We start from the raw sequence: 115,343 nt of genomic DNA, 5'->3' as shown, positions 1-115,343 counted from the left end.
GATAACCCCACATCATTTACTGCTAAATCGTAACGATATGCTGGTGGGGGGAATTCGGCCTCATCATTTCTGCCTGCCAGTGCTGAAACGTAATACCCATCAGAAAGCGCTTATTGCCGCTGCAACCAGCAGTAATCCGAAATTCTTTTTGGGAACCGACAGTGCACCACATACTCGATACAGTAAAGAAAATGCTTGTGGTTGCGCGGGCATCTACAGCGCCCATGCGGCAATAGAGCTGTATGCCGAAGTGTTCGACAGCTATGAATGTCTGGATAAACTCGAAGGGTTTGCCAGCTTTTACGGTGCGGATTTTTATGGCCTGCCGAGAAACGAACAGAAAATCACCTTGCAAAAAACGGACTGGCAGGTTCCCGACACGCTGGAGTTCGCAGATGAAATACTGGTGCCTATGCGTGCCGGTGAGACCATCCACTGGAAACTTGTATAAAAAATCCCGGCTCAATTAATCGAGCCGGGATCTTCCAGTCAAACTGCTGAAAAGGCCTGTTCCAGATCATCAATAATGTCACTGATATGCTCAATGCCAATACATAAGCGAAGCATTTCCGGTGTGACCCCCGCGGCTTTAAGTTCGGCTTCTTCCAGCTGACGATGAGTGGTCGAAGCGGGATGACAGGCCAGTGACTTGGTATCACCGATATTCACCAGTCGTTTGACCAGCTTCAGTGCATCATAGAATTTCACGCCATTATCAAAGCCACCTTTAATACCGAATGTGAGAATTGATGAAGGTTTACCATTGAAATATTTCTGTGCCAGATCGAAATATCTATCTCCTTGCAGTCCGGCATAGTTCACCCACTCTACTTTAGGATGCTGTTGCAGATATTTAGCGACTGCAATGGCATTGTCACAGTGTCGTTCCATACGTAATGGTAACGTTTCAATACCTTGTAATAATAGAAACGCATTCATTGGTGACAATGCCGAACCGGTATTCCGTAAAGGTACGGTCCGCGCTCTGGCAATAAAAGCTGCTTCAGCAAATTGCTCGGTGTATACCACCCCATGATAGGCCGGTTCTGGTTGATTCAATACCGGAAATCTTTCTTTGTGTTTAGCCCAGGGAAACTTGCCAGAATCTACAATAATACCGCCTAAGGTTGTGCCATGACCGCCCATGTATTTGGTCAGGGAATGCACCACAATATCAGCACCATATTCAATTGGATTAAGTAACGCCGGTGTTGCCACAGTGTTATCAACAATCACTGGAACACCATGTTTATGTGCCATTGTTGCAATGGGTTCAATATCCACAATATTACCGGCCGGATTACCGATTGATTCACAGAAAACCGCTTTGGTTTTGCCATCAATCAGTTTTTCCAAATCAGCGGCCTGATCGCTTGAGGCAAAGCGTACCTCAATCCCCATTTTAGGAAGCATATGGGCGAATAAGGTATAGGTTCCACCATAAAGCTGCGGTGTTGTCACAATATTATCGCCGGCCTCAGCAATAGTAATAATGGCATAATGAATCGCAGCACTACCGGCTGACGTGGCCAAAGCAGCAATGCCACCCTCCAGAGCAGCTACCCGCTTTTCCAACACATCCCAGGTGGGATTCATAATGCGGCTGTAGATATTGCCTGGCACATCCAGATTGAATAAATCGGCTCCATGCTGGGCATTATCAAATTCATAAGCGACTGTTTGATAAATCGGCACCGCACAGGATTTTGTAACGGGATCAGTTTCATAACCTTCATGCAGACAAATCGTTTCTTTTTTCATAGTTTTCTCTCGCTGTTATTATTTTAGGGTTTGCTGATCTTTCAGAGCATTATGCGAGTTTACGACGATAAGAATGAAATGCAATATTGCTTGAATTTTATCGCCGTAACCCCATATCAGGTAGGCAACATTGAATAATTCCTCAAAACCACAGATTTCAGGAGACATAACCATGAAAATATTAGTGGTACTAACTTCGCACGATAAGCTTGGCAATACCGGTGAAAAAACCGGTTTTTGGTTAGAAGAACTTGCAGCACCGTATTACGCAATGAAAGATGCTGGGGTAGAAATAACTCTGGCCTCACCCAAAGGTGGGCAACCACCTCTTGACCCAAAAAGCAATCAGCCTGACTTTCAAACGGATGCTACCCGACGTTTTGAAAATGATGCTGAAGCTAAAAACCGATTAGCAAACACAGTTAAATTAGCCGACGTACACGCCGCTGATTATGATGCAGTGTTTTACCCAGGCGGACATGGTCCGTTATGGGATTTAGCCGAAGATAAAAAATCAATTGCACTGATTGAAAGTTTCGTGCTCGCCAATAAACCAGTAGCTGCAGTTTGTCATGCACCTGCTGTTTTGTTACATGTCAAAACCATTGGCGATGAGCCCTGGATTAAAGGTAAACAGCTCACTGCATTTTCAAATAGTGAAGAAGATGCGGTAGGCTTATCTGATGTTGTACCATTTTTACTTGAAGATGCCCTGAAACAACGTGGCGCAAATTTCGAGAAAGGTGACGACTGGAGTTCATTCGTGATTACGGATGGCATACTGATTACAGGACAAAACCCGGCTTCTTCAGAAGCCACGGCCAAGGCCCTGTTAAAACAGCTGGCATAAGTCAGCAATTTACAAATCAATTACGGAACTATTATGGCTAGAGCAACCGCACGACACATCCTGGTGGACAGTGAAGAAATCTGTCTGGAATTGAAACGCGAAATCGAAGAAGGCGCAGACTTTGCTGCCGTCGCCAAAGAAAATTCTTCCTGCCCATCCAGCCGCCAAGGCGGTGATCTGGGTGAATTTGGCCCAGGCATGATGGTGCCGGAATTCGATAAAGTTGTTTTTTCCGCCCCGGTTAACACCGTTCAGGGTCCGGTTAAAACACAATTTGGCTATCATTTGCTGGAAGTTACCAGCCGTACTGAATAAGTTTGTTGATAAACCCTGAAAGCCCGGTCTCGCCGGGCTTTTTTTTATTCGGTTATTACCTGGTAATCCGGTAAATGAGACAGTAATTGTTTGCCATAATTTTTGGTTAACAACCGACGATCCAGGATGGTTATTTGGCCGGAATCAGTTTCTTTTCGTAACAGACGACCGCAGGCCTGAATCAACTTCACGCTGACCGCCGGTAATGACAAACTGATAAATGGCTGACCGCCGCGTTTTATGATCCACTCCTGACGTGCCTGTTCAATCGGGCGGGTAAATACTGGAAATGGCAGTTTGGTAATGATTACATGGGTACATAAATTGCCGGGTAAATCGACGCCTTCGGCAAACCGATCCATCCCAAAAATAATACTGCCCCGCCCCGCTTCAATCCGCTGAATATGTTTGACGATCATATTTTTGGGCGACAGCTGATCACCTTGTAAAAGAATCAAATTTTTCAATGACAATGGCAATTGCTTATATACCTGCAACATCACCTGGCGTGAGGTAAATAGCACCAGTGTCGCCGCTTGAATATCAATAATTGATTTGAGTTGGCTGACCACTTCCTGCTGCCATTGCGGCAGATTTTCATTGGGTAAATACTGCATCATCGGCAGTTTTAGCACAGCCTGCTGCTGATATCGAAACGGTGAAGGCAGCGCCAGAAAGTGTTTTTCATCGTAACGCTGTAAGCCACAATCCGCCCGGAAACGCTGGAATAATCCCATGCCTCGTAACGTGGCTGATGTCATTACCACCCCATAAGCCCGCTGCCATAAACTGCGATCCAGAAAACCTGCCGCTGTCATCGGCCCGGCATGAATCACCAGCGTATGCTGTTTGGCAAACTGTTCCTGTGCCAGCCAGCGCACATTAGGTGGGCGCTCGGCTTTATCCTCATCGAGAAACAGCGCCATAAAATCAATCAGATAACCAAAAATATTCTGTACCGTTCCCACTTGCGGTAATAATGCTTCACCAACCTTATTACTTAATTGGGTTTTCTCCAGCCCTTCTTTAATCCATTTGCCAATCAGCGAGAAATGCTTATAGATGGAATTAGCTCGTTGTAACAGGTTCTGGCAGGGAATAAACAAGGCATTAAGTAACGGACTGCCCCAGAAAATCCGTGGCTCACTGATACGGCCTTCCAGCATTTCATTTACTGTGGCATCACTGCCCAGAATATCCAGCAATTGCTGCAACAGATTGATGATGGCTGGTAAATCCTGACGAATTTCCTTAAACATATAACCAAAGTCATGCTGCCGGAAAGCCAAAGCAGTGGGCAGCTTTTTCATCAGACTGTCAGCGGTTTCAACCGTTTGATAAAGCTGGGCAAAGTTCAATGCTTTGGCGGCATGTCCCAGCGCTTTTTGTGGCAGATTATGTGCTTCATCAAACACCAGAATCAGCTCTTCAGGATTGGGCAATACCAGCCCACCGCCCAAGTCAGCATCACTGAGTAATAAATCGTGATTCACCACCACCACCTGTGCCAGCTGCATTTCCTTACGTAGCAAGTAATAGGGGCAGCTCAAAAAATACCTACAGCTTTTACCGGCACAGCCTTCTGAATCAGTAGATACTTCATGCCAAAGCGCCGGATCAATGGCATCAGTACGACTATCCCGATCACCATCCCAGCGATGTTCATCCCAATCCTGGAACAGATTCTTTGCTTGAGTCTGTCTTAATACTTGCTGATATTTCTGATCCACATCCAGCGTCAAATCCTGCTGTTCGGGAGTGGTTGCCAGTTGTGCCAGTTTGCTGGGACAGACATAGCGGCGACGACCTTTGATTTGCATAAACCGTATCGGTTGTGGCAAAGCCGCTGAAAACTGTGGCAGATCTTTCTGAATTAATTGCTGTTGCAGATTGACTGTTGCAGTGCTGATCACCAGCAATTTTTTACTGTTCAAAGCTGTTTCAATTGCACCGCTGAGATATGCCAGCGTTTTCCCCACGCCGGTTGGAGCTTCCACTACCGCCATTCTATTTTGCGACTGTTGTAGCCGTTGATGAATAAATCGACTCATTTCAACTTGTTGCGGTCTGGCTTTAAAATCCGGCATCAACTTATTGATACAGATAAATATTTCATCAAACACTTAACGTATTTCCACGCGGTTTTTCAGTGCCTTACCAGCCATAAAATCATCAATATTCTGCAACGTTGTCTGAGCGATATGCTGTAATGCCTCCCGGGTGAAATAGGCCTGGTGCCCGGTAACCAGCACATTTGGAAAGGTCAATAAACGCTGGAATATATCGTCCTGAATAATATCGGTGGAATGATCTTCAAAAAACAGACTGCCTTCCTGTTCATACACATCTATTCCCAAATAGCCAATATGCAGCGCTTTCAGGGCATCCAATACAGCCACTGTATCCAATAAGGCTCCGCGACTGGTATTTATCAGCATCACGCCGGGTTTGGTCAGCCCGAGACTGGCCGCATTGATAATATGATGTGTTTCATCATTTAATGGACAATGCAGACTGATAATATCGCTTTGACCGAGCAAGCTGTCGAGTGTCACCACTTCAAAGCCTGATTGTTTGGCTGGTATAGCGTTATGCGGTTCATAAATCAAAACCTGGCAACCAAATGCCCGCAATCGCTCAGCGACTAACAAACCTATTTTACCGCCCCCAATAATGCCCGCGGTTTTACCAAAGAAATCAAAACCCAGCAAACCATCCAAAGAAAAATTACCATCGCGAACTCGATTATAGGCCCGCGGTATCTTCCGACTTAATGCCAACATCAGTGCAATGGTATGTTCAGCGACCGCATAAGGTGAATAGGCTGGGACATTGACGACAGTTATACCAAGCTTGTTAGCCGCCGTTAAATCCACCTGATTAACCCCGGCACAGCGTAACGCAATTAAACGAATGCCGTTTTCTGCCAAAATGCTAAGCGTTTCAGCCGAAATATCGTCATTCACAAACGCACTGACCACTTCAGCATCTTTGGCCAAAGCTGCTGTCATTGGATTTAACGCCATTTCATAAAAACATAATGATACTTGCTCATCGGCCATTTTCGTGAGATAGGCCTGATCATAAGGTTTTGCGCTGAATACCGCGACATGAGTTGGTTTCATTTGGAGCCTTTATCAGAAATGCAGTTTACTATTGGTCTGCTGAGCATCATTTTATCGAACAAATCTTATTAATGGAGACAGTAATGACGTCGTCATCGGGAAACATTCATGTTTTATGTTTAAACCCCGCTTTGGATGTGACTTACCATGTCAAAAAGTTAATCCCCGACCAAAAATCACGTTCCGATGCTGCCCGTCATGATCCAGGGGGTAATGGTATCAATATTGGCCGGGCTTTGTTTCGTATGCAGGTAGAGGCAACAACTTATTGTGTCATTGCCGGTTCCATTGGTGAGATTCTGCAAGACATGCTTGATGAACAACTACCCAATGTTCTGTTCCATCATGTCTCAGGACAGACGCGTATTAACAGCACGATTATTGAGCTTGATACACAATCTCAATTTCAAATCACTGATGCTGGCACACCTGTCCCGGCAGCCCAGTTAACTCAACTGGTGGAAAATTTTGCCAATTCTGTAGGGAATGGTTATGGCATTCTTACCGGATCCTGCCAGCCCACTGTACCAACCTCTCTGTATGCTGATTTGGTGCATAAAATCCAGCAACATGGTGGACGAACTGTCGTCGATAGTCATGGTGACATATTGCGTTTGGCAATTGAGGCGAAACCATTTTTAATTAAACCTAATTTGTATGAACTGGAAACCCTGCTACAAATAAAACTCGACACTATCGAATCAATTGCTGAATGCGCCAGAAAACTGCAGTTGTCCGGTGTTAAACATGTCTGTGTTTCTTTAGGTGATCAAGGAGCTCTATTAGTCAGTCCGAGCAACAGTTTTTATGCGAAAGCGTTATCAGTACCAGTGAATACTACTGTGGGTGCAGGTGATTCAATGGTCGCGGGGCTGGTGGCCGGTTTCTGCCTTGATGATCAGCCCGAAACAGCACTGCGTTATGGTATTGCCTGTGGAGCCGGTACCGTCATGCACGCCGGAACAGAATTATTTCACGGTGATGAACTGGCCGATTTTCGACAGCAGGTAACTATTCAAACACTGGATATTTAACTCGGCAACAGGTTATCAACCAGCAACTGTAGTGATTTGCTTTGTCGAAACTCATTTACATCCAGACGGTAGTGCAAGACAACCTTCTGTCCAATCTGGAGCCATACTGGAGCTGTTTGACGAAACGCCATTGCCGTGATTTCACGCCCATCATCCAGTTTTACGGTTAAACGCAAATGGTCTGATTGCTGACCGACATGACGATAATTCTGTAACACAAACTGTCCATGAAACTGTGGTTCCGGAAAAGCCTGACCCCATGGCGCCAGAACCGGTAATTGCTCGGCCAGCTGGAGGTTCAGTTCCTGCGCCGATAATTCACCGTCAGAATACAAAGCGCGTTCAAATACACTGGGATCGGCTGAAAGCTGAACAGCTTCCCTGAATGCCTGCTCAAACAATGAAAAGTCGTTCTGCTTTAATGTTAACCCTGCTGCCATCGCATGTCCGCCAAAGCGTAAAATTAAATCAGGATATTTAGCAGCGACATTAACCAGGACATCACGAATATGAACGCCCGTTATAGAGCGCGCTGAACCTTTGATTTCACCAGGTTCGCCCGGTGCAAACACGATGACTGGCCGATGCAGTTTTTCTTTAATTCGAGAGGCGAGTAATCCGATTACCCCTTGATGCCAGCTTTCGTCATATAAACAATAAGCAGCTGCCTGAGTGGTTTCATTCAGCTGCAGTTTTTCCAGCATCGCCAGAGCTTCCAGCTGCATGCCTTGTTCAACCGAGCGACGCTCAATATTAATCTGATCCAGCAACTGAGCAGCTTGCTGAGCCATAGCAAAGTTATCCGTCAGTAAGGTATCAATGCCCAACCCCATATCATCCATACGGCCCGCTGCATTTAACCTCGGCGCAATGGCAAAGCCCAAATCCTGTGCAGATAATCGATTGATGTCCTTACCGGCAATTTGTAATAAAGCGCTGATACCTGCACAGGCGCGTCCCTGCCGCATACGTTTCAGTCCAAGATCCACCAGTGTGCGATTGAGCCTATCCAAAGGCACGACATCGGCGACGGTGCCCAATGCGACCAAATCCAGCAATTCCACCAGACGAGGTTCTGTCAGTTGCTGTAATTCAAACCAGTTAATATCACGTAATCCCTGCCGCAGACCGACCAGCACATAAAATGCCACCCCAACCCCTGCCAGCATTTTGCTGGGAAAGTTATCTCCGGGTTGATTAGGATTAACGATAGCGTCGGCTTGTGGCAATTGTTCTGCGGCAAGATGATGATCAGTGATCAACACTTGCATACCACGTTGTTTGGCCAGAGCAACCCCATCCAGACTGGCAATCCCGTTATCCACGGTAATCAATAAATCCGGCTGGGTTTCACTATCAATTTCGTTAAGTAATTCTGTGGTTAAGCCATAACCATGCACGAATCGATTTGGAACGATAAAATCAATATGTTGCAGCCCCATCATGCGCAAACCACGCATCATTACTGCACAGCTGGTAGCGCCATCGCTATCAAAATCCGCCACAATCATTACTCGCCATTGCTGCTGTAATGCCTTGATCAATAATGTTACGGCTGCTTCCATCCCCAGCATTTCCGAGGGTTTTGGCAATCCAGCTAAATCAAAGGTTAATTCATCTGCTTTAACAATACCCCTCGCCGCCATGATTCTTCGAATACATGCTGGCCATTCCTCAGGTAATTCACTGATATCACCTATATTACGCTGTTGAATATTCATAATGGCCAAGGCTTCCATACATCCCAGCAGCGCCACTGATATTGGCCATGTTCAGGAATGATTAAACGTAACTGTTGAATTTGATAACGGCGTAATTTTTGTTTTAAAGGCAAAATTTGTTGTGCCGTCACAAGCTGCAAGCGTTGCTGCCAATCATTCTGCAAATCCAGTTCCGGTAACAGCAGTAATTGATTTCCACCTCCCAACTGCTCAGGTTTCCACTCAGAAAAAGAGTTAAAGCTGACAGAACACGCAGAGGACAGTAACTTTAATAAAGTCGAATCGCCATAGACCTTATCCCATCCATTGGTAGACGGTTGCCAGTCTCCCTTGCCCCAAAACCAGAGACTATTCACTGGCAATTTGCCAGCTGACTGTCTTTGTTGATTAACCGGATGTTCAAATAAAGCCATTTGAATTTCATTATTCAAACGTAACCAGGCATTTTGTTCCTGTCCGGTCGGTAACGCTGAGACTACCGACTTACCAATCAGTGATGGCATTGCCGTTAGGGAAATATCGGGCATATTTTCCAACCAAACTGACCAATGGTTTAAATCATTAGGCACCAGTTGAGCATCAAAATCATTCAATAAAGGTTGAATGCATTCTCTAAGCTGGGTGCCCTCTTCCATTGTTAAATCATTAATTGAAAACAATAAAAGATGATCTCGATCAGCATGCAGATAACACGGATCAGCGCAAAGACTTAGTTGACCTGGATTTCGTAATGCCGAAGCGGGCAAATCAGCACCTGTGAGGAGCCTGGAACTAAAAAGCTGAATTAATGCTTTTTCAAACGTATGGTTGTTAGCAGTGAAATGTGCTTTTTTTAATAATTTTTTCAGTTCTTCGGGTAATAAAGACTGATTAATTTCCTGCATCGCAGTGGCTAAACCAGGCCAGATAATTGTCACTGATGGCTTTTCAGCCACGTTGTATAACTTCCCGGACAAATGGAATGGTTAATCGACGCTGTGCCTGTAAAGACGCTTTATCGAGACGTTGCAATACTAACATCAATGACGGCATATCCCGGCTGTAATGGCGTAATAGATATTGGGCTACTTCTTCAGGCAAAATCAATCCTCTACTCTGTGCATGACTGATCAACGCCTGTTGTTTCAATGCATCAGTCATTGAAGGCAATTGATAAATTAATCCCGTTGCCAGTCTGGATCGAAGATCAGGCAATTCAATGGCTAATTGTGCCGGGTTCTGATCAGCGCAAATCAGTAATTTATGCTCTTTCTCACGTAAACGGTTAAAGCAGTGAAATAACGCCTCTTCCCATGCAGCATCGCCACAGATTGCCTGCAGATCATCCAAACAGACAACATGGCTCTGTACTAAGGAAGCTAATACCTCAGCATCTGCTGTATCGCGAAGTTCCTGTAGATTAATATAACTCACCGGATACCCCTGATTTTGCAGGCGTTCGGCAATTGCCAGATTCAAATGGGTTTTACCAACCCCGGACTCTCCCCAAAGATAGAGAAAATCAGGTTTTTTTTCCAGGCAGAACGCATCCACAACAGAGGCTAACTCATCGCTTTCAAAGATAAAGTTATCTATCGTGAAGATTTCATGCGGTGTTAACCGCAGCGTCAGCTGTATTTCCTGCTTATTCATCACCTGCTGCTCAGGAATACAGATGACTGTTCAGGTAGCGGTGATGAGCATGCCGTAACAAAACCATCACTACAGCGGCCACTGGCAGTGCTAACAATACACCGACAAACCCGAATAATGTGCCACCAGCCATCACTGCGAAAATAACTGCCACGGGGTGCAGACCAATCCGTTCGCCCACAAATCGAGGTGTCAGAAACATTCCTTCAACCATCTGTGCAAAACCGAATGTCAGAACGACCCACAGGATGGGTAACCATTCCTGAAACTGTAAATAGGCTGCAAGACCGGCGAGCAGAATACCAATAAATAAACCAAGATATGGTACAAAACTCACAATACCGGCTATCACTCCAATTAGTAAAGCCAGGTCGAGTCCAATCAATGTCAGACCGATACAATACATGATTGATAAGGCCAGCATTACCATCAACTGCCCGCGTAAAAAGCCTGCCAGCATATCGTCACATTCACCGCTAATCTTAATGATTTTGTCTGCATGTTTACGCGGCAATAATTCGCGAAACCTGGCCACCAGATCGTCCCAGTCTCTCAACAGATAAAACGTCAGTACCGGGATAAGGATCAGATTGGTTAACCATTGCAATATCACAAGGCCTGAACGGGTCATATATCCAAAGACATCACCCGCCATTTTTCCCGCTTCCGACCAGTAATCCTGCAAAGCGGTTTTAACGGTATTAAGGTCGATCATATCTGTTGATAAACCGACTCTTTGCAACACATGCTCCAGCGAGTTTTGCAGTTGATCCAGATAAGCTGGCAGTTTTTCAAATAAAGATGCCAGTTGAGCACTAAGCATGGGAATAAAAATAAGTAATAAAATCATTCCCGTCAGCACAAATATAGCGAAAACAACACATACCGCTAAAGTGCGGGATAAACGATAGTTTTCCAATCTGTCGGCCAGTGGGTCTCCCAGATAAGCCAATAATGCCGCAATAAAAAATGGTGTTAAAACAGAAGATAACTCCATCATTAGCCAGCCAGATAAAATCAATAGCCCTAGCAACAGGAATTTATTGGTATCACTCATGAGCTTTTTTTCATCTGACGCCACGCGTTTGTCCCCCATACCACAATGTATTCACTACCACTAATGATGACACTTGCCACCACCAACCAGATTAAGGTTGTACTCCATGTCGCTACTTGCGGAAGCCATTCTTGCTGCAAAATAACAAGCAACACTAAAGCAATCTGAAAAACTGTATTGATTTTACTGCTCCAGAGCGGAGACAGTTCATATTCACCGAATTTGAAATGATAAATCAAAGCACCACAAACAATCAGTAAATCTCGACCAAACACCAGCAATAATAGCCACAAGGGTAATAGTTGCATATAGGTTAATGTGGTAAATGTTGCGACCAGCAGAAATTTATCTGCTAGTGGATCAAGAATAGAGCCCAGACGACTTTGCCAGTGAAAATGACGAGCCAGAAAACCATCCACACCATCAGAAATACCAGCGATGGCCACCAGAATCAATGCAGTGGAAAACTTTTCTTCAATCATCAGCCAGACAATAGGGCCAACTAATAAAATTCGAAATACACAAATGAGGTTGGGAATATCCCGTGGACTCAAGGTAATAACCTGTATTGAGAGCCGCTATCATCAGTGGTATCGGGCTCAATTACCCGTCCCATCGCTAGTAATTGTCTGAATTTTTCCGGCTCAGCCTGAATAAGTAAAACCAAATCGAGCTTCTCACTGCCCAAGCTACCGACTTTAATATCCGAAACGACCTGTAAGCTTCCCAGATAATCCATTAGTCGACTGTAGCCATCGTAGTCTTCAATACCAGAAACATGAATTTCCATTTCGGTATTATCTGATTCACTGAATGAGATATTCAGCCGTCTACCCAGCCGATCAGCAAACTCATCCACCCCGTTTTGAATCGCTGTTTTAACATCACCCTGACTTGACCAGCGCTCAACCTCTTCACCAAGCAATGCCTGCCAACTTATTTCGACAGATTCCTCATTACCCCGTAAACGAGCTGACACAATGACAGAAGAACCATATCGCTCGGAGGCCTGTTTTACAGCAGTATTATTACCCGTGGCAACATCGTTAAAAGTCAGCTGAGTCTGATCCTCAAGATCCATCAATGGCAACAATAACGGAATACCGCGTTTTTTTGCTGCCTGTTCGATATGAAAAAGTAATGAATCTTCATCACCTTCCCCAATCAATTGTTGTTTCCCTGCGTACTCAATAGCCACCCAGAACAGTGTCTCAGGTCGGATTTTGTCCCATACTGGCAACCCGATTCGTTGTAAGGCGTTATTGATGCCTTCAGCATTAAATTCGAGCGTTAAAGCTAATTGTTGTTCCGCAACATCGCTGTCAGGATTTGGAATTTGCTGATAATAATATTGATCGACATACCGGTCTGCATCGGTTACCAGAGCAGAAATATCTGCCTGCTCCACCGCGCGACGGTCACCAACGACTTTTACTACCACCTGTTTGAGCAATTCCGGCGCGAGTCGCTGACGATCTTCTTCACTCTGCGAAGCAACAGGTGCTTGAGCTTGATATAAATCAGTAACTTCCGCGGCGGAGACAATCGACGCAGCGAAAACGAAAATCAGTGAGAAAAATAATCTAGGCATTGTGGTATTCTAACACGCTGTTTTTTGTGTGTGATGTCCAAATAATCAGGAAGCCAGCATGACCGATCCAGTCGTTCCACCTACCCAATCAAACCAAGCTCTCAGTTACCGCGATGCCGGTGTTGATATTGAAGCCGGAAATGCGCTTGTCGAGCGTATCAAACCCTTAGCAGCCAAAACCCGTCGTCCTGGTGTCATGGCTGGACTGGGTGGTTTTGGCAGCCTGTTTGAACTACCGCTCGATAAATATAAACAACCGGTTTTGGTCTCAGGAACAGATGGTGTTGGCACCAAATTAAGACTGGCAATCGAGGCTGGAATACATGACACCATTGGTATTGATTTAGTTGCCATGTGCGTCAACGATATCGCGGTTCTTGGCGCGGAACCGTTATTCTTCCTTGATTATTATGCCACCGGAAAACTGAATATTGATGTAGCAACGGATGTTGTCAGCGGTATTGCTGAAGGCTGTCTTCAATCAGGGGCTGCATTGGTAGGCGGCGAAACAGCTGAAATGCCAAGCATGTATCAGGAAGGTGATTTTGATTTAGCAGGTTTTTGTGTCGGCATTGTAGAAAAAGACAACATTATTGATGGATCTCAGGTAAAAGCTGGTGATGCCATTATCGGGATCGCGTCTTCCGGACCACACTCAAATGGCTATTCATTGATTCGCAAGATTATTGAAGTCAGCAAAGCTGATCTGAATATGTCATTTGATGGTGCAACATTAGGTGAAAAACTGTTGGCACCGACCAGAATCTACGTTAAGTCATTACTACAACTACATGAAAAAATTAATATTCACGCATTGTCTCATATTACCGGTGGTGGTTTATTGGAAAACATTCCCCGCGTATTACCAGAAAATGTAACGGCAATTATTGATAGTAAAAGCTGGCAAAGACCGGCCGTTTTCGACTGGCTGCAACAGCAGGGAAATGTGGTCGATCGTGAGATGTATCGCACTTTTAATAATGGTATTGGCATGGTGGTTTGTGTAGCTGAGCAGGATGCCGATGCAACCGTACAGATTCTGACTGCACTGGGTGAGACGGCTATGCGTATTGGCCATATTGAAAATAGTGACACCGAAGAACAAGTCATTATTAAATGACTACTGCCTTGAAACCCAAGTTGGTCATCCTGATTTCAGGACGTGGCAGCAACATGCAATCAATTGTTAAAGCGATTCAGGTAAATGAGTTGGATGCGGAGGTTGCTGCCGTAATCAGTAATTGTCCCAATGCAGCTGGATTGGAATTTGCTCAGCAATCTGACATTGCCACCCGAATACTGGATCACAAGGCTTTTACAAGTCGTGAAGCGTTTGATGAACAGCTGATGAAGCTGATTGATTCTTTTGTTCCGGATTATGTTGTATTAGCTGGCTTTATGCGGATTTTGAGCGCAGGATTTGTTAAGCACTATGCGAATAAATTAATCAATATTCATCCATCGCTGTTACCTAAATTCAAAGGTATGCATACGCACAAACGAGCCATCGAAGCCGGTGAAAAAGAACATGGTGCGACGGTACACTTTGTTACCGAGGAACTGGATGCCGGACCGATAATATTACAGGCTAAAGTACCTATTCTGGAAAATGATACTGAAGACACTCTGGCAGCCAGAGTGTTGATTGAGGAACATAAGCTTTATCCTGATGCCTTAAGGTTGCTGATTCAACAACAGAACTGATTATTCATGCGCTATTTTTCCTACCTGGTGTTGCTGTTTATGTCTGCTACGGTTTGTGCTCAAGACCTAGCTGATTATTCTGCACAATATGAAATCAATATGAATGGTTTGCAGGCTGGCGAGCTGAACCAGCAGCTGGAAACCTTAACAGATGGTTTGCATCGCTTTCGTTCAGCGACTAAGGCCAAAGGTGTAGTTGCTTTATTCAAACGCGATACGGTCAAGGAAACCAGCTTATGGACCCTCTCCCAACAGCAGATTAAGCCCCGTCAATATCTTTATCAACGCAATGGTGGCAAAAAAGATAAATATTTACGCATGGACTTTGATTGGCGTAATCGCTCCGTACATATAGATGACAGGGTTCATCCATGGGATCTTGAAATTGAAGATAGTACATTGGAAAAACATGTTTATCAGGTACAACTGAGATTGGATTTGCTGCAGAATCCCAAACAGAAAACCTTTAATTATTTAATTGCAGATGGCGGCCGTCTAAAACATTATCAGATCAAAAGACTTGAGCAGGAAACGATAACTACACCACTTGGCAGCATAAACACTGTTAAATTCAAAAGACAACGTGATAGAGACAGCGACAAGGATCGGGAAACCACTTTGTGGTGTGCACCGGAATTGAATTATTTGCCGGTCAAACTGGAGCACATTGAAAAAGATGGCACCAAATTTACTGCGGTATTGCGTCGTGTAGAGGGTATATCAAAATCAGCATTTACCCCTGTCGAATAACATCCCTGAAATGTAAGGAAAACTGATGAGCAAAAAACAGTTTGAAATCATTGAAGAAACAACCGCTTATAGCGGTTTTTTTAGTTTAAAAGTTGTCTCTTTAAAACATACATTATACAAAGGTGGCTGGAGTGCACCGCTAACCCGAGAAGTCTTTCATCGTGGAAGCTGTGTTGCGGTATTACTTTATGATCCACAAAAAGATGCGTTGGTTATTATCGAACAATTTCGTCCCGGCGCCATACAACTAAATGATGAGCGTGCGTGGCTTCTTGAGATTGTGGCTGGGGCAATTGAACCTGGCGAAACACCAGAATCCGTGGCCTATCGCGAGGCCGTTGAGGAATCAGGATGTGAAATACTGGAAATGATCAAGATAAGTGAGTTTTTCACCTCTCCGGGCGGTACATCCGAGCTATTACACCTGTTTTGTGGACGCATAGATAGCACCCATATTGGTGGATTACATGGCCTGGATGAGGAAGATGAAGATATCTCAGTCAGTGTATTATCATTCGATGAAGTCTATGCCTTGCTGGAAACAGGTAAAATTATCTCGGCGATTCCGATTATTGCTATCCAATGGCTGGCTTTACATCGTGAAGAATTACGTCAACGCTGGACTTAAGCACACTCTATATCGTTGTTGAACAGCTGAGATTGAAATGTCACTTTCTAACCCAATGGCATGATTCTGTAACCAGCTGAAATCGTATGCGATTCACCCGGTGCCAAACTGATACTGTTATTGGCGGCATTGGCCGTTTCAACACAGACAAAGTACTGATACGAGTCATCAGTCATATCTTTTAATGTTGCCACCCTATCCCAAGGATTCCATACTATTGTGGTATTTGAACCTGAACTTTCTACCACAATGCGGCGTGCCCAGTCAGAATCCTCAATAAATAGCTTGTCAGGACTGTTCAAATACACTCTGTCTGTTTCGCCGTTAAAAACGATCTCACCAGCCTGAAGTTTCTCACGAAAATTTTCTACCTTGTCGAGATAATGATGATTGCTCAACCCCCTCACCTGAGTTTTTTCGATATTTCCCACTGCAAAATAAGTATGCAATGCCTGTGAGATAACAAAACTTTCTTGATCAAGGTTTTCAGTAGTTAAGGATAATGTTAACTGTTCATTGATCTCAATCACCATTTTCAAACTATAAGCACAATGCCAAAGCGGTTCGTCCTTAGGATCCGGTGATAATGACAGAGTCAATTTAATGCCATCATTTTCAGTCTGTTGCACATCAATCAAATCCCAAACACGGTTACGTGCAAAACCATGAGCAGGACGGCCTTTACCACTGGGATCAACACCAAACCATGGCCAACAGACCGGGACACCTCCTCGAATTGCCCGCCGATCACCATAACGGCTCATTCGACTCAAAAACAATAGATCATGTAATGCATGTGCAGAGCGGTAAGATAATACCTGCGCACCCTGAGTTGTTATACGTGCCTTGGCATGAGGCGTATTGATATTTATCATTACACATTCTGACGGCCCCATTGAAAAATCCAGGCGATCAGCAATAGCAAATTGTTGTTTTAGTTGTTCTATAGTTTGCATTAAATTCTACGTCTGAAACAAAAAGACGGGCACAATGCCCGTCTTTGAGACTAAATCTAAGTTTTAGTTTTTAGTGCTGGTGACCGCCTTCACCATGAACATGTCCATGTTCAAGCTCTTCTGCACTTGGTTCACGAACTTCACGGATTTCAACGTCAAAGTTCAAATGTACGCCAGCCAGAGGATGATTTCCATCGACGGTAACAGTTTCATCATTGATTGCTACTACAGTGACCAAAACCGGGCCTTGCTCGGTTTCGGACTGAAATTGCATACCCACTTCAACTTTTTCTACACCACTGAATAATTCAGCAGGTACATCCTGTTTTAGCGCATCATGGCGTTCGCCATAAGCATTTGCTGGTTCGATACTGGCCTGGACTTTATCGCCAGTTTCTTTGCCCGCCAGGGCATCTTCCAAACCAGGGATAATATTGCCAGCGCCATGCAGATACGCCAGCGGGCCGGCACCTTCACTGCTATCAATGACTGTGCCGCTGTTGTCGGTGAGCGTGTAGTCGATCACGACTACTTTGTTGTCTGCAACTTTCATGGAAACTCCTTACATGTTTTGAATAACAGCTGCAGCATAATCACTACAACTCAACGCATCGACGCCAATAGCCTGAGCTAAATCACCGGTGACACGCGCATTAGAAATGGCGCCTGAGACGCCGGAAACGACCAGATCTGCCGCTTCGCCCCAACCTAAATGTCTTAAAAGCATTTCGGCCGATAGGATTAATGATGACGGATTCGCATTATTTTTTCCAGCCAAAGCCGGTGCTGTGCCATGTGTTGCTTCAAACATCGCAACGGCATCCGCTAAATTTGCACCCGGTGAGATGCCAATTCCCCCAACCTGTGCAGCAAGGGCATCAGAAATGTAATCACCATTCAGATTCAATGTGGCAACCACATCATAATCTTTAGGGTGCAATAAAATTTCCTGTAAAAATGCATCGGCTATCGAGTCTTTGATAACGATTTTTTTACCGGTATTTGGATTATTAAAGGTTTTCCAGGGCCCACCATCCAGCGGCGTAGCACCAAACTCTTTTTCAACAAGGTCATAGCCCCATTGTTTGAAAGCCCCTTCGGTGAACTTCATGATGTTACCCTTATGTACCAGGGTCAATGAATCACGGTCATTGTCGATAACATATTGAATGGCTTTACGTACCAGTCGCTCTGTTCCCTCTTTGGAAACCGGCTTGATGCCTATCCCCGAGGTTTCAGGAAAACGGATTTTGCTGACACCCATGTCTTTTTGCAGAAAGTCGATGACCTTCTGAACTTCAGGTGTACCGGCAGCCCATTCAATACCGGCATAAATATCTTCTGAGTTTTCGCGGAAGATAACCATATCGATATTTTCGGGTGCTTTAACCGGGCTTGGCGTACCAGGGTAATAACGTACCGGGCGCTGACAGACATATAAATCAAGCGTCTGACGTAATGCCACATTCAAAGAGCGAATCCCGCCTCCCACTGGCGTCATTAACGGACCTTTGATCGATACCGAATATTCTCTCAACGCATCAATGGTTTCTTCTGGCAAATAGGTTTCAGCACCATAAAGCTGTGTGGCTTTTTCGCCAGCGTAGACTTCCATCCAGGAAATTTTGCGTTCGCCGTTGTAGGCTTTGTTCACTGCCGCATCAATCACATCAATCATGGCCGGTGTGATATCGATACCGATGCCATCACCTTCGATAAAAGGGATAATCGGTTGATTAGGTACATTCAATGAATAATCGGCATTAACGCCGATGGCTGCACCCTGTTCCGGTACACTAATGTGTTGATATGCCATGCACGGCTCCTGAAGTTAAAAGTGGCATTTTACATGATCTATGGCGTTGATATAACCATGACCAGACTAATTGCATTTAATAAACCCTATGACGTGCTGACTCAATTCAGCGATAGCGACGGTCGTAAGACACTGAAGAACTACATAGATATACCGGACATCTATCCGGCAGGTCGGTTAGATCGGGACAGTGAAGGATTATTATTGCTGACCGACGATGGTCAATTGCAACATCATATCAGCGATCCACGACATAAATTAAGCAAAACTTACTGGGTTCAGGTGGAAAACATTCCGGATGCTGCTGCGCTTGAACAATTGCAACAGGGTGTCATGTTAAAAGATGGTCTGACCAAACCGGCTAATGCCAGACTTATCAATGAACCTGATTTGTGGGAAAGAGTTCCGCCGGTACGATTTCGACAATCGATTCCAACCCAGTGGTTGGAATTGCAAATCAGTGAAGGCAAAAACCGACAGGTACGCCGTATGACTGCTGCAGTCGGCCATCCAACATTAAGATTGATCCGCGTAGCGATTGGCCCCTGGCAATTAAATGATCTGCAACCCGGACAATGGTGCGAAGTTAATTTTCAGACCGTGATAAAATACGCCGATGATTTGGACTCCAAGAACCACCGTAGCCGCCGTAATAGAACGCGACCAGCAATTTCTGATGGTCGAGGAAATGATCGGCAGCGAACTCAAACTCAACCAGCCAGCCGGCCATCTCGAAGACGGAGAAAGCCTGATTGAAGCGGTTATCCGGGAAACACTGGAAGAAACAGCCTGGCAATTTACGCCTGAGTCGTTGATTGGTATCTATCGCTGGCGACATCAGCAAACTGAAAATACCTATATTCGTTTCTGTTTTAGCGGAAGCGTGGGGGAAAAGCTGGATAGACCACTGGATACTGACATTCATCAGGCTGTCTGGCTGGATGCTGACACTATCAAACAGCGTCGATCACAGTTTCGCAGTCCTTTAGTCGAGCAATGTTTACAGGATTACCTCGCTGGAAAACGCTATCCACTTGATTTATTAACTGATTAATTATGTCTGAACACAAAAAAATAGTTGTCGGTCTGTCCGGCGGCGTGGACTCCTCTGTTTCAGCGTTGTTACTTAAACAACAAGGCTTTGATGTTGAAGGTCTGTTCATGAAAAACTGGGTCGACTATGCGGATGAAAGCGAATGTACTGTTGAGGATGATCGCAAAGACGCCCAATCAGTTGCTGATAAAGTGGGCATCGTTTTTCATGAAGCCAATTTCGCTATGGAATACTGGGATTATGTATTCAAACATTTCTTGGATGAATACAAAGCGGGCCGCACGCCGAATCCCGATATTCTGTGTAATCGTGAAATCAAATTTAAAGCTTTTTTAGATCACGCCATGGAATTGGGTGGCTATCTGATTGCCACCGGTCATTACGCACGAGTGCGCGAACATGAAGGTAAATTTCAGTTATTGAAAGGCCTGGATAACAGCAAAGACCAGAGTTACTTCCTGTATACCCTTGGTCAGGCGCAATTATCCCGTACTCTTTTCCCGCTGGGCGAATTACCAAAAACCGAAGTGCGTCAGATTGCCGAAAAAGCTGGCTTTATCAATCACGACAAAAAAGACAGCACCGGTATCTGCTTTATCGGGGAGCGACGTTTTCGCGAGTTTCTGGGGCGTTACATTCCGGCTCAACCCGGTGAAATGCGCACCCCGGAAGGCGAAAAAATTGGTGAACATTCAGGGTTAATGTATTACACCCTCGGCCAACGCCAGGGCCTTGGCATTGGTGGTCGTAAAAACAGCAGCGGTGAGCCCTGGTTTGTGGCTGGCAAGGATATGGAAAAGCGAATTTTATATGTTGTTCAAGGTGAACATGAATGGCTTTACAGCACTAAACTTACCGCTGAACAACTTTCATGGGTGGCTGGCGAAGCCCCGGAATTGCCATGTCGTGCCAGTGCAAAAACCCGCTATCGTCAACCAGATCAGCCCTGCCTCATCACTCAGGATGAACAAGGCAATATTCAGGTTGAATTTGACTCGCCACAACGCGCCGTCACACCAGGACAATCTGTTGTGTTTTATCAGGATGATGTCTGTTTGGGCGGTGGCATTATTATCGATACCAACGCTCCGGGGATGCATCCATGAGTCAGAGAACAATTATTCATGATCGTGTCATTGCTCTCTCCGCTTTGATGCAATCCGTGACTTTAGTGCAGCAGATTGCTGAAACCGGTCAGGTCGATAACGATGATATGCAGACCATGCTGCAGAGTTTACTGGTGATGGATGCGCCTGATACTGAATCGGTTTATGGTGAAATCAGTAAATTAACAACGGGGATCCGTCAGTTCAATAATCAGCTATCGAAACGTAAACAACCTGGCGATATTGTGGTGTTGCGCTATGCAATCGGAATTTTGCACTTGCAACGCAAACTGGCAAAGCGCCCCGCAATGCTGGATCTGATTACCCGTGAACTGGATCAGATTCCGCAACAGATTGAATACTTTGGCAGCATCACCAGTCCGCAGGTAATTGCCCGTTTCGCCGATATCTATCAGCGTACCGTCAGTGAACTCACGCCGCGTATTCAGGTGTTTGGTGATTCCACTTATCTGCAACAAGCTGATAACGTTAATCGTATTCGTGCTCTGCTGCTGTCTGGAATTCGCGCTGCAGTGTTATGGCAACAGAAAGGTGGCAGACGCTGGCAGTTCTTATTGCAGAGCAATAAATTATTACAGGCAGCGACAGATTTACACGCTCAAACCTAATAAAGCTCGTTACCAATAATAGTCATAAAAAAAGGGCTGTGAAAACAGCCCTTTTTGGTTTCTGTGAGTTACCAATTTAACTAGCTTTAGCACGTTGATAGTGCTCCAACTCGTTAAAGTTCAGATAACGATAGATCTCATGAGCCATTGGCTGAATACCGGCAACTTTCTCCAGATATTCGGCAACTGTTGGAATACGCCCCAAACTGGCCACTACCGCCGCGAGTTCTGCAGATGATAAATAAACATCGGCTCCATTACCCAGACGATTCGGGAAGTTACGGGTAGAAGTTGAGACAACTGTGGCATTATCAGCCACCCGTGCCTGGTTACCCATGCACAACGAGCAACCCGGCGTTTCAGTGCGGGCACCAACACGACCAAAGATACTGTAGATACCTTCTTCCGTTAATTGATGCTGATCCATCTTGGTCGGCGGAGCAACCCACAATTTAACGGGCAGATTACCCATTTTCTCCAGCACTTTACCGGCGGCACGATAGTGACCAATATTGGTCATACAGGAACCAATAAACACCTCATCAATATGAGCACCAGCGACTTCGGATAAGGGTTTGATATCATCCGGATCGTTCGGACAGGCCAGCAATGGCTCTTTGATTTCATTCAAATCAATCTCGATAACCGCAGCGTATTCTGCATCAGCATCCGGCTCAAGCAATTGAGGATCAGCCAGCCATGCACGCATGGCATCTATGCGACGTTGCAGTGTTCTGGCATCGGCATAGCCTTCTGCAATCATCCATTCCATTAATGAGATATTGGAATTCAAAAATTCAATGATCGGTTCTTTATTTAATCTGACAGTACAACCATTAGCACTACGTTCTGCCGATGCATCTGACAGTTCAAATGCCTGCTCGACTTTCAGATCTGGTAAACCTTCAATTTCCAAAACACGACCATTAAAGATATTTTTCTTACCTTTCTTTTCAACCGTCAGCAATCCTTCCTGAATAGCCGCATAGGGAATAGCATTCACCAGGTCACGTAACGTGATACCGGGTTGCATTTCGCCTTTAAAACGGACTAATACTGATTCCGGCATATCCAATGGCATTACGCCAAGCGCAGCGGCAAACGCTACTAAACCTGATCCAGCAGGGAAACTGATACCAATCGGGAAACGGGTATGCGAATCACCACCGGTACCAACGGTATCAGGTAAGATCATCCGGTTTAACCAGGAATGAATAACCCCGTCACCAGGACGTAATGACACACCACCGCGTGTACTGATAAATTCCGGTAATTCATGCTGTAATTTGATATCAACCGGTTTTGGATAAGCCGCGGTATGACAGAAAGACTGCATCACCAAATCAGACGAGAACCCCAGACAGGCTAATTCTTTCAACTCATCACGGGTCATTGCCCCAGTTGTATCCTGCGAGCCGACGGTGGTGACTTTAGGTTCACAATAGGCACCTGGACGCACACCTTCCACACCACAGGCCACACCGACCATCTTCTGCGCCAGCGTAAAGCCTTTATCACTATGAACAGGTTCTACAGGGCGTTTGAAAACATCTGATGGTGGCATACCTAATGTTTCGCGAGCTTTATCGGTTAAACCACGACCTATAATCAAAGGGATACGGCCACCGGCACGTACTTCATCAGCAATAGTGGTTGGCCGTAAAGTGAATTCAGAAACGACATCACCGGCTTCGTTATAAATTTTACCTTCATATGGCTTGATCGTAATGACATCACCTGTTTCCAGTTGATCAACATTACATTCGATTGGCAAGGCACCAGAGTCTTCCGCGGTATTAAAGAAAATAGGCGCAATGTTATTCCCTAAAATCACACCGCCCTGGCGTTTGTTCGGGACATAGGCCACATCGTGGCCCATGTGCCAGAGCACTGAATTGATCGCAGATTTACGCGAAGATCCGGTACCAACAACATCACCGACATAAGCAATGGGATGACCCTTTTGTTTCAGCGAGATAATGGTATCAAGCGCGTCAGGCATTTTGCTGACCAGCATCGCCTTGGCATGTAACGGGATATCAGGACGACTCCAGGCTTCTGTTGCTGGTGATAAGTCGTCGGTATTGGTTTCGCCCGGGACTTTCAGCACAGTTAGCGTAATTGCTTCAGCTAACGCGGGTCGGGATAAAAACCATTCGGCTTCAGCCCAGGATTGTAAAATGCGTTTGGCATATTGGTTGGTTTCAGCCTTTTCCACTACATCATGGTAGGCGTCATAAACCATAACAATCTTGGAAAGCGCTTTTTCTGCTGCCTCTGCGGTTGCGTCATAATCCAGTAACTCAATCAGGGGTTGGATGTTATATCCCCCCATCATGGTACCGAGCAGTTCAGTCGCATAAACCGGTGTTATCAAATCACATTGTGTTTCCTGTTTGGCAATCGCCGCCAGAAAACCTGCTTTTACATAAGCTGACTTATCCACGCCGGGTGGAACGCGGTGAATCAGTAGCTCAAGCAGTGCTTCTCTATCGGTATTTTGAGGTTGTTTAAGCCCTTCAATGATGTCAGATACCTGTTTTGCATCTAACGGCAGAGGCGGTAAACCCTCTGCGGCACGCTCTTCAACATGTTTTTGATATTCTTGCAGCACGAAAACGCTCCGAAGTTGAAACTAAGATGGCCGTTATTTTAACGCAAATTCACAAAGCAAACTGAATCAAATCCAGAATCAGGACTGAGTTCTGCTATAATTTCGGCCAATTTTCAGCTTATTTTTAATGGAGTTTTCATGGAATTAACTGCTCTTACTGCCATCTCGCCAGTTGATGGTCGTTATGCCGATAAAACAAAGGCTTTACGCCCCTATTTCAGTGAGTATGGTCTGCTGCGAGCCCGTGTTGAAGTGGAATGCCGCTGGTTACATTTACTCGGCGCCAATGCAGATATCCAGGAAGTACCTAAACTGAGTGAAGACGCTGAAAAATTCCTCAACGATTTGATGAATGATTTCTCGGTAGAAGACGCGGCTGAGATTAAAGCTATCGAACGTGAAACCAACCATGATGTGAAAGCGGTTGAATATTTCATTAAACGTAAATTCAAAAACAATGCCGAGCTTGATGCGGTAAATGAGTTTGTGCATTTTGCCTGCACATCGGAAGACATCAATAATACTGCTTACGGCATTATGCTTAAAAATGCCCGGGAAAACGTTATTCTGCCGGAAATGGACACCTTAATAGGTGCGCTGAAGAAACTGGCACAGGAACAGGCTGAAACACCAATGATGTCTCGCACTCATGGTCAACCGGCCTCTCCCACCACACTGGGTAAAGAATTAGCCAATGTTGTAAAACGTCTTGAACTGCAACGCACTCACGTCGCCGCGGTTTTACTTTACGGGAAAATGAACGGTGCAGTCGGTAACTACAATGCCCACTATGCGGCTTATCCTAATGTGGACTGGCCAATGATGGCCAATGCGTTTGTCACTGGACTGGGACTGCGCTGGAACAAATACACCACCCAGATCGAACCGCATGACTATGTTGCTGAACTGTTTCAGGCAATGATTCGTTTTAATACCGTGCTGATTGATTTCTGTCGTGATGTCTGGAGTTACATCTCCATTGGTTACTTCAAACAAAAAACCGTTAAAGGCGAAATCGGTTCATCCACCATGCCACATAAAGTTAACCCAATTGATTTCGAAAATGCAGAAGGTAATCTGGGTATTGCTAATGCGACTTTTGATCATATGGCAATGAAACTGCCTATTTCCCGCTGGCAGCGCGATCTGACTGACTCCACCGTTTTACGCAATATCGGCGTCGGTTTTGCTCACTCCATGCTGGCTTACAGCTCTGCACTGAAAGGTATTAGCAAATTGGAAGCTGCTCCCGAAACAATGGCTGCAGATTTAGATGCCAACTGGGAGTTGTTAGCGGAACCTATCCAGACGGTTATGCGTCGATATGGAATTGAGAATCCTTATGAAAAGCTCAAAGAATTAACTCGTGGACAGAGAGTCAACAAACAAATCATGCATGAATTTATTGATACTCTAGATTTGCCAGATGCCGCTAAATTTGCGTTAAAAGAAATGACGCCTGCAAGTTATATCGGTAACGCTGTTGAACAGGCAAGAAACTGTTAAATGACTGATAATTCTAACCAGGCCGACACTAATCAAATCATCGCATTTGATGGAAAACATGAGGCAGCTGCGGCTGCCTTGGCTTTGGTTGAAACTGCCCATCGGGAAATCTGTTTTCTGGGCAGTGAGATGGATATGGTTCTGCTTGATCATCCGTCAGTAATCGACTGTTTGAAACAACTTTGTATCAATAGTCGCCGTACGCAGATAAGAATATTAGTAGATGAAACCCAAAGTAGCATTATTAATTCCCATCGACTGCTACCGTTAATAGCTAAACTCACCAGTTCGATCAGCGTGAATATTCTTTCAGAAAAACAACAACGACCAAAAAATATAGTGATGTTGGTGGATCATTCCGGCTATTTACGTTGTCTCAACAATCAACGCTATCAAGGTCAGGCTAATCTGCATGATCCTTTGACAGTCCGGGAACTCAAACAACAATTTGAAGAATGCTGGAATCACAGCTCTGCAGATGTTGCGACAAGGCGGTTACATTTATGAAAATCATCTTTTCGCTAGTGTTTTTCTTGCTGGCATTACCCGCCCACGCCGATCAAATACGCACCATTGAATTGCAACATCGACTTGCGGCGGAAATACTGCCCATGATTGAACCCATGATAGACAACTACACAATCATTAGTGGCCATGACAATCTGTTGATTATAAAAAGTTCGTCGCAAAACTTTCAGGAAATAGAGCGTTTGGTCAAACAGCTCGATAGCAGGCAGCAGAGCCTTACAGTCACAGTGCTGCGAACCCAGCAACAGTTAAATGATGAACATTTTGCCGATGATCAACTTAATATTGATTTAGAGAACCCGAAAAATTCATCCGTGGAAATAAATCGCTGGTCCACCAAAAACAGTCGAGAACGGGATCAGCAGTACCAGGCAAGGGGTATTGCCGGTCAGCCTATTGATATACAAATGGGCCGCGCTGTCGCTGATAATCAGCAACAGCTTATTTTTTACCCTCATGGTGGTATTGCAGTTCAGGAAACGACCCAGTACATTCAACTGGATAATGGCTTTCAGGCAAGAGTGAATATTCTCGGCAATCAACAGGCCCGGGTCGATATCCTGCCATTATTCTCTAAGATGCAGCGTAATGGTGATATCTCAACAACCAGCTTACTGACCACGGTCAATGGTCCGCTAAATCAATGGATTTTAATTGGCCAGATTGGTGAACAACAACGCCAGCAAACGAATACAAAAACCTATCGCAGTCATCAGGATGAACAACAATGGCTGTATCTCAAAATTGAACTTAACTGAGTACCCCTGCAAAACAATGGATATAAAACAAGCGATTCAAACTCGTCGCTCGGTCAAACACTATGACCCGGCACATCAAATGACTGAAGCAGAAGTTAATGAGTTGATGGAACATGCCATCCTCTCACCTACTGCGTTTAATATTCAGCACTGGCGATTTGTCCGGGTAAAAGATGCTGAAAAACGCCAGCAAATTTTGGAAGCCGCATGGGGGCAGGCCCAAGTAGTAGATTCCTCTTTACTGCTGGTTTTGTGCGCTGATTTGAATGCGTGGGAAAAACAGCCTGAACGCTATTGGCAACATGCTCCACAGGCAGCACAGAATGCCATACTGCCAGCGATCGAAAATTATTATACCAACCATCATCAAGGCCAGCGTGATGAGTGCGTTCGCTCGGCCAGCATTGCAGCCATGAATATTATGTTGATGGCAAGAGGCATGGGATATGATTCTTGCCCGATGGATGGCTTTGACTTTGATAAAGTCGCCCGCATCATCAATTTACCGCATGATCATATTATTGTGATGATGATTACCGTTGGGAAAAAGCTTGAAGATGCACGTCCTCGAGCGGGCCAGTTACCACTCGAAGAAGTGTTTTTTACGGATAGTTTTTAATCAGATAATTGGCGGCGGCGCATCAGAAACATGGTTGCGTCCGCTGCGTTTTGCCAGATAAACCGCCCGATCAACACGCTGCAGGAAACTGTCAACGCCTTCACCAGGGACATACCGCGCCACACCAAAAGACATGGTGATTGCACCAAGTGGTTCACGGGTATCCTTGCGTTGGATTCGTTTGCTGGCAATATCCTGACGAATGCTCTCAGCCAGCTGACGGGCGTTTTGCACACTGGTATTAGGCAAAATAACAGCAAATTCCTCACCGCCATAGCGGGCAACCAAATCACGACCTTTTAATGATTTTCTCAACAACTCAGCAATCACTCTGAGCACTTGATCTCCCACTAGCTGGCCATGTTTTTCGTTGATAACACTGAACAAATCAATATCACAGAAAATGACCGACACATCCATGCCGTTAATATCTGCATCACGGGTCATCTCGTTGATTAGCTCATCAAAATGTTTACGATTAGCTAATCCAGTCAAACTATCGGTTATCGATTCACGTCGGGAATCACTTAACTCTTTTTTCAATGCAGCAACTTCTGCCATCGCACTGTTTAACTGCTCGTTGAGCAATTCCCCAGACGAAACGGCCAGTCGGGTTTCAATAAGTACTTCTTCAATCAGCGTATGTAGTTGCTGACGGTTTAAGTCCGGTTGCAGGCGACTCAACATACTTTGTAAATGACTGTTGCTTCGATCGGTAGTTGTGACGCCCGTATAGATATAGTTCAAAGTCTGTTTAAGAAGACGTGCCAATTCCTGACGCATCTCAAACATCGCAGCTCTATCTTTATCCTCGTCAAAGAACTGTTCGTGTAATAAACGGATTTGCTGTTCAGTAATTTTTCCCGTCAGTTCGATTTCATTATCTACGGCCTCTACCAAAGCCATATTCGTACCGGAAACGTACTCAAACCAAAGCGCATAATTTGCCGGAGTTGGAGCGATTTTATATTGGTTCATTTTTGAAAGCGCAAGCCGCATCCATTCGGCAGTCCGCTCTTCATATTCGCTATGTTTCATAAGTACTCCGACAAAATCCGTATGCCTATCTTTTCTTCTTCCCTGCTATTTTTAACCTTAACGCATTAAGTTTGATAAAACCTTCTGCATCTTTCTGATCGTAGGCACCAGCATCATCTTCAAATGTGGCGATGGATTCATCAAACAGACTGTCGGTGGCTGACTGTCTGCCAACAACTATGACGTTGCCTTTATACAGTTTTATTCTGACATCACCATTCACGGATGTCTGTGATGCATCTATCATTGTCTGCATCATCTGCCGTTCCGGTGCCCACCAGTAACCGTTATAAATCATGCTGGCATAACGTGGCATCAGTTCATCTTTCAAATGAGCGACTTCGCGATCCAGTGTTAATGACTCAATCGCACGATGCGCTCTGAGCATAACCGTTCCGGCAGGTGTTTCATAACAGCCACGTGATTTCATACCCACATAACGGTTTTCAACGATATCCAGTCGACCTACCCCATTTTCACCAGCGACTTTGTTCAGATAAATCATCACCTGAGCAGGCGTCATACGCTCGCCATTAATGGCAACGATATCGCCCTTTTCATAACTCAGTTCAAGGTAGGTTGCTTTATCAGGGGCATTTTCCGGTGAAACAGACCAACGCCACATACTTTCCTCGGCTTCAGCCCATGGATCTTCGAGAATACCTCCTTCGTAAGAGATATGCAGCAGGTTGGCATCCATGGAATAAGGCGATTTTTTGCCTTGTTTCATTTCAACTGGAATACCGTGTTGTTCAGCATAATCCAACAGTTTTTGCCGTGATAACAAATCCCACTCACGCCACGGAGCAATCACTTTAATGTTCGGGTTCAGACCATACGCCCCAAGTTCAAAACGCACCTGGTCATTGCCTTTACCAGTCGCGCCATGCGAGACAGCTTCTGCACCGGTTTGAGCCGCAATCTCAACCAGACGTTTGGCAATCAAAGGACGTGCAATCGATGTACCTAAGAGATATTCACCTTCGTAGATGGCATTGGCACGAAACATTGGGAACACATAATCACGAGCAAATTCTTCACGTAAATCTTCAATGTAAATTTCTTTAATGCCCAACGATTTTGCTTTGGCTCGTGCTGGCTCAACTTCTTCACCCTGACCCAGATCAGCTGTAAAGGTCACTACTTCACATTGATATTTATCCTGCAGCCATTTAAGAATAACGGAAGTATCCAGACCGCCAGAATAGGCAAGAACGACTTTTTTGATGTCAGACATGGGGGAAGAAATCCTGTATCGAAGAAATTAAAAATTGGTGCGTTATTGTATCAAAATCCACGTAAAGCAAGCACTTCTCTTGCAGCCTGCCGTTTATCGCCTTTACAGCTTATTGTCCGAGGTGCATCAAGAAATTTCAGGGTAAACCCTAAGTCACGATAGAGTTTTTTGATTTTATCCGTTGCCTGATTTGACAGTACCACTGGTCCGTCGTGATTTGCCAGCCACTCGGCTAATCGAACCTGGTCATCCCAGTCAAACCCCTGCTGGGAATATTGCCGAAATGGCACATCGTAGGGCGGATCAGCATAAATAAAATCATTCTGTCGGATATCCAGCTGGGCAAAATCCATATTGCTGAATTCCCACTGATTTAATACCGATTGGTAAGGCGCAAAATCGCTTACATAATTGATTGTTTTGTAACGACCAAATGGCACGTTGTAACCACCCGTTTTATTAAAACGACATAGGCCGTTATAACCAGTGCGATTCAAGTAATAAAATAATTGAGCACGTTCAGCGTCTGTATGTGCTGAAATATCATTGAACTGTTTACGATATTGGTAATAGAGCTGCTCATCATTTGCCAGTGGCAAATCAATTGTCAGACCTTGCTGCAGTTGCTGATAAAAATTGATTAAAGCCGGGTTCAGATCATTTAACAATGCTTTATCAGGATTTAATCCCAACGCTACAGACAATCCACCGCAGAAAGGCTCGACCAGTCGATGATCCGGAAACTGTTTCCATAATTTCAACAGTCTGGGAATTAACCAGCGTTTGCCACCAGCCCATTTTAGCGGAGGTTTAAGCAAAGAAGCTTCTCTGGTCATAGCTGATTTATCACCGCTCGGTTCCGCTGCATGAAAAGCAGTTCATTACTGATTACTATATGAGGTTATTTATCCGTTCGAGACAAAAAGTCTCGAACGGATAGACTGATATTACTTGGAATGTAATGTTTTACGAGGTGGAATCAAATCCGTAATATTGCCTTCAGCCATTTCCGCAGCAAAGGCAAACGTTTCCGACAAGGTTGGATGTGGATGAATGCTTAATCCGATATCTTCTGCATCAGCCCCCATTTCCAGTGCCAATACCGCTTCAGCGATTAATTCACCAGCATTGGGCCCGACAATACCTGCACCTAATAAACGCCCGGTTTCTTTATCAAACAAGGCTTTGGTCAGACCTTCATCACGATCGACACTCAAACTACGACCGCTGGCAGCCCATGGGAAGGCACCTTTAACGTAATCAATGCCCTGTTTTTTCGCTTCATCTTCGCTGAGACCCATCCAGGCAACTTCAGGATCAGTATAGGCAACTGAAGGTATCGTCATCGGATCAAAGGCCACTTTTTTACCGGCAATATGCTCAGCAGCAACCTTACCTTCATGTGTTGCTTTATGAGCCAACATCGGTTGACCGACAATGTCACCAATCGCATAGATGTGCGGCATATTGGTCTGCATCTGCTGATTGACCTCAATAAAGCCATAATCATTTACATCCACACCAGCAGCTTCTGCATTAATCAGTTTACCGTTGGGTGAACGGCCCACTGCGACCAGAATCTTGTCGTAGGTTTGTGGGTCCGGTGCATTATCACCTTCAAAGGTGACCTTCAGACCAGATTTTAACGCGTCGATTTTGCTGACTTTGGTTTTCAGATAAATCGCTTTGTATTGTTTCTGGATATGGTTATGTAACGGTTTAACCAGATCCTTATCAGCACCGGGGATCAGGCTGTCCTGTAATTCGACTACACTGATTTCAGAACCCAGAGCGTTGTATACGGTCGCCATTTCAAGACCGATAATGCCGCCACCAATGACCAGTAGCTTCTTAGGAATATCTTCGAGCTCCAGTGCATCAGTAGAATCCATCATTCGTGGATCATCATTGGGAAATACCGGGATTTTCGTGACACGTGAACCCGCAGCAATAATGCAGTTTTCAAAACTGATGGTTTTATCACCATCTTCTGTTTTTACCTGCATTAAATTAGTACCGGAGAACTGTGCTTCACCATGTACAACAGTTACTTTACGTTGCTTGGCCAACGCTGATAATCCACCCGTCAGCTTGCCAACAATTCCGTCTTTCCAATCTGCGACTTTGCGAATATCAATTTTCGGTTCGCCAAAGGTCACCCCATTTTCAGCAATATGTTTTGCTTCATTAATTACGTGGGCAGTATGCAAAAGAGCTTTTGAAGGAATACAACCAACATTCAGACACACCCCACCAATTCGTTGGTGACGTTCAATCAGAATCACCTGTTTGCCTAAATCAGCAGCACGAAATGCTGCCGTGTAACCACCAGGACCGGAACCTAATACAACTATTTCAGCATGCATATCAGCATCGGTAGGTACTTCAGATTTAGTTACAGCTGCTGCTTTGGGTTTTTCAGCAGCCTTTTCTGTTTCAGCGGGTTCTGGCTGAGCAGTTTCTGCTTTAGGTGCTTCAGGTTTTTCTTCAGCTGCAGAATCCGCTTCGCTTTCAACAGAGAGAATGACATCACCCTGAGCGACCTTATCACCCACTTTTACGTTGATAGACTTAATGATGCCGGCAGCTGAACTTGGAATCTCCATCGCGGCTTTGTCAGATTCAAGCGTAATAATGTCCTGATTTTCACTAACTGAATCACCTTCAGCAACCAGGATTTCAATAATTTCAACCGCATCAAAATCGCCGATATCCGGTACTTTGACTTCAATCAAACTCATAACAAGACCTTTCTGATATCAGACAACATGTTATTCAGCATCACCGTAAAGCGTGCACCGGCAGCGCCATCTATCACTCTATGATCATATGAAATCGACAATGGCAACATCAGTCGTGGTTCAAATTCTTTTCCGTTCCAGATTGGTTTCATCTGGTGTTTACTGACGCCAAGAATGGCGACTTCAGGAGCATTCACAATCGGGGTAAAGAATTGACCACCGATACCGCCAAGGCTGGAAATAGAGAATGTTCCGCCCTGTAAATCCTTGGCTGTTAATGTTCCTTCACGGGCCCGGGAACTGATTTCGCCCAGTTCACCGGCAAGTTCGAGAAAGCCTTTTTTATCAACGTCACGAATCACCGGCACCATCAAACCGTTTGGCGTATCAACAGCCACACCGATGTTGTAATACTTTTTGTAAATTAGGCTTTGTTTATCTTCGCTTAACGAAGCATTAAATTCCGGATACTGTTTCAAACAAGCAACAACGGCTTTCATAATGAATACCAATGGTGTCAGGCCGACACCTTTCTTGGCAGCCATTTCTTTGTTTTCTTGGCGGAATTCTTCCAATTCGGTGATATCAGCTTCATCAAACTGTGTGACATGTGGAATATTTAACCAGCATGCATGCAGATGTTTGCCGGAAATTTTCTTGATCCGTGATAATTCTTTGCTTTCGATTTCGCCAAACTGTTCAAAGTTAATGACTGGAACCGATGGAATACCAGTGCCTTCAGCAGCTTTTGGTGCAGGTGCATTCATCACCTGTTTAACAAAATTCTGCACGTCTTCTTTGGTAATACGGCCTTTTTGACCACTGCCGACAACTGCAGCCAAAGGAACACCTAATTCACGTGCAAACTGCCGTACTGAAGGTGATGCATGTGAAGGTTTTTTAGCTGAACCGGTATCCGGTGCATAAGGTAATGTTTCAGTTCTTTCTGGCTCAGGATTCGCTACTGTAGGAGTAGGAGTTGGCGCCGGTTTACTCTCAGCCGCAGCAGGTTTTTCTTTCTCTGCTGGTTTGCTCTCAGCTGCTTTTTCAGCCGGCTTTTCGTTTTCTTCAGCACCGGCATCAGAAGATTCAATCAAGGCAATAACTGAACCTTCACTGACTTTATCACCCACTTTGACTTTCATTTCCTTAATGATGCCGCTTAACGATGATGGAATTTCCATCATCGCTTTATCGGATTCAATGGTAATCACTTCCTGATCAGCATTGATTGAATCACCTTCAGCAACTAACACTTCGATAATTTCGACACTGTCAAAATCACCAATGTCCGGGACTTTTAATTCGATTAAATCTGCCATGTTTTAAACCTTCACTGGATTCGTTGCGTCAGCATCAATCTTGTACTGTTTGATGGCTTTGGCAACCACATCATATTTAATAGTGCCTTCATCAGCCAGCGCGCTGAGCGTGGCAACAACCACATGATAACGATCCACTTCAAAGAAGCTACGTAATCTTTCACGGGTATCACTGCGGCCAAAACCATCAGTACCCAAAACAACATAACGTTGTTTGATCCAGGGACGTAATTGCTCAGCATACAGACGCATATAATCTGTGGAAGCCACCACAACCCCATCCTGCTCATCCATGCATTGTGAAATGTAGCTGCGTTTTTTCTCAGCAGTTGGGTGCAGACGGTTATAACGATCAACATCCATGCCTTCACGAACCAGTTCGTTCACACTGGTCGCACTCCATACATTGGCAGAGACATTCCAGTCTTTCTCAAGCATTTCAGCCGCGGCTTCAACTTCACGCAAAATGGTACCGCTACCAATCAATTGCGCTTTAACTTTGTGTTTTCCGCCAGATTTAAGCTTATACAGACCTTTTATGATGCCCTCTTCCGAACCTTCAGGCATTGCCGGATGAGTATAGTTTTCGTTCATCGCGGTAATGTAATAGAACACACCTTCCTGATTTTCGTACATCCGGCGCATACCTTCATGAACGATAACAGCCATTTCATAGGCATAAGTCGGATCGTAGCTCAGGCAGTTAGGAATGGTATTAGCCAGAATCAGACTGTGACCATCCTGATGCTGCAAGCCTTCACCATTTAATGTCGTGCGACCTGCTGTACCACCGATGAGGAAGCCTTTGGCCTGAATATCACCAGCCAACCAGCACAAATCACCTACCCGTTGGAAACCAAACATTGAGTAGTAAATATAGAACGGCACCATATTCACGTTGTAGTTGGAATAAGCCGTTGCTGCAGAAACCCACTCAGACATCGAACCGGCTTCGTTAATACCTTCTTCCAGGATCTGGCCTTTGGTGTCTTCGCGATACCACATGACCTTGCCTGAGTCTTCTGGTTCATACATCTGGCCGGAAGATGAATAGATACCAATCGAACGGAACAAGCCTTCCATACCAAAGGTACGTGCTTCATCGGGCACGATTGGAACGATGTTTTTACCGATTTTCTTATCACGAATTAATGCGGTTAATATCCGGACAAAGGCCATGGTGGTAGATAACTCACGATCACCACTGTCTTTCAGTACTGCATCAAAAATGCTTAATGGCGGAATTTCCAATGCAGGGGCACTGTGATTCCGTTTAGGGATAAATCCACCTAATTCTTTACGACGTTCCAGCAGGTACTTTTTCTCCGCGCTGTCATCATCCAGTTTGATATATGGAATTTCTTCAATTTCATCATCAGGAATAGGAATATTGAAACGATCACGGAAGCGTTTCATGTGCTCCAGTTCCATTTTTTTCTGCTGATGCGTTGTGTTCTGACCTTCACCCGCCTGCCCCAGACCATAACCTTTAACGGTTTTAGCCAGGATAACAGTTGGTTGGCCGACATGATCTACTGCTTGTTTATATGCTGCGTAAATCTTGCGTGGATCGTGACCACCACGACTCAAGTGCCAGATATCCTCGTCGGTCATGTCTGAGACCATATCGAGCAATTCCGGATATTTACCAAAGAAGTGCTTGCGCACATAGGCGCCGTCTTTGGCTTTGTAATTCTGATATTCGCCGTCAACCACTTCTTCCATGCGTTTCAGCAACCAGCCATCGGTATCACGAGCCAGCAATTGATCCCAGCCGCTGCCCCAGATGACTTTTAATACATTCCAGCCAGCGCCACGGAATAAGGCTTCCAGTTCCTGAATAATCTTGCCGTTACCACGAACCGGGCCATCAAGACGTTGCAGGTTGCAGTTCACGACAAAGATAAGGTTGTCGAGTTTTTCACGACCGGCCAGGGTGATTGCACCCAAAGATTCCGGTTCATCCATCTCGCCATCGCCTAAGTAAGCCCACACATGGCGGCCCGCTGTTTTGGCAATTTCACGATGATGCATGTACTTCATGAATCGTGCCTGGTAGATCGACAGAATCGGTCCAAGCCCCATTGATACTGTCGGGAATTGCCAGTAATCAGGCATTAACCAAGGATGTGGATAGGAAGACAGGCCTTTGCCATCGACTTCAAAACGGAAATTATCCAGTTGTTCTTCGGTCAGACGACCTTCAAGGAAAGAACGGGCGTAAATACCCGGTGCAGAGTGACCTTGAACAAACACCATATCGGCGCCGTCTTCATGATCATTACCTCTGTAGAAATGGTTAAAACCGACATCATAAAGTGTTGCGGCTGATGAGAAGCTCGCAATATGTCCACCGACTGCGCCAGGTTTCATATTGGCTTTAACCACCATCGCCATCGCGTTCCAACGGATATAAGAGCGTAGTTTATGCTCCATTGCCTGGTCACCGGGGATACGTTCCTGCTGATCCACCGGAATGGTATTAACGTATGCAGTATTGGCACTGTATGGCAGGTTTACCCCACTACGGCGGGCCTTATCAATAAGTTTTTCAATAATGAAATGGGCTTTTTCGTCACCGGCCGCTTCCAGCACAGATTCCAGAGCGTCCAACCATTCTTGCGTTTCTTGTGGATCGTGATCGACAAAATCAGTCATATATACCTTCTTAAATCTCAACGCGATAAATTACAGCCGCACATTGTAACAGTTTTTGTTTAATTCACACTGCAGCACGCCGACAAAAGCGTGCTACAGCGCCATTCTGACAAGAAAATCAAAACCTTGTGGAAAAAATTTATAACAAAAAACTGCTGTAAAAGCCGGTTAAATAAGCTTTATGAAGCGGCTGATTGACTACGCCTGCGCTGGCTGAATACCCTGAAGCCAAGCAACAGGATAGCAATGAAAAAATAAATTAATGGTTCAGTTTTATCTTGCTTGACCAGCATATAAAAATGCACACAAGAAAGCACGACAATAAGATAAATTAAATAATGTAATTTTTTCCAGCGACGACCACCAAGGCGTTTCATCATCTTGTCGGTAGAGGTAACCGTTAATGGAATCAGCAAGACAAAGCTGATAAAACCAATGGTTATAAAAGGACGTTTAACAATATCCAGCCATATCTCCTGTACATCAAAAAACTGGTCCAGTCCGAGATACAGCAGCATATGCACGCTGGCATAAAAGAAAGCAAAAAGTCCCAGCATTCGGCGAAAGCGGATAAAGTGATTGATACCCGTCAGTTTACGTAGCGGTGATATCAACAAAGTCACCATAATAAAGCGCAATGCCCATACGCCGGTGTCCCGAGTTACCGCTTCTATAGGATTAGCACCCAGCTGATCGGTCAGCAATGCATAGATCAGCCAGCTAAGCGGTAATAACGAAATGATAAAAACCAGCCGTTTCAGACTGGTGATATGTTTTTGCATCAGAAATATCGTTTAAGATCCATGCCGCTATACAGCTCTGCGACTTCGTCTCCATAGCCATTGAACATCAGCGTTTCTCGTTTAAGAAACTCACCAATGCGTCTTTCCCGTCGCTGGCTCCAGCGTGGATGGTTCACATCCGGGTTTACATTTGAATAAAAACCATACTCACCGGCATTGGCCTGAACCCAGGCGGTTAATGGCATTTCTTCAACAAAACGGATCCGCACGATGGATTTGATGCTTTTAAAACCATATTTCCACGGTACCACCAGACGGATCGGCGCCCCGTTTTGCCCCGGCATTTCACGGCCATACAAACCAACAGCCAGCAACGTTAGAGGATGCATGGCTTCATCCATGCGCAATCCTTCACGATAAGGCCAATTTAACACGCGACGACGTTGTCCCGGCATCTGCTCAGGATCATACAACGTGGTAAACTCAACAAATTTGGCTTTGGAGTTGGGTTGAGCCTGTTTAAGGATTTCGGCTAACGGAAAACCTACCCAGGGAATCACCATCGACCAGCCTTCAACACAACGCAGACGATAAATACGCTCTTCCAATGTCTGGGTTTTGATTAGCTCACTGTAATCATATTTACCTGGTTTATCGCACTCACCATCCACAGTAATCATCCATGGCTCGCTGCGATCAGGAAAATCGGCAGCTAATGCCGAGGGTGATTCCTTGTCAGTGCCAAATTCATAGAAATTGTTATAGGTGGTAATAGATTCATATGTCGTTGTTTTTTCCTCAGTGGAAAAATCGCTTTGCTGCAAATCAGTAAAAGCTTCTCCGGTTGGTGCTTTAGCAGCGAAACTCAGTGGCATTGCACTTGCTGCAGCCAATCCCGCTGCACCATTAATAAATTGTCGACGGTTCAAATAGACCTGATAGTCCGTGACTTCTGACTCAGGAATATCCCACGAATGTTTTTTACGAATCCACATGATGCACCTCATTTGCCATATAACGTTTGGCTAACCAGTAATCAATACTGATATATCGACCAGCCCCGATAAAGAACAATGCCAGCAACATCACAAAATAGGTTGCGGCAAACTCAATACCATTATTGAGTACAACAAAGCTGCCATGTTCCGTCAGCCAGCTATAATTTCCATATTCCTGAAGGATTGATTTGGCCCGGTCCAAACGATCTATTGCTTCCGCCGCGTTTTCAGCAGCAAATGCACTCATCGGATCATGAATTGCTTGCCAGCCGTTTTTCCAGTGCACGCTGAACGCAGCAACCAGCATGGTAATCATCAATGGAATGCTGACCCAGCGCACGGCCAGTCCCAACAATAATAAAATAGCGCCAAAATACTCTGCTCCCCAGGCCATATAAGCCATCAGCTCAGGAAACGGTAACCCCAATCCCCAGTCCGGATTAGCAAACCAGTCTATGGTGCTTTGTAATGAACTCTCGGGATTGAATGGATTCCATTTGTTATTGGCAGCTACCCAGAAAACCGGTATCAGGTAAGCTCTCAATAATAAAGGCGCCAAAAAGTCCACTTTACGCGTGGTATTCAATGACCACTGTAAGTTTTTTAATAACTGGATCATAGTGGTTGTCCCTAGAAGAAAAACAGGGGCTTGCAGCCCCTGTTTTTAATATGAGTCACAAATACCGGATTATTTATTACCGCATTTTGCTTCACCACATTTGCCTTCAGCATCTTTTTTGCTGTCTTCGCCACATTTGGCTTCACCGCATTTGCCTTCAGCATCTTTTTTACTGTCTTCACCACACTTGGCTTCGCCACATTTCCCTTCTTCGTGATGTTTAGCCAATTGCATGTATCCATGACTTAATTCGGTTGATTGGAATGGATTGCTATCTGCAGCAGCAATTGGTGAAAAAGCCAGACCTGCAGTCATCGCTGCACTGGCAGCCAATGCGATAGAAGTTTTTTTGTTCATAGCCATGTTTAAATTCCTTATGTATTGAGTCACATGATTAACCCGACTTTCATAACCGGGCTTGTTGACATAGACTGACCAGCAAATCATTTGTTACAAACTTTTATGCGATTTTCTGAAAAACACCTGTCTTTTTAGTCAAAAAACATTTTTTGATTGCTGCCTTTCGTTATCGAATTCACTAAGTCGATCACCATACATAAAATGCACTTCGAATGATCGACCACAAACTTTTTTACTTGCAGGCACAAGATGCATCCGTTATTAATATCAGCTGTTTCGTAAGGCCTATAAATTTGAGGCATTAGACTAGGCTGCTGGCGTCAGGATTCATTAACAAACATGACAGACAAGCGTGATTCGCACTTCTACGAAAATGATGCCGCATTAATTGATGCCATGCTTGAAGGTGACTCAACCGCTTTTGAAACAGCTGTAGCACTCTATCATCCAAGAATGGTAACCATTGCCAAAGCTATTATAGGGGAAGCCTTCGCAGAAGAGATTGCTCAGGATGCCTGGATGTCAGCCATTCGGTCATTGAGTGAATTTGCCGGTCGCAGCAGCCTGAATACCTGGCTGATTCAAATCACAGCCAATGCCGCCAAAACCAGACTTCGCAGAGAAAAACGACAGGTTTCGCTGGATGAAAACTGGCAGGAAAAAGAAACCGCAGATCGTTTTGATCATACTGGTCATTGGCAAGAACCGGTTTCGCAGTGGGAACTTGAAACACCTGAAGCCATTCTGGCCAACGACCAACTCAGCGATATCATCAGCAAGACTTTTGAACAACTGCCACCACAACAGCAAGCAGTATTGAGCTTGTATGATCTGGAAGGTGAATCAATGTCGGAAATTTGTAATATTCTCGACCTCTCTGCGTCTAATGCAAGAGTGTTGCTACATCGTGCACGCTCTGCAATTCAACAGAAAATCGCTCAGTATCAGGATAATGATTAACATGCTTAAATGCCGCCAAATTGAACAACTTGCCAGTGACTATCTGGATAAAGATCTGTCATTTCGGCAACGTATGGCATTCAAGCTGCATTTATTTATTTGTCATAACTGCCGTAATTACGTGCGCCAGCTCAAGATAACTATCACCAGCATCAAATTGATGCCAGCAAACCAAATCATTGTGGATGACAAAACCAAAGCACTGGCGAAAGTGCTTAGAGAAAATGCCAGCAAACAGTAATATGTTGGCTGGCAACTTGCCTTATTCTAAACTTTATTTCTGATATTTCTGTTTCCATTCTTCATAAGACATGCCATAAACATGCTCACGGGCTGCATCATAGTCCATGGCCACACCCTGCTCTTCTGCAGCTGCCAGATACCATTTTGATAGGCAATTACGGCAAAACCCGGCCAGATTCATTAAATCAATATTCTGCACATCTTTTCGTTCCTGTAAGTGTGCAACTAATCTGCGAAAAGCGGCAGCTTCAAGTTCAGTTTGGGTCTGTTTGTCCATCTTCATTCTCTTCATATAAAAAACAATTTACCTGATGCCCATTTTCCAGCACGGTAGTTGGGGGATATTGCTCATGGCAAATGGGCATTACATGTGGGCAGCGCTGATGAAAGTGACATCCTGCAGGAGGGTTGGCAGGTGAAGGCAATTCACCTTTTACGGCAACCTGTATGGCCTGCTTGCCAATGTCCGGAACTGCTGCCAATAAAGCCTGCGTATAAGGATGTTTCGGCGAATCCAGTACTTGCTGACGACTGCCCTGCTCCACTATTCTACCCAGATACATTACGGCAACGCGATGGGCAAGATAATCGACTACACCGATATTATGGGTAATAAACAGAAATGACAGGCCAAATTCATGCTGAATATCGCGTAGTAAATTCAGGATCTGTGCCTGAACAGATACATCCAGTGCGCTGGTAGGTTCATCACAGATAATCAATTCAGGCTCTGTCGCCAAAGCCCGGGCAATACATATTCTTTGGCGTTGTCCACCAGAAAATTCATGTGGATAACGATGGCGAATATCAGGCCTTAAACCAACACGTTCCAGCAAGGAATCAATGTGACTGGACTTTGCTTTCGGATCTTTTCGAATCTCAGTAGCACTGATCGCCTCTTCAATAATCTGCTCAACGGTCATCCGTGGATTCATTGAGGAAAATGGATCCTGAAAAATGATCTGCAGTTCACCACGATAAGGTTTTAACTCACGTTGCGAGAGTCTGTTTAAGACTTTTCCCTGAAAACGTACTTCACCCGCGGTCACCCTGACCAATTGCAGAATGCCCTTTCCTACCGTAGTTTTGCCACAACCAGACTCTCCGACTAACGCTAGTGTCTCAGCGTTATGTATGCTGAGATTAACCCCATCCACAGCTTTAATCTGGCCTACCTGACGTTGCAGGATGCCTTTGCGAATGGGGAAATGAACTTTCAATCCTCTGACATCAAGTGCATGTACCTGTGAAGGAACCACATCCGACAGATGGGATGCATGTAATGGTTTTTTAGTCTCCACTTTCGATGACACTACAGCAGAATCGTATAAGTGACATCGAACCCCGGCTTGATTGCTCTCAATCCACCGTGGTTCATGTTGCTGACAATGATCCCAGGCATGATCACATCGCTCAGCAAAACGACAGCCGACAAAATGCTGATTCAACGGCGGAACATTGCCTTTAATCACCGTCAGGCGCTGTTCACGTTTCTGTTCGCTGGGTAATGCTTCAAATAATTTCTGTGAATAAGGATGCTGAGGACTGTCAAAAAACGTCTGCCTGTCAGCCTGTTCAACGATTTGTCCGGCATACATAACAGCAATCTGATCGGCCATTTGGGCAGCCACGCCAAGATCATGAGTGATGAGCAAAATCGCCATACCCGTATCACGCTGAATTTGTTTGAGTAAATCCAGGATCTGTGCCTGAATTGTCACATCCAATGCCGTTGTTGGCTCGTCAGCAATCAGTAATTCGGGTTCGCCAGCCAGCGCCATCGCAATCATCACCCGTTGTTTCATCCCACCGGATAATTGATGCGGATAATCTTTCAAACGGCGTAATGGATCTGGAATTCCTACCGAATCCAGTAATTTAAGGCTTCTCTGCTGTACTTCTTGTGAAGAGAGTTTGAAATGCCAACGCAGCGTTTCACCGATTTGTTGACCAATTGTTAATACCGGATTCAACGAGCTTTGCGGCTCCTGAAAAATCATCGCAACACGTCTGCCGCGAATGGATTCCATGTTCGCTTCAGAAAGTTTAAGCAGATCCTCTCCATCTAACTTGACTTCACCGGCCACAATTCGGCTGGCCGGGTAGGGATTTAACCGCATTAAAGATAATGCACTGATGGATTTGCCACAGCCTGACTCACCTAATAAGGCGAAGGTTTCACCCTGATGAATACGAAAATCAATACCATCAACGGCTTTATAAGGCTGATCTTTGCTATCAAACCAGGTTCTAAGGCCAGTAACTTCTAATAAGACTGGCGAGGTCATCGTGCTTTCTGCATTCGTGGGTCAAAGGCATCGCGTACCACGTCAGCAAATAGATTAGCTGCCAGCACCAGTATAAACATCGAGATAAAGGCGGCAGTTAACGACCACCAGACCACTGGTTCTCTTGCCATTTCCAGTCGGGCACTGTTAATCATATTGCCCCAGCTAATCATGGAAGGATCAACACCTACACCAACATATGACAACACCGCTTCAGCCAGTACCAGACCACTGAAATCCAGTACCACAGTAATCAACACAATATGCATAAGATTGGGCAGAATATGTCGATGCAGGATATTGAAACCACTTACACCCAATGATCTGGCTGCCAGTACATATTCTGCTTCACGCAGTTTTAATGTTTCACCACGCAGAATTCGACATAAACCTGTCCAGCTGGTGACGCCAAGAATCAGACAGAGAAACAGTAACCGCAGATCGGCCCGCTCGGCCACGGTGGCAAAACTGTCAGGATGGTTATTGATATAAACCTGTAACATCAAAACGGCTGCAGCAATCAATAACACTCCCGGTATGGAATTCAATGTGGTGTAAATGTACTGGATGAGATCATCAATCCAGCCTTTGAAATAGCCGGCACTGATGCCTAAAAAAATCGCCAGCGGCAACATTATCAAGGTGGTCAAAGTGCCAATTGCCAGCCCCGTTCGGATACTTTTCAAAGCCTGATAAAGCACACTCTGACCAACTTTATCTGTTCCAAATACATGATAATTCTGGCTTAAAACAATTAAGGTGATACTCAGCCAGATAAGCATAAAAAGCATCAGATAAAAGGTACGTATCGGATAATCCGAATCGCCGCGTATTACTCGCTTCAGCTCGGCAAATATATCTTGTTGGTAACGTGTTTTCCGATAGAAAATGTAAATAGCCATGATCAGCAGCATTAACAAAATCGCTGCGGCTGTACTCTTGGCTACGCTTGAAGCGATATTTGTCCACTTTTCAGATTCAGATTGCAGATGCTTTGCGGAGTATTTCAGTTCTGGATAGCTGTATTCCAGCTGCCCTCCCTGAATAATCTGCATTTCTTTGACAAATAAATGCGTAGCAAACGGGGCGGAATAGGTTTTTTCAACCTGGGTACGAATCGGCGTGACCAACCAGTCAAGCACACTGAGCACTTCAGTTGAATAATGTTGCTTTTCGGTTGTTTCCGAATCCAGTGCGACTCGAAAATGTAATGAGTCCAGAAAGCCAATGGTGACGTAACTGAGCAGGATAATTATCGAGATAACACCACGCTTACGTTGCATTACCGTTACCCAGGGGGAACGTAAATGTGGTTTGCTACGAAGATAGAATACGCCGGCCGTAATAACAGCGAGCAGAAGAAAAATCAGAATGTCGGTCCACAGGAATACCGGCAGAAAGGGCATGGCTGTCCTTAAGTTGATTTTCTGAGGCTGGAAATATCTACTTTAAGTGCTTTCGGTAAAGAAAAAGCAATATTTTCGATTTGACCTTTATCTTCAATAATCGCGTCAACACCCAACATTTTCAGCTTATCCACCACAGCCTGAACCAACGATTCCGGGGCTGAAGCTCCAGCAGTTAAACCGATCTGTTTTTTATCTTTTAACCAGTTTTCATCAATTTCATTGGCATCATCAATCAGATAAGATTCTGTGCCAAGTTTCGTCGCCAACTCTTTGAGTCTGTTAGAGTTTGAACTATTTATAGACCCTACTACCAGCACCAGATCGCAATTTTCGGCCAGACGTTTTACTGCATCCTGACGATTCTGTGTCGCATAGCAAATATCATCTTTACCGGGACCAGTGATGTTTGGAAAGCGTTCACGCAAAGCATCAATCACCAGCCTGGTATCATCAACCGATAAAGTGGTTTGAGTGACAAACGACAGGTTATTGGGATCTTTGACTGTTAATTTAGCGACATCTTCTGGTGATTCAACCAGATACATCGCTGTTGGATCAGCAGTATATTGACCCATTGTACCTTCGACTTCGGGATGACCGGCATGCCCAATCAGAATACATTCACGGGCAACTTTTTCATGTTTGGCGACTTCAAGGTGTACTTTGGTGACTAACGGGCAAGTTGCATCAAACACTTTCAGGCCACGTTGTTTGCCCTCTTCCTGCACGGCTTTGGAAACACCATGTGCACTGAAAATCAATGTACTGTTATCTGGTACATCGGCTAATTCTTCAATGAAAATTGCACCTTTGTTGCGTAAGTCTTCGACCACGGTACGATTATGCACAACTTCATGGCGAACATAGATCGGTGCACCGAATAACTCCAGAGCACGCTCTACAATTTCAATGGCCCGATCGACTCCGGCACAGAAACCTCGTGGATTGGCTAATACCAGTTTGGTCATTTACAACACTGCCTTTGGATAAGAACCTAAAACGCGGAAAACAGAAGATTCCGACTCCAGTTCCTGTAATGCACTGGCAACCGTAGGATCCTCACAATGACCGTCAATATCAATAAAAAAGACGTATTCCCAAATACCCTTACGTGAAGGTCGGGATTCAATTCGACTCATACTAATGCCTTTGTCAGCTAAAGGTTTCAGTAAGTTTTGTAATGCACCCGGTTTATTTTTAGTGGAGACCAACAATGCGGTTTTATCCACACCTGATGGTCCCACATGCTGACGACCAATGACCAGAAACCGCGTTGTGTTGCCCGCTTCATCTTCAATATTGCTGGCCAGGACTTTTAATCCATAAATTTCGGCTGCCGTGCTGGCCGCAATTGCTGCACTATCATGATTCATTTCAGCAACACGTTTTGCTGCTTCGGAGTTGCTGTCCAGAGGAATCAGTTCAGCCTGGGCCAATTGATCACCTAACCACTGACGACATTGAGCCAGCGCCTGTGGGTGGGCATAAACCTTTTTAATATCAGCAAGCTGTGCAGCATTACTCAACAGGTAGTGATGTATCGGAAGTGTCACTTCACCATTGATTTTTAAGGGTGAACTGACGAATCTGTCCAAAGTATGATTGACCATACCTTCAGTAGAATTTTCAACTGGCACCACTCCGTAACAGGCATATTCTGTTTCAACAGCACTGAAAACGTTGGCAATCGTACTCACCGGATGAAGTTCTGCAGATCCGCCAAAATGTTTTAAAGCAGCGGCCTGAGTAAACGAGCCTTCCGGTCCAAGATAGGCAATACGTAATGGTTTTTCTGCGGCCAGACAAGCTGACATGATTTCGCGGAATAATCTGGCCATCTCTTTATCAGATAGTGGGCCTACATTACGTTCCATTACCTGACGTAAAATCATCGCTTCACGTTCAGGGCGATAAAAATCTGCTTGTTCGCCGGATTGCTGTTTTATTTCTGCAACCTGATGCGCTAGTGCCGTGCGTTCGTTTAATAAGTCCTGAAGTTGCTTATCGACTTTATCAATCTGCTCACGAACGGCTTGAAGAGCTTTTTTCTCGGACATGTTTAACCAAACCTGCGCTCAAATTCAGACATAAACCATATCAGTTTATCAACCCCGGCTTCAGGCATAGCGTTATAGATGCTGGCACGCATTCCGCCCAAATCACGATGCCCCTTAAGTGTGAGCAAGCCTTCTTTGGCTGCATCCGCCAGAAACTGTTTATCCAGATCGCTGTTTGCCAGTGTAAACGGAATATTCATCCATGAGCGATAGCGAATATCAACCGGATTGGCATAAAAATCACTGCCATCAATCGCGGCATAGAGTTTAGTGGCTTTTCGCTGATTGATTTCAGCCATGCCCTCTAAACCACCTTTCTTTTTCAGCCACTGAAAAACTAAACCAGCAAGGTACCAGCTGTAAGTTGCCGGTGTGTTATACATTGAGCCATTGTCCGCATGAACTTTGTAGTCAAACATCACAGGTGTTCCCGGCAAGGTTTTACCAATCAAATCTTTACGTACAATAACAATACACAATCCTGCAGGACCAATATTTTTTTGAGCACCAGCGTAAATCAGCCCAAAACGATTCACATCAACCGGACGCGACAGAATGGTTGATGACATATCCGCAATTAATGGGGTATCCCCTACTTCAGGAATATCTGCAAACTCGATTCCATGAATCGTTTCATTTGGCGTGTAATGCACATAAGCCGCATTATCCGATAACTGCCATTCAGACTCATCGGGTATGGTCCGGTAATGCGATGGTTTGGCATCAGCAACCACATTTACTCTAGTGTAACGACCGGCTTCGGTAATGGCTTTTTCCGACCAGGCGCCGGTATTAAAGTAATCCGCATGTGATTTGCCATTAAGCAGATTCATCGGAATCATCGAAAACTGGCTGGACGCACCGCCCTGTAAAAACAGCACGGCATAATCATCCGAAATCCCCATCAATTCACGTAAGTCGGCTTCAGCCTGTTCAGCGATCGAGGTATATTCAGGACCTCGGTGACTCATTTCCATCACCGACATACCGGTACCATGCCAGTCCAGCATTTCCTGCTGAGCAGTCAGCATTACATCGTCCGGCAACATCGCTGGGCCGGCACTAAAGTTATAGGCTCTCAAAGTGCTTATTCTTCCGTTAAATCATCAGTGTGTGGCAGATCGTCGATATCTTGATCTTCATCTTCAATAACGCGTTCCAGACCCACCAGTTTTTCTTCATTACTGAGATTAATCAGACGTACACCCTGAGTATTACGTCCTACCAGAGAAACATGTTTAACAGGTGTACGAACCAGCGTACCGCCATTGGTAATCAACATGATCTGATCTTCGTCACAGACTTGTACTGCACCGACGACCTGACCGTTACGTGCAGAAGTCTGGATTGAAATAATGCCCTGACCACCACGACCCTGGACACGATACTCTTCCAGGTTGGTGCGTTTACCGTAACCGAACTCGGTTGCTGTCAGAATGGCACCTTCCTGCTGAGCAATAATCAACGAAATGATCTGTTCACCATCGGCCAGACGCATACCACGAACACCACGGGAAACACGGCCCATTGAGCGAACATCGGTTTCAGGGAAACGGATAACTTTGCCGTTGCTGCTAAACAGCATGACATCAGACTCACCATCCGTTAATGCCACCCCAACCAGTTTGTCATCATCTTTCAGATCGACCGCAATAATACCGTTGGCGCGTGGACGGGAGTAATCAACTAATGGCGTTTTCTTGACCGTGCCACTAGCAGTTGCCATAAAGATAAATTTATCGGCTTCAAACTCACGAATAGGCAATACCGCATTGATACGTTCGTTTTCTTCCAGAGGCAGCAAGTTCACAATGGGTTTACCACGGGCCGTACGGCCACCTTGTGGTAATTCATAAACTTTTTTCCAGTAAACCTTACCGGTACTGGAGAAACACAATAAAGTGTCATGCGTATTGGCAATAAACAGATGTTCAATGAAATCTTCATCTTTCATTGAAGTGGCTGCTTTACCTTTACCGCCACGGCGTTGCGCCTGATAGGTATCCAACTGCTGTGTTTTGGCATAACCAGCATGCGATAAAGTGACCACCATCTCTTCTTCAGTGATCAGATCTTCCAATGTCAGATCCAGATGTGTATCCAGAATTTCGGTACGGCGGTTATCACCATACTCATCATTAATTGCTACTAATTCCTGACGGATAACAGCCATCAGATTGTCTGGGTCACTCAAAATAGCCAGCAAGTCACGAATTTGATCGAGAACTTCACGGTATTCCTGCAGGATTTTGTCTTGTTCCAGACCGGTCAGTCTATGCAGACGCATATCCAGGATAGCCTGGGCCTGAACTGGCGATAAATAATATTGTCCTTCCACCAGACCAAATTCAGCGGCCAAATCTTCTGGACGTGAAGCCTGTGCACCCGCAGCGCCAAGCATTTCCAGAATCATTTCGCTGCGCCAACCTTGAGATAACAAGGCTTCTCTGGCTTCAGACGGGCTAGGTGATGCTTTAATCAGCTCAATAACTTCATCGATATTGGCCAGTGCAGTGGCCAGACCTTCCAAAATATGGGCACGATCACGGGCTTTACGCAGTTCATAAATTGAACGACGAGTCACAACTTCGCGACGATGACGAATAAAGGCTTCAAGGATCGGTTTCAGACCCAATGTGCGTGGCTGACCATCTACGATGGCCACCATATTGATACCAAACACCGTTTGTAACTGTGTTTGCTGATAAAGATTGTTCAGAATAACTTCCGGCACATCACCACGTTTGATGACCACCACCATACGCATGCCGTCTTTATCAGACTCATCACGCAGGGCAGAAATACCTTCGATTTTTTTCTCTTTGACCAGCTCGGCGATTTTTTCCAGCAAACGTGCTTTGTTAACCTGATAGGGCAGCTCGTGGACGATGATACTTTGCTGACCAGTGGCTTCATTGGTTTCGATTTCGGCGCGAGCACGCATGTAAACACGACCACGGCCGGTTTCATAGGCTTCAGCAATACCGTTGGCACCATTGATAATACCGGCAGTCGGAAAGTCCGGGCCGGGAACGAATTCCATCAAATCACGAGTAGTAACACTCGGATCATCAATAATCGCAATACAGGCATTAAGAATTTCAGTCAGGTTATGTGGCGGAATATTGGTCGCCATGCCCACGGCAATACCGGAGGAACCATTGACCAATAACGCTGGAAATTTAGTGGGTAAAACAGCTGGCTCAGATTCGGATTCATCATAGTTAGGGATGAAATCAACAGTTTCCTTGTCCAGATCGGCCAGCATTTCGTGGGCGATTTTCGCCATACGCACTTCGGTATAACGCATCGCGGCAGGTGGATCACCATCGACTGAGCCAAAGTTACCTTGACCATCAACCAGCATATAGCGCATTGAGAACGGCTGGGCCATACGTACCATCGTGTCATAAACAGCAGTATCACCATGAGGGTGATATTTACCGATAACGTCACCGACAATACGTGCAGATTTTTTGTATGGGCTGTTCCAACTGTTTCCTAATTCACGCATTGCATATAAAACACGACGGTGAACAGGTTTCAGACCGTCCCGGACATCCGGTAAGGCGCGTCCTACGATAACGCTCATTGCGTAATCGAGGTAGGACTGTTTCATTTCATCTTCGATACTGATCGAGTCCAGTTCCAGAGCAATCTCAGACATTTAATATTCTTCCAAAATGAACAAAAGCAAGCCTAGCTTGTTGAAGTTTCAGACAAAAATTTCTGCTGCCAAAACCCGAACAGATGCTAACCATAACAAAGGAGTAATCCTACCACTCTGAGCGATTTCCTGCACGTTTATAAGATACTGCTAGGGTGTACCAGCTTTATCAAAATAATCGCTCAAATCCTGCTCCAACGTCGCGAGAATTTCTTCCAGCGCATTTTGCCAGCCAGTTACAACGGTTTGCGGGTTTGTTTCATCAATCGATGCATCAACACGAAAACCGGTTTGAAACAGCATCTTGCTACGATCAGCATCGCCCGGACTCATAAAAAACTGCATTTCTAAAACAGCCTGCGGCGGATACTCGGCGCGCTCTTCACCATAAAGTTTGGTGACTGCCGCTTCCAACACTAAATCTGCTGGTTGAGAATCATCGGTAATGACAGCACTGAATAAACCACTCTTGGATAACCAGCGTTGTAATTGTGAGGTAAACATCACCTGCGGATCAGTAAGCAACACATGTCCTGCCTGCGGTTGATATTCATTGTCGCCAATACGAAACACAATATTCTCGGTGCGATAATGGGGTGCTATACGAACAGGTTTAATGCGTAAAACCCGGTTCTGGGCAAACTCCGCAGCAACATTACCTCGATCAACATCGACAATATAAAAACGCGGTTGCATATCGTCAGCTTCTTTATCTCCACCACCAAAGCCAAAACAACCGGTCAATAAACTGAACAGAACGAAAACCAGCACTCTCTGCCATCTGTGAATCACGAAATGTTGTACTCCTAAAGATTTCTGGGAAATTGCATTACAGTTGTTGTAATTAGTGTCGTTATAATACTGGTGGTGACCATCCCTTCTCAAATAATTTAGGCGTCAGATGGACGAGATAAAAACCAAGATCCGCGATATCGCAGATTTTCCCGAACCCGGCATTTTATTCAAAGACATCACCCCGTTAATGCAATCCCCTGTCTTACTGCGTCAGGCCGTTGAATTGCTGATTGCACCCTATCGAAAATCTAATATAACTGCCGTCGCTGGTATGGAAGCCCGGGGTTTTATTTTTGGTTCACTCGCCGCCTCAATGCTAGAGGTCGGATTCATTCCACTGCGCAAACCCGGCAAACTGCCTCACACTACCCATAAGGTCGAATACCAATTGGAATATGGTGAAACCAGCCTGGAAATTCATGCCGATGCCTTGGCAGAAAACGACAATATTTTAATTGTTGATGATGTGCTCGCCACCGGCGGCACGGCTAAGGCCAGTTGTGAATTAATCCGGTTATTGGGTGGTAATGTGGTTGGCTGTGCATTCCTGATGGAAATCACCGGGCTGAATGGCCGTTCCTTACTAACTGACGTTAACGTACACAGCGTAATCCAATACTAATGAAGTTTTTACTATTTTTATTATTTGCCTCTCCCGTTGTTGCTGACACGGTTTATCAATCAGCTGTGCACGAAGCCAAATGGCAGACTGAAGACTCACCGCTTTCCTGCAGCTTAAGCCATGACGTTACGGATTTTGGAGATATCCTTTTTCATCGCGAAAATGGTGAGCCGCTGCAGCTTACTATTTCCACGGCAGATCATCCCGCTTCGCAAAACACTGCTGAATTGATGATCATCAACACGCCCTGGCAGTTCGATCAGGTCAGACAAAAGTTAATGACTCTGCCCGTCACCTATGGACAGCGTGAATTTAGGGTGGAAGGTAATGCGGCGCAAAAAGCCCTGGCGGCTTTGCAACAAGGTCAGTTCGTTCAACTGCAGTATGCCTCGCAAACCAGCATTCAACCGGTCAGCGTGATTTTATCCAATGTGCAATTTCTGCCCGCCATGCGCGAGTTTCAGGAATGTTCAGACAAAATGCACCCGGATAGTTTTAACGATTTACAGCAATTCAGTGTGTATTTTGAATCCGAAAAAGCTATTCTCGACAACAGTGCTTCTCAACGGATGAAACGATTGGCGGAGTATCTGAAAGTGGACGACAGTATCTCAAGAATCATTATTGAATCTCACACTGACAGTTTTGGCCGCCGAGAATTGAATACCGAGCTGTCAGATAAACGCGCGCAAGTGGTGAAAACCTTTCTGATTGAACAGGCTGAAATCGACGAAGGCATTATCGAAACGCATTCCTATCGTGATAACAAGCCTGTTGCGAGTAATAAAACACCTGAGGGTCGCGCTCAAAACCGCCGCACGGAATTACGTTTAATTCGCTGAATGACGCCATAACGTCAGTAAATCATGGGTGACTTTTTGATAATCAGTTGCTTTGGTAATCGCCGAAATCATTGCCACTGACCCCACCCCGGTTTTATGCAACGCTATTGCACGCGGCAGATCAATCCCACCAATGGCAACCAGCGGCGTATGCCCATCTAATAAGCGTATCCATTCTGCTAACCGATCAAATCCTTGGGGTTGCCACGGCATTTGTTTGCTGTCAGTTTCAAATATCGGTCCCAAGGCAATATAACTGGGGTTTACCGCTAAGGCTCTGGCTAGTTCCCAATATGAATGGGTCGAAATCCCCAGCCGCAATCCGGCATTTTCGATTTCCAGTAAATCAGCATCATGCAAATCTTCCTGTCCCAGATGCACACCGTAAGCGCCGTTATCAATCGCCATACGCCAGTGATCATTCACAAAAAACTGAATATCACTATGTTGATGAGAGATATCCACCGCACTGGCAATCTCAGCATTCAGAAAAGCGTTATCCGTTTGTTTCAACCGCAATTGAATGGTTTTGATGCCAATGGTTAATAAACGATTGACCCAATCCGCACTATCCACCACCGGGTAGATTCCCAATCGTTCCGGACACTCGGGAAAACTAAAACTTTTTCCAATCAGATCCGGGGTATAACTCAGTCGTGGAATATCTCGAAGTGCAAACGGTTGCTGCTGATGAGAAAACAGCTGATACGGCCCTAATGTCTGCGATTCCCGAATCCCGCGGTTGATATAACTACGCGATAAAATCACCGCATCACGGATATCTTGGCCTTGTGCCAGATAACACGCCAGACTGGAAGCCAACACACAGCCTGTGCCACGAACATTTTTATTCAACCGGGGTTGATAACAATAAAAATGCCCAAACGCACTGGCAAAGTAATCCGAGACAAAACTTTTATCACCATGCCCGCCTTTCACCAGACACGCTGACAATCCTTCTTCAATTAAATGGCGGACCTGCTTCTCCACCGAGCCGGTGACATTCTCAGAGAGATACGCTATCTCAGGTAAATTAGGTGTCAGCAGGGTAATTTTTGGTAATACTGATTTACGCACAAACTCCAATACTTCCGGCGTAGCCTGCTTTCCCCCACTCGTAGCCGCCATCACCGGATCCATCACTATTGGCACATCATGACGTTTAACTATACGTTCAATCGCCTCGGCTATCTCCAAATCAGGTATCAAACCAATTTTGATAGCAGCAATGTCAAAATCCGCAATACAGCTTTCGTATTGTTTGAGAAATTTCTCAGCCGTTAGTGGATTTAATGCACGCATACCGCTTTGTGTCTGTTCAGTTACACAGGTAATTAACGGAACAGGATGAAAGCCATGATGGCTCACGGTTTGAATATCTGCTGTCAGACCAGCACAACCCTGAGGATCCATGCCACCTATTAATAAAATAGCTTTTTGTGAATGATCAGCCATGTTGCTGCCAGATTGGTTGGTCTAACGTCGGTGTACTGGGCTTGGCGGAATCACGTTTTGGCATAATGCCCGCTTCAAATGCCAGACGTCCTGCATTGATGGATTGTTTAAACGCTTCAGCCATAAGCGCCGGTTCAAGTGCTTCGGCCACTGCGGTATTCAACAGAATGCCGTCATAACCGAGTTCCATGGCCTGCACCGCATCAGAAGGTTTGCCGATGCCAGCATCAACCAGTAACGTTATTTCCGGCAAGCGTTCACGTAATGTTCTCAATGCATAAGGATTGAGTAATCCCTGTCCAGTACCGATTGGTGCACCCCAGGGCATTAACACTTCACATCCGGCTTCCGCCAGTTTCTGGCAAAGCACCAAATCATCAGTGCAGTAGGGAAACACTTTAAAACCATCGGCAATCAGGGTTTTGGTCGCTTCCAATAGAGCAAACGGATCCGGTTGTAGATTAAAACTGTCACCCAATACTTCGAGCTTGATCCAGTCAGTTTCAAATAACTCACGCGCCATATGGGCTGTTTTAATTGCCTCGGCTGCACTATAACAACCCGCGGTATTGGGTAATAAATGACAGCCCAGCGCTTCAATCATGTTCCAGAATTGCTGACCACTATTGGCCTGCCCGGCACTTTGCCGACGCAGAGATACGGTAATCACCTGAGCGCCTGACGCTTTAATGGCATCACACATCACTTGTGGTGAAGGATAAAGCGCCGTGCCGATAAATAAACGACTACTAAGGGTTTGACCGTAAACGGTCCAGTCAGATGCCTGCATGTCAGCCTCCACTGATCGGCGACAGCACATCAATGCGATCGCCTACTGATAATTGATAGGTTGGATGTGCCGATTTGGCGATAATATTGTCGTTAATCACCACCACAAACCGGCCTTCAGTCCAGCCATGTTCAGCCAGAAACGCCTGCAAATTAAAGCTTGTGGTTTCTATGGGCTGTTCATTCAAAATAATTGAGATGGGTTGAATCGACTCAGCTTGCATAACGCACTCCCGAATCTGTGTGTTCTGATAATTTTGTTAGTAATTGGTCGACCATTACCGGTCCCAGCAAATAACCATGCCTGTACAGGCCATTGATTTGATAACCCCACTCCTGCTGGCGAATGGTGGGTAAATGATCAGGTAATGCCGGACGGCAATGCGCCCGCATTTCCAACACCCGGGCTTCGGCAAACCCTTTATGAATGCTGTAAAGCGCCGATAGCAATTCCATAGCACTACGTACACTCACTGGTGACCGATCTTCGGATTCAATTACCGTCGCCCCAATGACATATTGCTGATCCGGTCTGGGGGCCAAATACAGCGGATAACGTGGATGCATTAAGCGTACGCACTGTTGCAGATTCACTTCCGGGGCATAAACACGCAACACTTCACCGCGCACCCCACGCAGCTCTTTCATATCCAACTTGCTGCCATTACCACGACAATCAATCACCGAGGTAAATTTACCCAGCGAATGTCCAAGCGTTTGCTGACACAATTGTTCCAATGTGTCGTTAGTTAACGTTTCAATCGGTTCAATGGTGTGCCAGTTAGCATGTTCGGTTAGAAACTCACCGACCTGCTGATAAAACTGGCGATTATCCAGACAGCTCTCTTGCGGGAAATACAACGCCGACCGAAAATTCTCGGCCAGTTCAGGTGACAGGTTTTGTAACTGCTGAGCGTCAATTTGCTGATAATCAGTCGGATCCAGAATATGTGCTGCACGCCGTTGATACCGTGCCAGTTCAGCCTTATCGCCTTCGTGCGCGACGACCAACGTGCCGCTCTGCGGATTAAATATTGGCTTTTCAAACTCAGCCAGCCATTTATCCCACAGCGCTTGACTTTGAATACCTAGATCGCGAATCGACCGATCTGCGGTCACCGCTTCGGTAAATGGCGCGATCATCGAAGCCGCAATAAAACCGGCACTGTCGGTACCGGCTTTATCGTCTGATGACAGAATCGTCACGGCATGACCAGTCTGAATCAGACGCCAGCTTGTCAGGCGTCCAATCAGACCGCTACCGATAATCAGATAATGCTTCATAGCGTTCTGAATCCGATCCAATCAAACCTGATGATAGATTTTGCTGCCAGCCGCCTTGAACTCTTCTGACTTCACAGTAAACGCCTCTTTCACATCATGTGAAATCTTCATTGAGCAGAATTTCGGTCCACACATAGAACAGAAATGCGCCACTTTAGCACTCGGTTTTGGCAGAGTTTCATCATGGAAAGCACGGGCAGTATCAGGGTCTAACCCGAGATTGAATTGATCTTCCCAACGGAATTCAAAACGCGCTTTGGAAATCGCATCATCACGTTCATGAGCACCCGGATGACCTTTGGCCAAATCGGCTGCATGCGCTGCAATTTTGTAGGTGATAATGCCGGTTTTAACATCATCTTTATTCGGCAAACCCAAATGCTCTTTGGGTGTCACGTAACACAACATCGCCGTACCAAACCAGCCAATCATCGCCGCACCAATACCCGAGGTAATGTGGTCATAACCTGGTGCAATATCAGTAACCAAAGGCCCCAAGGTATAGAAAGGCGCTTCGTGGCAGACTTCCAATTGCAGATCCATGTTTTCCTTGATCTTATGCATTGGCACATGACCCGGCCCTTCGATCATCACCTGCACATCATGTTTCCAGGCAATATGGGTTAATTCACCCAAAGTACGCAGCTCGGCAAACTGGGCTTCATCATTGGCATCAGCTTGTGAACCTGGACGCAAACCATCACCCAGAGAGAACGACACATCGTAGGCTTTCATGATTTCGCAGATATCTTCAAAGTGCGTGTACAAAAAGCTTTCTTCATGATGTGCCAGACACCAGGCCGCCATAATCGAGCCGCCACGTGACACAATGCCAGTAGTGCGGTTCACGGTCAGTGGAATATGCGCCAGACGAATACCAGCATGAATCGTAAAGTAACTCACGCCCTGCTCGGCCTGTTCAATCAACGTATCGCGAAACACTTCCCAGGTCAGATCTTCGGCAATGCCGTTTACTTTTTCCAAAGCCTGATACAACGGCACAGTACCGATTGGCACCGGTGAATTACGGATAATCCATTCGCGGGTCTGGTGAATATGTTTACCAGTCGACAAATCCATGACGGTATCACCACCCCAACGGGTACTCCACACCATCTTTTCAACTTCTTCTTCAATCGAGGAAGTGGTAGCAGAGTTACCGATATTGGCGTTGATTTTCACCAGAAAGTTACGACCGATAATCATCGGCTCAGCTTCAGGGTGATTGATATTGGCTGGAATAATCGCACGACCTTCGGCGACTTCTTTACGAACAAATTCCGGGGTGATGTGATTGGGTTTATCGGCTGGCAATTCGCCTTTGGCTTGCAGTGCAGCACGGCCCATGCTTTCGCGAATGGCGATATATTCCATTTCCGGGGTGATGATGCCTTGACGTGCATAGTGCATCTGGCTCACGTTTTTGCCCAGTTTGGCTTTGCGTGGCAGACGACGATTGGTGAACAGCGGAATATCAAATTCCTGCCCATCCTGATCGCGGGTAAAGTTGGAACTGAACGCCGGTAATACTTCGGTATCGTCACGTTCCTCAATCCATTGCTGACGAATCGGCGTTAAGCCTTTTTCCAGATCGATTGTTTCAGTGGGATCGGTGTAAATACCAGAGGTGTCGTAAACCATCACCGGCGCATTTGGCTCACCCGGCAGACTGGGATCACGATTCGGTGTATCGGTCAGGGAGATTTGACGAAATGGCACCCGGAGATCATCACGACTGCCGGTAATGTAGATTTTTTCAGAACCCGGTAATGGCTGAGTAGTAATGCCACTACGGTCTTTAATATCAATGACTTTTGGATTGGCTGCTGACATCTGATTTCCCCTTTTTGAATAAAAAAGTCGGGGAAATGAAGACGTTGCGCTTTCGCGAACAAGGTGATGGAGATACACGGCGGCTACAGTCAGACAATCAGACGTACCGGCATTCCGGCTTGTTTCCTACGGAGGTTCTAGCCTCTTCAGGTTCAACGGGTTTCATCTCAGCCCTTTCTGATAATTCAGAGGGGGCACCCCGACAAGTGGAAATCATCCTAAACTAAAAATGATTTTTTACACAAGCATCATCTGGCACAATGGGTCACATCAAACGGCATGAAATCAGGCAAAATCGGCCATGGCAGAGAACAAAAATAAAAATGATGACGACGAGTTTTCCTTGTTTCGCAATGAAATGAGCGACGCCGAGCCGATAAAACATGACCGCCTGGTGCATCGAAAACCACCGCCGCCGCCAACGGTCAGAAAACCCTCCGCAGCCGAACTCACCCATGACACCAGCGAGTTTTCCAGCCTGTTCGCTCCCGAAACAGTCGGCAATGAAGAATATCTCGAATACCGTGGCGACGGCATTCAAAACCGTCAATTCGCCAAACTCAAAAACGGCAAAGTGCATCTCGAAGCCGAACTCGATTTACACGGCCTCACCCTCGCCAAAGCTGAACCCACCCTCTCCCATTTTCTCGAACAATGTCAGCAAGAAAAGATTAGATGCGTACGAATCATTCACGGCAAAGGCTGGGGATCACGCGATAACAAACCGGTGTTAAAAAGCAAACTCAATCACTGGCTCAGACAAAGTGATGCCGTGTTAGCGTTTTGCAGTGCAACGATTGAAGATGGTGGAACTGGGGCTTTGTATGTTTTGTTGAAGAGGCAGTATGAAAAGTGAATTTTTAATTGGCCATTTTATTTCATCTATTTCGGACCTTTTTCCTTTGATTATTCAGATATTTAGATAATTCATGTCAGATGGCTCAGAATTAGATGGCCGCCTGCTAATAATTATTATGAAGCCAACGGCCTTATCAACATACTGTTAGGTGTATATGAAAGTCATCGATGAAGAAAAAAAGTTCATGGTTCTTATTCGAAGAGGAAGGACGGTTTCTTTTTGATGTGAACTGTTCGCATAGTTTTGTGGGCTACGACTTTATGATGTTCCTTAATGAGGAAGAGATTTCCCCTATAAATAGAAGGGTCGCGAATATCTCAATGAATTAGCTAATGCAATTGATTATTCAACTCCCATATCTAAAAACAAGCCCATCTAAGTAAAAGAGCGCTATGTATACGAGCAATATTCAGGGCAATCACTGGATGCAATTGATGTCTGGCGTGAGCAAAACGGTGATTAATCACCTAACAAGCAAAGGCAGCATCGCTCTGCGGGCTGGACGCGCTAATGCGCGCCGCTGCTTTGGGCGTTATGAGTCATAAGGAAAGTTGAGTGGAAGATTTACAGCAGCATTTTTTAAAAACACTCAATGACATGCTAGAGGGCAATCCAGAGCTGGCAGAAGATATTGATATTGAGCAGTTAATAGCTGACGTAACACCAGAAGCCGTACGCTTGATGAAAAGCACTCTTCAGAAATCAGCAAAGAAGATGCTTAAGGAACATAGAACGCTAGCGAGCGGTTTCGAAAAGCGTAATATAAAGCGTTGGTCAAAAGCGTTTGATTTGCTAGAAACCCACATTGTAATTTGTACTGAAGCTGGGGAGGATTTTAATTCATCCTATCGAGCAACTGCTGTAGATAGCAATGATTTAGTCTTTGATATTGTTGTTCGGCATCATGCCAGAGCGTGCCATATCGCTCAAGAAATCTTGTGTCTTCTTAAATCAGGTTTTGCTGATGCCGCTCACGCAAGGTGGAGAGCGCTTCATGAAGTAAATGCGACGGGCATGTTTATAGCTAAACATGGTCAAGAGTGTGCTGAGAGATTTTATTTCCATGACATTGTTGATTCTTACGATGGAATGCTTGAGCACAAAAAGTACGAAGATCGGCTCCAGGAAAAGGCTGCCTCCCCAGAGGAAATAGAGAGCTGCAAAGTAGAATACGATAAAGTGATTGCGCGTTATGGGAAAAAGTTTGGAGATCACTACGGCTGGGCCTCAAACATATTCCCTAAACATAGTCGTGTAGGATTTACGGCAATAGAAAAGGATGTTGGTTTGGATCATATGCGCCCCTACTATAAGTGGGCCAGTCAGAACGTACATTCGGGCTCAAAAGGAATGAGAAATCGTCTTGGTCTGTGTGAGGCAAAAGAAGATGTCCTACTGGTTGGGCAGAGTAATTCAGGAATGACAGACCCTGCGCATGCAACCGCCATTAGTTTAAGTCAAATAACCTGCACACTATTAATGCTCGAGCCAACGTTAGACCACATCGTTCTCATGACAATAATTGACGGGTATCAAGAGGATATTGGGAGCACATTCTTGGAGGTTGAGGAAAATGATTCATAACAAACGCGGCAATATCTACTCTCGTACCTCGCGCGCTTTACGCGGGCGTTATGTACTGTCAATGATCGGAGTTTTTAATGATACCTGAGTACGGAAGTAAGAAGTATCAATGCCCCCACTGTAATACAGTTGCTACTCAAGAGTGGTTTACGGCTAACAATGCTAGCACTACAGCCACCGGCATTCTTAGCCATCTGTATCTGAACTATAGATCAAGTATTGATGACTATACGCAAGAAAGAATCGTCAGGTTTTTACAGGAAATTGATAATAATTTTAAAAGAAGTTTCTACAAATTTGTCCCTGATGGCTTCGCAGTAGCGACCTGTTCTTCTTGTGATGGTTTTACATTATGGGTTAATAAAGAAATTGTTTACCCCAAGAAAACAACTTTACCGCCACCAAATGCTGATCTAAATGATGATATAAAATCACTTTACATTGAGGCTTCTAAAATTCTTATTGATTCCCCAAAAGGAGCTACTGCTTTGCTTCGGCTCGCTTTACAAAAATTATTGGAACAGGTTGGGAAGAGCGGGAAGAATATAAATAGCGACATTAAGGATTTGGTTGCTGAAGGTCTTAGCCCTAAGATTCAGCAGGCGCTTGACCTTCTCAGGGTTGTAGGAAATAACGCTGTCCACCCAGGACAAATAAACTTTGATGATAATTCTGAAATTGCTCAGAAGTTGTTTGGTATTTTGAATTTCATCGCTGAAGAATTAATCACGAAGCCAAAAGAACTAGAGCAACTATACGCTGATTTAATACCAACTGACACACAAGGTCATATCAAGCAGAGGGATGGCTTATAACAAGCCGTTGAAATTCATTACAGGCTCGATCAATAGGGTCAGAGTGTTTGATTTTGGGTGACGATGTATGAAAAACGAATGAAGAAATTATCACGACCAAGTGAGATCCGAAATGACGAGGAAATTGTTCTATCGGTTCGGCAGTGGGTTAACACTTTTGTGATGGAAATGAATCTATGCCCATTTGCTAAGCATGAGATGCTGAACAATCGGGTGCGCTTTGCTACCACAAGAGCGATAACGGAAGACCAATTGTTGAAGTCACTGCAAGACGAGCTGGAACTGCTCAATAGTGATCCGTCAGTTGAAACTACGCTGCTGATTCACTCAAATGTATTGCAGGACTTTTATGACTACAATCAGTTTTTGAGTAATGCCGATAACCTCCTTTTGGAAATGGGACTGGAAGGTACCTATCAGATCGCCAGTTTTCATCCAGATTACCAATTTGGTGGAACAAATCCGGACGATGCAGAGAATTATACAAACCGATCTCCTTACCCCTTGTTGCATCTTATTCGGGAGGCGAGTCTTGAGCGAGCTATTGTGGAATATCCTGATGTCGATCAAGTTCCAATACGAAACGTAGCGCTAATGAATAGTCTGGGACACAATAAGCTGCAGGCACTCTTTGAGAGCCTATTTAAGCTGTAGGGAGCAGTATTACTTTAGGGATAAATCAGTCAGCCAACTTAAAAATTCAATTGAAGTTCACATCACCTGCTAATGCAGATCAATATGGTCGGAGTGCAAAACTGGCAACACCGGCCAAGAGTGAGCTAAATCATAGTTCTGGTGATATTGAGATATCAAGGGGTCAGCCAACTTGTTTTTACGATTTGGTAACACGGTTTTTTACCTCCTTTGGCTAACGGACTGAGAAAGGCCAAAACTCAAATTTTTATTTTGGAGCTTCAATGATGACAACCGAATGGCTGGAAATCAATCAGGGCAGCGCCCCCATACTGATGAGCCTACCGCATACCGGAACGAAAATACCCGATGCTATCCAATCACAGCTTGCCTGTTCGACCGAACAAGCCCTGACAGATACCGACTGGTATGTGCACCAGTTGTACGATTTTGTCAGCTCAATGGGAATATCCACCGTTCGTACTGCTATTTCCCGCTGCGTGGTCGATGTAAACCGCGATCCTTCCGGTCAGTCATTGTACCCTGGCCAGGCCACCACAGAGCTTTGCCCAACAACCCGTTTTGATGGACAGCCGCTGTATTCAGCGCCTATTGACGACGCAGAGGTTGAACGTCGTAAAAAGCAGTATTTTGAACCCTACCATGCCGCTATTCGGGGGCAGTTGGACCGGTTGTTGCTGGATCACGACATTGTCATTCTGTTTGACGCCCACTCGATTCGTTCACAATGTCCGCGACTGTTCGACGGCACTTTGCCCGACTTGAACCTGGGTACGAATAGTGGTCGAAGCTGCGCACCAGACCTTGCCCTTCTGGTCGAAAAGCATTTATCCGGTGGTAATTTTTCTTTCGTGCATAACGGTCGGTTTAAAGGTGGCTGGATAACCCGCAATTATGGCCAGCCTTCCAGTCAGGTTCACGGGTTGCAGTTGGAAATAGCTCAGCAAAGCTACATGCACGAAGTTCAAGGTGACTCTCCTGCTCCATATTCTGCTGCCCGTGCTGCTGCATTGCAGTCAGAACTGAAAGGTCTGTTTGTTAAGCTGGTGAACTGGGCTCAGGCCAAGGGTTCAAGGGGTCAGCCAACTTGAAAAGTTTACTTGTTACTCTGAAAATCAAGGAATCAATAGGGTCAGAGTCGATTGAAATTTACTTCACAACTATCAATGGTAACTGATCCCATTTATTTCAATTTTTATCCGTGCTACAGACAATGAGCATCATGGAATATTTATCAGAACTCGGACATATTGGTCTTTTTATCTCTGCATTTTTAGCCGCGACGATTTTACCTTTAAGCTCAGAAATTGTTTTGAGTGCTTTATTGCTGAATGGTTTATCCCCCACTACGCTAGTCATCATTGCAACAACAGGAAATGTTTTGGGTTCACTCACAAACTATGCTCTAGGTTACTGGGCTAGCTTGGTTGTGGTCAAAAAATGGTTAAGGATGTCGGAAGATGATTTCGTGCGAGCAGAACAGCGTTTTGTTAAATACGGCATGTTTTCGTTGTGTTTTGCTTGGGTTCCAATAATCGGTGACCCATTAACCGTTATGGCTGGTGTTTTGCGAGTTCGCTTAAAGTGGTTTCTTATATTGGTTACTGCAGGTAAATTTCTGCGGTATGTCGTCATTAGTTACATGGTTTTGAACGTAAATTGACGGATACATCAAACGATCAACAATATAAAGAGACAAATCCCGTAGGTTGGGTTGAAGCATGAAACCCAACACTTCATAAATGACGCAACGTTATCTAATTGTTGGATTTCGTAAACTCAACCCAACCTACCCGGTTTTAAAATCAAAGCGTCAGCCAACTTGATTTTGATTTAAAAAAGTCCGTTCCCACACAGGAGCGTGGGAACGAGAAAAAAGGGGCAGATCTATTTAATTAACTAAAATAAACCCGCCCCCTTTTCGATCTCGAATCTGTCTAATCAGGCCCGCTGGCGGTCATGCTTGCCCTCAGCGAATTCCTCGATAGCTTTGCTACAGAAAGCTTCTAAATCGTCTGGTTTCCGGCTGGTCACTAGCCCTTGATCCACCACTACTTCCTGATCCACCCAGTTGCCGCCTGCATTCTGAATATCAGTACGCAGGCTTGGCCAGGATGTCAGTTTTCGTCCTTTAAGTACGTCTGCTTCGACTAGCGTCCAAGGAGCATGGCAGATCGCCGCCACGGGTTTATGTTCGGTGAAAAAACCACGGACAAACTCAACTGCATTTTGGTCGGTACGTAATGCATCCGGGTTAGCAACACCGCCAGGTAATACCAGACCATCATAATCACCGGCCGATACATCAGCGACGCTTTTGTCTACCTGAAATGCATCGCCTTTGTCGAGATGGTTAAAGCCATGAACTTTGCCTTCTTCGAGCGCTATCAACTCTGTTTCGGCGCCTGCAAGCTTGATTTGCTCCCAGGGCGTAGTCAATTCGATTTGCTCAAAGCCGTCGGTCACGAGAAACGCAATTTTTTTGCCTTGCAGAGATTTACTATTATTCGCTGAATTTTGCATTGGTTGTCCTCCTGATAAGTTGAGCGCTAACCTTACTTATGGTCTAAGCGCTTAAGTTGTCTACCAGCAATTAACGCAAGGACAATGCCAGTTGAAAATATACCTCGGAGATGGTTACTGGCCGTGCCTGTTGGTTTCTAGCCCAACATTTCAGATTCTCAGGAAATGAACTTTTTACAACTTTGCCAGTAAGATTTACAGCTTAAGTCCGTTCCTACGCAGGAGCAAGGGAACGAGGTGTATGGTAGGTTGGCGCTGAGGTACGAAGCCCAACAATTCTCTTAAACGTTACAAGTTCAACAGGACAACAGGATATGTATGGAATTGTTGGGTTTCGTAAACTCAACCCAACCTACCCGTTTTCTTTGTGATGTTAATCTGTAAAAACCGGCTTAATCACATCACGATAGTTACGAATACGTTGCACAAAATGAACAGGTTCATAACCTCGAGCGTAACCATAACGGGTGCTGGGGTAATATCGTTTGTCCGCTTTCAGTGGCAGGATCTCACGCATATCTGACCAGGAATCCGGGTTTTTACCTAATTCACGGGCCAGCTGCCGGGCATCTAATAAATGTCCTCGACCAATGTTGTAGCTGGCAAGTGCCAGGTAAGTTCGATCGGGCTCGGGAATTGATTCAGGTAAGCGTTGATGGCGATCAGCAAGATAGCGGGCGCCACCATCGATAGCTTCTTCAGGATCAGTGCGATCTTCCACGCCCAGTTCTTCGGCTGTTGCCTGGGTGAGCATCATGATGCCACGCACTCCCGTTGGAGATACCGCTTTGGGATTCCAGTTTGATTCCTGATACGCCAGGGCAGCCAGCAGATCTGCAGGCATGCCAGTGCTTTCTTCTGCTGTTTCGAATTCATCGATATAACGTTTCAGGCGTTTATCAATACTACGATTGAGCGCACGTAAATCAACGAAATCAAACTCACTGATATAGCTGTAATAACGACTTTCCATCCGACCAATGGCTTCATCACCTTCACTGCTGTTCATCCACTCATGCGCATCGTTAGCAATGTCTCTGAATTTATTAGGTGCATACCAGCCGAGATTACGACCATCGGTGAGGTCCATGGCAACTTCCAGATAGGGAAAATGCCGTTGCATAATATTGACGATATTGGCATCAGCCACTGAGCATTGGATGCTTTTTTCTGCCACCGCGGCCAGTATCAACTCACTGGTTCGTGAATCTTCACGAAACTGTAGGTCAGCATAATCAGCATTAATTTCTTTGAGAGTAGCTACGTAGCTGGAATCCTCCGTCACCACAATCTCAAAATCGCTTAAGCCATCTTATGAATTAGGTAATGGACTCAGTTCCCGATGACAAACCAGTTGTTCGGTCACATCGGTATGTGCTGGGCCTTTAGCGTATCTTGCATTACGAAGAGTGTTAAAGGTAAGGCCTGCTGCGGCCAGATGTACTGAAGCATTGTCGAGTGCTTTGATTACCGCTGAGGTGGAGTCATACATTGTCCACTCCACTTCCCAACCACGTGCGGCAGCATAATCTGTTATCAACGCATATTCAGGTCCGGCAGGATTTTCATGACGGTCTAAATAATACGTAGTTGAACCGTTACGTGTAGCAACGTGTAAGACACCACTTTCAGATGGTGCTGCCAGGTCTTGGTTGGCCCGTTGAGACTCGCTTGAGCAGGCAGGGATTAATGAAATGGTGAGCACACCAAACAGCAGTGGACGTATATCCTTAATCGACAAAATAACTCCTCTGATTGATTAATCAGTTAATGTTTTGACAGTAGTTGTGTAAATCGTTCAGAAAAATTTAGGGATGGTTTTTACCCCTATCACTCAAATTTATCTTCAACGAATGGATTGGCTTTGATTTCTATTTATAAGATAAAAATATAAACATGGCTATTAATATTTATCTTTCTCTATATGCATTAATTATATTTTTGAGTTACAAGATAATTGAAAAAGGAATTTTTCTCTTTTTCAATTATTATTTATGAGGAATTTGTAATACTTTATAAACAATTTAACCACGTTATTTAAAAAGTGATAACCTGTAAAAAATTCCTAAAGCCTTGGTCTGAGTGCCGTAATTGAAGTGCTCAAGAATGAAATCCAAAGGCATTTAGCAAAATAAATTTAATCAATTGAAATAATAAGTTACATATCAACTTCGACTCTAAGCAATTAGTAACCTCAATAAAAAAACGTAGTTTTACTTTTCGCTGATCAACCAAAAAATTTGCAGTATTAAGGAGTAACAGAGTTGAAGTTAATTATTTCCATCTTATTGGTATTGTTTACCCGACCTGCTTTTGCCCAGTGTAATGGCGGCGTGACAGTCACAACTACCCTGGAAGTGACAGCCAGTTGTAATGGGGGCAATATAAAAGGACTAACCCTTGATACCGGGGCGGATGTCACTATTGCTTCAGGGGTAACGGTTTCAAATGATGCGCAGAAAGGTGTGACTGGTCGGTCAGTGGTTATTTTGGAAACATCAACATCAGCCAAACTGGTCAATTACGGGTCAATTTATACGTATAACCAATGGGGTTTGTGGAACAAACCAGGCGGGAACGTTGATGTCGCTAACTTTGGTCAAATCACTGGTGTGGTCAGATACGGCATTAGTAATCAATCAACAATCACCTCTTTAACTAACATTGGCAGTATTACAGGTGGATTTGCCAGCATCGGAAATGGAAGTGCCTCGATAAAGAACCTTAATAACTTACAAGGTTCGCATACGACTGGTCCCTTAAATATTCGTGGTAACTTACCTGAAAATTACAACATCATTATTAAAAGTCCAACGCAATATGGTCAGTTCTCAGCTTTAAGTTTCGCACCCGGTAATATTCAAATTTCCGCTGCAAACAATGGAAATATGGCGTTCAACATATACGGTAATTTGGGCACAACACTTGTTTCCGGGGTGGATGCTTCTGTTGTATCTGAGGGAAGATACCTGGAAGTTTTGCAGGATTTTCCGACCCTCAACAATATTTCAGATACCACTGGCACTTATGGTCGTTTTAACTACAGTCTGGTGGCAAATGAAAGCTTGTTAAATGCCTGGGATTTATTATTTGTTTTTGCAGGCCCATCTGTTGTTGATACCCAAGCCTCTGTTCAATCTCTAGCATCAGACCTACGCGGCGGATTTTCACAGCAGCTTATCGCTACAAACTTTGCCAACATGAATACTTACGACTGTGATTTGTTTGATACCAGAGGTTTTTGTGTCTCTGTGGGTGGCCAACAGACCTATGTGGATAATCCCAGCACGCATGAGACTTCTGCGGTCATAGTTGCAGGTTATAAAGCTACACCTACCCTGCGCTTTGGGGGCTTTTTAAATCACAATCTCAATACCAACACCGTCGCAAGTGTGGATATTTCAAATGCAAATCCACTGATGGGAATATTTATCGTCTGGAACCAAAATGCAGACCACTTGGGCTATCAATTTAAAATTGCCAATGCTTATCAGGATAAAAATTTAACAACTACTCGCGAGATCATGAATACCTCAGAAGCCGGTGTTGGTGACACGTCCATCAATACCCAAAGCTATGTGGGTGAATTAAGTTATAGCTTTCTGGTGAATGAAGCGAGAACCTTAGTCAGGCCATATGCCGCTTTACGTTATACCCGAATCAAACAGGATGCCTATACAGAAGAAGGTTCTATCTTTTCGCCTTTGACCTATGCCGCTCTTGAAGACCGTTCAACCGTTGCTTTAGTGGGTATGAAGCTCAATCAAAAACTGACAGACAAAGTGAATCTGACTGGTAGCGTGGGTATTGAACACGACCTTTCTCACTCCGTAGATGATTTAACAGCGACGGGCGTCAGTGGCTTAACCAGTGAAAATTTTAACGACAGTCTTAATCGCACGCGTCCTGTGGCAAGCATTGGTGCTTATTTCAGCCCCGCCAGTAATCAACGAATTGCAGTAGATTTTTACTACCAACAATTACCTTTTCAAAGTACTGGCTCAGCCACTGCTTATGTGAATTACACACTCGGTTTGTAATTAATGCTGGATGGTTAATTATGTTGGTAGCGTAAAACTTATTTAATAAGTGCATTAAGAACATTGAAACAATGCGTGCTTACTCTAAATTTTATGAAAATCAAGGGGTAAGTTGAAGCATTAACAATACATCATCTCAGCACTAACTTTATGACACGGTTTAGGACATCAGGACTGGTTATCGCTTGTACACAAGTAAACTGGTTTTGTGCGCGCTGATGACTCTATCAACTACCCTTATTGTTGATTGGTGGCAGAATTGCCGCCACCCGTTTGGGTTGACAGTTGAGATAAGGGGAAGTCGCAAGCCAATGATCATCAGGGTAATAAGAAAAGACAAACTGGCCGTCTTTAAGTGTATCCACCACCTGATCGGCAACATCCCGGCTTACTGCAGGGCATCCATGGCTTCGGCCGATGCGGCCATGCCGTTTGATCCATTGATTGTTCACGTAGTCAGCACCGTGAATAACGATTGCCCGTTCTCGAGCGCGATCATTGATACCAGGTTCCAAGCCATCCATACGCAGGGAATAACCGTGCCGGCCTATATAGCTCTCTGAAGCCCGGAACAGACCGATGCTGGACTGATGGCTGCCTTGTTCATTGGAAAATTTGGTCGCTACATTGTCACCTGAGTTGCGACCATGGGCCACCAGCTCCTCGAGAATCAGTGAACGGCTGTTCAAATCAAATATCCACAAGCGTGGTTCGGTTGAAGGTAAAGAAAAATCGATGACCGCCAGTCGGTCCGCCTGGTCAGCACCATGATTGACCGCACACCTCATCGCGGAAATGGCTTTGTCCAGTACGGCTCGATTCATGTTGGGGGCCTGAATGGCCAAGTCTTCCGTAAGTGGCGAAAGCATTGGGGCTTTATCTGCGGCAAGAGATGGAACGGAAAGGAGCAGCATCAGGCTAAAGATAAAAGCTGTCGTATGGCGCCGGGATGAGGGCTTGTGCATCAATGTTTTCCCCTAATAGTGCTCTGGTGCCCCCTATCAGGGCTGAGTCAATATGTCAGAACCGCAATAATGGTGCGAACAGCACAATTCGTTCGCATCCCGAATTAACAATGTTATGGTTAGGGGGGATTCTAACAGGCTTGGAGAAGGGAGCAAGAAGGTTGTACATTTTGTTACCAAAGTGGTGTGCTTTAACTGCATGCTTTTTCGCCATTTCGGTATGGTCCTGTCAGGTGTTGGCGGTTAATAATTCACTAGGAGATTTTGCCAGCGATCTTGCTCCGATTATGTCTGACGGCGGACTTTGTCGTGTCCCGGATTCTAGCAAGTCACAGTACCAGGCGGTCTGGCTGCAAAGTTTATACGGTAACAGTTTCTCAGCTCCACTGTGGTCGGATATTGAGCGCTATGATGGCTTGCTTGCTGCCCTTGCGGATGTAAAATGGGATGGCCTGGATCCAAAGATGTATGGCCTCTTGCAGCTGGAAGAATGGCGATCAATCAGCAGTGCAGATGGCGAAACCTTTGCCTGCCGCGATCTATTGGCGTCTACGGCCTATCTGGCAGCGCTCTACCACTTGCAGTATGGTTTACTCGATCGTTCAGATATTGCCCCCCTCTGGCGACTCGTTGAGGATAAAAGCAGCGGGGTCGAAGCCGCGTCTCTTGAGAACCTTGGTGTTGTGGCTCGCCGGGGGCTGCAGAACATCAGCGCCAGTTTTGACAGCGCCCGGCCCAAATTACCTGCATACCGAAAATTACGCTCAGCTTACAAGAACTGGCACGAGCTACATAGAGAGGTAAGTTGGCCTATCGTACCACCTGGCCCCCTGCTGAAACCCGGCATGGAGGATGTCAGAGTATCTATTCTCCACCAACGATTGGCATCACTGATCAATGGCGTCGATCAGCAAAATGTTCGTCATTTTTATAGCGCTAATCACTACGATGCAGAACTGGTGGAAATGGTAAAGGATTTTCAGGCCCGTCATCGCCTAAAGGTAGACGGAGTTGTGGGGCCCGAGACGCTGGCCGCTCTTAATCTGTCACGTAATTATCGTGAGGAGCAGTTACAGATCAACCTTGAGCGTATGCGCTGGCTAGCGCGGGAAATCTCACCCACCCTTTTGCTGGTTGACATTGCCGGGGCAAAGGCTACCTATACTCATGAGGGGGAAATCGGCTGGCAAGGGAGGGTGCAGGTTGGGACTGCCCGCCGCCCTACCCCCACCCTTCGATCCTCCATAACCCACCTCACCTTCAGTCCCACTTGGACAGTGCCCCCCACCATTTACCGTCAAGACAAGCTGCCCGAGATTCGGCGGAGCATAGCGTATCTAGCCAAAAATCGACTCAGAGTACTGGATCGGGATGGACGTGAATTAAATCCTGCCACTATTGACTGGCAAAACCCAGGTCCTATTAAGCTTCGTCAGGATCCGGGGCCAAGCAATGCGCTTGGTCTGGTGGTCTTCCGTTTTCCCAACCCTTTTTCCGTATTCCTGCATGACACTCCCTATCAAAGTCTGTTTGCCAGCCACAAGCGTACCTCTAGCTCCGGCTGTGTACGTGTAGAAGCGGCCAAACAACTGGCGGACAAACTTTTCGTTGGTGCAAGTCAGAAAACCCAAAACGCAATAAACGATGCCTTGCTTAATAAACAGACACGCAATATCCCCTTGCCTGCCAGCGTACCGATCTTGATGGACTACTGGACAGCTGAGGCATTAGACGATGGTCGGTTGGAATTCAGACCCGATGTATATCATCGCGATGCAGAATTGATGGCAGCCTTGAAAGCACAGCAAAGAATAATAATAAATACCCTTTTCACTGAATTAGAAGAACATCCTGCAATAATGTAAACAGGTTTCAGTTCAGAATTTTCCATTATCAGCCGTTTTTATAAACCGACAAGCGCATGCTGGTTGATTGGATCGACGACTATCAGCCGGCAGGCGCCAGCTGCTTCCGGAAATATCATCATTCGTTTTGCGCCCCACCATGCATTCTTTATTCAAATAAAACTTATGTGAAATAGTGTAAAAACTTGCTGCATTTCAATAACTATAAATTTATATATGAATTGTAAATATTGTTATTGAAAATCAGTGGATTAGCCAACTCAGTCTTTTTATATCCTTCCCCTATGTAGTAATTTTTCCCCACAGTGTCGATCTCGTGAAGTCTCGTTCGACAATCCAGTAGAGACAGAGGTCTTCCAAAGCTTCAATTTGGAAATTCTGTTCCACTACAGCTACTAACTGATTTATTCCTAATCTGAATAAATCAAAATTAAGGATATTGTTATGTTGAATGAAACAGGTACAGTTCGATTACACCGAGTTTTGCGAGCTCCAGCCGAGCGAGTTTATAAGGCATTTACAGAGAAAAGCGCTTTAGAATATTGGCTCCCTCCCTATGGGTTTATTGGGACGGTCCATGAAATTGATGTTCGCGCTGGTGGTGGCTACAGGATGTCTTTCACAAACTTCGGTACTGGCAACAGTCATACTTTCACTGTCGAATTTGTAGAGCTTGTGGTTAATGAACGTATTCGCCACACGGATCGTTTTGATGACGAAAATCTTCCCGGTGAAATGGAGGTTTCAATCGACTTAAAATCAGTGAGTTGTGGAACGGAATTGAGTATTGTTCAGGAAGGTATTCCAGCGGTCATTCCAGTTGAAATGTGTTATCTGGGATGGCAAGAATCACTTGAACAACTTGCCAAGCTGGTTGAAGCAGAGATTCCTGATTAAATAGTTTAGTGACTTAAATAGGTTTGGAATTTTTTGTATAAGCGCGTTCCCACACAAGAGCGTGGGAACGAGCGTTTATGGTAAGTCGGTGCTAAGGCACGAAGCACAAGATAATCTGCTGTTAAAAATCCAGTGAGTAACCCAACGTTACAGTTCGGCCACGACCTTTAAAATAACGGGTTGGATTGGCCTGTGCAGACTGTGAATAATAGGTGAAGTAATCTTTATTCAACAGATTAGCAAACGCCAGGTTGAGTTTACCAGCTGGTAGTTTATAGCCGACTGAAGCATCGACCAGAGTGTAGCTGTCGAAATCCAGTTCCGGGTTCTCATCAAACCGGCGAGTGAAGTTATGACTTGCCTGGAGAAAAGAGCTCACTTTAGGTGACCAGTTTGCTGACCAGCTGGCGATTAAACGATTTGGTGGAATATCAGCACCGGTCAGATCTCTATCTACTTTACCGTCCCCATCACTATCTGAGCGACCATTGATATGTGAATAACTGAGTTGCAGATGGTTGGCTTTATTTACTTGATACCCCAAAGTCGTTTCTACACCAGTAATTTCAGTTTCTTCACGTTGGATGAAAAAATCATCACCAACTTGTTGCAGTCGGGAACCCAAATCAGAATCTGATTGGTAATAGCTGATTTCAAAGTTGACTTGCTGCCAATCAATACGAAAGCCGATTTCACTGTTTTCTGTCACTATCGGTTTTAAATCGAGAAAATTATCGACGTCCAGTCCTGGTGTATCAATTCCACGTAAAACCCGGCCTACATCTGGCATACCGAAACCTTCAGAATAGTTAGCAAACAGGCTCAACCAGGAGGTTGGGCTGACTACCGTACCAATATTAAATAATGTTTCACTGAATTCAGGATTACCGCCCTCCACTGTCACACCATTTTTACTTGCCACGGTTTGATAGGTATCGACATTCAACTTGGCTTTTTCGTAACGCAAACCGGTATTGAATACTACAGATTCCATTGGCTTGAATTGCGCTTGAATAAAGGGTGCGTAGTTTTTGAATTGCGTCTCTGGCACATAACTTCTACCGGTCAGCATTAAACGCTGTTCGGTAGTGTCTTCAAGGATATCGATACCGGTTGTTAGTTTGAGCTTGTCATCAAATAAGCCATCTTTCATTAAGGTGAATTTGGCGCCGTTTTTATCGGATTCATTTTGTGATTGATCAAAACCCTCCGGGGCCAGAACCGGGTCAACAAAACTTGTGGAGTCCGTCACACCAAATAATGCTTCAAATTCCTGCTGATAAGCCTGGGCGGTAAATTCCATTCCGGCCAAATCAAAGTTTTTATAGGTCAGGCTGGTAGTTAATACCCGGTTTCTCGGTGCATCCCCCATTGGGGTCGCATTAATGGAGGTTGTGGGGGTACCGTTGGCCAAATTGCCATCGACACTGGTGTAGTTATTATCCCCTTCCAACTGGAAACGGTTGATGGACAATTCCAGGTTCTGATTATCATCAAACCAGTAACCCAATTTGGCAAAGACGTCATAGCTGCGTGAATCCATCAGATCACCCTGTGTGTTATCGACGCCGATAGGATCCTCGTCATCATCCAGATACAGGCCTTGCGTTTCATAACTCAAGCCCAGACTGTATTCCCAATTATTCTGGCTTCCCAGCAAGCTGTAATCAGCCCGATAGCCCATGGTTTCAGCATCAATTTTGTTGGTCGGCATGGTGGTTGAAACCGACATACGTTGCTTTAGTGTATTGGCCGTAGGTCGCTTGGTAATAAAATTTATAATGCCACCGGTAGCACCCAAACCATGAATGGCACTTGCCCCATGAATCACTTCAATACGCTCAACCATTGATAAATCAATGGTGTGCCCATCACGTTGAGAGTCTCTTAATGGGTTCGATTGTGGAACACCATCTATCAGGAACAGAGGAGAGCGACCACGAAAGGTTTCCCCTGCACTGCTCAATTTTTGTCGGCTGGGAGAAAAAGATGGGAGCAAACTGCTGAGCACCTGAGAGGTATCGCTGGAGAATTCCATTTGCTGCTGAATTTCTTCCTGGCTTATAACGGTAACGACCTGTGGAGAATCTTTTAGCAGTGTGTCAGAGCGGGTTGAAGTGATGGTTAGTTCGTCCAGTTTAACAGCGTCTTCATCGGCCATTACCCCGAGCGATAAGGATAGCGTTGGTAACAAAAACAACATTTGTTGTGAGAGCTTTTTCCGTGGCATCAATTTCTCCATTTAAATTTTAAAAGCACAACATGTTAACCTTAATCTAAATCATTATCAATTGCATATAAAGAGGGTGATTAGCAAATTTGCACAGACCATAAAGGATTGCTACCTTTCAAAAAAAATTGTTAAAGGGTGAATTTGTGGAAGTGGAAATTCGTTTATACCCTCAACGGGGATTAGCTGAGAGCTACTCAATTAATCATGGAAAGATAAAAGTTTAAAAATATTTTCTCATTACAACTGATAAGCAGTTGGGCCCAAGGTGCTGAACGGCTCGATAAAACCACGGTAAACCTCAGTGATGCTGAAGATATTGTTGTAGTTATTCATGAACAAAATTAACAACAATCTGGATAAAAGCTAATGCGAGGCCTTACGGTTATTAACATTATATTTTTTATGATGTTTTTATTAAAAATCCAGGCTGAGCATGGCGTTTGACATTAAAGAGTTAAAGCAATGAACATAGCTTTATTAGCAGGATCGGCGTTAACCCTATTTGGCATTTATTTGTTAAAGCATTCTGTGACCAGTTATCAGAAAGCAGTGGCAAGCCAACGTTGGCCCAGCGTTACTGGACAACTGACTGAAGTGCTGCTTTGGGGTTCACGAAATTTAGGTGGGCAAATAAAAGAAGTTGAAAAGCTGAATGTAGAATATAACTACCAAATTAACGGCCAGAACTACACTGGAACATTACCCGCCTTTTATACGGTGATGTACCCGGAAACTCTAGAGTTTGCCGATCAATACCCAGTTAATAGTGATATCAAAATTTATTACAACCCGAAAAATCCCTCTTAGTCTGTATTGATCCCTGGCCCCAGAAAAGACAAACCATACAGTGACTTAATTCTGGGTTTGTTAGGTGTCATTATCGGCGTTGCCATTGCTGTTCTAAGTTGGAGGGGCATTATAGGCTAGCGCTAACTGGCGCTGGGAAATCAGACCCAATAGCGGATTATGCATTTTCACGTAAAAGCAGTATATTTTAAACACCGCATAAATAGTTGACTAAATTAGTCATCAATTGATTAAAAAGTTGAAACTTTAGCTCTGCAAAGCGGCTCTTAGAAAAATGGATGTTAAGGATGATGCACGCGATGGAAGATATATTTGGACATATATCGCTCAATGAGACGAGTTTTCACAACCGCAAGGATTTGATCCGCCTACGTACTGAAGACATTGAGCTACTTCTTGCCTTGCATGTGCCCCTGCAGATCTATGAAACCGAGCTGATTAACGCATTTTACGACCATTTGATGTCATTCGATTTTGCTCAGGAGTTACTGGCAGATCCTGAAGTCCGAGCCCGACTACAATCCACCCAAAAAACTTATTTTCGTAGACTGACTGCTGGTGAATATGATCTGGATTACGCCAAGGATCGTATTCGTGTTGGTATTGCCCATGAACGAGTGGGTCTGACAACGCAGTGGTACATTGGCTCTTACGCCGTTTACCTAGAACTGACCTGCCATTACATTGCTAAAATTCTCTCACAAACGCCCGCTTTAATTGAACCCTCCATCAACGCGTTATACAAAGTTGCCTTATTAGATATTACTCTGGCATTTGATGCATACATGTATGCAAGTCATAAGTCGATCCATGCTGCCAGACAAGAAGTTTCTGATAAATATGAGGATCAATTAAATCTGCAACAAACCATCGATCGTATTCAAAAGGCTTTTATTCTGAATGCATCGTATGACAGTGCTTTGGAGTTGCTGTTAAACGAGCTCATCGAATTCACCAATAGCGCTTTTGGTTTGATTGGCGATGTACTACATGACGAGAATGATGCCCCATACCTGAAGCTTCGAGCGCTGACTAATATTGCATGGAATGATGAAACCCGGGCGTTGTATGAATCCAATCAGGCTAATGGACTGGAGTTTCATAACCACCATAACTTGCTTGGCAGCGTTATGACCACCGGTAAACCGGTTATTGCCAACTCACCAAATTCAGATAGCCGTTCTGGGGGCGTTCCCGAAGGGCATCCCACATTGAACTCCTATCTGGGTCTCCCCTTCTATCACAATGGCAATATTGTCGGCATGATAGGGCTGGCAAATGCCGAAGAAGGTTACACCGAGAAGACAGTAAAACGTCTGACGCCCATTCTGGAAACCTTGGAAAGCCTCTATGAGGCACGGAAACTACGTGATCAATTAACCGAAACTTTGCATGAAAACGATGAATTACGTCAGCAAAATGAAACACAGATTGCGATTTTATTGCAAAAATCAGCTGATGCGATCGGGATCATTAACAAAGATATGGTCATTACCGAATGTAATGATGCCGCCGTTAAGCTTTATGGCGTGTCATCACGTCAGGATTTGATCGGTCTATCTCCATTAAAGATTTCTTCTGCAAACCAAAGTAGGGAATCCAGTAAAAATCTTGCCAAACATTATATTTCCAAAGCATTGACTGAGGGCTATCAACGCTTTGAATGGCTGCAAAACACCATCCATGGTGAGAATACACCTACCGAGGTAACCCTGACCCCAGTTATCTTTCATGGAGAGGCTTGCATTCAGGTGGTGTGGCGCGACTTGACTGAAATAAGGGCCAAAGAAAATAGAATTAAACAATTGGCGTATTTTGATGAATTAACCGGGCTTGCCAACAAAAATCTGTTTAGTGATCGTGTCAAACATCTGCTGGAACTCTCTAAACGCTTTAACTACACCATCGCAGTTGTTTACCTCGATTTGGTCAATCACGAAGATGTGAAAGAAACACTTGGTTATATCGCCGGAGATGATTTGTTGCACGCTGTCGCCCGACGTATTGCCAGTACCATCAGAAGTGCCGATACCTTGATACGTTATGTTTTTAGCGATGACCACAGAAATTTCGATATCGATCAAAGAGCAATTGATCGGGAATTTGATTCGCTTGCCAGAATCAATGGTGAAGTCTTTGCCTTGGCAGCGGTAGTGAAATCTGCCGATGCCGCAGCAATGATGGTGGCACGATTGCAGGATACATTAAAGGCACCTTTCACGATTGCAGACTCAAAAGTCATGGTGAATACCCGAACTGGTATTGCTTTATTTCCACAAGATGCAGAGACCTTTGAAACGCTTACCCGTGGTGCCGCAATCGCCCTGGATATTGCTAAAGAAAAATCACAACCCAGTTACTTTTTTAACGTAAAACTTGGCGAAGAAATCCAACGCCGCTCCCTCATCGCGAAACGGATTGAATATTCACTGAAATTTGATCCCGATAGTTTCTCTATCCGAATTCAACCTCAAGTTAATGCTCAGACCCATCAACTTACCGGTGCCGAAATACTGTTACGCTGGGATGACAACACTCTGGGTAGTGTTCCCCCCGGTGTATTTATTCCTATTGCCGAAGAACGCGGTTTAATCAATGAGGTCACTAAACTGGTTTTACAGTTAACGGCCAATGCCCTGAACGCCTGGAAAAAACAAGGTCATACTTTGTTTACGGATCAGGGGATTCGCATGGCAATCAATATTTCTGCTAAAAGTATTGATGATTTGGTTTTCATTGATGAATTTATTGCCGAGGTAAAACAATCAGGTTTAAGCCCGACGGATTTTGAGCTGGAACTGACCGAAACCGGAATCATGTATGACCCCGAAACTGCGATAGAAATCATTAAAAAACTCAAACAGGAAAACTTTGTTCTGGCGATTGATGATTTTGGGATGGGACATTCTTCGCTCAGCTACCTGCGAAACATTGAGGCTGACATTCTCAAAATCGATATGTTCTATATCCGCAATATGCTCAATGACAGTAAAAATATGGCGATCGTTAAAACCATCATTTCAACGGCACAGATTTTTGGTATGAAAACCTTGGCTGAAGGTGTTGAAGATGAAGAAACAGCGAATGAATTAAAAATCTTAGGCTGTGATTATGCTCAGGGTTATTTCTTCTCCTACCCTCTCACCATTAGTGAGTTCGAAGAGAAATGGATAAAACAAAATCGCACTTCCAGGGGCAACTTAAACAATCGTTGAACTGTTCAACGAATACAGTTTTTGCCACGCTTTTTGGCTTTGTACATGGCTTCATCGGCGGCAGCGATAAGTTGGGTAATTTGCTCTCCCTGTTCGGGAAACAAAGCGATACCAATACTGACAGAAAGTTCTATTTCATGTTCTTGCCATTCATAGGGTTCTGACAGTGACAAACGGATTTTTTCGGCTACTCCCAATGCACCTTTGCGGTTTTCCACTGTATCCAACAGCACGACAAATTCGTCTCCACCAAATCTTACGACGGTATCGGTTTCTCGCACACAATCGGTAATACGTCTTGCTGATTCTTTTAACAGTTGATCACCGGCTGCGTGGCCATAGGTATCATTGGCCTCTTTGAATTTATCCAGGTCCATGTACATCAGAGCAAAATGGTTTTGTTCACGCTTGGCTCTTAATAATGAACGTTGCACCCTATCCTGAAATAATTCCCGATTGGGCAAGCCGGTTAATGCATCATATAAAGCCAGATGTTGTAGTCGTTCAAATCGTTGATGGCGTTCAATTGCAGTGGCAACCTGTAATGCCGTAAAGGTCAATAACGCTCTATCGTTTTCATTCAGCGAATAATCTTGTTCCATTAAAGCCAGGCCAATAATGCCGTGAGACTCTTCATCAAACACCAGCGGCACCAGTAACATTAATTTGTCATCAATTTTTTCGAGCGCGATTTGATTATCACTGGCAATGCGAAGCTTCACCTCATTTTTCAGCATATGCATGCAGCCGCCCACACTCTCAAAAATGGTGTGCCATTTAGAATCATTTATGGGCGAGACTTCAACACCGAAGGTCGCGATGGAGATATGAGAGTCGAGATGAAAGAGAATTTGCTGGCAGATCTGTTTGATGCCGTTGGTTCGGTGCGCAGTGTCTGATATCGCAATCAGCGAATTTTGCATTTCCTCTGCGGCTTTAATACGGGTGATATCACGGGCAACGCCCAATCGCATTTTATGCTTGTCTGACCAGCTGGTGGACCACAGCAGATGCACAACCTGACCATCTTTTCGTATATAGCGGTTCTCAAAATCCAGGACATGTTTGTCCTGCATAACACTATCAATACTTTGCTGAGTTTTATCATGATCTTCGGGATGAAGCAGATCCAGCATTCTTTTGCCTATCAATTCTTCGGCTGGATAGCCGAAAACGCGATGCGCTCCATTGCTGATATAGATAATCCGGCTGTCTTCATCCACAGCACAAATGGCGTCGAGCAGTAAGTCTACGTATTCGCTAAATGAATCAAGAAGAGGTTTATCCATAACATATTCTTACGTGTTGTCGGGCATCTGACAAGCATCTCACCAGTCTGTAACTACTAAGCTATCGACCTGTTCGTGCTATCAATCTGTGCAGTTATTCATGAACCGTCGGAATTATTCACTTAAACGTCAGGAAAAACCGCTTGCGGTCATTCATTGATAGCATCGTCCTGGTTTTGCTGTTTTAGTTTTTATCAGCCTTTGGGCCGCTACGTAGCTGTGGTTAACCACTATAATTTTTGCCATTTTATTTATTGGCCTGGCCAATTGCGCTAAAGATCACCTCATTTTCGTCTAATGATGGATGAAACAACGCTCCAGAATTCAAATCACGCCGAAGATGAGTTGATGAATCCAAACCGGTTTTCGACATCTTCACTCGACATTGGTTTTGCGAACAAATAGCCCTGAATTTCATCACATTGATGTTTCTTGAGAAAATCACACTGTGCCTGGGTTTCCACGCCTTCGGCAATAACCGTTAAACGCAATTGTCTCGCCAGAATAATGGTTGTATGCACAATGCTCATATCATCAGCATCATCTGGGATACCATCAATAAATGATCGATCAATTTTAAGTCGATCAAATGGGAAACGTTTTAAATACGCTAGACTTGAGTAGCCAGTTCCGTAATCATCAATTGCCAGACAAATGCCCATTTCATGAAGCGAGTTTAAGATAACAATAGCCTGTTCAGGGTTCTGCATGGCACTGGATTCGGTGACTTCCAGTTCCAATAGATGTGCAGGACAACCTGTCTCATCAAGAATTCGTCTTATATCTGTAGCCAGCCCGACATAGTCCAATTGTCTGCGTGACAGATTAACTGCCATCCGAAAATTCGTTTTACCGGCCTCGAACCATTTTTTTGCCTGCAGGCAGGCGGTCCGTAAAACCCAATCACCAATCGGTAAGATCAAACCTGTTTCTTCCGCAACCGGAATAAAAGTGGCTGGAGAGATGAAGCCAATTTTAGGATGAGACCATCTTAGTAACGCTTCTGTACCTATGCATTCTCCGGTCGCTAAATCCATTAACGGCTGATAATGCAAATACAGCTGGTTTGTATGCATCGCATTTCGTAAATCATTTTCCAATTGCAGTCGTGCATGAACACGATCATCCAGTTCGGGACTGAAGAAACGGAAAACGCCTCGGCCTTGCTCTTTGGCCAGATATAACGCTGTATCAGCATATTTCACTAATGTTTCAGCATTGACTGCATCTCGGGGGCACAAACTGATCCCAATGCTGGCATTAACATGTAATTGATGACCTACTACCATAAAGGGTGGAGATAAAATGTCGAGTAGCTTTTGGGCGACATGTGCCGCATCGTCAGGTGTATTAATACTGGGGAGCAAAATCAGAAATTCATCACCTCCCACCCGGCCGATGGTATCTTCTTCACGTAATACCCCAAGCAGGCGTGAACCAACCTGCTGTAACAGCAAGTCACCTGCCTGATGACCAAGTGAATCATTGATGGTTTTGAAGCGATCCAAATCCAGAAACAAAACGGCCAATACATCGGCATGACGTGTAGCATGGGTAATCGCATGCCCGAGACGATCCATCGTCAATAAACGGTTTGGTAAAGCGGTTAATGAATCGTGATAGGCAAGATATTCAATATGTGCTTCCTGCTCTTTCCGTTCCGTTATATCCTGGGCAGTGCCGGCAATTCGATACACATCGCCCGCTTCATTCAATATCGGAAAGGCTCTTTGGTGAATATGACGAATGGTGCTATCCGGGCGGATAATGCGAAATTCAATATCGTATTCGCCAGTTATCTTGCCTTGAACAACAGCCTGACTGACATTATTTATATCTTCAGGATGAATCGTTTCCAACCAGGACGACGGCTTATCATAAAGACTTTCACAGCTGCGTCCCCAGATGCTTTGATAGGCTGGACTGATATAAAGCAGATGCCCCATAGCAAGATCGGTCAGCCATACAACTTCTTCAATATTATCGGCAAGTTGCCGGAAACGTTCTTCCTGCTCCCGCAAAGCAATTTCAACCGCTTTTCTTTCAGTGATGTCATGCGTTAGTGCCAGATTGTAGCCAATTCCGCCATACTCAAAATAGTTGGCATTCACCTCGACTGGAATGATCCTGCCGTTTTTTGTTTTATGGCGAGTTTCCAAACGAACGGAACGTTCTTGTTTAAGTTCTTGCCAATGTTCGTTCCAAACCTCCTGAGAGGTATCTGGGTCAACTTCAGGAACGGACATAGCCATTAATTCGTCACGGCTGTATCCCATGGTGTGACAGGTTTCATCGTTGACATATCTGATGCGCCCTTTTCCATCCAGCAGATAAATGCATTCTTTTACCTGATTGATAGCAAAATTTAACAGGGCGATACTTTGATCTGATTTTTTACGCTCTTCGATATCTTCTATCTGCGAAACTAAATACAGCGGCTGGTTGTTTCTTCCTCTGACAATGCTGGTTGTGAGTCTTGCCCAGAAATAGTCCCCATTTTGATGACGATAGCGCTTTTCAATCTGCATATAGGGAATTTGATCAGCAATCAGCCGATCAAGCTCCGCTTGTCCTTTATGCAAATCCTCGGGATGGGTCATTTCCTGATAGGTCATTTGCAGTAGTTCAGTTTCGGAATAGCCGAACATTTCATAAATGGAATGATTGGCTCTTAACCACTGCCCACTCAAGGACAACACCCCCATTCCAATCGCAGCAAATTCAAACGCCTGCCGAAAGCGTTCATCACTCTCACGTTGTTCACGATATATCAGCAAGCTGGTCAAGCCATCAGATAAACGATGACCGATTTCACTGAATAAACGTTTTTCGTCGTTAGTCCACTCTCGCTCATACGAACATTGATGCAAACCAAACACCCAGGGTTTACCGGTTTTTGGATAGATGGCCGTACCGATGATTGAGCGAATATGATGCTCTCTCAGAAATTCGGGTGCATCAGGACTTTCTATAGTGGTAATCAGCGTTACTGGTTCACTGTTGGCCAGATAGGCTTCCAGACCTCGGGCTGCCTCTTCGGTCATCGGGAAATCTGTTCCAGCAGACAGACCACCAGGGTAGTCAGGAGTGGTCTGCTCCATGGGGATATGCCAAGTGGCACTTGCTGGATCACAAGGATATAAAAGCCATGCTCTGTCACATGCAAAACACGACAATATCGCTGCCAGAACATCACTCATCATCTGCTCAAGATCATTGGTGCCCTGAATAGCCCGGTTGACCTGATCCAGACATTCAAGAAACCACAAATGAGACTGATTTTCCTGCTCTGTACGTTTCAGGTCGGTGATATTTTGAAAATAGCCATGCCATACCATTCCGTTTTCTGAATCCGCTTCAGGCATGGCTTTGCAATCCACTAAAACCTTACCTTTCTGAGGGTGTAACACATGCCAACCCAGATTCAGAGGTTGCATCGTTTGAGCTGACTCAGCCATTTTCTGCAGAATAATGCCACGATCATCTGAATCAATGCTCATCCATGCAGACGAGGAATCTTCAATAATTTGTGCTGCGGTAAAACCAAAAATATCAACGATGGAAGCTGTACTGTCGAGAATTGCTATCTGCCGCTCAGACTGCAGACAAAACTTCACTATGGCAACCGGTGAGGTATCGGCTACATAGCTGTTCACGAGAGGCTTTTTGGCTTTGTTTTGGCTGAGGTGGTCATTAGATAGATGGTCAATACCCCGTCTGTTTTTACTTAGCGATTAAGTTGAAATAATTTCAAGGACTTACTGATTCATAACAGGCAATTAAAAATATTTAAACAGAACTGTTAATTGATTTTAACGATCTTAAAATGCCGGGGCATCTTAGGCATATTACCTTTTCATTACAAGGGATAATTCTCACTAAAACCAGGGACTTTTACCTTGGTCGTAATATATTGACTCCAAGGAAAGAAAATAATTTGTCCCGTAGAAATTTAATGCGATTATAGAGATTTATTCTCCAAAAACCTGTGCTCTCCATCTCATCCTCAAGCATGAACTAAAAGCAAGTGGTCTTATGGTTTTTGTGAGCGTTTGATGAGTCAGGTCAGTAGAGTTGTAAAACGTTGGGCGGGAGGTGAGTTTACAAAAACACCTGGATCGTTTTTTTCTGCGAAGCAGACATTTACGATCACATTTTCATAAAGCCAGTAAATATAACCGCCTTCATCCATCCGGTAGCGCCACTGGTACTGACACTGTACCCACCCTTCTTCGAGCGAAGTAAGTAATATCGGTGGTTCATCGGCCTGTAATCGTGGTTTGAACTCCACTGTCTTGACTTTTAAACCAACACGAAAACGATCAATTAAAAAATAATCATCTGTCAGTTGATAGCGAATGCGATTTCCGGAAATATCATCCCCATGCTTATCAAGCAATATTTGCTTATTAGACAAAACAGAAGAGGAGGATTTTAGCGGATAGCGATCAGGTAATCCTGCCCTTGCTTTTTTGTGCGCATCAGAAAGCTGAGATTTATCCCACTGAAAGATAATAATTTGTACAACGAGTTTTTGCATTAATAAGTTACCGGACTAACCGTAAGTGATTTATTAAGTGTATTTGTACCAAAGTACAATTAAAAAACGTCTAAATAAGGATTATTTTGAATCTGTGTCGAACTTTATAAGACACATTTATTTTTAATTTTTGCCAAACTTAATGCGAATTAAGGACGGAAAGTTTCCGGTCTCAAAGTTGAGATTGCTGAACTACAAAAATTGAGGATATATCTATGAAAAACTTAACAAAAATTTTAGCAATATCTGCATTATGTTTTGCTCCAGTTTCCTTTGCTGCAACCATTGATAGCCTATATGATAGCTTTGAAGGTGAAGGTCAGGCGAGTTCTGTCTTAAACTATAACAGCTTCGTTAATTGGGATGTATCAAACGGTACGGTTGATTTGATCAAAAACGGTAATCAATGGGGAATCGTTTGTTCAGTTGGTAGCTTTTGCGTAGATCTGGACGGCTCAACTGGTGACGCAGGAATTTTGTCTTCTAAAAATGGTTTTTCTGCAGGAAAATACAAAGTGAGTTTTGATTTATCTGGTAATCAACGTAATGGTCCTGCTGACCAAGTTTCGGTGTTGTTTGGAGCAGGTGCACTTGTTAATCATCTTCTCTTGGATTGGGATGAAAATTGGCATACCTATAGTTTCCTGGTTGATTTGGTTGATGGGGATAAATTATCTTTTAGAAACTTCGGGGGGGATAATGTTGGAGCGATGCTGGATAACATCCGGGTTTCAGCCGTTCCAATACCAGCAGCAGTTTGGTTATTTGGTTCAGGTTTGATGGGCTTTTTAGCAATGCGTAGAAGAGCGAAAAGCCAGTAATTCTGACGCTTATTTTATCTAAAAAAGCCGTGACAGTTTCTGTCACGGCTTTTTAATTGTTAGCATAAGATGATCAATTGACCAAGCTTTGAATCGGAGCAGGAATACGTCCGCCTAGTCGCACAAAGCGGTTTTCCTGATTCCCCATATTGACAGCCATCACTGGGCCTTCACCCAACAAACCACCAAACCGGACAATATCACCTGCTTTTTTGCCAGGCGCTGGAATCAATCTTGCTGCTGTGGTTTTTTTGTTAATCACACCAATTGCCATTTCATCAGCAATAATCGCGGATAGCATTTCAGCTGAAGTATCTCCAGGTAAAGCCACCATATCCAGGCCAACTGAACAGACTGCCGTCATGGCTTCGAGTTTTTCCAGATTCAAGGTGCCGTTTGCAGCCGACTCAGCAATGGTCAAATCTTCACAAACCGGAATAAACGCACCACTTAAACCACCCACATGTGAGCTGGCAAACGCACCACCTTTTTTCACTGCATCATTGAGCATGGATAAAAATGCGGTACTGCCAGGTGATCCAAAAGCTGGCAAACCGATCGCTTCAAAAATCTCTCCGACACTGTCATTACGATTCGGTGTCGGTGCCAACGACAAGTCGACAATACCAAATGGCAGATTGAGTAATTGTGCCACTTCACGGCCCACCAACTCACCAGCACGTGTCAGTCTGGCTGCTGTTTGTTTAATGACATCCGCCGCACGGCTCAGATCCATATTTTCATCTTCAGCCAAGGCTTTTTCCAAAGCCGCTTTTACTACACCGGGACCACTGACACCAACACTGACAACCGCATCTGCTTCACCGATACCTAAATAAGCACCGGCCATAAACGGTACATCCTGAGGAATATTGGCAAAGACCACTAATTTTGCAGCAGCAAGGCCATCATCGTCTGCAGTGAGTTCTGCAGCCTGTTTGATGATTTGCCCCATCTTGAGAATCGCGTCCATGTTGATACCGGCACGCGTACTGGCCACATTGACGGATGAACAGATTCGTTGCGTTTCCGTCAGCGCCTGTGGAATGGCTTCGATCAAAGCCTGATCGCCCTTACTCATGCCCTTCTCTACCAAAGCAGTAAAACCACCAATAAAATCCACACCCAATTCATGCGCCGCTTTATCAAGCGTTACGGCGACCTCAACTAATTGTTCTGAACTGAAAGGTGCACCGACAACACCGATTGGGCTGATAGAAATCCGTTTATTGGCAACTTCAATACCGTAGCGTCTTTCAATGCGGTTACAGGAAGCCACCAATTGGCCAGCATAACGGGTGATTTTGTCGTAAATTTTACGTTTGAATGTTTCCAGATCATGACTGACGCAATCGGTCAGGTTGATGCCAACAGTGACGGTGCGAAGATCCAGGTTTTGTTCCCGCACCATCATCAAAGTTGAAATAATGTCTTTTTCGTTGAGCATGAGAGGTTCCTTAATTACTGATGTTGCTCACGGATTCGAAGATCTTGCGATGTTGCGTATCAATTTCGATATCCAGTCTCTGGCCGACTTCATGGAGTGCATCACGCAAATCCTGCATGATGGTTGAACGCGGTACATCAACTTCAAACACCATCAGATTATCCATCGGATTCTTACCGCCTTTGAAAATCGCCTGAATATTGGTGATATTCACCCCATGACGGGCGAGTTGGGTAGATACTTCAGCCACCAGACCCCGTCGATCCGGGCCGATTACGGTCAGAATATAGGGTTGCACTTCAGGCGGATTTTCCTGCCAGGGTGTTGGTTGCTCATCCCAGGGATCAACGTGAATCGACAAACGCATTTTCTGGCCTACCTGCTGGAGAGCCTTGTGTAATTCTTCACACTGAGCGTCTTCCGGCATTGAAACCATTAATAATGCGCCGAATACCGATTGAAGCAGTGTTTGGCTCAGATTTTCAATATTACCGCCGTGCTCGGTAATAACCGTGGCAACTGCTGCCATAATGCCTGGCTGGTCATTGCCAAGAACCGAAATGAGTGCCTTGTTCACGATGTCTCCTTGTATGAGATCGAATAGTTAAAAGCGGGTTTGGGCATAATTTTTTGAGGGAACCGCCTGCTCCTGTGGTCAATAGACCAAAGCAAATCCACAATGTCACATTGACGCGCCATTTTAGTTCATTAATGATGAATTTTTGTACAGATAAAGAATAGTCGGATAGCTTATCAAATTAGGGCTTGTTGATGTGCAATTTACCTATCATGAAGTTTTTGCTGTTTTATCGTTTAATAAGCCTAGTCTGCGCTTGCGTCAGCTGAATTTTCAGCTTTATTAGCACGGCTTTTCCAGCCGATTCTAACGCTTTGAGGGTGTCGCAACTCTTAGTGCTTTCTGAAACATTTGCGAAGTTTGTATCAAAATTAAAGTTTATTGTTTACTCCTAAATAAGAGTTTTTTATGGCCATTCAATTTCTACCGATTATCAAAGCTGTTGCGCCTTATGTAGCCCAAGTTGCAGCCTATGCGATACCGGCATTTACTGCCAAACCCGAAGCGGTCAAAGCAGATCCGGTTGTGGTTAAACAGATAGAAGAATTGCAAAAAGCAGCAACACAGAACGCTCAATCCATTCATGTGCTGGCTGAAAATATGCAGCAGGCGATCAGTGGCTTTGAAACGGCTGCTGAAGAAGCCAAAAGGCAGGTTAAAACCTATCGAAATCTCTTATTTTTTTCATTAGGTTTGTCAGCGATATCAGTGCTGATATGTCTTTATCTGCTTTTGAGATAGGTCACTATGCCACATTGCATTATTGAATTTTCCAGCTCACTGGATATCCCACCAGACCTATTGGTGGAGGCCGTTCATCATGGCGTATTGGAATCGGCTTTATTTGAGTCATCCCATATTAAAACCCGAGCACTGGCTTATGAGTATTTTCGACTGGCGGAGGACTGTAACGATTTTATCCATGTCACTATCCGTCTGCATCACGGCCGCACCACACAACAGAAGCAACAGTTAACCAAGCTGGTATTACAACAGTTGGAAAAACTTGCGTTAAAAAGTACTTCTATAACGCTGGAAACGGTGGATATTGAAACTGAAAGTTATGCGAAAGCTATCACCCCTTAACCATTAAATGCACACCCCTTTCAGGTTTGAATACCCTGTTTTTCCGCTAATACTTGTTGATGGCGCATTGCTGTAACGGAAGGATTCTCACCAAATAGACTGGTGTAATCATGGGTAAACTGACCGGCATGAAAAAAGCCCCATTGCTGGGCAATCATCGAGATGGTCTGCTCGTCCTCTAACCCGTTTAGCAAAATCCGTCTTACAGCATTGAGCCTTGAAATCCGCATACATTTAAGCGGGCTTATTCCCAATACATCTTCAAAACAATATTGCAGGGTACGACGACTGACATGTGCCAAATCACACAGATCCGTAATACTGAGCGGTTTATCAGGGTGGGAGTCCAGATACGCTGTAATCTTTTCTACCACGGCACGGCGTTTCACAAAGCTCGGTTTTTCATGAATCTGCTGCTCGTTTTGCTGCAGAATCTCCAGCACTGCCATAATTAAAATATCTTCCTGATGCTGTCGGATCAGATGATCTTGTTGTGGCTTCAAAACATCATTTAACAAGTAACGCAGTGAATTCAGTTTGTCGGACTGCCAGAATCTTAATGGCGAATAAAACAAACTGTTATCTAATACGATACCTTGTTTACGAGCGAAAGCATGAAGCGTGGCTTGATTAATGACAATGCCAAAAATATTGAATTGTTCTGGGGTAACTAATTCAAACTGGGTATTGCCAGGCCGAATCATCAGATGATCACTACTGACATGATGACCATTGATACGGCAGGATTTTTCATCTGCTGAAAAACCCAGCCAGATTGCATTAGGCCATACATTGCATTGTTGTCTTACGGTTTGGCTGGTGTGCTCTCGAAAGGCATGAACTGAATCAAACAGTACTTCTTCAATTTTGCCGTAAAAGCGTCCGTTACTAATCTGATCATACTGCTGTTGCCAGTTTTTCAGGTTATGGGCCTGCTCGTCGGCGTCTGTAGCTTCCATAACGCACCATTTAGATACAGTCCCGCTTTGTTTAGGTGCAAATTCTTCTGGATTATCGGTCATCTGCTTTACCCGTTTTAATAATAATGCCGGTGCTGCCTAAGTAAGTAACTGAATATAAACCCAATATTATTTTGCCGATTTTCGATATTCGGCCGGTATAGATATCGCATTCATAGTTTGTAAACTTTGTTTATTCAGGTGCAATTTTTATTCCATCTAATTGGATTTAAAGCAGTTTATGAGCCAAAGCTATCGATATCAGTTGGGCAGCAAAACCTATCAATTCGCAGATTTAGCTGAATTGATGGCAAAGGCGACCCCTGCCCGCTCGGGAGACCGATTGGCCGGTGTTATTGCTGAATCAGCAGAACAACGTGCTGTCGCTCAATTGCTATTAGCTGAAGTACCTTTAAAAACATTTCTGAATGAAACGTTAGTACCTTATGAAGATGATGAAATTACGCGTCTGATTATCGACGAACATGATGCAGAAGCATTTTCAGTTATCTCTCATCTGACAGTCGGTGATTTTCGGAATTGGTTACTAACCGATACCGCAAGCACAGAAGTCCTGAAACAAGTCAGTGCTGGCATTACCCCGGAAATGGCTGCTGCTGTCAGCAAAATTATGCGTAATCAGGATTTGATTCTGGTCGCCCAGAAATGTCGAGTGATTACAGCTTTTCGCAACACCATCGGTTTACCCAAACGCCTGTCTACCAGACTGCAACCTAATCACCCGACCGATGATGTCAATGGCATCGCGGCCAGTATGCTGGATGGTCTTTTATATGGTTCTGGGGATGCAGTTATTGGTATTAACCCGGCAACCGATAATGTGACGCAGGCCACGCGGCTAATGAATCTCATGGATGAAGTGATTTCTTTGTATGAAATCCCAACACAATCCTGCGTCCTCACTCATGTCACGAATACACTGGAATGTATCGAAAATGGCGCCCCAGTGGATCTGGTATTTCAATCGATTGGTGGTACCGAAAAAACCAATAGTAGCTTTGGCTTTAATCTGGCGATTCTGGCAGAGGCCCAACAAGCCGCTTTATCGTTGAATCGAGGCACGGTCGGCCAGAACGTGATGTATTTTGAAACCGGACAAGGCAGTTCCTTATCCGCCAACGCTCATCATGGACTCGACCAGCAAACCTGCGAAGCACGTGCTTATGCAGTGGCTCGAAAATTCAGTCCTTTACTGGTCAACACAGTGGTTGGATTTATCGGTCCTGAATATCTGTTTGATGGCAAAGAGATCATTCGCGCCGGTCTGGAAGATCATTTCTGCGGCAAGTTATTAGGGCTGCCAATGGGCTGTGATGTCTGCTACACCAATCATGCCGAAGCCGATCAGAATGATATGGATAATCTGCTGACCTTGCTTGGTACGGCCGGCTGCTCATTTGTGATGGGCATTCCCGGCTCAGATGACATCATGCTCAATTATCAGACCACCTCATTTCATGATGCGTTATATGCCCGACGGGTGTTGGGTCTGGGTGCCGCGCCAGAATTTGAAGCGTGGCTGGAAAAAATGCAAATCATGAGTAACGCTGGACTGGCCCAACTCACCAATCATTTACCTCCAGCCTTCGCCGGTTCACTGAACAGCTCAGCGGTGAGGCATTTTCATGGTTGAAGATAAAGACGTGCTGATAACGGATCAATACAAAGCTGATGAAGACATGGTGACGCATAATCCATGGCGTCAGTTGAGACAGTTCACTGCGGCACGTATTGGTCTTGGTCGTGCCGGGGTCAGTACGCCAACCCGGGAATCTCTGGAATTTCAACTGGCTCATGCCCAGGCTCGTGATGCGGTGCATACCGAGCTGGATGTTGAAACCTTGCAACAGCAGCTGCTCCAGTTGCAGCAGGATTTTCCACAAATCACTCCTCAACCGCCACTGATATTACATAGTCGAGCCATCGATCGTGTGACCTATCTGCAACGTCCTGATTATGGACGACAGTTGGATGAGGAAAGTTTTACCAGCCTGAAACCATATTACACAAAAACGCCTTATGACCTTGCGCTGGTCATTGCTGACGGCTTATCTGCCACTGCGATTCATCAAAATGTCGTGCCTTTTATTAGCGCTTTGCTGCCGATATTAATCGACGGCATTGAGGACTTCACACTGGCACCGATCACCTTGGTTCAACAGGGCCGCGTGGCCATTGGTGATGATATCGGAGAAGCACTTAATGCCAAGGCGGTATTGATGCTGATTGGCGAACGTCCCGGTCTCAGTTCGCCGGACAGTCTTGGCTTATATATGACCTGGTCGCCCAACCGTGGCCTGACCGATGACAAACGAAATTGTATCTCCAACGTGCGGCAAGCAGGGCTTTCCTATGCTACTGCAGCACACAAATGCCTTTATCTGCTGAGTGAAGCTCGCAGGCTCCAGTGTTCTGGTGTTGCTATCAAGGATCGATCGCTTGAAAAAGTCCTTGATAGCAGCGCCGTTCAAACCAGCTTTTTGCTGGACAACAAAGTTGACCGAAAAGGGGTAAACGGGAAATGACTTTAACTAAAATGAGGATAGTAAGATGGAAAACTCGCCAACACTAGAATCCTTGCAGGCAGCGTTAGATGCCCAGCAAGCTGTATTCGAAATGCATCAGGCCATGAATGTAGAAGTTTTTTATTGGTGGTGTACTGCCATCATGTTAATGATACATGCAGGCTTTCTGGCCTATGAAATGGGCGCTTCACGAAGTAAAAACGCACTTGCAGCCGGTATCAAGAATATTCTTGCTATCGCACTGATTATTCCGGCATTTTATCTGTTTGGCTGGTGGATTTATAACGCATTTCCTAATGGTTTTGTCCCGATTGAAGCAGCAGCTGCATTACCATGGGCTGCCAGTATGGGTCCTGATGTTCAGGATATGGGAACCGGGATTTTCTGGGCAGCATTTGCCTTATTCGGGGCCACAACCGGGTCAATACTCTCCGGGGCGGTTATTGAAAGGATACGGGTCAGTGCGTTTCTGATACTGACTATTTTCCTGGGTGGTGTGGTCTGGATTATGGCAGGCGCATGGGGCTGGCATCCAGATGGCTGGTTGTTAACCGAATTTGGTTATCACGATGTCGGTGCTTCTGGCGTTGTACATGCTGTAGCGGGTTTCTTTACTCTGGGTGTTTTGATGAACCTGGGTGCTCGTAAAGGCAAGTTCATTGACGGTGTGCCACAAATCATTTCTCCTCACAGCCTGCCAATGACATTGATTGGCCTGATGATGATTATCTTTGGTTTCTTCGGGTTCCTAGGTGGTTGCATCATCTTTAATGGTGGTGAGACAGGTTGGACCACAATTTATGGAACACCTACTAACCTTTCAGCATTTGCTTTTAATACGCTGATGGGATTTGCCGGAGGTATTATTGGTTGCTACATCGCTACACGTGACCCATTCTGGACCATGTCTGGTGGTCTGGTCGGTATTATCTCTGTAGCAGCTGGTCTGGATATCTATTCTCCTTCACTTGCGTTCATTATTGCCGTGACTACCGGTATCGTGGCAGTTCAATTTGCCAAGTTCCTGGAAAAACGTGGTATTGATGACGCGGTCGGCGCTGTCAGTGTTCATGGTTTCACAGGTGTTGTTGCGGTTGTTCTGGTCGGTGTATTTGCCGGTGGAACACCTAATGCAGAAGGTTTACCGGAAATTAGCTTCGTTGGCCAGCTCATCGGGGCTGCAGTAATGGGGCTGATGGGCTTTGTACCAGGGTATGGCTTGTCATTCTTACTGAAAAAAGCCAACAGCCTGCGTGTACCTGAAGCTTGCGAAGATATCGGTATTGATGAGGTTGAACTCCTGGCTAAACCTTATCCGGAAGGCGGCGTACCCGCTATGACGGATCTGACCACCAGTGAAGTGCCTAACAAATTAGCCAATTCTGAAACCTAAGGAGCATTATTATGGGAAGTTCAATTACAACCTGGGAAAACGTCGGTGCCTATTTTACCTTTGCAGATAACCCTTTTGCTTTGGTGCTATTTGCAATCGGCACAGCCGCCATTATTGCCGGATTGATTATTTCAATTATCCGTCATGAAAATGCGGCGTTTGAAAAAATTAAGTAGGGTTTATTCCTGCTTTATGTGCAGGGTTAAAAATTACTTTAATTCATAAAAAAACCCCTGCTTAAAGCCGGGGTTTTTGTTGGTAAAGCAGATAAAAAGACCCTAAATTAATCTCTATTCCAGTCCTTTAAATCACGCATGGCATATTTAATTGCACGTTCCCAAGCCTGATCAGTGTTGCCACGAAAATCATAGGATTTACGCTTGATCAGCTTTCCTGACTCTACTTCTTTAAACTCAACATGTAATGTTGAAATCAGATGACTCATACGAAATACATTTGGCACAATCACCAACTCTGCACCCAGCTCTTTCGCTAAGGTAAGTTCACAACCATTGCAATAATGCAGATCGTGCTTTTCATCAAACGCTTTAACTTTCGCCAGAGAATCGGCATCGTTGATGATATTAAACTGCGTCTTATCGTCTAATTCATTTCGCAGATGTTCACTGAACTTGGCAATCTTTTCTGCGTTCTCGGCTTTATCGCCGGTTACTGAGCTATCTCCAGTAATCAGAATATCCAGCACCAGAGTCTTATAGTCATGCTTCTGATAGTCATCGGCCATGACAGAGGCAGCACTGACAAACAATATCAACGCCAGGAAGTATCTGGTTGCACGGGTCATTAACGGCATACGGTTCTCCTAAAATACGATTACTCACCCTAACAGTGACTGCAGAAAAACCAAACAGTTTTTTGACTGCAAACAGCGGGATATTTGCCCGTTCAATAAAGTAATGATGAATTAATGCTGGAAAGTCCCGTTTTGCAGAAAATGCAGGGTCTGCGATTGCACCGTATCGTTCGCCATAATAAACGGATGTGTTTGCTCAACCACCAGAAAATCCTGCATGCCATCCAATCGTGCATTTTTGATGGAAACCTTGCCATCATCGGGTCCGGGAATCAGCGTCGATAAGATCAGATTGATCGAGCGGTTTCCAGTAATAATACCCAGTTCAAAAGTGGCTGGTCCCAACTGGTTGGGTATAGCGTCTTCTGTTGTCCCCAGTTGCTTGCCGGCAGGCCCGTTTATCCATTCAAATAAGCCCCAGGTGCCCAGTTTGTCGACCACTTCGCTGCCTTGATTAGGCGGCGATAACATTACTACCCTGCCAATTTTGATTTGCTGATGTTCCACCGCGAGTTGCCTGACAATAATACCTCCCAGTGAATGGGTGACAAAATGCAAAGGTGTTAAAACATCACCGAAACATTGTTGGATTTCTGGTACAACAAATTCGCTGGTCAGATTCTCGATACGGTGTTTGCGGGAAGGATAATCAATATTGCATACCTTATACCCTGCTTTGTTCAGATGTTTTCCCATCGAATCCATTGAGCCTGCTGTGCGAGCCAAACCATGTAACAGCACAACATTTCCGGCTGACTCCTGCTCCTTGCTGTGAGCTAACGGTGAGCTTATGCTCAGCATTAGCCAGCCAAAAGCCATTAACCATCCACAATTTGGCAAACGGTTATAATTTTTCATCGCAACTAAATTGATTTTGCAGTAGCTAATTTTCCTGTGGGCTTGGTGCTTTTTGCTATGGCAATATCCTGCCAGAGTTTTTCCACATGTGACTCTACCGGTCGACAGTATCCAGCAATCAGCATAATACTCAATGTGGTTAAAAAGCCATACACGCCGGGTGTCCAGCCATAAGTGATGATAAATGCTGGCTCAAAGATGGTTAAGCCAAATGATACTGCCATCCCCGCCAAAAACCCATTCACTGCACCGATTTTATTGGCACGCTTCCAATACAGCCCAAGTAACACCACCGGAGATAAAACAATCATGCCCTGGTAAGTCATCAACGCCAGAAACACTAATTGCCCTTCTCGTATATAAGCCCCAATCAATGCACCGATACTCATAAAAACTACTGACCAACGGGCAATTTGCAAGGCAGTTTTCTCACTGATATCACGTTTAATGACCTGTGCCAGATCACCTGAAATTGCGGTAGACATAGCATTAAGGATACTGCTCACCGTCCCCAGACTTGCCGCCATTACCAGCACCGCAAAGAACCCCAACGGCCATGCACCTGCCTGACTATGGATCCAGAACATTGCTTCCTGAGGATTTTGTTGAGCAAATGGGAGTGGATGTAATGCCATTGCCAGCAGAAACAGTAAACCGAATGACAGAATACCCAGCGTCGGCGCAAATAACACCGATTGTTTGATGGTACGAATACTGTCTGCAGCAAATAACTTGTTATAGACCCATGGCCACATAAAGCCGCCCAGACCACTGGTAATGACGATTGCCATCCAGTAATTTGGTGACATATCCCAGCCGGGACCGGGAAAGGTTAATGCTTCGGGGCTTTGTTCCAATATGCGTTGCATAGCGCCTTCAATACCGCCAAGCTGGGTATAAATAACCCATAACAGAATGGCTGATCCCGCAATCAGCATATACAGACCCTGAATAATATTGGCAGTGATAACTGAACGCATGCCACCGAGTGCGACATAAAACACCACCACAAATATGCCGATGATCATGCCCAGTAACGGGCTTATAAATCCATCAGTCGCATAATTAAAAACGTAACCAATGGTGTACCACTCCATTAATAACCACGGTACTGATAACGCTACACCGGCAAAACCTGTTAATACCCGGATTGCATCGCTTCGATAACGTAACCCCAGCAGTTCTGACTGGGTACGGATATTATATTTCTTGCCCCAGATAAAGGATTTTTCAGCGACCAGATACATCACCAGCATGGTGATAATGCCATAAGGAATAACGTACATACCGATCATGCCAAAACTGACGGCAAACCCTGAAAACACGGTATACCCGGCACCGACATACCAGGTAGCAAGAAAGCCTAAGGTAATACCCAACACCCCAATACTATGACTTGCTGTTGCATAATCATTCAGGGTTTTCACGCCCATCTGACGACGGTTTATCCATAGGATAAGTCCCAGAAAACCCGCCAGCATCAACATTGGAATCATTTTGATGCCTCCGACTCTACTTCAATATCCAGATCACCACTACGACTCTCAACCAGATACCAGCAAGCCAGAAAAAAGGCGCCTAATAACGCCATGGCAATCTGCCAGAGAAAGGCAAACGGTAAACCGATAAAACTGGGTTCAACACGATTAGCCCAGGTAAAGAAAATGGGAAATGTGGCCAGTACAATAGTGGATAAAATTAATAGTAGAAAAATGGCTGAACGCATAAAAGTCCAAATCTATTTTATTAAAATGGGTGCGATGAGCATGTCAACAAATTCATCGCAATTCAATATCCATGATTAACGGAGTATTCATAACTCAGGGCCGGCACAACTGAAATATCTTTCAGTTATACCGGCCCTGAAATGGTTATAAAAAAACCGCTTAAATGCGGTTCAATATTAAGATTTCTTTTCGATTGCAGCAGCCAGTTTGGCAGATAACAAACCAAAAACCGCACCAAGAATCGTGGAAAGAATGATGATCAATACAGGATTAGTCATATCCATAGTTATGGCACTTCCAGCATTTGCTGTTTGTAAACCAAATGCGGCAGTTGCGGCATAACCATAAACATTGGCTGGTACCACCGATAACAAATCAAATCTTGCCACAATAACCAGGAAAAATACGGTTACACCGACATAAATAGCGGTTCCCAAAACACCTGGTAAACCCAGCGGGTTGGTAGTCGCTAACAATAAAGCAATGCCAGCAATCACCGCACCATAGCTCATGCCCACAATGGTTTTCTGTAAGGCCGGCATATCAGCACCGGTATGGAAAAAACATGCCCAGGCAATAAAACCTGCCCAGACTAAAACAAAACCAGCTAATGGACCTAAAGCCAGGTACGCCCAAATAGCTCCTAATACAGCAATACTTATAGATAATGCAGTTAACTTTGACATACGTTCTCTCCGTTGATTTTTATTAAATTAACAACCCGTTCCTCGACAAATTTTATTTATAACTTTTTTAACTATAGGGTTGCCGGAGTGATAGTAATCCTATATATGATCAACTGTAAACCAGTTCGCACCACAATTGTGCGCAAAGTGAACAAAAATGGGGCATCAGATATTTTTATCGTTTAATCAGTAGCTTAATGTGACGCAACATTTGATTGAAACCGTCATGGTTATAGCTAATATCGTTAGCAACCGTAGTTGAATATAGAGTTTGATGATAAAGATTGGATTTAAATCATTTGATCTTTCAAGCCCACTAATGCTGAAGTATATTTTTTTCCAACAAGGCACACATGAAAGATTTACAAGCCCCAAGACTATGCTTTTCTATTGGTATTCGCTATCGTTCACATACTGCTCGTAACGCCGCGATCCGCAGTTTATTTTTTATCAGCTAGCAATTTCTGCTGTCTGATTTTCAGTTAGATTTTGGAGTTGCGAATGCAGAAAGTCGCTATCTTTCAGCATGCTGATGGCGAATGGATTGGTTCCATGCGGCATTGGTTTGCAGATAAACCGTTTCAATTGACTACTTATCGGTTGGATCAGCATGTTCAATTGCCTGCAGTCACCGAGTTTGACTGGTTAATCATTATGGGTGGGCCTATGAGCTCTTATGATGAAACCAACTATCCCTGGCTGATTGGTGAAAAACAACTTATCCGTGAAGCGATTGACGCAGAAAAGACTGTGCTGGGGATTTGTCTCGGCTGTCAGTTAATTGCATCAGCCATGGGGGCCAAAGTATATCCAAATGCTCAACAGGAGATCGGTTGGTTTTCCGTCAATAAAATCGATCCCGAAATAACATGGATGCCTGATGATTTAACCCCACTTAGCTGGCATGGGGATTGTGTGGAGTTACCTGAAAATACCCGTTGTTTTGCCGATAGCAGGATTACTCCCTGTCAGGGTTTCTATTTTGGCAAGCGGATTTGGGCGCTACAGTTTCATCTGGAAGTTGAGACTGGCACGATTGAAGCCTTTCTGGCATTGGAAAAGCATCCCTTGCCCGAAACCGAGTTTGTACAAAAGGAAGTGGAGTTAATGGATAACATCGATCAGCTAAAACGAAGCAGACAAGCAATGTTTGCTTTATTGGATGTTTTACATCGGGAATCTGATACCAATAGATAAAGCTTTTGTGGTGGAGTAGCTTGGATAAAACTGGCTACTTCACGACAGGTTCAATCTGCATTCCCACACTGATTTGACCATCTGACAGAACATCGGCACGCAGTCCGGCTTTATGCGTAAATGCTTTGACGATAGCTTTTTTGCTTATGCTATCGTTTTCCAGTAATGCGCCCAAGGTAGAGCACGGTTCACAAAGTTCTACGCCCTTGAAACTGACATCGCCAATCCGAAAAACCTGTCCAACTAAATCGTTAAGACGGACGCCTTCGGTAATTACATTCCGCCGGGTATCAGACAGACTAATCTGCTGCGAAAAACGCTGATTAAACGCACTGATTTCTTCTTGTTCGATAAAGGTGATGTTCTGCCCCGGCCATTGGCTTTTGTCAAAATTACGGTCGCCTTTAATACCTTTACCTGAAACCAGATCAATTTCCGGGACTTGTCGTTGCCCACCCAGATTTTCGCTTGCTGTAAAAATTGCTTTTATCATTTCGAAATTGCTTTACCTCCATTATTAGCGAATCAAAAAAGGAGCATGCTTTCAGGCACACTCCTTATTTCAGGACGGGTCAATGAAACATTACTTCAACTGGGTAGCAAAGTGTTTATAAAACTCCCTTTGAATCAAGTAAACTCTGCTAAAAACTTATACAGCATAAACGCCTTCCCGCAATAGACCCAAAGTCTTCCAGCAACATTTTTTTGTTCACATTAAATACCATAATACATTTATCAAAATACAACTAAATCGATCAATCAGCGCTGTTAATTATCACGATCAATCTTTATCAGTTAGTTCTTAGTCATCTCCAGAACTGCCACCATTTCTTGTTATTTTCACGTGACTGTTGTCCTTGCTGTGCTCCCTGACCCAACTCATTCTGTGTCTGTTGGTTTTTCATTTCACGCTGTTGATTCATACCCTGGTTTTCGTCCTGATGTTCGCGAAGTCTTTCACGATCCTGTTCTTTCATTTGCTCCTGTTGTTTGTTCCCCTGCTGTCCGCCCTCTTGTGTTTCATTGCGCATTTGTTCTTGTTGTCTTTCTTGCTCTCTAATTTGCTCAGACTGCTCATTCCTTTGCTGGTCTTTACTCGCTCCTTTTCCGGTTTCGCTCATACCTTGCAAAGGCCAAATAATCAAACTTGTCACTAAAATGCTGATATATAGTTTTTCCATTTTGCTTCTCCTATGGGTTATCGGGTTTACACCAGCCTGTAAACATCCGCTAATTGATGTCGGTAGTTTTGTGCAAGTGACGGATCAATATCATGGACATAGGACAATACCCCGTCTAAATGCGCTTTGAATCCATCAGTGGATAGAAAACCACGCTTTTGTGCGTGTTTCTGAAGACCAACATCAGAGTGGTTTAGATAGAAAATATGTTGACGAATATGGTTTCTAACCGATTTTTGTAGTCGAGGCTCTTCACCGTCGACTAATAGTCCGAGAACAATTTTTCTGGCGCCTGGCGTAATGATCTTGGTTTTAGTCATATTCGGTGACTGACCATATGTTCGCATCAAGCGAAAAACTCGGTGAATAAAGGCCTTGGCCAGTTCTCGTGAAAAGCTCGTGAGTGGCGTTGAAAAACTGAGATCATCAGCGTATCGACTGTAAGTTAATTGTTCTTCCGCGGCGAGATTCATGATCTTCCGGTCAAACGCCACCATGGCGAGATTAGATAATGCCGGACTAGTTGGTGCGCCTTGAGGCAAGTGGCCCATTCGCTGACCTTGATATTGACTGATAATAGTGGAGTTTCCCTCAATCTCCCATCTATGCCGATGCCGAAAAGCGGTCAGACTACCCAGCCGGGTACACAATCTTGCAAGTTCAAATGCTATCAACGGCTGGTAACCCAGACTGTAGAAAACCCGATAAACATCAATCTCGGAAATAGCACCAAAAAAATTATATAAATCGAGCTTTATTAACCAGCGGCAGCCACAGTGAACGCTAGCAGCATCGCGAATAGACTTTCCCTTCTGAAAAGCATAACTTACCGGACTTGGCTGGGCCTGAGAAAGGATATGCCGATATATCCATTGTTGCACTTTGAGCAAACTTTCATCAGGTATGGCAATGATACGAAAGCCGCCTGATTTTTTCCTTATCCGGAATACTTTGTATGGTTCTGGTGACTGCCGGGTAATAATTTTCCTGAGATCGCGATAGCTGGTCTCAGTGAGGTCTGCAAGATGCTTTAGACTCTTAATAGGCGGCAAACAATTACTCGAAGCAGATATTTCCTGCGAATCGTGAGTGAAAAATAACTGAGAGTGCTTTCGACCCATCTACTCAGACCCGAAAGGGGTAGGTGTCGTGACAAGCCAAGGAGGTAACGCCGCAGGTGCAGGCGCGACACGCTTAGCCACAAGCAAAGGCTTGCCCGAGAAGCTGAAGTAATCTCCGCCCCCACTTTTTTCAACAGAAAAAAGCGTAGTTAGTAAACTAACATGCACTAGATAAGTCATCCGGCACTCCCAGTTAATCCGTGAGAAGCCATGTGAATAATGTGTTTATCCATTAAGGAACTCGCTCTGGAAATACCCATGAAGATGTGCTTGGATTTCTTGTTTTTCCATCGCAACGAGATCTCTGGGTTTTTCCAGGATGATGTGTTTTTTTATGTTGGCTGGCATTAATTTGCGTAATTCACCTAAAAAATCAGGCGCGGCAAGAATCACAAGATTACCGAGACTCTGTGTCTCATATAGATCGCGCAAGAATCGGATAACGAGTGATGCAAATGCTACCTCATCATGATGTTTATGCGTTTCTGCTGTCTGATAATTGTGACTACCCCCTCCGCGAGACATAATTCTGCCTGGTGTATCAGAAGTCAGTTCCTGCTCTAACAAATGTCCGGTAGGATTTTTTATGTGTTTGATTTCAGACAGTGTCGCATGTCGATTTTCAGCGCTGAACACTTTAGCTTCTGAAGCGTCCGCCACTAATACAGTCATCATTTTCATATTTCTCCTATAAAAATGCTCTTCTATCAATCGATCTGCAATCGCTCACGCAAACTATTTATTTCATCCAGTAACTCTATAGCTAGAGCAGCACCAGCCATATTCAATTCCAGATCACGACATAAGCGCATTGCAATATGGACTTTCCTAACACAATCAGTCTCATATAAAGCCTCATGATCGAGTATGGTCATAGCTGATGGTGTAATCACCCCATAATCGAGCATTTCTGTCAGTTTTTTTTGTGGCAGTCCACAACGGTTGCATATCTGTTTGAACGACAGCAAATGACTAATAGACTGATACACATCGATATCTGACTGCAATTAACGCTAGCCTCTTAATGTCACTTCTCTGCTACTTTTCAACCTTGATCTCCAAAGGTTTTGCTTGAGCCTTTGCTTTTTTAGGTACAGTCAGTTCAAGAACACCATCTGTTGTTTTGGCTTTTATCTTTTCCAGATTGGCAGCTTCAGGCAATGTAAAGCGACGCATAAAACTGCCACTAAACCGTTCAATGCGTTTGTAATTATTCGACTGCTCACGTTTCTCAGATTCTCTTTCACCTTTGATAGTCAGAACATCATTTTCAACCGTGACTTTGATGTCTTCAGACTTTACGCCGGGTAAATCTGCTTTGATGACGAACTTGTCCTCTTCATCTGTAATATCTACAGCCGGAGACCATTCTTCGCTATCAAAGTTGGCTATCGCTGAACTGGGAAAGAAATTACTCAGTTCACGCTGTAAATCATTGATTAAACTTAAGGGTTTGTATTGGCCAATCATCTCAGTATCCTCTGCTTGTTAAAGTTTATTACTCAATTGACTGGTTGATAGTTCGCTCGGCTTCTAGCCAGTCGTCCAGCTCACGCTCACCATCAAAATTACGTTTCTCAGCAATGTAATAGGCTGCTTCTTCAATCATTTTATGATGCGTTGTAGTAAATGCTTGGTTGCTGTCTGGTAATTGAGCCGAGGCATTTTTACTTTTTGTTTGTGTCTTTGCCATAGACTTTCTCCAGCATTGTGAAAACAACTTTTCTTAGAATAAGGCAAACAACATGCCTGTTTTTTATGTTATTGATAAGTATTATTTTTTTTCGAGCAAGCAGGAGAGTTAAGATAATGTCTGTCGAATAAATGAGTCATTTTGATGATGGAATATCTGAAGAAATAAGGTAAATGTACCTTCAAGCAAAGTGTCTACAAATGTAGACAGCTGATGAATTTTTTATACATCCTCAATTAATGACCAAGGCCATGTTTGTTCATAAGCCGATATAGCATTGCTCTGGAAATACCGAGATGATTAGAGGCTTTACTCACATTGCCTTCATCCCTTTCCAAAGCGTCAATAATCGCCCGTCTTTCGGTTTCTTCTTTTATAGCCTTAAGTCTTTGTGTTCGTGGTTTGGTGTCGGTTAATTCAATGCCTAAATCATCGCTTTGAAGTTCTTCACCATCGCACATAATGACGGCTCTTTGTATTCGATTCATCATTTCACGGATATTGCCATGCCAAGCATAGCTTTTCATCATCGCAAGGCAATCTGATGAGAAACCACTGAACTGCTTATGATGTTCTGCTGAGAATTTATTCAGAAAATAATAAGCCAATAATTCGATGTCCTGCTGGCGATCTCTAAGGGGGGGTATTTTGATTTCAAGCACATTCAGCCGATAAAAAAGATCCGCACGAAATCGTTCTCGATACATCGCTCTATCCAGATCAACATTTGTAGCGGCAATTACCCGAACGCGGACTTTTACTGTATCAACACTGCCCACCCGTTGAATGGTTCCCTCTTGCAGAAAACGCAGGAGGTTTGCTTGTTGTTCAAAAGCCAGCTCCCCGATTTCATCAAGCAGTAACGTGCCGTTGTCAGCGGCTTCAATGAAACCTTTTTTTTGCTGATTAGCACCGGTGAAGGCTCCCTTCTCATAACCAAATAACTCTGCCTGAATCAGGCTATTGGCGATACCACCGCAATTTACTGCGATAAAAGGTCCTGATAAATCTGACATTTCATGCAGAGCTCTGGCAACGAGCTCTTTGCCTGTTCCGGTTTCACCCGTAATCAATACGGTGCAGTCTACGCTTGAGGCTTTTTTAATAGCTTGTTTTAAATCATTGATTAGCCGGCTATGGCCCAGAAGAACTCTGTCAAAAATAAGATTGTCTGGGTGATCACAGGCCGAAGACATTATTTTGGCCTGCTCCAGCATGTTTGATAGCTGCATCTGTGTCAGGGGAAACAGATGATAATCATCAAAATAATTGCGCAGAAGCGATTTTATGGAAAGCTGTTCCAATAACGCCGAGGGTACCAAAGCCAACCACTTGATTTTTGATGCGGTAATAAAAGCTTTTAATCGGTCTAGGTTATCCAGCTGAGGATCATACTCACTGAAATCGACCAAGCCGATGGAGCCAGTGTGAAAAGATACTGGAGAATCCGCATGACTATTAAGGTCAAAAGTTACCACATGCCATTTAAGGTGTTTTAAATACGTGATGATAGGTTCAGACTCCTTTCTAAACCTAATAAAAATTAATGGCTTAAAAAATTTGTTTTTCATTCCTCCCCCCCTACTACTCGATAACACAGAGCAAGAAGCAGCGTGTTTCAAATGAAAGGACGAAACAGACTCAAATTAATTATAAGAGCAAATTTATTATTTGCTAATGATCTACTTGCATTAATACAGCAACGATCTGAAGTTCACGATGAACTTAGCTGCAGTTTTATTATTTCACTGGGAATACAGACTTATATTGATATAGATCAAAAGAAATGTAATAGCTGAAACAATTTATAATTCAGTCAATTATCAATAATATTTAATACGCATTTTTGATATTCACTTGGCATATGCACGATAAGCATAAAATCGTTTAACTAAAACGATTAATGAATCGAAGAAGATAAATAATAAAAACACCAAGCTTATTGATAAAAGCACCCGTATCTCAGGAAGAATCATTTCTAATTCAACGAGTAGATAGATAATCGATTGTACTGCAGAAAACCTTGAAGGGCTGGAACTAGTTTCCGCCCTTCTGCCATGAAAATGACTCGTATAGAACAACTAAACTGCCCGATTTTTTTGCCTTTATGGACAAAAAACAGCCCCCAGCAGGGGGCGAGGAAAAAACAACAGGTATTAATATTCCATCCAGTTTTTATGATTGGATTATCTTAGAGCTTAGTCCAACCATCAAATCGATCACAAATAGCTCACCATTTTATCGATCATATTAGTTAACAAACTTATCCTATCCAATTGAATTAAAATAAAAAAGTTTATTAGGCTTAGGCTTCTTTAGCTATTCGTATTTCACTTTTATCAGACAAATAGGCTTCTAGCGAGTCATCCAAAGCCTCCAACCAAGGGGTGTGATGAGGTGGCGACATAGTGCCGGTCATTAGCGACCGATACGAGTGATCACGGAAGGTCATAATGTTTTTCTTCTTATGATATTTCCATTCCAGGAAAGTCTGATTGACGGCTGGAATATCAAATGAAGGATAGTCCGTGGCATCAATTAATTCCTGGATGTAATCGCCCTGATAGGTATACATTTCTTCAGCCGTTTCCAGCGTCAGCTCTTTCTCCCGCCACATCATACTGTGCGCCTTCATGTCAGCTTTTGACGGTAATGCAATACGCCCCATGATAATGTCTCGAACATACCAGGCCTGCGCATCAAACATATTGAATGAGTACCATTGATCCTGCATGCCAAGATAGAAAAACTTCGGATTATCCTCCCAGACCACGCCTTTATAGAGATTCAGCGGCCACAAACGATTGTTGGTCTTTAAGCGTAAATCATCGGAGAGGAATGGGAAGTAATGTAAATAGCCGGTACATAAAATAATCGCATCAATTTTTTTCGAACTGCCATCGATAAAATAGGCCGTATCGGTATCAACTCTGACCAGATTAGGCTTTTCATCCCAGTTTTCCGGCCATTTATAGCCCATGGGTGCCGTTCTATAACAGCTAATCAGACTGCGGGCACCGTATTTGTAACATTGCGAACCGATATCCTCCGCAGAATAACTGCTGCCCACCAGCAAAATATCTTTGTCTTTAAATTCCAACGCATCACGGAAGTCATGGGCGTGCAGAATACGTCCACCAAATTTATCAAAGCCTTCAAAGGTGGGGACTTTTGGCGTAGAGAAATGGCCAGTAGCACAGACCACGTAATCAAATTCTTCAGCGTAAACCGTATCTGTGCTGTGATCCTGAACTGTGACGGTGAATTTTTGACTGGCATCATCGTAGGTTACATTGCGAACAGCGGTGTTAAAACGGATATATTTACGTACACCGGCCTTTTCTACCCGGCCTTTAATGTAATCAAACAACACTTCGCGCGGTGGATAAGAGGCAATCGGTTTACCGAAATGTTCTTCAAAAGTGTAATCGGCAAATTCCAGACATTCCTTGGGACCATTAGACCAAAGGTAACGGTACATACTGCCATGTACCGGTTCACCATTTTCATCCAGGCCGGTGCGCCATGTGTAATTCCACAAACCGCCCCAATCACTTTGTTTTTCAAAGCAGACTATTTCTGGAATTTCAGCCCCTTTTGACTGGGCGGATTGAAATGCTCTAAGTTGTGCAAGGCCACTGGGTCCAGCGCCAAGTACCGCTACTCGAGTTGACATAGGTTCACTCCATCAAAGTTATTTATAAACATGAGGCTGCGTTTAATGCAGCTGTCAGCGTAAAAGTAACTTGCTATGGCGTGATGAAAAATCCTCTTCTATGGGTATCCCAAACAGGGTAAGTGGTTAATTAAGTGGAAAAATACCTATTTATTCAGCTATCTGAAAAATAATTCCCTCAACACCAAGTACCATTCCACTCTCGGAATACAACCCCCTCCCCTTATCAAGAACTACAATTTCATTTCCATTTGCCTGGGTCAGACGGTATTGGATAGTAAACGTGTTTTGGTTTTCCAGAGCGATCTGCACCTGCTCCCAGACATAGCCTGCATCTGCTGCATGAATCATCGCCCCCAGTGACACCTGTGGTTGATTCAACATAGTTTGGGCACTGTAACCGGTTACATATTCACAGCCTTCACTGACATATTCCATCGACCAGCTGATATTGTTTCGCGCTCGATACAACATGGCCGGTAAACGATCCACAAGACTTTGCAAACTCCGGTAGCTGGCATGACGCACCTGCTCATTACGAACCTGGGGGGTAATATCACAAAGTGTGGCCGACAATGGATAGAGTTTATTTTTTTCCACTGACTGTAAGCGCATTTCACACCAGCGCAGTTCGCCACTGGCACTTATCAGGCGAAACCAGATAACTTCTTTTGCTTCACAACGCATGTTCTGCAACAACTGTATCCAGTTAGAAATATCCTCTGGATGGAGAAAGTCAGTAAACACCTTGCCTTGGGTTTGCTCTATGCTGATACCGGTAATATCCTGCCAACACTGATTAATCATTATTATCTGATGCTGTTCATCGAGCATCATGACGACATCACTGAGACTATTTAGCAGCTGGGTCAATTGTGATGCTGTGGGGGCGGAGTTAACGATTTTATTTGGCCATTTAAGTAGGGTCATTTCAGCCTTCCCGGTCCGGCAAATCAGCCGAGTGATTATTGTGAGCCCATGCCGCCAATTCCAGTCGCGAGTGCAGATTCAATTTACGCAACAGGTTTTTGACATACACTTTGACCGTGCCATCGCTAATCCCTAACTCGCGGGCAATCAATTTATTGTTCAACCCCCTGGATATATGAAATAGCGTTTCACGTTCCCGTTCTGTCATCTGGGTAAACGCCGCATTCGATTGGTTGCCGGTTTCCGTTTTATGTTCGCGAAGATGTGATGCAAGAGATGTGACGGCTCCGGCGTTGATCACCACATTGCCTTTTACCGCTGATATCAGTTGGGAGAGGATTTCATCCGGCGGTGTATCTTTTTGCAGAAAACCGTTAGCCCCGGAACGCAACGCCTCAAGTAAAACTTCCTGATCATTGCAGGCGGTGATAATAATGATTTTGAGTTGCTCATCATGGTTGCGAAGCTGTTTGAGCACGTCTAGTCCCGACTGCTCTGGCATCTGTAAGTCGAGTAACAGAATATCCGGATAGGTATTGCTTAAATTGTTTAATAACGACCTGGCAGAATCATATTCAGCAATCACTGTCAGTTCATCACTGTCATTTAGCAGCTCCACTACCCCACGACGAAACAGTGGATGATCATCTACCACGACCACGGATATAGGCTTCATACTTTATCTCCAATATCCATATCCAGTTGCACCAATGTGCCACCATCATGCCGTTGCGATATTTGCAGTTTTGCGCCCACCCGCTCGGCACGCTCATGCATTATTTGCAAACCAAAACTGTCACTACGCGCTGCTGCGAAATCAATGCCTGTGCCGTTATCTTCGACCTGGATATGCAGTTTCCTGGGGTCTTTCAATATCAGTCTGACCCGGGCATGGCTTGCATGAGAATGCCGTACGATATTGCTGAGACTTTCACGAATAATGTAAAGGATCTGAATAGACTGTTTCGGTGGCAACAGATTCGCTGGCAACCGGTTATCCAATTCAAATACAATTGCTGACTGCTGTTCAAATTCTCTTACCGAATTGGTCACGCCCTGGGACAGACTCTCACTTTGCATGGTCAGTCGCGAGGCAGTGATCAGTTCACGAGTCTGATGATAGGCACATTGGGTATAGGCAGCCAAATCCTCAGTAATCGGCTTCAGCTCGGCAAACTCTGTTTTGAGACATAACTTATCAAGCTTGGCACTTTTAAGTTTCAGGTAACCCAGCACCTGGGCCAGTGAATCATGCAGCTCTGCAGCATAAATCGCCCGTTCTGCAGCCAACGCCTGTTTAACCTTGCTCTCACGTTGAAACCAGGCTTGTAAACCCTTGGCAATAATCTGCTCCATTAACACCATTTCCCATTTGAGTTTTTTTTCATTCGGCAATGCCTGACTGAAAACCATCAAAAGCCAAATGGTCTGATTATCATGCTCAAAAAGACGGCTTGGAACACATGTAACTGAAGTTCCGTTTATCTGCAGATGAATATAACCATTTTCTTCTGGCCTTCTGATAGTGAAATGCTGATGCAGACTCTGAATCAATTTTTGTGATGGCGCTTGTTCCATCGAATGATGCAAAAATGATTCTGACGTTAATGGGTTGCTGAATAAGACCAGTAGATCGCCCTGCTCAGCAGGAATGAATTGCTCATCTATCAATCCCTGTAACGAAGAGAGTACCTTGGGCAGAATTTCATTAATATCGTTGGCGGTTGCCAGTTTAAAAGCCAGATCATTCAAGTCCAGAGGAGGTTTGGGTTTATTTTTATGTTTTACAAACTGTAATTGCTGACTCAACCATTCTTGTATCGTTGGCCAGTTTTTCCGTTTGATATTGAGCATGACTCCATTGTCCTTCGGCTGAGGTCTTTTTTATCTCTACCGGCAGCTTTGGGCCAGTAAAAGACAAATAGCCACGAATACCATTTATCAGTGTAAAGCGTCATCACGCGAGGTTTTCCTTGCTGGAGACAGCAGTTTTTATGCCATCTAAAGTCAATTCAAGCCGGGGTAACCCCAATGAGGTATGCCATCAGGAGAATTGCTGCAATCTTGTTGAAGATAAATAGTGTGTTAGTAACAAGCAGCCATTTTTTTGGGAAAAGCAACTTCCTTTTATGCACTTTAATGTTGCGAAAAACTGAAAAAATGCACCAGATAAGCTCATATTTATCGCAGATTTTTCGTAATTGGGAATAACAGATGTTAGAACTGCAACAACAACAATGGGGGAAAGATTATTTTTTCACTTCCCCCTCAGAAAAGGTTATCAAACACTATCGATTAGCGGGGCATCAAGCGATAAAACTCTCGCTGATGGCTGGCGATAAACTGGCAATATCCAGCCAGGATAAAGCGCAGAACAGTGAACTTATCGTATTGAATTCCAATGGCAAATCGGCGCCAGAGCTCCTGGATAACCGCCCCCCTGTTCCAGCAGTGACTATCAAACAACAGCTTGAGCAGACAGGGGCAGCTGCAGAACAATTACGTGGTCAATTGGCAAACTGGCAAATTGATTCGAGCCATCTTGAGCAGGTTCTATCTATCTCAGGGTCAGAGACGGCAAATTTAACAGCACTCAACGAGCTTAACGTCATCATCGTCGCGGCGGGTGCAAAAATGACGGTGGTTCAACAGTCACCGGTGACAGAGATTGATATAAAAGTCACCTACGCCGAACCCAACAACGATTCATTGCCGGAGCCTTTAGGCCCGATTAAATCCGAGTTGCGAATCCCTCTCGCCTCAGCAAAAACCTATGAAGTCCAGAAAGGCGAATGGATCCAGATTATCGATGTTCATGGTAAGCAATGCTCCGACTTTGTCGCCTTTGATAAACAAGCCTTGGAACAGGGCATTGAAGTTGGTCTTGATGCGACCGCAACCCGGACGGTGATGGGCTTGAGTAATCCGGTTCCCGGTCTGCACTCACGTTTTCTGGGAACCGATCTGTTATCGATGGTGGAAGTGGTACAGGATACCGTCGGTCGTCATGACAGTTTCCTGTTAGCCTGCACGCCAAAATACTACGACGACAACGGTTATTTTGGGCATATCAGCTGCACCGAGAATTTTAACCGGGTACTGGCACCGTTTGGCATCGCTCCACGTGCTGGCTGGCCAGCGATCAACTTATTCTTTAACACGGCGATTGATGATTCAGGTGCTGTCTTTATGGATGAACCCTGGTCGCGTGCTGGCGATTATGTATTGTTTCGCGCCGATCGGGATCTTATCTGTGCCTCATCGGCCTGTCCGGATGATATTGATCCGGCCAATGGCTGGCAGCCCACCGATATTCATGTGCGTATTTATGGCGCCGAACAGAATTTTCCCCGCGCCATTGCCCATCGAACCACTTCTGAGGAGTTACCTCGCATGACCAAAGCATCCGGTTTTCATAACCGAACTTCTGAACTGACCAAAAAATTTATCGACTATGCCGGCTATTGGGTCGCCAATGAATACGATGGTTGGGGAGCCAATGCAGAATACCTGGCCTGTCGTGAACGAGTAGCGGTGCTGGATTTATCAGCATTACGTAAATTCGAAGTGGTCGGCCCGGACGCCGTGGCCTTTTTACAATATGTATTAACCCAGAATGTCAGCCGCATGGCGATTGGCGAAATTGCTCACTCAGCAATATGTCTGGAAACCGGCGGCATGATTGATGACGGTACTATTTTCCGGATGGGTGAACAAGCCTATCGCTGGATATGCGGCGCGGAATATACCGGTGTCTGGATGCGGGAAAAAGCTGAGCAAAAAGGTTTTAAAGTCAGTATTCGCAATGCAACTGAACAACTGGATAATCTGGCAGTACAAGGGCCGAAAAGCCGCGAATTACTAAGCAAAATAGTCTGGACTTCGGACAGCCAACCAAGTGTGGAAAAACTCAAATGGTTTCACTTCACCATTGGTCGTCTTAGTGGACCGTCCGGCATTCCGGTGATGATTTCACGAACCGGTTATACCGGTGAGCTAGGGTATGAAGTCTGGTGCCATCCGGATGATTCACCGGCCGTATGGGATGCTGTCTGGCAAGCCGGTCAGGCTTATGATATTGCGCCTATGGGTTTTGATGCGCTGGATATATTGCGTATAGAAGCTGGTTTAAGTATGGCTGATCATGAATTTACCCATGAAATCACACCATTTGAAGCCGGCACCGGATTCAGTGTGCCACTCGATAATAAACAAGAAGACTTTATTGGCCGTGACGCACTGGCCCGTCAAGCTCCTGCAAGTCGTCACAAACTAATGGGCATGCTGCTTGAAGGAGGCGATCCTGCGGCACATGGAGATCACGTATATAACGGCCGATTCCCGGTAGGCATTGTGACCAGTGCGACGTATTCGCCGTTAATGGGTAAGCAGCTTGCCATGGTTAGAGTCGCTCCCGACTTTGCACATATTGGTAAGCGACTTGAAGTCGGAAAACTGGATGGCCAGCAGAAGCGACTTGCTGGTGAACTGGTTAAATTACCGTTTTATGATCCCAAACGTGAGAAGCTGCTTTCCTGAGAAGGTTGCTCAAGGAGGCAGCAGTATGCTGTCTCCATTCACCTTTATGTCTGTTCTTATTAATTAGCTGCATGAACAATTGAATTTAAACAATAGCTAAAACTGCCCTGCCCAACTTACCCCCACCGTAATAATCCCTATTCGCATTATCTAACTATTTGCTTAGTTTCCCTTTGCCCGCCAAAATGGCGTGTGGTTAGGGCTTGTTGATGTTTCCTGCCAAAGATTTTCTTCAATCAGTAACAACCAAATAAAGGAATGGCATGTCCGCCAGAGAACACGACGCTTCAGCTCTACAGAAAATTATTTTTGCTGTTGTAATTGTGCTGGTGGCACTAAATCTGCGGCCTATTCTGGCTTCAGTGGGCCCGCTACTTCCTGCGATTCAACAGGATATAACCCTCAGTTTCAAGCTCGCATCATTACTGACAACCCTGCCTGTATTTGCAATGGGACTGTTTTGTCTGGCCGGTTACCAACTCGCCCACCGCTTTGGTGTAAATCAAATCATTGTCTTTTCAATTGTGCTGATTGTTTTGTCTGCTGCATTACGTTTATGGGCTTTCGATGCCAGTAACCTGATCATCACCGCCCTATTGGCTGGACTGGGGATCGCCCTGATTCAGGCGTTGATGCCAATGGTGATCAAAAATATTTACGGTTCACAACATCCCAGAATGATGGGACTGTATATCACCGGCATTATGTTGGGAGCAGCAATTTCCGCGTCAATTTCCCCGTTTATTGAAGCTGAATACGGATGGCGGATGGGGCTGGGCAGCTGGAGTCTGCTGGCATTAATAGCACTGATAGCCTGGTGGTTTTACAAGCCCGATGCCAGACGTTTTCAGGATGATGACGCACAAATTGTGGCTACTCCGGGCCTATGGCGTAATAGGCGCAGCTGGTATCTGGCAATCTTTTTTTCATTGGGTTCCAGCTGTTATGTCTGTGTTCTGGCCTGGTTATCACCCTATGCCATAGAACAAGGATACACTGCAAAGCAGGCCGGTCTGATGCTTGGTCTTCTCACTGCGATGGAAGTCGTGGCCGGTTTATTATTCCCCGCTCTTTCGGCTAAAAATATCGACAGGCGGCGAATTCTTTATGTGCTATGTACACTGCAAATTATTGGATTTGGTGGTATGGCATTTAGACCGGATATAAGTTTATGGTTGTGGTCAGCGATTGCCGGGTTAGGTATTGGCGGGATATTCCCCATGGCATTAATAGTGACCATGGATCATCAAACAAACTCTCTGCTGGCTGGCAAACTGGCTGGGTTTGTTCAGGGTATAGGCTCAATGATTGCAGCTATCGCACCATGGATCGCGGGCTGGATGCGTGATTCATTGCAAAGTTTCACTATGGCCTGGGTTGCTCTCACTGGACTTGGAATACTTGCCTTATTAATGGCCCGCGCCTTTAACCCAAGCCGATATGTTGCCGTTTATCCACACTAAGAAGCTAATTTAGCCTTGTTAAATTCCCGCAGATGAAACCAATTTAGCCTTAATCAGTCCCCTTTAGTGTCTCATTATATCTCGCATGGGCATTGGCCCCCTGCATGACGATGGCGTCCTTCAATGACCTTTAAACAGTTCCGGTGATTATCAATATCACCGTGAAATCTGTAAGGTATTGTTTTATTTATTAAATTTCAAAGGTGGTAATTTATGGCAGAATCAGCGAAACACAGCTTCAATCCAGATAAAGGTTATATCGCATTACTGGGATGGAGTCTGAACGCTGTTGAAGCTGCCGAATCATTCGATCGACAATATGTTGTCGTCGCGCCTGATTGGGCAGAAGAATATTGCACTGAGCACAACATTCCCTATATCAAATGGAATTTTGAACGACTCAATGATCGTTCGCTCGAAATCGCCCAAACACTGCAGGAAGCCGGTGTTGATGTGGCGATTCCGTTATTTGAAGAAACGGTTGAATGGGCCGGAGCAATCAACTCAGTGTTAATGAATAATCCCAGACTATTTGGTCAGTCACTGTTATTACGTGATAAAGCCTTGATGAAGCGTCGTGCTCAGCTGGGTGGCATTCGGGTTGGTATTTTTGAAGAAGCACATGATAAAGATGATGTAGTCCGTTTTCTGAAACGCGTTAATCAGACTCTACTCAAATTGGATGGCGATCCCAATGACCCTATTCATCTGAAGGCATTTGATAAAGCAGGTTGTCTTGGACACCGGGTGATTCGTACGCCTGATGAAGTGGACATGATTCCGGATGAAGAATTTCCGGTATTAATGGAGTCGCATTTGGATGGCTGGGAATTTGCTGTCGAGGCCTGGATCCATAACGGTAAAATTCGTTTTCTGAATATTTCGGAATATGTCACGTTAGGTTATTCAGTGTTTGTTCCGGCAACACCTGAACTTGAACAATATCGTCCAGAAATAACCAGACAGATCGAAAAACTGATTAAAACGTTTGATATTGAATTTGGTTTTGTACATCCGGAATACTTTGTTACCAGTGATGGTGAAATGTACTTCGGTGAAGTCGCCTATCGTCCACCCGGTTTTAAAGTATTTGAATTACTACAGCGGGCATATGGCTTTAATGCTTACCATGCGTTGATTCTTTCTTTCGATCCGAAAACGACTGAAGAAGAAATCAGCAGCTTCTTCCCGAAAGAAGTAGTGGATGCCAAAGGCGTCGCTGGATGCTTTGGGGTTTATCCCCGTCGTCGCGTGGTCAGCCGTTTGGAAATTCCACAGGAAACCGAAGATAATCCCTATTTCGATTATCATGAATTGACTGCACCACTGGAAGAAACCGTCACTAAACGCACCGCCTTTGGTACACATTGGGGTTTGCTATACTTCTTCGGCAAAGATCCCGTCGTGATGCGTGATTTACTAAAAGAACAGGAATCATTGGATTTCTATATTTAGTCGATTACCCTAAGCACACATGCAGTAAAAGCAGAAAGCAGGTAAACAGTTTGATTGAATCCAATGTCATTGAATATCCAGATCCGAATCAGTCCTTGTTGATTGAACGCCTGGATGAAGCCATTAAGCAATTGGAACAGGCGCCAAGTTTTAGCAAGCCTACCAAGGCTGGGCGCTTGTTTGATACCGTCAAGCGGGTTTTGCATGCCAACGGTGGCTTCAAGATTATTTCACAGCATATTGAGCGTATCGAAAAAGCTGGTGCGTTTGATAATTCAGATTATGCCAAACCGCAGATCCTGATACCGGCGCTGAGTGCGCCGGCACTGCTCAGTAATGATGTCTATACGGTGATTATTGAAACCTTAAGCGAATTAAGGTTTTTGGCAGTGACCAAACAGGAATATGTGCATCCGGAAATCTCGTCAGAACAGGCTCATCATTTTCTGACACAGGTACTGGCCGTTAATCTGAAACGCTTATTTTCGGCAGCCGATGAGGCAGAACGCGAATTGCAGGGTCGTTTGGCTGAGATCAGTCGGGGCTTGTTGCACCATCTGGCAGAAAGCATTGGCTATGAGCATGTTATTGATCAATTAATTGATGAAATCTGGCGAATTCTGCAGCAACGGCCTATTCAAGTCGATCATGTCAAACAGATGGTGACGCAAATTGCTATCTGCCGCCAAAATCCCGATATTGATATGGGCAATAGTGGTCAGGGCGCCGATCGATTGATTAGCAGTCTGTTCGGGCCAACACAGGCCTGTAGAGAAGATCCGGGCGTCGAAATTTATAAGCAACGACTGCAGAGCATGGACAATGCTGCACTTCAATATGAAGCCAGCGGTTTTGCCCGTGCGATGCATGATACCGGTCTGGTGTCGCCCTATCACTCTGTATTACTCAGACATTTATCGGAAGAAACTGATTATCTGTTAAGTGAGGCATTGGGCTTATCCTCTACCGGTCGAGATTGTCTGCTGAGTTTCAGTGATCTGGTACGGGCACTTATTGCTAAAGCTATTCATCCTGAAACCGCTCAAGCTGTTTACGGTCTTTCCTTAATGCTGGAGCGTGGCATTCTTTATCAACCTGCAATGGCGCCCTCTTTATGGCGACAATTATCGCTGCCTTTGTCTCCAGCAGCAGAAGAACGTCTGAATTCGCTATT

General features: G+C 44.7%; 106 protein-coding genes, 1 pseudogene and 2 riboswitches (2 of these 109 cut by a window edge). Of the genes and pseudogenes, 43 read left to right on the top strand and 64 right to left on the bottom strand.

Annotated elements, in window-relative coordinates:
• Window positions 1-451: the 3' portion of a dihydroorotase gene (gene pyrC / locus B4F66_RS06825; RefSeq protein ID WP_292357238.1), read on the top strand. 596 nt of this gene lie to the left of the window's left edge; the window shows 451 of its 1,047 coding nt (coding positions 597-1,047); the start codon falls outside the window, past its left edge; its stop codon occupies window positions 449-451.
• A gap of 38 nt (window positions 452-489) precedes the next feature.
• On the opposite strand, the gene B4F66_RS06820 is transcribed toward pyrC, so the two are convergent.
• On the bottom strand, window positions 490-1,761 hold the full coding sequence (locus B4F66_RS06820; protein WP_292357239.1) for an O-acetylhomoserine aminocarboxypropyltransferase/cysteine synthase family protein: 1,272 nt from the start codon (window positions 1,759-1,761) through the stop codon (window positions 490-492).
• Between the two features lie 172 nt (window positions 1,762-1,933).
• Between B4F66_RS06820 and B4F66_RS06815 the strand changes: the two genes are divergently transcribed.
• Together B4F66_RS06815 and B4F66_RS06810 are read left to right on the top strand one after the other, a co-directional pair.
• Window positions 1,934-2,611 carry a type 1 glutamine amidotransferase domain-containing protein gene (locus tag B4F66_RS06815; protein WP_292357241.1) on the top strand — a complete coding sequence of 226 codons (678 nt, stop codon included), beginning with the start codon at window positions 1,934-1,936 and terminating at the stop codon, window positions 2,609-2,611.
• A 33-nt stretch (window positions 2,612-2,644) separates the two neighbouring features.
• Window positions 2,645-2,926 carry a peptidylprolyl isomerase gene (locus B4F66_RS06810; RefSeq protein WP_069295382.1) on the top strand — a complete coding sequence of 94 codons (282 nt, stop codon included), beginning with the start codon at window positions 2,645-2,647 and terminating at the stop codon, window positions 2,924-2,926.
• A gap of 44 nt (window positions 2,927-2,970) precedes the next feature.
• Here B4F66_RS06810 and dinG read toward each other — a convergent pair whose 3' ends face one another.
• Together dinG and B4F66_RS06800 are read right to left on the bottom strand one after the other, a co-directional pair.
• Entirely contained in the window at window positions 2,971-5,049 is a 2,079-nt protein-coding gene (gene dinG, locus B4F66_RS06805) for an ATP-dependent DNA helicase DinG (protein ID WP_292357244.1), read from the bottom strand.
• Window positions 5,050-6,051, bottom strand: coding sequence for a 2-hydroxyacid dehydrogenase (locus B4F66_RS06800; protein ID WP_292357246.1), 1,002 nt, complete (start codon window positions 6,049-6,051; stop codon window positions 5,050-5,052).
• An 83-nt stretch (window positions 6,052-6,134) separates the two neighbouring features.
• On the opposite strand from B4F66_RS06800, the gene B4F66_RS06795 reads away from it, so the two are divergent.
• Entirely contained in the window at window positions 6,135-7,085 is a 951-nt protein-coding gene (locus B4F66_RS06795; RefSeq protein ID WP_292357248.1) for a 1-phosphofructokinase family hexose kinase, read from the top strand.
• On the opposite strand, the gene recJ is transcribed toward B4F66_RS06795, so the two are convergent.
• From recJ to B4F66_RS06765, 6 genes are read right to left on the bottom strand one after another with little or no spacing between them, the layout of a single operon-like run.
• A complete protein-coding gene (gene recJ, locus B4F66_RS06790; protein WP_292357250.1) occupies window positions 7,082-8,806 on the bottom strand; it encodes a single-stranded-DNA-specific exonuclease RecJ in 1,725 nt (574 codons plus the stop codon). The genes B4F66_RS06795 and recJ overlap by 4 nt on opposite strands.
• Window positions 8,803-9,741 carry a hypothetical protein gene (locus B4F66_RS06785; protein ID WP_292357252.1) on the bottom strand — a complete coding sequence of 313 codons (939 nt, stop codon included), beginning with the start codon at window positions 9,739-9,741 and terminating at the stop codon, window positions 8,803-8,805. Before B4F66_RS06785 ends, recJ begins: the two co-directional genes overlap by 4 nt.
• Window positions 9,734-10,438, bottom strand: a complete 705-nt coding sequence (gene hda, locus B4F66_RS06780; protein ID WP_292357254.1) for a DnaA regulatory inactivator Hda — start codon at window positions 10,436-10,438, stop codon at window positions 9,734-9,736. Before hda ends, B4F66_RS06785 begins: the two co-directional genes overlap by 8 nt.
• Window positions 10,439-10,448: 10 nt before the next feature.
• Window positions 10,449-11,495: an AI-2E family transporter gene (locus B4F66_RS06775; RefSeq protein ID WP_292357256.1), complete on the bottom strand. Its 1,047-nt coding sequence runs from the start codon at window positions 11,493-11,495 to the stop codon at window positions 10,449-10,451.
• A complete protein-coding gene (locus tag B4F66_RS06770) occupies window positions 11,492-12,049 on the bottom strand; it encodes a CDP-alcohol phosphatidyltransferase family protein (protein WP_292357257.1) in 558 nt (185 codons plus the stop codon). The genes B4F66_RS06775 and B4F66_RS06770 overlap by 4 nt, the downstream gene beginning before the upstream one ends.
• Window positions 12,046-13,086, bottom strand: coding sequence for a DUF2066 domain-containing protein (locus B4F66_RS06765; RefSeq protein ID WP_292357258.1), 1,041 nt, complete (start codon window positions 13,084-13,086; stop codon window positions 12,046-12,048). The genes B4F66_RS06770 and B4F66_RS06765 overlap by 4 nt, the downstream gene beginning before the upstream one ends.
• A gap of 58 nt (window positions 13,087-13,144) precedes the next feature.
• On the opposite strand from B4F66_RS06765, the gene purM reads away from it, so the two are divergent.
• The 4 genes from purM to B4F66_RS06745 are packed head-to-tail and all read left to right on the top strand — an operon-like array spanning window position 13,145 to window position 16,168.
• The gene (purM, locus tag B4F66_RS06760; RefSeq protein WP_292357260.1) at window positions 13,145-14,206 is read left to right on the top strand and encodes a phosphoribosylformylglycinamidine cyclo-ligase; all 1,062 of its coding nucleotides are present in this window, start codon (window positions 13,145-13,147) and stop codon (window positions 14,204-14,206) included.
• Window positions 14,203-14,790 (top strand): phosphoribosylglycinamide formyltransferase, encoded by a 588-nt coding sequence (gene purN, locus B4F66_RS06755; protein ID WP_292357262.1) that lies wholly within the window; start codon window positions 14,203-14,205, stop codon window positions 14,788-14,790. The genes purM and purN overlap by 4 nt, the downstream gene beginning before the upstream one ends.
• A gap of 6 nt (window positions 14,791-14,796) precedes the next feature.
• Window positions 14,797-15,540, top strand: coding sequence for a DUF3108 domain-containing protein (locus B4F66_RS06750; RefSeq protein WP_292357263.1), 744 nt, complete (start codon window positions 14,797-14,799; stop codon window positions 15,538-15,540).
• 25 nt (window positions 15,541-15,565) lie between these two features.
• Window positions 15,566-16,168, top strand: coding sequence for an NUDIX domain-containing protein (locus B4F66_RS06745; protein WP_292357264.1), 603 nt, complete (start codon window positions 15,566-15,568; stop codon window positions 16,166-16,168).
• A gap of 47 nt (window positions 16,169-16,215) precedes the next feature.
• Here the strand turns inward: B4F66_RS06745 and B4F66_RS06740 are convergent, their stop codons facing one another.
• The 3 genes from B4F66_RS06740 to icd form a co-directional block, all read right to left on the bottom strand.
• Window positions 16,216-17,124, bottom strand: a complete 909-nt coding sequence (locus tag B4F66_RS06740; RefSeq protein ID WP_292357265.1) for a D-hexose-6-phosphate mutarotase — start codon at window positions 17,122-17,124, stop codon at window positions 16,216-16,218.
• Between the two features lie 70 nt (window positions 17,125-17,194).
• Window positions 17,195-17,677: an FKBP-type peptidyl-prolyl cis-trans isomerase gene (locus B4F66_RS06735; protein ID WP_014707250.1), complete on the bottom strand. Its 483-nt coding sequence runs from the start codon at window positions 17,675-17,677 to the stop codon at window positions 17,195-17,197.
• A 9-nt stretch (window positions 17,678-17,686) separates the two neighbouring features.
• The gene (icd, locus tag B4F66_RS06730) at window positions 17,687-18,940 is read right to left on the bottom strand and encodes an NADP-dependent isocitrate dehydrogenase (protein WP_292357267.1); all 1,254 of its coding nucleotides are present in this window, start codon (window positions 18,938-18,940) and stop codon (window positions 17,687-17,689) included.
• 57 nt (window positions 18,941-18,997) lie between these two features.
• Here icd and B4F66_RS06725 point away from each other — a divergent pair, with 57 nt between their 5' ends.
• From B4F66_RS06725 to hflD, 4 genes are read left to right on the top strand one after another with little or no spacing between them, the layout of a single operon-like run.
• Window positions 18,998-19,696 carry a pseudouridine synthase gene (locus tag B4F66_RS06725; RefSeq protein ID WP_292357268.1) on the top strand — a complete coding sequence of 233 codons (699 nt, stop codon included), beginning with the start codon at window positions 18,998-19,000 and terminating at the stop codon, window positions 19,694-19,696.
• Entirely contained in the window at window positions 19,617-19,994 is a 378-nt protein-coding gene (locus B4F66_RS06720) for an NUDIX hydrolase (protein ID WP_292357270.1), read from the top strand. The genes B4F66_RS06725 and B4F66_RS06720 overlap by 80 nt, the downstream gene beginning before the upstream one ends.
• Window positions 19,995-19,996: 2 nt before the next feature.
• Entirely contained in the window at window positions 19,997-21,100 is a 1,104-nt protein-coding gene (mnmA, locus tag B4F66_RS06715) for a tRNA 2-thiouridine(34) synthase MnmA (RefSeq protein ID WP_292357271.1), read from the top strand.
• Window positions 21,097-21,729 carry a high frequency lysogenization protein HflD gene (gene hflD / locus B4F66_RS06710; protein ID WP_292357273.1) on the top strand — a complete coding sequence of 211 codons (633 nt, stop codon included), beginning with the start codon at window positions 21,097-21,099 and terminating at the stop codon, window positions 21,727-21,729. The genes mnmA and hflD overlap by 4 nt, the downstream gene beginning before the upstream one ends.
• A 76-nt stretch (window positions 21,730-21,805) precedes the next feature.
• Here hflD and acnB read toward each other — a convergent pair whose 3' ends face one another.
• Entirely contained in the window at window positions 21,806-24,343 is a 2,538-nt protein-coding gene (gene acnB, locus B4F66_RS06705; protein WP_292357276.1) for a bifunctional aconitate hydratase 2/2-methylisocitrate dehydratase, read from the bottom strand.
• A 138-nt stretch (window positions 24,344-24,481) separates the two neighbouring features.
• On the opposite strand from acnB, the gene purB reads away from it, so the two are divergent.
• Genes purB through B4F66_RS06685 form a run of 4 tightly spaced genes read left to right on the top strand, consistent with a single transcriptional unit; the run spans window position 24,482 to window position 27,754 of the window.
• On the top strand, window positions 24,482-25,849 hold the full coding sequence (gene purB, locus B4F66_RS06700) for an adenylosuccinate lyase (RefSeq protein ID WP_292357279.1): 1,368 nt from the start codon (window positions 24,482-24,484) through the stop codon (window positions 25,847-25,849).
• Window positions 25,850-26,356: a DUF7931 domain-containing protein gene (locus B4F66_RS06695; protein ID WP_292357281.1), complete on the top strand. Its 507-nt coding sequence runs from the start codon at window positions 25,850-25,852 to the stop codon at window positions 26,354-26,356.
• Entirely contained in the window at window positions 26,353-27,135 is a 783-nt protein-coding gene (locus B4F66_RS06690; protein WP_292357283.1) for a secretin N-terminal domain-containing protein, read from the top strand. Before B4F66_RS06695 ends, B4F66_RS06690 begins: the two co-directional genes overlap by 4 nt.
• 16 nt (window positions 27,136-27,151) lie before the next feature.
• The gene (locus B4F66_RS06685; protein ID WP_292357285.1) at window positions 27,152-27,754 is read left to right on the top strand and encodes a nitroreductase family protein; all 603 of its coding nucleotides are present in this window, start codon (window positions 27,152-27,154) and stop codon (window positions 27,752-27,754) included.
• Here the strand turns inward: B4F66_RS06685 and B4F66_RS06680 are convergent, their stop codons facing one another.
• From B4F66_RS06680 to B4F66_RS06635, 10 genes are all read right to left on the bottom strand, one after another.
• On the bottom strand, window positions 27,755-28,792 hold the full coding sequence (locus B4F66_RS06680) for a GGDEF domain-containing protein (protein WP_292357287.1): 1,038 nt from the start codon (window positions 28,790-28,792) through the stop codon (window positions 27,755-27,757).
• Between the two features lie 25 nt (window positions 28,793-28,817).
• On the bottom strand, window positions 28,818-30,029 hold the full coding sequence (locus tag B4F66_RS06675) for an argininosuccinate synthase (protein WP_292357288.1): 1,212 nt from the start codon (window positions 30,027-30,029) through the stop codon (window positions 28,818-28,820).
• 50 nt (window positions 30,030-30,079) lie between these two features.
• Window positions 30,080-30,865, bottom strand: coding sequence for a DNA adenine methylase (locus B4F66_RS06670; RefSeq protein ID WP_292357289.1), 786 nt, complete (start codon window positions 30,863-30,865; stop codon window positions 30,080-30,082).
• A gap of 111 nt (window positions 30,866-30,976) precedes the next feature.
• A complete protein-coding gene (gene lpdA / locus B4F66_RS06665) occupies window positions 30,977-32,770 on the bottom strand; it encodes a dihydrolipoyl dehydrogenase (protein ID WP_292357291.1) in 1,794 nt (597 codons plus the stop codon).
• Window positions 32,767-34,092 (bottom strand): dihydrolipoyllysine-residue acetyltransferase, encoded by a 1,326-nt coding sequence (gene aceF, locus B4F66_RS06660; protein ID WP_292357293.1) that lies wholly within the window; start codon window positions 34,090-34,092, stop codon window positions 32,767-32,769. The genes lpdA and aceF overlap by 4 nt, the downstream gene beginning before the upstream one ends.
• A gap of 3 nt (window positions 34,093-34,095) precedes the next feature.
• Window positions 34,096-36,750, bottom strand: a complete 2,655-nt coding sequence (gene aceE / locus B4F66_RS06655; RefSeq protein WP_292357295.1) for a pyruvate dehydrogenase (acetyl-transferring), homodimeric type — start codon at window positions 36,748-36,750, stop codon at window positions 34,096-34,098.
• Between the two features lie 179 nt (window positions 36,751-36,929).
• Complete coding sequence (gene msrQ, locus B4F66_RS06650; RefSeq protein ID WP_292357297.1) at window positions 36,930-37,532, bottom strand: protein-methionine-sulfoxide reductase heme-binding subunit MsrQ; 603 nt, start codon at window positions 37,530-37,532, stop codon at window positions 36,930-36,932.
• Entirely contained in the window at window positions 37,532-38,488 is a 957-nt protein-coding gene (gene msrP / locus B4F66_RS06645) for a protein-methionine-sulfoxide reductase catalytic subunit MsrP (RefSeq protein ID WP_292357299.1), read from the bottom strand. The genes msrQ and msrP overlap by 1 nt, the downstream gene beginning before the upstream one ends.
• Window positions 38,475-39,110 (bottom strand): HvfX family Cu-binding RiPP maturation protein, encoded by a 636-nt coding sequence (locus tag B4F66_RS06640; RefSeq protein ID WP_292357301.1) that lies wholly within the window; start codon window positions 39,108-39,110, stop codon window positions 38,475-38,477. Before B4F66_RS06640 ends, msrP begins: the two co-directional genes overlap by 14 nt.
• 69 nt (window positions 39,111-39,179) lie before the next feature.
• Window positions 39,180-39,473 (bottom strand): HvfA family oxazolone/thioamide-modified RiPP metallophore, encoded by a 294-nt coding sequence (locus tag B4F66_RS06635; protein WP_292357303.1) that lies wholly within the window; start codon window positions 39,471-39,473, stop codon window positions 39,180-39,182.
• 336 nt (window positions 39,474-39,809) lie between these two features.
• Between B4F66_RS06635 and B4F66_RS06630 the strand changes: the two genes are divergently transcribed.
• Window positions 39,810-40,430, top strand: coding sequence for an RNA polymerase sigma factor (locus B4F66_RS06630; protein ID WP_292357305.1), 621 nt, complete (start codon window positions 39,810-39,812; stop codon window positions 40,428-40,430).
• 1 nt (window position 40,431) lies between these two features.
• Entirely contained in the window at window positions 40,432-40,671 is a 240-nt protein-coding gene (locus tag B4F66_RS06625) for a zf-HC2 domain-containing protein (protein WP_292357307.1), read from the top strand.
• Window positions 40,672-40,704: 33 nt separating this feature from the next.
• Here B4F66_RS06625 and B4F66_RS06620 read toward each other — a convergent pair whose 3' ends face one another.
• The 8 genes from B4F66_RS06620 to B4F66_RS06585 all read right to left on the bottom strand — a co-directional run bounded on the left by B4F66_RS06620 (window position 40,705) and on the right by B4F66_RS06585 (window position 50,886).
• Complete coding sequence (locus tag B4F66_RS06620; RefSeq protein ID WP_292357309.1) at window positions 40,705-40,950, bottom strand: DUF1244 domain-containing protein; 246 nt, start codon at window positions 40,948-40,950, stop codon at window positions 40,705-40,707.
• Window positions 40,928-42,961, bottom strand: coding sequence for an ABC transporter ATP-binding protein (locus tag B4F66_RS06615; protein WP_292357311.1), 2,034 nt, complete (start codon window positions 42,959-42,961; stop codon window positions 40,928-40,930). The genes B4F66_RS06620 and B4F66_RS06615 overlap by 23 nt, the downstream gene beginning before the upstream one ends.
• A complete protein-coding gene (locus tag B4F66_RS06610) occupies window positions 42,958-44,367 on the bottom strand; it encodes an ABC transporter permease (RefSeq protein ID WP_292357313.1) in 1,410 nt (469 codons plus the stop codon). The genes B4F66_RS06615 and B4F66_RS06610 overlap by 4 nt, the downstream gene beginning before the upstream one ends.
• A gap of 8 nt (window positions 44,368-44,375) precedes the next feature.
• The gene (gene ispH, locus B4F66_RS06605) at window positions 44,376-45,338 is read right to left on the bottom strand and encodes a 4-hydroxy-3-methylbut-2-enyl diphosphate reductase (protein ID WP_292357315.1); all 963 of its coding nucleotides are present in this window, start codon (window positions 45,336-45,338) and stop codon (window positions 44,376-44,378) included.
• Entirely contained in the window at window positions 45,339-46,427 is a 1,089-nt protein-coding gene (pheA, locus tag B4F66_RS06600) for a prephenate dehydratase (protein WP_292357317.1), read from the bottom strand.
• Window positions 46,428-46,429: 2 nt separating this feature from the next.
• Entirely contained in the window at window positions 46,430-47,509 is a 1,080-nt protein-coding gene (serC, locus tag B4F66_RS06595; RefSeq protein ID WP_292357318.1) for a 3-phosphoserine/phosphohydroxythreonine transaminase, read from the bottom strand.
• Between the two features lie 5 nt (window positions 47,510-47,514).
• Window positions 47,515-50,094 carry a DNA gyrase subunit A gene (gene gyrA, locus B4F66_RS06590; protein ID WP_292357320.1) on the bottom strand — a complete coding sequence of 860 codons (2,580 nt, stop codon included), beginning with the start codon at window positions 50,092-50,094 and terminating at the stop codon, window positions 47,515-47,517.
• Between the two features lie 150 nt (window positions 50,095-50,244).
• A complete protein-coding gene (locus B4F66_RS06585; protein ID WP_292399116.1) occupies window positions 50,245-50,886 on the bottom strand; it encodes an ABC-type transport auxiliary lipoprotein family protein in 642 nt (213 codons plus the stop codon).
• 109 nt (window positions 50,887-50,995) lie between these two features.
• On the opposite strand from B4F66_RS06585, the gene B4F66_RS06580 reads away from it, so the two are divergent.
• Together B4F66_RS06580 and B4F66_RS06575 are read left to right on the top strand one after the other, a co-directional pair.
• Complete coding sequence (locus B4F66_RS06580) at window positions 50,996-51,511, top strand: adenine phosphoribosyltransferase (protein ID WP_292357324.1); 516 nt, start codon at window positions 50,996-50,998, stop codon at window positions 51,509-51,511.
• Window positions 51,511-52,353, top strand: a complete 843-nt coding sequence (locus tag B4F66_RS06575) for a MotY family protein (protein ID WP_292357326.1) — start codon at window positions 51,511-51,513, stop codon at window positions 52,351-52,353. The genes B4F66_RS06580 and B4F66_RS06575 overlap by 1 nt, the downstream gene beginning before the upstream one ends.
• On the opposite strand, the gene thiE is transcribed toward B4F66_RS06575, so the two are convergent.
• Genes thiE through thiC form a run of 5 tightly spaced genes read right to left on the bottom strand, consistent with a single transcriptional unit; the run spans window position 52,342 to window position 57,714 of the window.
• Entirely contained in the window at window positions 52,342-53,808 is a 1,467-nt protein-coding gene (gene thiE, locus B4F66_RS06570) for a thiamine phosphate synthase (RefSeq protein ID WP_292357328.1), read from the bottom strand. The two genes, B4F66_RS06575 and thiE, sit on opposite strands and share 12 nt — an antisense overlap.
• Window positions 53,801-54,598, bottom strand: coding sequence for a thiazole synthase (locus B4F66_RS06565; protein WP_292357330.1), 798 nt, complete (start codon window positions 54,596-54,598; stop codon window positions 53,801-53,803). Before B4F66_RS06565 ends, thiE begins: the two co-directional genes overlap by 8 nt.
• Before the next feature lies 1 nt (window position 54,599).
• Window positions 54,600-54,821: a sulfur carrier protein ThiS gene (gene thiS, locus B4F66_RS06560; protein ID WP_292357331.1), complete on the bottom strand. Its 222-nt coding sequence runs from the start codon at window positions 54,819-54,821 to the stop codon at window positions 54,600-54,602.
• A complete protein-coding gene (locus tag B4F66_RS06555) occupies window positions 54,811-55,881 on the bottom strand; it encodes an FAD-dependent oxidoreductase (protein ID WP_292357333.1) in 1,071 nt (356 codons plus the stop codon). Before B4F66_RS06555 ends, thiS begins: the two co-directional genes overlap by 11 nt.
• 21 nt (window positions 55,882-55,902) lie before the next feature.
• Window positions 55,903-57,714, bottom strand: coding sequence for a phosphomethylpyrimidine synthase ThiC (gene thiC, locus B4F66_RS06550; RefSeq protein WP_292357335.1), 1,812 nt, complete (start codon window positions 57,712-57,714; stop codon window positions 55,903-55,905).
• A 106-nt stretch (window positions 57,715-57,820) separates the two neighbouring features.
• Window positions 57,821-57,926, bottom strand: a riboswitch (TPP riboswitch).
• Between the two features lie 89 nt (window positions 57,927-58,015).
• On the opposite strand from thiC, the gene B4F66_RS06545 reads away from it, so the two are divergent.
• From B4F66_RS06545 to B4F66_RS06520, 6 genes are all read left to right on the top strand, one after another.
• Window positions 58,016-58,570 carry a Smr/MutS family protein gene (locus B4F66_RS06545; protein ID WP_292357337.1) on the top strand — a complete coding sequence of 185 codons (555 nt, stop codon included), beginning with the start codon at window positions 58,016-58,018 and terminating at the stop codon, window positions 58,568-58,570.
• A 558-nt stretch (window positions 58,571-59,128) separates the two neighbouring features.
• Window positions 59,129-60,157: a DUF5677 domain-containing protein gene (locus B4F66_RS06540; RefSeq protein ID WP_292357339.1), complete on the top strand. Its 1,029-nt coding sequence runs from the start codon at window positions 59,129-59,131 to the stop codon at window positions 60,155-60,157.
• A 77-nt stretch (window positions 60,158-60,234) separates the two neighbouring features.
• Window positions 60,235-60,972, top strand: a complete 738-nt coding sequence (locus B4F66_RS06535; RefSeq protein ID WP_292357340.1) for a DUF4145 domain-containing protein — start codon at window positions 60,235-60,237, stop codon at window positions 60,970-60,972.
• 78 nt (window positions 60,973-61,050) lie between these two features.
• The gene (locus B4F66_RS06530; protein WP_292357342.1) at window positions 61,051-61,626 is read left to right on the top strand and encodes a DUF1415 domain-containing protein; all 576 of its coding nucleotides are present in this window, start codon (window positions 61,051-61,053) and stop codon (window positions 61,624-61,626) included.
• 263 nt (window positions 61,627-61,889) lie between these two features.
• Window positions 61,890-62,717: an N-formylglutamate deformylase gene (gene hutG, locus B4F66_RS06525; protein ID WP_292411616.1), complete on the top strand. Its 828-nt coding sequence runs from the start codon at window positions 61,890-61,892 to the stop codon at window positions 62,715-62,717.
• A gap of 131 nt (window positions 62,718-62,848) precedes the next feature.
• Window positions 62,849-63,289, top strand: coding sequence for a YqaA family protein (locus B4F66_RS06520; protein ID WP_292357346.1), 441 nt, complete (start codon window positions 62,849-62,851; stop codon window positions 63,287-63,289).
• 278 nt (window positions 63,290-63,567) lie between these two features.
• Here B4F66_RS06520 and B4F66_RS06515 read toward each other — a convergent pair whose 3' ends face one another.
• From B4F66_RS06515 to B4F66_RS06505, 3 genes and pseudogenes are all read right to left on the bottom strand, one after another.
• The gene (locus B4F66_RS06515) at window positions 63,568-64,149 is read right to left on the bottom strand and encodes a type 1 glutamine amidotransferase domain-containing protein (RefSeq protein WP_292357348.1); all 582 of its coding nucleotides are present in this window, start codon (window positions 64,147-64,149) and stop codon (window positions 63,568-63,570) included.
• A gap of 373 nt (window positions 64,150-64,522) precedes the next feature.
• Window positions 64,523-65,443, bottom strand: a pseudogene (gene mltF, locus B4F66_RS06510) (membrane-bound lytic murein transglycosylase MltF); the annotation flags it as partial.
• An 18-nt stretch (window positions 65,444-65,461) separates the two neighbouring features.
• Entirely contained in the window at window positions 65,462-65,890 is a 429-nt protein-coding gene (locus tag B4F66_RS06505; protein ID WP_292357350.1) for a transglycosylase SLT domain-containing protein, read from the bottom strand.
• 523 nt (window positions 65,891-66,413) lie between these two features.
• On the opposite strand from B4F66_RS06505, the gene B4F66_RS06500 reads away from it, so the two are divergent.
• Window positions 66,414-68,189, top strand: a complete 1,776-nt coding sequence (locus B4F66_RS06500; RefSeq protein ID WP_292357351.1) for an autotransporter outer membrane beta-barrel domain-containing protein — start codon at window positions 66,414-66,416, stop codon at window positions 68,187-68,189.
• Window positions 68,190-68,416: 227 nt separating this feature from the next.
• Here the strand turns inward: B4F66_RS06500 and B4F66_RS06495 are convergent, their stop codons facing one another.
• On the bottom strand, window positions 68,417-69,013 hold the full coding sequence (locus B4F66_RS06495) for a murein L,D-transpeptidase catalytic domain family protein (protein WP_292740830.1): 597 nt from the start codon (window positions 69,011-69,013) through the stop codon (window positions 68,417-68,419).
• Between the two features lie 302 nt (window positions 69,014-69,315).
• Between B4F66_RS06495 and B4F66_RS06490 the strand changes: the two genes are divergently transcribed.
• Together B4F66_RS06490 and B4F66_RS06485 are read left to right on the top strand one after the other, a co-directional pair.
• Window positions 69,316-71,019: a L,D-transpeptidase family protein gene (locus tag B4F66_RS06490; protein WP_292357353.1), complete on the top strand. Its 1,704-nt coding sequence runs from the start codon at window positions 69,316-69,318 to the stop codon at window positions 71,017-71,019.
• Window positions 71,020-71,463: 444 nt separating this feature from the next.
• Window positions 71,464-71,916 (top strand): SRPBCC family protein, encoded by a 453-nt coding sequence (locus B4F66_RS06485; RefSeq protein WP_292357355.1) that lies wholly within the window; start codon window positions 71,464-71,466, stop codon window positions 71,914-71,916.
• Between the two features lie 121 nt (window positions 71,917-72,037).
• Here B4F66_RS06485 and B4F66_RS06480 read toward each other — a convergent pair whose 3' ends face one another.
• A complete protein-coding gene (locus tag B4F66_RS06480) occupies window positions 72,038-74,146 on the bottom strand; it encodes a TonB-dependent receptor (protein WP_292357357.1) in 2,109 nt (702 codons plus the stop codon).
• Window positions 74,147-74,611: 465 nt separating this feature from the next.
• Here B4F66_RS06480 and B4F66_RS06475 point away from each other — a divergent pair, with 465 nt between their 5' ends.
• The gene (locus B4F66_RS06475) at window positions 74,612-74,956 is read left to right on the top strand and encodes a DUF3592 domain-containing protein (protein ID WP_292357359.1); all 345 of its coding nucleotides are present in this window, start codon (window positions 74,612-74,614) and stop codon (window positions 74,954-74,956) included.
• A 299-nt stretch (window positions 74,957-75,255) separates the two neighbouring features.
• A complete protein-coding gene (locus B4F66_RS06470; RefSeq protein WP_292357361.1) occupies window positions 75,256-78,171 on the top strand; it encodes an EAL domain-containing protein in 2,916 nt (971 codons plus the stop codon).
• 5 nt (window positions 78,172-78,176) lie between these two features.
• Here the strand turns inward: B4F66_RS06470 and B4F66_RS06465 are convergent, their stop codons facing one another.
• From B4F66_RS06465 to B4F66_RS06455, 3 genes are all read right to left on the bottom strand, one after another.
• A complete protein-coding gene (locus tag B4F66_RS06465) occupies window positions 78,177-79,460 on the bottom strand; it encodes a GGDEF domain-containing protein (protein WP_292357363.1) in 1,284 nt (427 codons plus the stop codon).
• A 329-nt stretch (window positions 79,461-79,789) separates the two neighbouring features.
• Window positions 79,790-83,116, bottom strand: coding sequence for a bifunctional diguanylate cyclase/phosphodiesterase (locus B4F66_RS06460; protein ID WP_292357365.1), 3,327 nt, complete (start codon window positions 83,114-83,116; stop codon window positions 79,790-79,792).
• A 404-nt stretch (window positions 83,117-83,520) separates the two neighbouring features.
• A complete protein-coding gene (locus B4F66_RS06455) occupies window positions 83,521-84,000 on the bottom strand; it encodes a hypothetical protein (RefSeq protein ID WP_292357367.1) in 480 nt (159 codons plus the stop codon).
• Window positions 84,001-84,122: 122 nt separating this feature from the next.
• Window positions 84,123-84,200, top strand: a riboswitch (cyclic di-GMP riboswitch).
• A gap of 15 nt (window positions 84,201-84,215) precedes the next feature.
• Here B4F66_RS06455 and B4F66_RS06450 point away from each other — a divergent pair.
• A complete protein-coding gene (locus tag B4F66_RS06450) occupies window positions 84,216-84,821 on the top strand; it encodes a VPLPA-CTERM sorting domain-containing protein (RefSeq protein ID WP_292357369.1) in 606 nt (201 codons plus the stop codon).
• A 73-nt stretch (window positions 84,822-84,894) separates the two neighbouring features.
• On the opposite strand, the gene B4F66_RS06445 is transcribed toward B4F66_RS06450, so the two are convergent.
• Both B4F66_RS06445 and B4F66_RS06440 read right to left on the bottom strand, forming a co-directional pair.
• On the bottom strand, window positions 84,895-86,268 hold the full coding sequence (locus B4F66_RS06445) for a PFL family protein (protein ID WP_292357371.1): 1,374 nt from the start codon (window positions 86,266-86,268) through the stop codon (window positions 84,895-84,897).
• 10 nt (window positions 86,269-86,278) lie between these two features.
• Window positions 86,279-86,845, bottom strand: a complete 567-nt coding sequence (locus tag B4F66_RS06440) for a glycine cleavage system transcriptional repressor (protein ID WP_292357372.1) — start codon at window positions 86,843-86,845, stop codon at window positions 86,279-86,281.
• A 408-nt stretch (window positions 86,846-87,253) separates the two neighbouring features.
• Between B4F66_RS06440 and B4F66_RS06435 the strand changes: the two genes are divergently transcribed.
• Both B4F66_RS06435 and B4F66_RS06430 read left to right on the top strand, forming a co-directional pair.
• Window positions 87,254-87,586, top strand: a complete 333-nt coding sequence (locus B4F66_RS06435; RefSeq protein WP_292357374.1) for a hypothetical protein — start codon at window positions 87,254-87,256, stop codon at window positions 87,584-87,586.
• 6 nt (window positions 87,587-87,592) lie between these two features.
• Complete coding sequence (locus B4F66_RS06430; RefSeq protein ID WP_292357376.1) at window positions 87,593-87,931, top strand: 5-carboxymethyl-2-hydroxymuconate Delta-isomerase; 339 nt, start codon at window positions 87,593-87,595, stop codon at window positions 87,929-87,931.
• 20 nt (window positions 87,932-87,951) lie between these two features.
• Here B4F66_RS06430 and B4F66_RS06425 read toward each other — a convergent pair whose 3' ends face one another.
• The gene (locus tag B4F66_RS06425) at window positions 87,952-88,953 is read right to left on the bottom strand and encodes a helix-turn-helix domain-containing protein (RefSeq protein WP_292357378.1); all 1,002 of its coding nucleotides are present in this window, start codon (window positions 88,951-88,953) and stop codon (window positions 87,952-87,954) included.
• Between the two features lie 178 nt (window positions 88,954-89,131).
• Here B4F66_RS06425 and B4F66_RS06420 point away from each other — a divergent pair, with 178 nt between their 5' ends.
• From B4F66_RS06420 to B4F66_RS06405, 4 genes are read left to right on the top strand one after another with little or no spacing between them, the layout of a single operon-like run.
• Window positions 89,132-90,544, top strand: coding sequence for an ethanolamine ammonia-lyase subunit EutB (locus B4F66_RS06420; protein ID WP_292357379.1), 1,413 nt, complete (start codon window positions 89,132-89,134; stop codon window positions 90,542-90,544).
• The gene (gene eutC, locus B4F66_RS06415) at window positions 90,537-91,436 is read left to right on the top strand and encodes an ethanolamine ammonia-lyase subunit EutC (RefSeq protein ID WP_292357381.1); all 900 of its coding nucleotides are present in this window, start codon (window positions 90,537-90,539) and stop codon (window positions 91,434-91,436) included. The genes B4F66_RS06420 and eutC overlap by 8 nt, the downstream gene beginning before the upstream one ends.
• A 25-nt stretch (window positions 91,437-91,461) precedes the next feature.
• Window positions 91,462-92,829, top strand: coding sequence for an ammonium transporter (locus B4F66_RS06410; RefSeq protein WP_292357383.1), 1,368 nt, complete (start codon window positions 91,462-91,464; stop codon window positions 92,827-92,829).
• An 11-nt stretch (window positions 92,830-92,840) separates the two neighbouring features.
• On the top strand, window positions 92,841-93,005 hold the full coding sequence (locus B4F66_RS06405) for a hypothetical protein (protein WP_292357384.1): 165 nt from the start codon (window positions 92,841-92,843) through the stop codon (window positions 93,003-93,005).
• A 107-nt stretch (window positions 93,006-93,112) separates the two neighbouring features.
• Here the strand turns inward: B4F66_RS06405 and B4F66_RS06400 are convergent, their stop codons facing one another.
• The 5 genes from B4F66_RS06400 to B4F66_RS06380 form a co-directional block, all read right to left on the bottom strand.
• On the bottom strand, window positions 93,113-93,643 hold the full coding sequence (locus B4F66_RS06400; RefSeq protein ID WP_292357386.1) for a DUF3280 domain-containing protein: 531 nt from the start codon (window positions 93,641-93,643) through the stop codon (window positions 93,113-93,115).
• Window positions 93,644-93,754: 111 nt separating this feature from the next.
• Window positions 93,755-94,462, bottom strand: coding sequence for an esterase/lipase family protein (locus B4F66_RS06395; RefSeq protein WP_292411619.1), 708 nt, complete (start codon window positions 94,460-94,462; stop codon window positions 93,755-93,757).
• Window positions 94,463-94,506: 44 nt separating this feature from the next.
• Window positions 94,507-95,997 carry a sodium:solute symporter family protein gene (locus B4F66_RS06390; protein ID WP_292357389.1) on the bottom strand — a complete coding sequence of 497 codons (1,491 nt, stop codon included), beginning with the start codon at window positions 95,995-95,997 and terminating at the stop codon, window positions 94,507-94,509.
• A complete protein-coding gene (locus B4F66_RS06385; protein ID WP_292357390.1) occupies window positions 95,994-96,227 on the bottom strand; it encodes a hypothetical protein in 234 nt (77 codons plus the stop codon). Before B4F66_RS06385 ends, B4F66_RS06390 begins: the two co-directional genes overlap by 4 nt.
• Window positions 96,228-96,404: 177 nt before the next feature.
• Entirely contained in the window at window positions 96,405-96,914 is a 510-nt protein-coding gene (locus B4F66_RS06380; RefSeq protein WP_292357392.1) for a DUF1097 domain-containing protein, read from the bottom strand.
• 501 nt (window positions 96,915-97,415) lie between these two features.
• Here B4F66_RS06380 and B4F66_RS06375 point away from each other — a divergent pair.
• Window positions 97,416-98,111 (top strand): type 1 glutamine amidotransferase, encoded by a 696-nt coding sequence (locus tag B4F66_RS06375; protein ID WP_292357394.1) that lies wholly within the window; start codon window positions 97,416-97,418, stop codon window positions 98,109-98,111.
• 34 nt (window positions 98,112-98,145) lie between these two features.
• Here B4F66_RS06375 and B4F66_RS06370 read toward each other — a convergent pair whose 3' ends face one another.
• From B4F66_RS06370 to B4F66_RS06315, 12 genes are all read right to left on the bottom strand, one after another.
• Window positions 98,146-98,604, bottom strand: a complete 459-nt coding sequence (locus tag B4F66_RS06370; protein ID WP_292357396.1) for an MOSC domain-containing protein — start codon at window positions 98,602-98,604, stop codon at window positions 98,146-98,148.
• A gap of 313 nt (window positions 98,605-98,917) precedes the next feature.
• Window positions 98,918-99,292 carry a hypothetical protein gene (locus B4F66_RS06365; protein ID WP_292357398.1) on the bottom strand — a complete coding sequence of 125 codons (375 nt, stop codon included), beginning with the start codon at window positions 99,290-99,292 and terminating at the stop codon, window positions 98,918-98,920.
• A gap of 26 nt (window positions 99,293-99,318) precedes the next feature.
• Entirely contained in the window at window positions 99,319-100,413 is a 1,095-nt protein-coding gene (locus B4F66_RS06360) for a reverse transcriptase family protein (RefSeq protein WP_292357399.1), read from the bottom strand.
• Window positions 100,414-100,638: 225 nt separating this feature from the next.
• On the bottom strand, window positions 100,639-101,088 hold the full coding sequence (locus B4F66_RS06355) for a host attachment protein (RefSeq protein ID WP_292357401.1): 450 nt from the start codon (window positions 101,086-101,088) through the stop codon (window positions 100,639-100,641).
• A 32-nt stretch (window positions 101,089-101,120) separates the two neighbouring features.
• On the bottom strand, window positions 101,121-101,420 hold the full coding sequence (locus tag B4F66_RS06350; protein WP_292357403.1) for a chaperone modulator CbpM: 300 nt from the start codon (window positions 101,418-101,420) through the stop codon (window positions 101,121-101,123).
• Window positions 101,421-101,451: 31 nt separating this feature from the next.
• Window positions 101,452-101,883 carry an Hsp20/alpha crystallin family protein gene (locus B4F66_RS06345; protein ID WP_292357405.1) on the bottom strand — a complete coding sequence of 144 codons (432 nt, stop codon included), beginning with the start codon at window positions 101,881-101,883 and terminating at the stop codon, window positions 101,452-101,454.
• Between the two features lie 28 nt (window positions 101,884-101,911).
• Entirely contained in the window at window positions 101,912-102,106 is a 195-nt protein-coding gene (locus tag B4F66_RS06340; RefSeq protein WP_292357407.1) for a DUF2934 domain-containing protein, read from the bottom strand.
• Between the two features lie 236 nt (window positions 102,107-102,342).
• Window positions 102,343-103,677: a sigma-54 dependent transcriptional regulator gene (locus tag B4F66_RS06335; protein WP_292357408.1), complete on the bottom strand. Its 1,335-nt coding sequence runs from the start codon at window positions 103,675-103,677 to the stop codon at window positions 102,343-102,345.
• 734 nt (window positions 103,678-104,411) lie between these two features.
• Complete coding sequence (locus B4F66_RS06330; protein WP_292357410.1) at window positions 104,412-105,782, bottom strand: trimethylamine monooxygenase; 1,371 nt, start codon at window positions 105,780-105,782, stop codon at window positions 104,412-104,414.
• A 150-nt stretch (window positions 105,783-105,932) separates the two neighbouring features.
• Window positions 105,933-106,712, bottom strand: a complete 780-nt coding sequence (locus B4F66_RS06325; protein ID WP_292357413.1) for a PAS domain-containing protein — start codon at window positions 106,710-106,712, stop codon at window positions 105,933-105,935.
• 1 nt (window position 106,713) lies between these two features.
• Window positions 106,714-107,388, bottom strand: coding sequence for a response regulator (locus tag B4F66_RS06320; protein ID WP_292357415.1), 675 nt, complete (start codon window positions 107,386-107,388; stop codon window positions 106,714-106,716).
• On the bottom strand, window positions 107,385-108,566 hold the full coding sequence (locus B4F66_RS06315; protein WP_292357417.1) for a sensor histidine kinase: 1,182 nt from the start codon (window positions 108,564-108,566) through the stop codon (window positions 107,385-107,387). The genes B4F66_RS06320 and B4F66_RS06315 overlap by 4 nt, the downstream gene beginning before the upstream one ends.
• 360 nt (window positions 108,567-108,926) lie before the next feature.
• On the opposite strand from B4F66_RS06315, the gene B4F66_RS06310 reads away from it, so the two are divergent.
• From B4F66_RS06310 to B4F66_RS06295, 4 genes are all read left to right on the top strand, one after another.
• Entirely contained in the window at window positions 108,927-111,251 is a 2,325-nt protein-coding gene (locus B4F66_RS06310) for a DUF1989 domain-containing protein (protein WP_292357419.1), read from the top strand.
• 263 nt (window positions 111,252-111,514) lie between these two features.
• A complete protein-coding gene (locus B4F66_RS06305) occupies window positions 111,515-112,714 on the top strand; it encodes a cyanate transporter (RefSeq protein WP_292357422.1) in 1,200 nt (399 codons plus the stop codon).
• Between the two features lie 213 nt (window positions 112,715-112,927).
• A complete protein-coding gene (locus tag B4F66_RS06300; protein WP_292357424.1) occupies window positions 112,928-114,169 on the top strand; it encodes an ATP-grasp domain-containing protein in 1,242 nt (413 codons plus the stop codon).
• A 50-nt stretch (window positions 114,170-114,219) separates the two neighbouring features.
• A protein-coding gene (locus B4F66_RS06295; RefSeq protein ID WP_292357426.1) for a hypothetical protein crosses the window boundary here: on the top strand, window positions 114,220-115,343 show its 5' portion. 877 nt of this gene lie beyond the right edge of the window; 1,124 of the gene's 2,001 nt are visible here — the first part of the coding sequence; it begins with the start codon at window positions 114,220-114,222; the stop codon falls past the right edge of the window.

The organism is Methylophaga sp. UBA3603 (assembly GCF_002375335.1).
In the GTDB taxonomy this organism is placed as follows: Bacteria; Pseudomonadota; Gammaproteobacteria; order Nitrosococcales; family Methylophagaceae; genus Methylophaga.
The sequence above is the reverse complement of the archived record's forward strand: the minus strand, read 5'-3'. Positions and strand labels throughout refer to the sequence as shown.

What these genes read in the sequence shown, in the direction of transcription:
- B4F66_RS06515 (WP_292357348.1), bottom strand. Translation starts at nt 64,149, where the DNA reads ATGCAAAATTCAGCGAATAATAGTAAATCTCTGCAAGGCAAAAAAATT.
- B4F66_RS06685 (WP_292357285.1), top strand. Translation starts at nt 27,152, where the DNA reads ATGGATATAAAACAAGCGATTCAAACTCGTCGCTCGGTCAAACACTAT.
- B4F66_RS06445 (WP_292357371.1), bottom strand. Translation starts at nt 86,268, where the DNA reads ATGCTCAACGAAAAAGACATTATTTCAACTTTGATGATGGTGCGGGAA.
- msrP (WP_292357299.1), bottom strand. Translation starts at nt 38,488, where the DNA reads ATGTGGATTCGTAAAAAACATTCGTGGGATATTCCTGAGTCAGAAGTC.
- B4F66_RS06430 (WP_292357376.1), top strand. Translation starts at nt 87,593, where the DNA reads ATGCCACATTGCATTATTGAATTTTCCAGCTCACTGGATATCCCACCA.
- hutG (WP_292411616.1), top strand. Translation starts at nt 61,890, where the DNA reads ATGATGACAACCGAATGGCTGGAAATCAATCAGGGCAGCGCCCCCATA.
- B4F66_RS06330 (WP_292357410.1), bottom strand. Translation starts at nt 105,782, where the DNA reads ATGTCAACTCGAGTAGCGGTACTTGGCGCTGGACCCAGTGGCCTTGCA.
- B4F66_RS06615 (WP_292357311.1), bottom strand. Translation starts at nt 42,961, where the DNA reads ATGACCTCGCCAGTCTTATTAGAAGTTACTGGCCTTAGAACCTGGTTT.
- B4F66_RS06630 (WP_292357305.1), top strand. Translation starts at nt 39,810, where the DNA reads ATGACAGACAAGCGTGATTCGCACTTCTACGAAAATGATGCCGCATTA.
- purM (WP_292357260.1), top strand. Translation starts at nt 13,145, where the DNA reads ATGACCGATCCAGTCGTTCCACCTACCCAATCAAACCAAGCTCTCAGT.
- thiS (WP_292357331.1), bottom strand. Translation starts at nt 54,821, where the DNA reads ATGCAAGCTGAGTCGATTCAACCCATCTCAATTATTTTGAATGAACAG.
- hflD (WP_292357273.1), top strand. Translation starts at nt 21,097, where the DNA reads ATGAGTCAGAGAACAATTATTCATGATCGTGTCATTGCTCTCTCCGCT.
- B4F66_RS06545 (WP_292357337.1), top strand. Translation starts at nt 58,016, where the DNA reads ATGGCAGAGAACAAAAATAAAAATGATGACGACGAGTTTTCCTTGTTT.
- B4F66_RS06520 (WP_292357346.1), top strand. Translation starts at nt 62,849, where the DNA reads ATGGAATATTTATCAGAACTCGGACATATTGGTCTTTTTATCTCTGCA.
- hda (WP_292357254.1), bottom strand. Translation starts at nt 10,438, where the DNA reads ATGAATAAGCAGGAAATACAGCTGACGCTGCGGTTAACACCGCATGAA.
- B4F66_RS06310 (WP_292357419.1), top strand. Translation starts at nt 108,927, where the DNA reads ATGTTAGAACTGCAACAACAACAATGGGGGAAAGATTATTTTTTCACT.
- B4F66_RS06305 (WP_292357422.1), top strand. Translation starts at nt 111,515, where the DNA reads ATGTCCGCCAGAGAACACGACGCTTCAGCTCTACAGAAAATTATTTTT.
- B4F66_RS06575 (WP_292357326.1), top strand. Translation starts at nt 51,511, where the DNA reads ATGAAGTTTTTACTATTTTTATTATTTGCCTCTCCCGTTGTTGCTGAC.
- B4F66_RS06325 (WP_292357413.1), bottom strand. Translation starts at nt 106,712, where the DNA reads ATGACCCTACTTAAATGGCCAAATAAAATCGTTAACTCCGCCCCCACA.
- B4F66_RS06320 (WP_292357415.1), bottom strand. Translation starts at nt 107,388, where the DNA reads ATGAAGCCTATATCCGTGGTCGTGGTAGATGATCATCCACTGTTTCGT.
- B4F66_RS06405 (WP_292357384.1), top strand. Translation starts at nt 92,841, where the DNA reads ATGGGAAGTTCAATTACAACCTGGGAAAACGTCGGTGCCTATTTTACC.
- B4F66_RS06750 (WP_292357263.1), top strand. Translation starts at nt 14,797, where the DNA reads ATGCGCTATTTTTCCTACCTGGTGTTGCTGTTTATGTCTGCTACGGTT.
- B4F66_RS06410 (WP_292357383.1), top strand. Translation starts at nt 91,462, where the DNA reads ATGGAAAACTCGCCAACACTAGAATCCTTGCAGGCAGCGTTAGATGCC.
- purB (WP_292357279.1), top strand. Translation starts at nt 24,482, where the DNA reads ATGGAATTAACTGCTCTTACTGCCATCTCGCCAGTTGATGGTCGTTAT.
- B4F66_RS06425 (WP_292357378.1), bottom strand. Translation starts at nt 88,953, where the DNA reads ATGACCGATAATCCAGAAGAATTTGCACCTAAACAAAGCGGGACTGTA.
- B4F66_RS06820 (WP_292357239.1), bottom strand. Translation starts at nt 1,761, where the DNA reads ATGAAAAAAGAAACGATTTGTCTGCATGAAGGTTATGAAACTGATCCC.
- eutC (WP_292357381.1), top strand. Translation starts at nt 90,537, where the DNA reads ATGGTTGAAGATAAAGACGTGCTGATAACGGATCAATACAAAGCTGAT.
- B4F66_RS06370 (WP_292357396.1), bottom strand. Translation starts at nt 98,604, where the DNA reads ATGATAAAAGCAATTTTTACAGCAAGCGAAAATCTGGGTGGGCAACGA.
- B4F66_RS06680 (WP_292357287.1), bottom strand. Translation starts at nt 28,792, where the DNA reads ATGAAACATAGCGAATATGAAGAGCGGACTGCCGAATGGATGCGGCTT.
- B4F66_RS06300 (WP_292357424.1), top strand. Translation starts at nt 112,928, where the DNA reads ATGGCAGAATCAGCGAAACACAGCTTCAATCCAGATAAAGGTTATATC.
- B4F66_RS06345 (WP_292357405.1), bottom strand. Translation starts at nt 101,883, where the DNA reads ATGATTGGCCAATACAAACCCTTAAGTTTAATCAATGATTTACAGCGT.
- purN (WP_292357262.1), top strand. Translation starts at nt 14,203, where the DNA reads ATGACTACTGCCTTGAAACCCAAGTTGGTCATCCTGATTTCAGGACGT.
- B4F66_RS06420 (WP_292357379.1), top strand. Translation starts at nt 89,132, where the DNA reads ATGAGCCAAAGCTATCGATATCAGTTGGGCAGCAAAACCTATCAATTC.
- B4F66_RS06815 (WP_292357241.1), top strand. Translation starts at nt 1,934, where the DNA reads ATGAAAATATTAGTGGTACTAACTTCGCACGATAAGCTTGGCAATACC.
- B4F66_RS06340 (WP_292357407.1), bottom strand. Translation starts at nt 102,106, where the DNA reads ATGGCAAAGACACAAACAAAAAGTAAAAATGCCTCGGCTCAATTACCA.
- B4F66_RS06485 (WP_292357355.1), top strand. Translation starts at nt 71,464, where the DNA reads ATGTTGAATGAAACAGGTACAGTTCGATTACACCGAGTTTTGCGAGCT.
- B4F66_RS06720 (WP_292357270.1), top strand. Translation starts at nt 19,617, where the DNA reads ATGGTCGAGGAAATGATCGGCAGCGAACTCAAACTCAACCAGCCAGCC.
- B4F66_RS06450 (WP_292357369.1), top strand. Translation starts at nt 84,216, where the DNA reads ATGAAAAACTTAACAAAAATTTTAGCAATATCTGCATTATGTTTTGCT.
- B4F66_RS06565 (WP_292357330.1), bottom strand. Translation starts at nt 54,598, where the DNA reads ATGCAGGCATCTGACTGGACCGTTTACGGTCAAACCCTTAGTAGTCGT.
- gyrA (WP_292357320.1), bottom strand. Translation starts at nt 50,094, where the DNA reads ATGTCTGAGATTGCTCTGGAACTGGACTCGATCAGTATCGAAGATGAA.
- ispH (WP_292357315.1), bottom strand. Translation starts at nt 45,338, where the DNA reads ATGACCAAACTGGTATTAGCCAATCCACGAGGTTTCTGTGCCGGAGTC.
- B4F66_RS06435 (WP_292357374.1), top strand. Translation starts at nt 87,254, where the DNA reads ATGGCCATTCAATTTCTACCGATTATCAAAGCTGTTGCGCCTTATGTA.
- B4F66_RS06335 (WP_292357408.1), bottom strand. Translation starts at nt 103,677, where the DNA reads ATGAAAAACAAATTTTTTAAGCCATTAATTTTTATTAGGTTTAGAAAG.
- B4F66_RS06380 (WP_292357392.1), bottom strand. Translation starts at nt 96,914, where the DNA reads ATGTCAAAGTTAACTGCATTATCTATAAGTATTGCTGTATTAGGAGCT.
- B4F66_RS06690 (WP_292357283.1), top strand. Translation starts at nt 26,353, where the DNA reads ATGAAAATCATCTTTTCGCTAGTGTTTTTCTTGCTGGCATTACCCGCC.
- aceE (WP_292357295.1), bottom strand. Translation starts at nt 36,750, where the DNA reads ATGACTGATTTTGTCGATCACGATCCACAAGAAACGCAAGAATGGTTG.
- icd (WP_292357267.1), bottom strand. Translation starts at nt 18,940, where the DNA reads ATGGCATATCAACACATTAGTGTACCGGAACAGGGTGCAGCCATCGGC.
- B4F66_RS06640 (WP_292357301.1), bottom strand. Translation starts at nt 39,110, where the DNA reads ATGATCCAGTTATTAAAAAACTTACAGTGGTCATTGAATACCACGCGT.
- B4F66_RS06400 (WP_292357386.1), bottom strand. Translation starts at nt 93,643, where the DNA reads ATGCCGTTAATGACCCGTGCAACCAGATACTTCCTGGCGTTGATATTG.
- B4F66_RS06555 (WP_292357333.1), bottom strand. Translation starts at nt 55,881, where the DNA reads ATGAAGCATTATCTGATTATCGGTAGCGGTCTGATTGGACGCCTGACA.
- B4F66_RS06670 (WP_292357289.1), bottom strand. Translation starts at nt 30,865, where the DNA reads ATGACCAGAGAAGCTTCTTTGCTTAAACCTCCGCTAAAATGGGCTGGT.
- B4F66_RS06620 (WP_292357309.1), bottom strand. Translation starts at nt 40,950, where the DNA reads ATGGACAAACAGACCCAAACTGAACTTGAAGCTGCCGCTTTTCGCAGA.
- B4F66_RS06495 (WP_292740830.1), bottom strand. Translation starts at nt 69,013, where the DNA reads ATGAATCGAGCCGTACTGGACAAAGCCATTTCCGCGATGAGGTGTGCG.
- B4F66_RS06360 (WP_292357399.1), bottom strand. Translation starts at nt 100,413, where the DNA reads ATGGGTCGAAAGCACTCTCAGTTATTTTTCACTCACGATTCGCAGGAA.
- B4F66_RS06535 (WP_292357340.1), top strand. Translation starts at nt 60,235, where the DNA reads ATGATACCTGAGTACGGAAGTAAGAAGTATCAATGCCCCCACTGTAAT.
- B4F66_RS06395 (WP_292411619.1), bottom strand. Translation starts at nt 94,462, where the DNA reads ATGGCTTTTGGCTGGCTAATGCTGAGCATAAGCTCACCGTTAGCTCAC.
- B4F66_RS06475 (WP_292357359.1), top strand. Translation starts at nt 74,612, where the DNA reads ATGAACATAGCTTTATTAGCAGGATCGGCGTTAACCCTATTTGGCATT.
- B4F66_RS06390 (WP_292357389.1), bottom strand. Translation starts at nt 95,997, where the DNA reads ATGATTCCAATGTTGATGCTGGCGGGTTTTCTGGGACTTATCCTATGG.
- lpdA (WP_292357291.1), bottom strand. Translation starts at nt 32,770, where the DNA reads ATGAGTTTGATTGAAGTCAAAGTACCGGATATCGGCGATTTTGATGCG.
- B4F66_RS06455 (WP_292357367.1), bottom strand. Translation starts at nt 84,000, where the DNA reads ATGCAAAAACTCGTTGTACAAATTATTATCTTTCAGTGGGATAAATCT.
- B4F66_RS06810 (WP_069295382.1), top strand. Translation starts at nt 2,645, where the DNA reads ATGGCTAGAGCAACCGCACGACACATCCTGGTGGACAGTGAAGAAATC.
- B4F66_RS06775 (WP_292357256.1), bottom strand. Translation starts at nt 11,495, where the DNA reads ATGAGTGATACCAATAAATTCCTGTTGCTAGGGCTATTGATTTTATCT.
- thiC (WP_292357335.1), bottom strand. Translation starts at nt 57,714, where the DNA reads ATGTCAGCAGCCAATCCAAAAGTCATTGATATTAAAGACCGTAGTGGC.
- B4F66_RS06315 (WP_292357417.1), bottom strand. Translation starts at nt 108,566, where the DNA reads ATGCTCAATATCAAACGGAAAAACTGGCCAACGATACAAGAATGGTTG.
- B4F66_RS06725 (WP_292357268.1), top strand. Translation starts at nt 18,998, where the DNA reads ATGACCAGACTAATTGCATTTAATAAACCCTATGACGTGCTGACTCAA.
- aceF (WP_292357293.1), bottom strand. Translation starts at nt 34,092, where the DNA reads ATGGCAGATTTAATCGAATTAAAAGTCCCGGACATTGGTGATTTTGAC.
- B4F66_RS06745 (WP_292357264.1), top strand. Translation starts at nt 15,566, where the DNA reads ATGAGCAAAAAACAGTTTGAAATCATTGAAGAAACAACCGCTTATAGC.
- B4F66_RS06765 (WP_292357258.1), bottom strand. Translation starts at nt 13,086, where the DNA reads ATGCCTAGATTATTTTTCTCACTGATTTTCGTTTTCGCTGCGTCGATT.
- B4F66_RS06480 (WP_292357357.1), bottom strand. Translation starts at nt 74,146, where the DNA reads ATGCCACGGAAAAAGCTCTCACAACAAATGTTGTTTTTGTTACCAACG.
- B4F66_RS06530 (WP_292357342.1), top strand. Translation starts at nt 61,051, where the DNA reads ATGAAGAAATTATCACGACCAAGTGAGATCCGAAATGACGAGGAAATT.
- B4F66_RS06740 (WP_292357265.1), bottom strand. Translation starts at nt 17,124, where the DNA reads ATGCAAACTATAGAACAACTAAAACAACAATTTGCTATTGCTGATCGC.
- msrQ (WP_292357297.1), bottom strand. Translation starts at nt 37,532, where the DNA reads ATGCAAAAACATATCACCAGTCTGAAACGGCTGGTTTTTATCATTTCG.
- B4F66_RS06800 (WP_292357246.1), bottom strand. Translation starts at nt 6,051, where the DNA reads ATGAAACCAACTCATGTCGCGGTATTCAGCGCAAAACCTTATGATCAG.
- B4F66_RS06795 (WP_292357248.1), top strand. Translation starts at nt 6,135, where the DNA reads ATGACGTCGTCATCGGGAAACATTCATGTTTTATGTTTAAACCCCGCT.
- thiE (WP_292357328.1), bottom strand. Translation starts at nt 53,808, where the DNA reads ATGGCTGATCATTCACAAAAAGCTATTTTATTAATAGGTGGCATGGAT.
- B4F66_RS06355 (WP_292357401.1), bottom strand. Translation starts at nt 101,088, where the DNA reads ATGATGACTGTATTAGTGGCGGACGCTTCAGAAGCTAAAGTGTTCAGC.
- B4F66_RS06695 (WP_292357281.1), top strand. Translation starts at nt 25,850, where the DNA reads ATGACTGATAATTCTAACCAGGCCGACACTAATCAAATCATCGCATTT.
- B4F66_RS06365 (WP_292357398.1), bottom strand. Translation starts at nt 99,292, where the DNA reads ATGGAAAAACTATATATCAGCATTTTAGTGACAAGTTTGATTATTTGG.
- B4F66_RS06375 (WP_292357394.1), top strand. Translation starts at nt 97,416, where the DNA reads ATGCAGAAAGTCGCTATCTTTCAGCATGCTGATGGCGAATGGATTGGT.
- pheA (WP_292357317.1), bottom strand. Translation starts at nt 46,427, where the DNA reads ATGTCCGAGAAAAAAGCTCTTCAAGCCGTTCGTGAGCAGATTGATAAA.
- B4F66_RS06675 (WP_292357288.1), bottom strand. Translation starts at nt 30,029, where the DNA reads ATGTCTGACATCAAAAAAGTCGTTCTTGCCTATTCTGGCGGTCTGGAT.
- B4F66_RS06385 (WP_292357390.1), bottom strand. Translation starts at nt 96,227, where the DNA reads ATGCGTTCAGCCATTTTTCTACTATTAATTTTATCCACTATTGTACTG.
- B4F66_RS06635 (WP_292357303.1), bottom strand. Translation starts at nt 39,473, where the DNA reads ATGGCTATGAACAAAAAAACTTCTATCGCATTGGCTGCCAGTGCAGCG.
- recJ (WP_292357250.1), bottom strand. Translation starts at nt 8,806, where the DNA reads ATGAATATTCAACAGCGTAATATAGGTGATATCAGTGAATTACCTGAG.
- B4F66_RS06735 (WP_014707250.1), bottom strand. Translation starts at nt 17,677, where the DNA reads ATGAAAGTTGCAGACAACAAAGTAGTCGTGATCGACTACACGCTCACC.
- B4F66_RS06465 (WP_292357363.1), bottom strand. Translation starts at nt 79,460, where the DNA reads ATGGATAAACCTCTTCTTGATTCATTTAGCGAATACGTAGACTTACTG.
- B4F66_RS06580 (WP_292357324.1), top strand. Translation starts at nt 50,996, where the DNA reads ATGGACGAGATAAAAACCAAGATCCGCGATATCGCAGATTTTCCCGAA.
- B4F66_RS06470 (WP_292357361.1), top strand. Translation starts at nt 75,256, where the DNA reads ATGGAAGATATATTTGGACATATATCGCTCAATGAGACGAGTTTTCAC.
- B4F66_RS06625 (WP_292357307.1), top strand. Translation starts at nt 40,432, where the DNA reads ATGCTTAAATGCCGCCAAATTGAACAACTTGCCAGTGACTATCTGGAT.
- B4F66_RS06610 (WP_292357313.1), bottom strand. Translation starts at nt 44,367, where the DNA reads ATGCCCTTTCTGCCGGTATTCCTGTGGACCGACATTCTGATTTTTCTT.
- mnmA (WP_292357271.1), top strand. Translation starts at nt 19,997, where the DNA reads ATGTCTGAACACAAAAAAATAGTTGTCGGTCTGTCCGGCGGCGTGGAC.